Raw genomic sequence first — 104,620 nt, 5'->3', positions numbered from 1 at the left:
TTACTCACCCGTGCGCCGCTCTACTCATAGACCGAAGTCTACTTTCTCGCACGACTTGCATGTGTTAAGCACGTCGCCAGCGTTCAATCTGAGCCAGGATCAAACTCTCCAGTTTGAAATCCTTGTCTGCTGAAACCCATCTGGCCTAAACCAGAAGGGTATGGCTAATTCAGAAATTACCCGACTCGCTATTTAATTGTCAAAGATCTTGGTCGCTTGCGCGGTGCGCCGAAGTTTGCTTTCCGTCGGCGCGAGGAACGATCTTTAGTTGTTCCTGATGGGGCCGTCAACAACTTTTTTTAAAATTCTTTCCGGGTCCCCGCTCCCCTCTGGCGCTTCACGCCGTCGGGAGGGCGTATCTATGTGGAACCAGCTCCAGGGTCAAGCGCTTTTTCGTTTTTTTTGAAAATGTCTTTCAACATACTAAAGTGACTGTACTATTTTGAGCCATATTCACCTAGGCTTGGCATGCCGTACCCTCTTCGTCGACCCTGCCAGACCCGACCTCACATTCATCGCCTCTTCAGGACCCACAGTTTCCACCTTAAAAGCATGACCAGATCACCCGCCCTGATGCTCCGACAGGAAACCACAGATCACGGTATCAAAGATCAATCCTGTTCATTCTCGCTCAGTCACTCTGCCACACTGGAAAGGGTCCGATTGCGAGACTGATTCCAGCCATTGTTGTCCTTTTCAACCATGGAGTGTAGATTGGAAGTAATCCCTGCCATCCTGCACCCGTACCGGGAATGTTGGAAGCGGGAGTAATGTGTTCACGGCCATGCCCACCAGGTTCATTGGCCTGGCCGAACTTTCTCATGCTCCTAAGAGGTGAGCGAAACCTTCCAGCCGGCCATGCCCATGCAGGGTTGCCCGGCCAATTGAGAAAGAAGACATGGAGCAGGATCCCCCAGGGGAAAAGAACTCTTCAGCCGGCCCCGCCATGCCCCGAGCCGGCTTTCCCATGCGGCGGTTGGTCATTGCGTCTAGCGTGGTTGCGCTCGTTGGCGCGCTCTCCGTGTTCGCAGCCGTTCTTGGCTGGGAGAGCGAGATGCAGAGTTCCCAGGCGGACTTTGACAGGATGACACAGCATATAACTGACGTCATGCAACGCCAGTTGGATACGGATGTCGAGGTCGTCAAGCTCCTTGGCTCCCTGTTCAACAGTTCCGACCATATCTCCCGGGGAAGATTTTCGGCCTTTGCCCGCGGGGCAATGACCGGACGAGTGGGTCTGCAGGCCCTGGAGTACATCCCCCGCGTTCCAGACAGGCAAAGGGCCATGCTTGAGGCAGAAGTCCGAAGTGAAGGATTCAAGGCCTTCTCCTTCACCCAGAGGACCACCGAAGGCGGCCTTATCGTCGCGGACCGAAGACCCGAATACTTCCCTGTGCTCTATGTGGAACCCCTGGCCGGCAACGAACCTGCCCTCGGATTCGATCTCGGATCGCAGCCGGAACGGCTGGAAGCACTCTCAAAAGCTCGCGATACCGGAGAGGCCGTGGCCAGCAGCAGAGTATCGCTTGTCCAGGGCAATGACATCAGGAACGGCCTCCTCATTTTTTATCCGGTGTATTTCAAGGATGCCCCAACCGGCACGCAGGAAGAGAGACGGCAGAACCTCCTGGGATTCTCCCTGGGAGTGTACCGTATGGACACGATATTCGAATACGCCTTGGAGGGCGTCCAAAACGATGAGATAAAAGTCTGGCTGGAGGACAACGGTGGCTCCCACAGCGACAGACCTTTTTACTCCTCGCCCTCACCACCCGATTCCAGGGATACTCAAGGTTGGCACTTACTGCCTGCCAGGAAATTCGAGCTGAAACGGCCTCTCGTTGTCGGTCAAAGATCCTGGGAGTTGTGCTTCGAGTCCACTCCAGATTTTCTTGCCTCCCGCCTCACATGGCGCCCCTGGATCGCCCTTGGGGCAGGTTTGGTCATCACTGTCCTCTTGGGGATGTATTTTTTCACAACCCTGCGCTTGTTCACCATGAGCGATGTCAGCGCTGCTGAAAGAACCGCCTCGGAGCTTCGATTGCGGGAGAAAATTCAACAAACGAGACAGGCCGAGATTGAAGCCAGGGACAAAGAGGAGAAGCTGCAAATCCTGCTGACTGGCATCAAGGCCGCCACTTTCACCATAGATGCCATCACCTTCGCCATCCTGGATTTGAACCCGGTGGCCGAGTCACTTTTCTCCATTTCCGCAAGACACTGGATTGGCAAGCCACACCGGGAACTGTTTGGAGCGAACGTGCGTCCTCTGGACGCACGCACCGACATGCTCCAGGCCGTCTTCAACGGGTCCAGCACGTTCGCCAGCGGTGAATTCTTGCTGGAACTCCCCGACGGCAGGCTGGTGCCGATCAGCAGAACCGTTCTTTCGGCCTCCATCATGGGCAAAACCTACATCTTCGAGGTCCTCTTCGATATCAGTGAGAAGAAGGCCTTGGAGCGTCAACTTGGACTAGCCCAGAAGCTTGAATCCATCGGACAGCTGGCGTCAGGAATCGCCCACGAGATCAACACGCCCATTCAATACGTCAGCGGCAATCTTGGTTTCCTCCGGGACGCATTCGTCAGCCTCACGGATATTCTGGCCCGCTACGACTCCCTGGCCAAGTCCGCGAGCATCGACCCCGCCCTGGCAGAGGAACTCCAGGGGCTTGCCCAGGCGAAAGACCATGCCAGGTACGAAGAGTTGCTCTCTGAAATACCGGGGTCCATCTCCGACTCTATATCTGGTGTGGAGCGTGTGGCTGTCATCGTCGGCGCCATGAAGAGATTCTCGCACCCTGATGTTGCGGAAAAACGTCTGCTGGACGTGAACAAGGCCATCGAATCGACCCTGACCATCACTCGCAATGAATGGAAGTACACCGCCGACATGAAGACCGAGCTCGACCCGACTTCGCCGCTTCTCTTCTGCTTCCCCGGTGATTTCAACCAAGTCATCCTCAACCTCGTGGTGAACGCGGCCCATGCCATAAGCGACAAATACAAAGGAACCGGTCAAAAGGGACTTCTCACTGTGAGCACTTCCTCCGACGCCGATTCACTGACCATTCGGGTAAGCGACACGGGCACCGGCATACCGCCGGAAAACACCAGCCGGATCTTCGACCCCTTCTTCACCACGAAAGAAGTCGGCAAGGGGACGGGGCAGGGCCTGGCCATCGTGCATTCCGTGGTGGAGCGGCACGGAGGCACCATCGATCTTGAATCCACCCCGGGTGAAGGCACATCCTTCATCCTGCGCTTCCCTTTGGGACAGGAGCATCACGCATGAAAAAACGCATTCTCTTCGTTGATGACGACCAGCAGCTCCTCACATCCATTCGTCGCATGCTCTGGGGCGCACAGGACCGCTGGGAGATGAATTTTCTGCGCTCCGGGGACGAAGCTTTAAACCTGCTTTCCAGTCAGCGCCACGACGTGATCGTGGCCGACATGCGCATGCCAGGCATGGATGGACGCCGCCTCCTGCGAACAGTGAGAAAGCAATACCCCTGGATGATGCGCCTGGTTCTCTCCGGTGAATCAAACCAACGAAGCATCCTGCGCTCCGTGCCTGAAGCGCATCAATTCCTGACCAAGCCGGTCTCGGCCGACCAGTTAATCAAAGTGATCGAGCGGGGCTGCTGTCTGCGGGACATGATCCTCTCACACGAGATAAAATCCATCATCGGCAAGATCGACTCCTTGCCCGCCCAGCCCGCCATCTACGAGGCGCTGCTGAAGGTGCTCGATGACGAGTCCGCACCGGTGGAGGCCATATCCGCCGTTATCGCCAAGGACGTTGCCTTGAGCGCGGACATTCTCAAGCTGGTGAATTCCTCATTTTTCGGTCCCAGGGTGAAGGTGCGAAGCCTGGACCAGGCCGTGACCCTGCTCGGAATGGAAACCATCAAGGGTCTGGTGGTCGGGCTGCAGCTTTTAAAAATTTTCGACACCAGGAAAATCCCCTCTTTTTCCTTTCCAAAGCTCTGGGAGCACAGCCTGGCCACGGCCCGCCTGGCCCGACGCATAGCCATGCTGGAAGGGCTGTCCCCGGAAGCTCAAGACGACAGCTACATTGCCGGGATGCTCCATGATCTGGGGAAGTTTGTCCTGGCTGACAAACTCACGGCCGACTATCTGCGGGTTGTGGAAACGGCCAGGAACGAAAACGTTCCCATTGACCTGGTTGAAACCCGGGAGCTCGGCGCCGGTCATCCCCAGGCGGGCGCCTACCTGCTCGGCTTGTGGGGGCTTTCGGACAGTGTGCTCGAAGCCGTGGTCTTTCACCATGAGCCACAGGCCCAGGGGGTCACGGGGATGTCAGTTCTGACCGCCGTGCATGTGGCCAATGTTCTGGAGCACGAACTCGTGGTCATCAACCCCGACTACGCCAAGCACATCATGGATATGGAATATTTGAGCAACGCGGGCGTGGCCGGACGTCTGGAGACCTGGAGGCAGGTCTGCCGTGAAGCGCTCACGGAGGGAGAAGCCGGGTAATCATCTTCTCGAGAACGACCGCAGTATGACTTGGGCATGATCCACAGCAACGTGTCGCACACTTCGTGCTCGACAATGGCGCCGCGCCTGGAGGTCCTTCCTGCCTTCGCAAGACAAGGGATCGCGGGAGATGAAATCTTTTTGAAAACAAGGTCCCGGGCTTTTCCAAGCTCTTAGAGGGCAGCGTCCAGAACCATGTTGTCGCGGTGGACAGCCTCTGGATACGAGGCCTGCCCCAGAACTTGGGCTATCTTGCTAGATTTGAGCCCCATGATTTTTTTGAGCTCTTCTGAATCGTAGTTGGCCAACCCGACACCAACGGTCTGCCCTTGGTAATCGAGAATGCGTACCGAGGCTCCTTTCTCGAAGTCCCCTTCCACCCTCACAATTCCTGCAGGAAGAAGGCTTTTGCCGCCCTGGCGCAAGGCATGAGCCGCGCCCGGATCTATCCACAGCCCGCCTCTAGGTTCGGCAGTATAGGCCAACCAGAACTTGCGCCGGGAGATGGGTTTGCCTTCGGGGGCTATCCAGGTGCCCAGGTCTTCGCCCGCGAACACCCGGCTCAACCTGTCCGGTTCGCGCCCGGAAACAATGAGCGTGGGCACGCCGAGTTGGGCCGCGCGCCTGGCTGCCAGGAGCTTGGAATGCATCCCTCCGGTGCCGCTGGATGTCTTGCCCTTGCACATTGCCTCAAGATCAAGCCCGGCGATGTCCTCCAGGCAGGGGTGGCAGCCCGCGTTGGGGTTCTCCAGAGGATTTTCGGTGTACACGCCCTTGGCGGAGGTAAGATTCACGAACAGGTCCGCCCCTACAACGCCCACAAGCAGCGAGGCCAGACAATCGTTGTCGCCGTAAACCAGCTCTTGGACGGCCACGGTGTCGTTCTCGTTGACTACCGGCAGGCACCTCCATCCAAGTAGCGTCCGCAGGGTGTTGCGCACGTTCAGATAGCGCTCACGTCCTTCCAGATCGTCACGGGTGAGCAAAAGCTGCGCGGTGATGATTCCGAACTCATCGAACACCTGGTCGTAGGCGTGCATGAGCCGGCTTTGCCCCACGGCGGAGGCGGCCTGGCGGTCCGGGAGGCCGTCCAGCTCGGCCTGGCGGATCACCGCACGACCAGCTGCGACAGCCCCGCTCGTAACCAGCAGGATGTCCCGGCCTTGTTTGTGGAGGGAGGCAATGTCCTTGGCCAGGCTCTTGATGACGCCCATGTCCACGCCATTTCCCGAGGTGAGAACAGCGCTTCCGACCTTCACAACTATACGCTTGGCCCGTGCGAGGGCCTCGCTCTTTTGGGATTTCCAGTCTTGCATAGGATGGGGGTGGAATTAGGACCCGAGGTCCATGAGAGCCCCCACGTCGACTTCGGGGGGGCGGCTTAGCTTCACTGACTGCCTGAAGCCCAGAGCCACCTGGCGTTCGGAGAACCCACGCAAGCGAAGACCCTGCACCAAAGCAATGTCCTGAGCAATGAGGCTGTGGACCTTGTTTATGAGTGGCAGTTTATGATTTTCCTCTGGTACGCCAGTGGAACCCCAATCGTCTCGCATGCGCTCTGTCCTTTCACCGGGCCGGATCCGTCATTTTGCTTCCGGTACGTATACTACTCTAGCCTTTTTTAAGGCAATTGACTACCTACACCCCTGCCCAAAACACGGATTCATGCATACTATAAAATGCCTTCAGACCCTTTCGTCAAGCGAAAGGGCAAAAAAACAGGAATCAGGCTGTCTTGGCCGCTCTCGCTGCCGCATGACCGCCAAGCGCCCTGCAAATCAAAGTGAGTCTCATGTTTTTCTTTTCTTCCGGCTCCAGGGCAAAGACCCCGAATTGCCCCTCTTGCGGCGGGAGCGTCTACCCGTCCCGTCTCTGAACACAGGCCGTGGTGCGCTGCAGGTCCTGCGGCCAGTCCTTCCCCCTTTCCCAATTTAAAGACATGCTCGATGAGGATTGGGAAGAATTCTACGCTTCATTTCCCATGGACAGGCTGTAGCCAGAAGGGCTGCGGGGCCTGTTCGCACCCTGCGGCCTGGGAATGCCTACCTGGCCAAGCTCGGCCTCACAGTTGCAACCAAGAGAACAGATACACGTTCACAGGGACTACTGCGCCTTAAGAACCCGCCGTGCACCTATATATGTGCGTAGCCAGTAGCGTTCGTACAGACTCTCCTCGCGCACCTTTGAGCCGGGCGTCGGGCTGTGGATGAAACGTCCCTTGCCTGAATACATGCCCACATGCAGCCCCCAGCGCTTGCGCGCGACATTGAAGAACACCAGATCGCCGGGGATGAGATTCTCCCTGTCCACGGGCACACCCACGGAAAGCATATCCTCGGTGCGCCTGGGAAGGGAGTAACCATGCACGCTGTAGCACCACTGCACCAACCCTGAGCAGTCGAAGCCTGTACGCGGGTTGTCGCCGCCGGCGCGGTAGGGAGTGCCTATCTGGCTGCGTGCGGTGTCTGTCACCGTGGCCTTGGGCGGAATTTTCCTCTCTACGGGCTCGGGTTCAAACAGAGAGCACCCGGCAAGAGCGAGCAACAGGAGGAGAGGCAGGCAGCGTAAAAAAAAACGAGTCATTTGACTGTAATGATAGTCCCCACATCTCCAACCGGCAAGCCCCTGGTGGACAGCCGGGGACGCCTGGGCCATAATGGCCTCGAATGAACACTGTGAAACATATCCTTGCCGCGCTGGCCGTGCTTACAGTCCTTTCGGCCAGCTGTGCATCGTACGCCCAGACCGATGTCTGGCGGCCTCTGGTTGAGCGTCTTGTCAGGGAAGGCATCCCCAGGGACGCGGTGGAAGCATACTTCAACGATCCGGCCGTTTTTTTCGATCCCTCAATCATGGCCCACAAGGTTGAGCGTATGGTCCGCAAGCAGTTCGAACCGCAACCACCGCCCTCCAAGCGTACTTTGCAGCAGAGCAACTACGCCTATTACCTCAAACCCTGGGTGCTGGCCTGGGCCAACGACTACGCTCGGGCCAACCAGGAATACCTTACCAGGGCCGAAGCTAAGTACGGCGTACCCCAGGACATCATCGTGGCCCTGCTCCTGGTGGAGACAAAGCTCGGCTCCTACCTGGGCAAGGATCAGGCTTTTCAGGTGCTGGCCAGCATGGCCGCCAGCAACTCCCTGGAGGTCATCAGACCCTACCTCAAATCCATCGGCCAAAATCCAGAGCGCGCTTTCTACGCGGATTCAAGCGCCAAAGACAGGGCCGAATGGGCTTACCAGGAATTAAAAGCCCTTATCCTCCATACCAGGGCCTCCAGCATAAGCCCCTTGACGATCCCGGGTTCTATCTACGGCGCCATAGGCATCTGCCAGTTCATGCCCACCAATGCCCTGCGATTTGGCGTGGATGGCGACGGCGACGGCAGGGTGGACCTTTTTGCCCCCATGGATGCCATCCCCAGCATCGCAAACTATCTCGTGGCTCACGGCTGGAAATCCGGCATGAACTACGACCAGCAAAGAACGGTGATCTACGCCTACAATCACTCCGATCTCTATTCCCTGGCCGTGATGACCGTGGCCGAAAAGTTGCGCCAGAACCGTACCGGGCGATAGCCTGTCTCGGTTTCCGTTACTTGCACGTCAGTCCTGTTTCCAGCTCTCCCGCGCTCATGGGTTGCACGAATATTTCACCCAGCACGGGAAGCAATTCCGCTTTGGCCTTGCGCGCTGCTTCCGGAGAGTCCCGCCACCCGACCACCACATGCCACAGTTTTTTGCCGTTCTTAATGTCCACGCGCAGGCATGGGGCAACACCCCGGGCCTTGAGCCCGGACGCCGCCCGCAAGGCCCGCGCCTCTTCCGAATAGGCGCCAGCCATAAGAGCGTACACAGGGCGGTCCGGCTTTCCACCCACCACACGCTGTGAATGCGAAAGTGGCGGGGTGCTTGGTTTGATTTGCCCAGCCCCCTTGCGCTCCTGAGTTCCCTCGCTGCCCGGCACCGCCTGTGGCGGGGACACAGCCCTGACGACGGTGAAGGGTACTGACACCAATTCTTTTTCTTCGTGAAAAACCTTCATGGTCCAGGCCCCGGGGTCCACCTCCCAGTCGTAGGCAAACTCCCAGGCGATCTGTGCTGGCGCGCCTGATTTCGCCGCAACCAACCAGCGTATCGGGGGGAGGCCATCAGTGGCCGGGGATAGGAGCTTCGCTTCCAGGACAACCAAAGTCCCTTTGGGAGCGCCTTCAAATACGAGTTCCAGGCCGAACCGCACGCCAGGACGGGCCTGAATCTCCCGAGATCCGGCTTTGCCCATCTCACCGGCAAACACAACGCGGGCATCTGGCTTGATACCCTCGGACTGGGCCCAGGCCTGGCTCCATAAGCACATGGCCATGGTCGTAAGAAAAAGGACTTCACGCATCAGTGTTCTCTAAACGCACGCGAGCAAGCAAAATGAGGCCTGCCACGAAAAAACCAACCAAGGCAAGCACGGCGGGCCGCGCGGAACCAGTGGTCTGGCTCACCACTGCAAACAGCAGCGGGCCGAGCACGGCCGAGAGTTTGGTGAGAACCGAGAAAAAACCGAAATACAGGGCGGGTTCGTTCTTGGGAACAAGCTGGCTGTATATCGAACGCGACAAGGCCTGTGCTCCCCCAAGAACCAGGCCCACCGCCACGCCAAGGCCGAAATATTCTCCGGCGGTGGTGATCGTTCTTCCATACACCGCAATCCCGACCCAACCCACAAGCGAGAGCATAAGCGCCTGTTTCGCCCCGAACCGGCGCGCCAGCCAGGAGAACGCCATGGCCCCTCCCAAGGCCACGGCCTGAATGCCCAGAAGCGTCAGCACCAGGACGCCCTCGGAAAGGCCGACCTCTTCCTTGCCATAGATTGTGGCCATGCTGATCACGGTCTGAACGCCGTCGTTATAGAGTATGTACGCAAGAAGAAAACGGAAAGTGTTCGGAGACTGGCGCACCTTGCACACCGCCTCCCAGGCTCCCTTGAAACCCTGAACCGCCAATGCCGCCCAGGCTTGCCTTTCCGGGGCTGTTACGGAAGATTCTTTTAGTCCATTGAAGGTGATCAGGGCGAAACCAAGCCACCACAATCCTGCCAGGGCCATGCCCACCTGCACGGCCTCGCGTTGGCCAAGGCCCAGCCATTGGTGTCCCTCCACCAGACCCAGGGCCAAAGCCAACTGCAAGCCACCGCCAGCATAGCCATATGCGTAGCCAAGGCTGGAGACGCGGTCGCGCTCACTGGGAGGGGCGATGTCTGGAAGAAAGGCGTCGTAGAACGTGTTGCCCGCGTTGAAGGCCACATGGGCGCAGATGAAAAACCCCAGGGTCCAGAAGACGTCACCTGGCCCGGACAGGCTTACCAGCACGGTGCTGGCACTTCCGGCCAGGCAGGTGAGCACCAGGAAGCGCTTCCTCAACCCGCCCTTGTCGGCCATGGCTCCCATGACCGGAGCCGCTATGAACACCAGCAAGGCTGCCAGGCTGACCGCATACCCCCACAGGCTGACCGCCGGAATGACTGTCTGCCCAACAGACAGTCCGTTCTTTGCCACAACCGCAGCAAAGTACGCAGGCAAGAGGGCCGTGGCCACCGTAGTGACGTAGGCGGAATTGGCGAAGTCGTACATGGCCCAGGCGAACACTGGCCGGGTGCGGTCCATGTGCGCCCGTGTACGCCCTTTGCCTGCCCACGGCAAATGAACGAATGATTACAAGACTTCCCGTCCCATCCAGATAACACGCCCAAGCACCCGAACGTTGGCGCTCTCATCGAGCGATATTTCCAGGGGGGGATAGAACTGACGGTTGTCGCTCACCAGCACGATCTTGCCAGGTTTCTTGTCCAGCCGTTTGACCACAATCTCCTCGTCGATTCCCACCGCGTAGATCTTGCCCGTGTAGATTTCGGTCTGGGAGAGGTCGATGAGAACAACGTCCTCGTCACGCAGGATCGGCTCCATTGAATCGCCGGATACTCCCATGAGACGCATGTGGCTGATTTGGCCCTTGCGCCTGAGCCAGGCGTGGCGAAACGCGTAGTAGGAATCGATATGTTCATCCACCACAAGGCTCCCGCCGCCGGCGGACAAGCGGGCGCGAACCTTGGGAACATAGGAGAACTCTTCGGGCGTCGAGCCCGGAACAGACGGCCTGTTGCTGACGGACGGGGACTTCTGCCCGGACACGTACATGGACCCCATGCCTGATTCCAGCCACTGGGGGTTGAGCCCATAGTTCCGGCACAAATACAGATACCAGTCGGCGGGGATATGGGAGCGTTTCTTGGCGTCCGTGATGGCTTGACGTCCGATGCCCAAAACCCGGGCCAGTTCGGACTGCGAACGTATGTTCGTCGCGGTCATGATGCGCGACAAAATGACATCTGCAGTGAAACCCTTCACCGGAGTCTGCGGGACAGCTCTTTTCATGGCGGCACCATCTCGTTTTTATTTATATATGTACCGGCCGAACCTTTTCGTCAAGTTACGCTTTCCTGGTTATGTTTGTACGTACACAATTTCGCGCCAAGCCCCTGTTTAGCCGCCCCAATCGCAGGAGGACGTTCCCTTATTCGCTTCAGAAGGTACTCCGCGATTTGTTCTTCGTCCCCCTCTTGACCTGACATTCGCATTGCTTATCGTGGAGTGGGCATGATCCTTCACGATGCTTTCAGAGAGGCTCCTGCATGATCCCTCCCCTAAACATACCCTGGATTTTGGCAGCACTGGCGATTGCCCTGGCGGCGGCATGCTCCACGGTTCCCTACACCGGGCGCAGCCAACTCAACTTTGTGGGAGCCCAGGAGGAGCTTGCCTTGGGTCGCAAGGCAGCCAACCAGGTGGTGCGTTCGGAACGCGCGTCCCAGGATCAGGCCAAGATCGCTGCCGTAAATCGTGTGGGCAGGGCCATCGCCTCTGTCGCCAACATGCCCCGAGCCCAGTGGGAATTTCACGTCATCGAGAAAAAAGAACCTAACGCCTTCTGTCTTCCCGGGGGCATCATCTTCGTCTACTCGGGAATCTTCCAATATGCCCGCAACGAGGATCAGCTTGCCGCTGTCATCGGCCATGAGGTGGCCCACGCCCTGGCCCGGCACGGCACAGAAAGGCTGAGCCAGCAACTCGCCATCGCCCTGCCTGGAGCTGCCGTGGCAACGGTGATAGGATCGGAATCGCCCGCCCTGGGGCAGGCTTTTTCCAGGGTGTACGGAATTGGCGCGCAAGTAGGCTACGCCCTGCCTCACAGCCGTGACCAGGAATACGAAGCTGACCGCATTGGGCTTATTCTCATGGCCAAGGCTGGCTACGATCCTGAAGCAGCCGTGGGCTTTTGGCAGAACATGCGCAAAGCCGGGGGCTCTAAACCACCTGAATTCTTGTCCACCCATCCGGCAGGCGACAACCGAATCCAGACCATCATCAAGTATCTGCCTGAAGCCCGCTCCTATTCCCCGGCCAAGGCCACCCCCTTTATCCCCCCCGACGACGATCCACCGCCGGGTGTAAAGGGCTAGGAAATATGCTGCCTGGAAAACGCAAAAGCGCCGGACGAAAACCGCCCGGCGCTCGAACATGCGTTTCCCTGGGGATTTAAACCAGAGCCTTGGCCGCTGACAAAGCGGCGTCGTAATCCGGCTCGCTCGTCACCTCAGGCACAATCTCCATGTATTTCACCAGACCATCCTTGCCCACCACAAACACGGACCGGGCCAAAAGCCGCAGTTCCTTGATGAGGACGCCCCAGTTGTTGCCGAATGACGCGTCACGATGATCGGAAAGGGTCGTCAAACGGTCTATACCGGCAGCGGCGCACCAACGTTTCTGCGCGAACGGGAGGTCCATGCTCACAGTGAGTATGTGCACGTTCTCTCCGATCTTGGACCCTTCCGTGTTGAAGCGTCGGGTTTCCACGTCACAGACCGGGGTGTCCAGTGAGGGCACCGCCGCGATGATAAGCACCTTGCCCGCGAAGTCCGCGAGAGCCTTGGGGTTGAGATCATTGTCCAGGGCCACGAAGTCAGGAGCCTTCTGTCCTACGGTTACGGCATCCCCCAAGAGGGTCAGGGGGTTACCAAATATTGTGACTATTCCTTTTCTTTCGCTCATGGCGATCTCCTTGTTTGAAAAGCTGGTTTCTCATTAGCCCAAATCCGCGTGTTCGTCATGCCTTTTCAAAAAACAAGCGTTCATAAAGTTTGACATTCAAAGCAACCGGCATTACTGCTTTGATGTTCAAACAATTTGAAATTCAAACATAGAGAGACTTGAATGCTCGACCATACTCATACCAACGGATGCTGCACGCATGGCCATGACCATCATGGCGAGCGAGGCGCCAAATGTGTCTTCTGGCTTACGGTAATAACCATGGCAGCTGAAATAGTCGCGGGGTGGGCGTACGGTTCCATGGCGCTTCTGGCCGACGGCTGGCATATGGCCAGCCATGCGGGCGCAATGGCCGTGGCCTGGTTCGCATACGCGTTCGCCAGGAAACAGAAGAACAATCCGGAGTTGGTATTCGGCTCTGGCAAGGTGAACGCCCTGGCTGGATTCGCTTCTTCCATTGGCCTTGGGCTGGTTGCCGTTTTCATGGGGTTTGAATCGGTCATGCGCCTTGTATCGCCTGTGACCATTGAGTTCACTCAGGCAACGGTCGTGGCCGTTCTCGGACTCTTGGTCAATCTGGCCAGCGCCTGGCTTCTGCGGGATGAGGACCACCTGCACTCCCAGGACCACAACCTCAAGGCGGCATACCTGCATGTTCTGGCCGACGCCTTGACTTCCATCCTGGCGATCATAGCCCTGCTCGGCGGGCGTTACTTCGGGTACGTCTGGCTTGACCCTCTCATGGGCGTGGCAGGCTCGCTGGTGGTCGGCCGTTGGGCTTACGGGCTCCTTGCCAACACTGCCAAGGTGCTCCTGGATCATAGTGTCGACAGGTCATTGCTCGCGGACATGCGAGCGCGTGTGGAAAAAAACGGCGACACTCTCGTGCGAGACTTGGCCGCCTGGAGGGTTGGCCCCCGGAGCATAGCCGTGCAACTGACTGTTGAAGATCCGACTCCAAGGCATCCCGCGCATTACAAAGGGTTGCTCGCTGGCGTGGCAGGGCTTGAGCGCATTACCGTGGAGGTGCACACCGTTCCCAGCCCCCTAGAAAGCCAGGCCTGATTGCCAAGCCAGGCCACAAGGGCTAAACAAAAAACATGGACGAACTTGAGGGTTTAAGCACCCTGATCATCGAATTTTACGAAAAGCTCTCCTCCTGGGAACACGCCGTGGTCCGGGGCAGTACCCTGACCTTGCCCCAGATGCATACATTGGAGATTCTTGGCCAGCACCCTTCCCTGCGCATGAAGGAACTGGCCGCCAAAATGGGCGTGACCACCGGCACCCTCACGGTGACGGTGGATCGCCTGGAAAAGAGAGGGTTGGTGGCCAGGGCACCCAATGAATCCGACCGGCGATCCGTGCTGGTCGAACTCACACAGCGCGGACAGGCTTTCTACGAAGAGCACCACAAGCTCCATCTGGGCCTCACCCGCGAACTGGCAGCAACACTTGGACACGCAGACACGCGGGCCCTCACGGAGATCCTGCGCAAACTTACCCAGGCTTTCTAGCAGGCAATGACGTGGGCAGCGTTCTTATCATAGACGACGACCTTCCCATCAGGGACGCCCTGAGCCGCGTGGTGGAACGCCTCGGGCACTCTTCCGTGGGGGCCGCTACCCTCACAGAAGGAATCGAGAAGGCACGAACTGGTGATTTCGACGTGGTCTTTTTGGATGTCCGCCTGCCCGACGGCAACGGCCTGGATTCAATCAGCGATCTGCAGGGAGCGCCCAGCCGCCCCGAGGTGATCGTCATCACCGGGTGGGGCGACCCCGACGGCGCCGAGGCGGCCATGCGCAAGGGAGCCTGGGACTATATCGAAAAACCCCCCACCCTCCAGGCCATGACCGGCCCCTTGCTCTCGGCCATGAACTACCGGGGTTCGCGCCCGAGGCCACCCGACGAACAATTCATCTGGCGCGGCATCGCGGGTGGGCATCCTGGCCGGGCAGCCTCACTGGAGCAAGCGGCCAAGGCCGCCCGCAGCGACGCCAACATTCTCCTCACCGGAGAAACCGGCACCGGCAAGGAACTCATCGCCCAGGCCATACACGAGAACTCCCGGAGAAAGCAGGGGCCCTTTATCGCTCTGGACTGCGCCGCCCTGCCCTCCACCATCTCGGAGAGTGTGCTTTTCGGAAATGAGCGGGGAGCATATACCGGGGCGGACAGACCACGGGAAGGCTTGATTCTCCAGGCGCATGGCGGCACCCTCTTCCTGGACGAAGTGGGAGAGCTTCCCCTGTCCGTACAGAAGACCTTCCTGAGAACCCTCCAGGAGCGAACCGTCCGGCCCGTTGGCGGCAAAACCGAGCGCCATTGCGACTTCAGGCTGGTGGCCGCCACCCATCGGGACCTGGACGACATGACCCTGAACGGCCTTTTCAGGGAAGACCTTTTGTTCCGCCTGCGGGGCATGGTCATCAACCTGCCGCCACTTCGCGAACACGCCGATGATGTGCTCGCTTTTGCAAAGCATTTCATCGGCCAGTCCTGCTCGCATCTGTCCGTGCCTCCCAAACGGATGTCCTCGTCAGTGGAAGCGGCGCTCGCCGCCTACAACTGGCCGGGAAACATCCGGGAGCTGCAGAACGTGGTGGAGGGGATGGTGACGCTTGCCCTGGAAGAACCTGAACTGCACCCGGTGCATCTGCCGGTGCACATCCGGGTCCATGTGGCCAGGGGGCAAGTGAGGGAGAAGGATGTACCGGATCCGCTCCAGAGCCCGGACGAACCGCGCAAGCCTCTGCCCCGGCTCAAGGTATACCGCCAGGCCATGGACAGACTCTACCTCGAGCAGCTTCTTGATCAGTCCGGTGGCAGGCCCCAGGAGGCATGCCGCATCTCCGGGATGTCACGTTCAAGGCTGTACGCCCTGCTCAAAGAGCACGGGATGAAGCTCCTAGGCTGACGTCAGCGCCCTGTAGACCCTGCCGACCCCATCCAGCATCGCATCCGGAGAAAACCGGGTTCGTACGGCCAGAAGTCCATTCGCGCTCATGCGCTCCCAGAGTGCCTGATCCGCGTCGATCTCCATGACAGCATTGGCCAAGGCGGACGAATCCCCTGGGGGTACCGTCAGGCCAGTGACCCCATGCGCGTTGACCAGGGGAACGCCGGAGCCGGGAATGCGGGTGGACACCACCGGGCGGCCGCAGGCCATGGCCTCCAGTTGGACCATGCCGTACATTTCGGCCCGGGTTATTGAGGGGAGGCAGAACACCCTGCAGAAATGGTAGTAGGCGGACAATGCTTCCTGAGGAATTTTCCCTACCAAATGGACCTTCCCTGTGAGCCCTTTGGCTTCGACAAGCTCCCGCAACTGTGGCTCCATGGGGCCGGACCCGCCAATGAGCACTACCCAGTCGCCGGGCAACCTCGTTGCAGCCTGGATGAGCACGTCGAATCCCTTGTAGGAAATGAGCCTGCCAAGGGCGAATACTGCCTTTTTGCCAACGTGTTCTTCCCGCAAGCGGGCCAGGATGTCCTGATCGACCGTTCCAGGCGCGTAAGGTTCGGGGTCCAGGCAGAAGGGTATTATGTGCGCCTTGCCTGCGAATGCCGCGGCATATTCCGAGACCTCCACGTGGGCCCCGGTTGCCCCGATGACCGCGTCCGCCCGGTTCGCCAGCCAGTTGCCGAAAAAGAGCCGGTAGGCCTTGTTGATATACTTCTGGCGGATGACGTCGCTGTGCCAATGAAGCACTACCTTGGCTCCAGGGTTCACCAGGCGCAGTGCCAGGGCGGCCATGGGGTTGGGGCAGTGCAGGTGGAGGATGTCGTAAGCCGGGGCGGCTTTTCGCAGAAGCCGTATAAAGTCCATGGACAATGGGGTGGAAAAAGCCACTCTGGGGGTGTCCGCACGGGTGACCGTGTAGCCGTTCCATTGCTCAGACACGGTAGGCCCGCCAGGGTTGAAACAGAGTATGTCGCTTCTGACCCCGCGCTTGGTCATTCCCTCGGCCACCTGGAAGGTTACCGTTTCCACTCCGCCTTGGACGGGGGGGTAATACTTGCCCAGATGCAAAACGCGCATCAGGACGAACGCTCCGTAAGCCGGTTCACACCAGACCCCAGATCTTCTCAAGGGTGGAGACCACGGTTCTGCGCAATTGTTCCACCCGGCGCAGGGTGAAGTCCGAAACAGTCGTGTTGGAGAGATTCTTCACCAGCCACAGGGTGCCCAGGTGCGCTCCCTGCTTGTCCATAAGGGGCAGCTCGATCTTCAATAAAGACCTCTGGGACAGGTAGCCTCGTTTGTCCCGGTCGAGATCCTGGCGGGTCCATTCGAAACACGCACCAGGCCGGCAGGCATCCGCAGCACTGGGTCCAGGAGAGGCTTCAGCCGTATTTGACCCATGTTTCTCCGCCAGGGTCATTTCTCCCAGATCGAAACCAAGCTGATCCAGAGCCTCGCATACATTCTCCCACATCTGTTCCAGAGTGGTGGACTGGGATATCTCTATCTGCAGGTTCAAGAAGGTACGCCGGCCGTGGCTCACCCCGGCCTCGTCAGAGATGTCCCTGATCCAGCCTACGATCTTGTCCAGGGCGAAAAAGCTGAAATAGCCCGCCTTGCGTACAAACAGGATGAGCGCACCGCCCAGAAGGAGGATGAACAGTCCGGCCGGGATGTCGCGCATGTTGACGATGAGGACAGACATGATCGCGAGGAATGCCGTGACCGCGTAAATGAACATCACGGTTTTGCGCTGGGACCACCCTTTGGCGATAAGATTGTGATGGACGTGCTCTCGGTCCGGCTCGAACATCTTCTTGCCACGCACGAAGCGGCGAAGCGGCGAAGTGACGGTATCCAAGAGGGGCACGCCGAAGGCCAGAATGGGCATGAGAATCGTGGCCCCGACCTGGGACTTGGCCGAGGTCAAGATGGAGAGCGCGGCCACCATGTACCCCAGGAAATAACTTCCCCCATCACCCAGAAAGATGGAAGCGGGGTTGAAGTTGTAGCGCAGGAAGCCGAGCGATGCCCCGCCAAGGGCCGCGAAATACATTGCGGGCAGGCTCTCCGCGCGCATGGTGGCCAGCACGGCCTGTACCGCGCACACGAAGAAAGCCACGCCTGCGGCCAAACCATCCAGACCGTCGATCAGATTGATGGCGTTTATGAAGAGCACGAACCAGAAGACGGTGAGCACGTAGGAGAACAGCTCGAAATCCACAGTAATGAAGCTGCCCAGACTGAAGGATTCGATCCTCACCCCGCCGAAATAGCAGATGCTGGCGGCCGCCACCTGGGCCAGAAACTTGACCTTGGCGGGCAATGGCTTGCGGTCGTCCACCAAGCCAACCAAAAAGATGAACACACCTCCGCCAAACACCGCCCAGACGTGCGACGGGTCGATGAGACGCCCATGCCTGGGAAGTTCGGGAAGCCAGGCCACTGCGGCGGCCACGAAGAAAGAGACCACCAGGGCCAGCCCTCCGCAGCGAGGGATTGGGTGGGTGTGTATTTTGCGTCCCTGGGGGGCGTCCATGAATCCGAACGCCCGGCCGAACCTCGCGGCCAGGGGGGTAGCCGCCAGGGCCGCCAAAATCCCTACGGCGAAAACCCCGACCACCCAGGATGTCATCAGAAAGCCCGCCTCACAAACGTATAGAGGGACTTGAGCAGGCTCAGCAGGCCTTTGCGCCGAACCATCTCGGCCATGATGGAAAAGCTCTGACCTGGCTCAAAAAGATACTTCAGTACTTTCTTGCGGGCCACCCTGCGGGAGAAGATGCCGCACCACCGGTCAATCTCCTCGTTATCGAGGCCGGGATAACTGATGATGGAGGTTCCCATGCCGTCGAAGCGGCCGAGGTCGGTGGTGGTCAGGTATCCGTTTTTCATGGCCCACTCGTACATGGGGGTGCCTGGGTACGGAACGGCTTTGGACACCTGGGCCGTATCCACTTCCAGCTCTTCCATGTAGGCCATGGATTTCTTGATGGTCTCCACGGTCTCGCCAGGCAGGCCCAGGCAGAAGGTGGCATGGGTCCTGATGCCCAGTTCCTTGCACCATCTGGCCACCTGCTTGGCCCTTTCCAGGTCCAGGGGTTTGCCGATGGCCTTGAGGATGCCCTGGTCCGCAGATTCCACGCCGAATTTCATGCCGATGCAACCGGCCTTGGCCATGGCCTCGAGCATCTCACGGTCCACGAACATGGCGTCGCCCATCACCGTCCAGGGGACATTGAGCCCGCGGCGGATAATCTCCCCGCAGATTTCCATGACATGCTTTTTCTTAACCACGAAACTCTGGTCGTCAAAGTAGAACTGGCGTGCTCCGAAGCGCTGCTGACAGTACTCCATCTCATCCACCACGGACGATGCGCTACGCGCCCGGTACTTGGGCGAAGCGTACATGACGTGGCGTTCCTGACAGTACACGCAACCGCACGGGCAGCCCCGGCTGGAAAGAATGTTGATGCAGGGGCTGTACAGGGTGAAATCCGGGTAGATCGTGGCCGGAAAGTCGTCGCGGTCAGGAAAGGGGAGTTCGTCCAGGTTGGAGAGCAGGGGTCTGGCCTGGTTCTCCACAACTGTGCCCGCCTGATCGCGCCAAGTGATTCCAAGGACTTCGGAGAGCGGACCACCGTCCATGAGAGCCAACACCATATCTCGCACAGCCATTTCGTATTCGCCGCGCATCGCGAAGTCGATGCAGGCATTGTCGCGGACGAGTTGTTGGTGCATGACAGTCGCGTAGTTGCCGCAGACCGCCACCTTGCAGCCGGTGGCGGCTTTGACCCGGGTGAGAAAATCCAGGTCTTCGCCCAAAGTCAGGGAGGCCAGTTCGACGACCAGGAGGTTCGGCTTGCGGGAAATGATTTCGGCAAGCAATTCATCGCCGGTCATGTCCAGCACAACGCCGTCCAGACCTTGGACGCTGGCCTTGGTGTCTCGCTTGAGGAGCGCCGAAGTGTACGCGAGCCAGAACGGGAAAGGATAATAGTCGACCGAGCGGGAACGGCCTATGGTCATAGGCCAGCGGGAGCCGGCCTTTATGTAGTGCTTCACGGAGCCGTCGGCTTCGACCTTGACACCGGCCAGATTGGCCACAAGAACATTCATAATGGGATTATCGGAGGTTCGGGTTTCGATGAAAATGGGTTGCCAGGGCCTGGCACCATGGATATTCACAACGACCAGCCGCTTCTATCCCAAAAAAACGCGAACGCCAATGCGCCATAGCCCCCTCATTTTACACGACGCCTTCGCCTTTCCCGGCGGAGGAGAAAAGGTCGCCCAATCCCTGGCCGAACTCAGCGGGGGCATACTCTGGACCGCCCAATTCAATCAGGCGGCCTTTCCTCCCGGTTTCTTCGCTGACCGCCCCCCCATGGACATGCGCGCCAGGGAGCGCCACCCGGACCTGGCCCGCTGGTCCGAAACAGGCTGTTTCTGGAAGTGCTTCTCCGAATTCCCCAAATCATCTGCTCCCTACGCCATCTTCAGCGGATCGCTGGCCCCCATGGCCCACCGGCGCATATCTGGCAAGAAAATACTCTACTGCCACACCCCTCCCCGCATACTCTACGACCAGCGCGAATTCTACCTGCAAAGCCAGCCTCCGGCAAAACGGATTGCCTACCAAGCTTTTCTCTGGGCATTCGAGCGGGCCTTTGCCAAGGCAGCCAGAGCCATGGACCTTATTGTTTCCAACTCCCAGAACGTGGCCCACCGCCTTGGCCGTTACCTGCAATTGGACTCGGTGATCGTCCCCCCTCCGGTGCGTACCGCCGATTACACCTGGCAGGGTCAGCAGGGGTTCTATCTGTCCACAGCCCGGGTGGACAGGCTCAAACGGGTTGAAACCATCGTGGAGGCATTTCTCGGTATGCCGGACAAACGCCTGATTGTGGTATCCGGCGGCAGCGAACTGGAGAGAGTCCGAGCCATGGCCGCAGCTTCTCCCAACATCGAAGTGCGGGGGTGGGTTAGCCCCGAGGTACTGCGGCAACTTACCGGAACGTGCCTGGCGACCATTTACATACCGCGTGATGAGGATTTCGGGATCTCGCCGGTTGAGTCCATGGCCGCAGGAAAGCCGGTGATCGGCGTAGCTGAGGGTGGGCTTCTTGAAACGGTTCTAGATAATAAAACCGGTATCTTGATACAGCCCAACCCAAGACCTGATGACGTGGCCCAGGCAGTGGCTTCCATGACCCCGGAATTGGCGCTCTCCATGCGTCAGGCCTGTGAGGACAGGGCCGCGAAGTTTGACGAGGCCGAATTCAAGAGAAAGATGCATTGCATGATTGAAGAGCTCAATGTCTGAAGTTTTCTATGTTGTTGAACATCATCTCTCTGTGAATCTCTAACTTGGCTGGCACGTTCTCAGATTGATCTCCTGGAGTTAGCACAGAAAGGTTTAGGGTCCCATGCCCCGCAAACTCAAGCTCATAGTCAACGCGGTGCCGCTGACCGGCGTGAATACCGGCATAGGCCGTTACCTGCGCTGCTTGTATACGCATGTGGAGGACTCCTTCGGGTCCGAGCTCGAGATCGGATACTTCGACGGCGCCCGCGTCCAGGACAAAATGCCATTACCAGCCGCCAGCGTGGCTGGCCGTTCCCGCCTGACCAAAATACTCTGGAAGCTTCCTCCCCTGGCCGGGCTCGCCGCGCGACTGGCCGTGCATGCCCAGCGTGAATGGACATTCTACCAAGCAGCCAAAGGATTTGATGTTTATCACGAAGCTGCTTTTTTCCCTTTCAAAGCTCCAAAGAACGTCAAAACCGTGTTCACGGTGCACGACCTCTCCCTTATCCGTTATCCCCAACACCACCCCAAAGAACGCGTACTCTATTTCAATCTTTTTTTTCAGCGCCGACTGAAGCAGGTTTCGCGGTTCTTCGCCGTATCAGAGTTCACGCGCCGTGAAATGTCGGACGTCTTGGGCATAGCTCCCTCCCTGGTGGATTTGACATACAATGCCATCGAGCCCGGGCAGTTCACTCCCTGTCCAGGCACCAGCCACATTCCGGGGCTCGCTCCGGGGGAGCCGTACTTCCTCTTCCTGGGGACCAACGATCCCCGCAAGAACCCGCAGGTCATCCCAAAGGCCTTGGCCCAAAGCTCTTTGGACATCCCCCTGGTCCTGGCCGGATGGAGCGGCTGGTCCCGGGAAGAGACCTCAGCTGGGCGAGTGATCGAGCTTGGCTACGTGCCTGAGGAGCATTTGGCCGGGCTGTACTCGGACGCGCTGGCTCTCATCTATCCCAGTCTGTATGAAGGATTCGGCTTGCCAGTGCTTGAGGCCATGTCCTGCGGGTGCCCGGTGATCACGGCCGATGCGGCCAGCCTTCCAGAAGTGGGAGGAGAGGCCTGTCTCTACCTCAAAGACCCCACAAATCCAGAGGAGATGGCTCGGGCCATGGAGAGAGTGGCCAGCGACGCCTCCCTCAGAGGCGCCATGCGTACGAAGGGTCTTGCACGCGCCAAAGCGTTCTCCTGGGCCGAATCCGCTCGAGCAGCTGTCCAAGCATTATTCGCTATCAGGACTTGACCTTAAAAAGGAAACGCAGCAGAAAGTATAACAATAGCAAATGGCCGACTTGATGTTCTTCACAAACCTCATCGAACCCGTGGAGCCCGCCCATGAGCATCAAGTGGAAAATCTTTCTCATCGCCATAGCCGGCCCGGTTGTGCTTGCCGTTGTCATGTTTTTCCAGGAAGTCAGCTACATTTCTTCCGCCGTGGTGGATGGCGAGATTCACGAAGCGCGGTCCATATGCGTCTTGGCGGAAGCCGCCCGCAACGAGATGTCAAAAAAGCTTGAGCTCGGGGTCATCCGCCCCTTCGATCAAATTCCCAAGGCCAACCTTATCGAGGCCGTTCCAGTTATCACGGCCATCAACATGGCCCAGTCCAACGCGACAAAACTGGGATACCAGTTCAGGGTGCCCAAGGAATTTCCTCGCAACCCCAAGAACGAGCCCACTGAGTTGGAAAGGAAGGTATTAAAGGAACTGGAAGCGAAGAACCTCGAGGAAATGGTCATCCGTGAGTCTGATCAAATCCGCTATTTCCGGGCCATCCGGCTGACCAAGGAATGCCTCTACTGCCACGGCGACCCGAAGGGAGAGAAGGATCCTTTGGGCGGCACAAAGGAGGGCTGGAAGGTCGGCGAAGTGCATGGAGCATTCGAGATTATTTCTTCTTTGGACGCGGCAAAGAAGGAGACCTTCAACGCAGCCATTTGGGCGAGCGTCACCATTGCCGGTGTCCTTTGCGTCCTTCTCTTGGCAGCTTGGTGGGTCATCAGTAATGGGATCCTCCGCCCCCTCACCAATATTCAAGATTTTGCGGGTTCAGTGGCCAAGGGCGATTTGGAAGCACAGCCCAAGGGGACCTTCACGGCTGAGTTGCTCGTATTGAAGGATTCCATCGCTTCCATGGTGGGCAAACTCCGGGAAAAGATGGCCGAGGCGGTAAGCAAGTCCAAGGAAGCTGAAGAACAGAAAAAAGCCGCCGAAGCGGCAATGAACGAAGCGCAAGCCCAGGAGGCAAGGGTATCCGGGCTGCTCACCAAGATGTCCCACGTTGCAGGGGATTCCGCTGAAATCGCCCGCCAGGTGGCGCTTGCTTCCGAGGCCCTCTCCGCCCAGGTTGAGGAAGTCAACCGGGGTGCTGAAATCCAAAACCAGCGCACTGAAGAGACCGCGACCTCCATGGAGGAGATGAACGCCACGGTGCTTGAGGTTGCCAAGAATTCCTCCAACGCGGCGGAATCGGCCGAGGCCGCACGCAGGGAAGCCCAGAAGGGCTCAGACATCGTTGCCCAGTCCGTGGCTGCCATCAAGCAGGTCTACGAGCAGGCCCACCAGCTCAAGGCCCAGATGACCGCGCTCGGCAAGCAGGCCGACGATATCAACAGAATCCTGGACGTGATCTCCGACATCGCTGACCAGACCAACCTGTTGGCCCTGAACGCGGCCATTGAGGCCGCACGCGCGGGAGAGGCGGGTCGAGGTTTTGCGGTGGTTGCGGACGAGGTACGCAAACTGGCTGAGAAGACCATGAACGCCACCAAGGAGGTGGGCGAGGTCATCGGCTCCATCCAGACCGGCGCCAGAGAGAACATCAAGAGCGTGGAAGCGGCCAGCACATCCATCGACCAAGCCACCGAATTGGCCAACCAGTCGGGTGAGGCACTCACCCACATTGTCGAGCTGGTCGTTAACACATCAGACCAGGTGCGTTCCATTGCCACCGCTGCCGAAGAGCAATCCGCGGCCAGCGAGGAGATCAACCGGGCTGTGGATGATATCCGCCGCGTGACTTCGGAAACCTCTGACGGCATGAACCATTCGGCAAAGGCGGTCTCAGACCTGGCTGTGTTGGCCCAGCAGCTCCAGAAGCTCATCGACGAGATGAACAAAAGCTGAGCTTCCAATCAACTTGCCAAGGGGCCTGGGCTTGCGTCCGGGCCTCTTTTGCTTTTATGGAACCGCCCATGAAAGACGAACGCGGTATCTACTACTATCCGGCGCCCCAGAATTCAAAAATCAGGATGTACGTGCGCGAGAGCTTCGGCATCGTCGAGTTCCGCATGTTCAACCTGGACTACCCCGAGGTTTGGGAGCGCCATGGCTGGATCCCCTATGAAGAGATCGAAATGGCTGCCGAGATGTACAAAGAGCGCGGCCGTGGATCGAACCCGCTTCTCCTCTATGACCTGAACGTGGCCAAACGGCTTATCGTGGACGAGGGCCCTGGAGTCACGCATTGAGGAGCGGCAAACCTGACATGCGTCTCTACGGCCAGGTGACCCTGAGCCGGCCCGAAGTGCTGAGCCGTCTGGCAGGCACACTTGTTCCCGATGCGGTAAGCGTTTCCGGTAACATTCTGGACATCGACTATGCCGGCCGGCATACCGACGTGGAGGAGTTTCTGGACGCGGCCGCCGCGCTCATGGAAGAAGGCGACAACGGCCACCTGGACATGTTCGACGACGATGGCTGCGTGCTTACCCGGTATGAGTTGGCACCAGGAGGCCACACGTTCAAGACGCACCGTTACGACGACATCCTCGAACACACCAAGGGCGAAGGGAACTGGTGAAGCAGGCTCCCCTCAATCTGCCTCGCTATATCCGCCATGACGCAACCCTTCGGGCTGTTCAGGACGGTCCGCCACTATCCTTTGGGAATTCTCACGTCTCGAGACCAGGACAATGATTGCTCGCGAGTGGCGCTGTCACTGCCCAATACGCCACAGAATCGGCTTTCTTGAACATCTGGACGCCACTGGCGTAAGCGAATGCCGCTCTCTCCCTGGATTTCTGGGATACCAGATACTGGAGCGAGATCTGGGGCCGGAACTGGAGATCACACTGGTGACGTACTGGCGGTCCGTCGAAGACATTGTCGCCTTTGCCGGACAGGATATCACCAGAGCCAGGCTCTATCCGGACGACGCACATTTTGAGATCACACCGGACCAGGAGGTCAGGCACTACTCCGTGCTTGCCCAGGAAACTCCAGAATCCTGACAGCTGCTATTTGAGCCAGAAGAGATCCAGCAGGACGCCCAGGAACAATGTGGCCGCCACCACACCGTTGAGGGTGAAGAAGGCAACATTGATGCGTGACAGGTCGTTTTCCGAAATAAGCTTGTGCTCGATGACGAGCAGTCCCCCGGTGAGCATCAGGAAACCGAAATACCCCCAGCCCAGAGCGGCAGCCCAGCCAGCCAGGGCGAACAGAAGCACGGCGCCCCCGTGGAGCATGCCGGCCAGGCTTAGTGCACCGCCCACGCCGAAACGGACCGGCATGGAGTACAAACCCTGGGAACGGTCAAACGAGGCGTCCTGGCTGGCGTAGAACACATCGAAACCAGCCACCCAGCAGGTCACCCCCAGCCCGAAGAGCACCGTGGCCAAGCTGAACTCGGGCGTGACGCAGAGCCAACCGGCCACCGGGGCCAATCCTAGCACGGAACCCAGCGCCAAGTGGCACATCCAGGTGAATCGCTTGGTCAGGCTGTAGAACCCCGCCCAGACCAGCACGACTGGCGAGAGCGCCAAGCACAGCGAATTCATCCCCCAGCAGGCCAGCACGAACACCGCGGCGCAGGTTGCCACGAATGTCCAACCCTCGGTGATGGACACCTCGCCGGTAACCAACTCCCGGCCCTTAGTCCTTGGGTTCACCCGGTCATAGCGGTAATCCAGCAGCCTGTTGACGCCCATTGCGTAGGAGCGCACAGCCACCATGGCCACCGTTAGCAAGAGAAACGGTCCAAACCCCGGCCAGCCTCTTTTTGCAAGAAACAGCCCCACAAAGGCGAACGGCAAGGCGAACACCGAATGCTCGATCTTCACGAATCCGGCATACGCCAACGCCCGTTCCTTCACCCATTGGGGATTCCAAAGGGACCCCGTCCCTTTGGCCGCCGGAGGCTTCTTCCAGTTCATAGTGACAATTACCCCAACCGGACCACGCCGTAGTTTTTCTTTCCCTTGCGGACCAGCAAAAGCTCGCCGCCAACGAAATCTCCCGCGGGGAAATCATACCCGTCTGTCACTTTTGCGTTGTTCACGGTCACGGCTCCTGCCGCCAAATCTTTGCGAGCCTGGGACTTTGAGGGGCACAAGCCGAGTTCCACAAGAAGCGTCACCATGTCCGGGATGTCGCCTTTGCCCGCATACTGTTTGCCTGGGGCGGTCTCCAGGGCTGCCTTAAGGGTTCTTACGTCCACTCCATCCAGGCCGCCCTTGCCAAAGAGGTATTCGCTCGCTTTGACCACACTTTTCGTCTCGGCCTCGCCATGAACCATAGTGGTCATCACCGTGGCCAGGGTCCGCTGGGCTTCTCGCAAGTGAGGCCGCTCCGCAACAGCCTGGGCCAGAGACTCGATTTCCTCTTCGGTGAGGAAGGTGAAGAATTTCAGATAGCTGACCACGTCCCTATCATCGGCGTTCATCCAGTACTGGTAGAAAGCGTATGGGCTGGTCATCTCGGGATCAAGATAGATGGCCCCCTTTTCGCTCTTGCCGAACTTGGCGCCGCTGGCCGTAGTGATCAGCGGGAAGGTCATGGCGAACGCGTCCAGGCCGGTCTTGCGGCGGATAAGTTCCAGTCCGGCGGTGATGTTTCCGAACTGGTCGCCGCCGCCGATCTGCAGGGTGCAGTCCGCCTCCTGGCGCAGATGGCAGAAGTCGTAGCCCTGGAGGATCATGTAGCTGAATTCGGTGTAGGAAATGCCGGATTCTTCCCGGTCTATGCGACCCCTGACCGAATCCTTGGCCAGCATGTAGTTCACGGTGAAATGTTTGCCCACATCACGCAGAAGCTCGATTGCCGACAACTTACCGATCCAGTCCAGGTTGTTCACCACGCCTATGGATGCCCCGTTGTCCTGAAATAACTTGACGATCTGGGTTTTGATGCGATCCGCCTGGGCCGCCACCTGCTCGGCGCTCAGCAGCTGGCGCTCCTTGTCCTTCCCGCTGGGGTCACCGATGAGGCCGGTGGCCCCGCCCATCAGCGCCAGGGGTTTATGTCCTGCCTTGGCAAAGCGCATAAGCGCCAGCAGGGGCACCATGTTGCCAATATGAAGGCTTTTGGCCGTGGGATCGAACCCGCAGTACATGACCCGGCCTGGGGTGTTCAGGTGGTCGCGCAGTTCTTCCTCACCGGAAGTCTGGTGCACGAGCCCGCGCCATTTGAGGTCTTCGAAAACGTTCACTCTATCCTCCTTGCCACGGGCGGATGCTTACAGCCCGGCCAGTGGCAGCGTCAATCTCGCAAAGCGCCCCTTCGAGGCGCACGTGCCCCTTGCCTACCTCGAAACGGACCGGCAGCCTGGTGAGAAACCGGCTCACGATCTGCTGGGATTCCATGCCGATGATGGAGTCTTCAGGGCCGCACATTCCTATGTCAGTAAGATAGGCAGTTCCCTTGGGCAGGATTCTGGGGTCGTTGGTCTGTACGTGGGTGTGGGTACCAAGCACGGCGCTCACCCGGCCATCCAGGAAATAGCCCATGGCCTTCTTCTCTGACGTGGCCTCAGCATGGAAATCCACGATGCGGACCTTCACGTCACCAGGGAGAGTGGCAAGCAGGGTGTCGGCTGTTTGAAAAGGACAATCGGCCGGGTCCATGTAGGTGCGGCCCATGACATTCAGCACGGCAAACGGCGTACCGTCCGCAGCCTCGTACACGCCAAGTCCAGACCCAGGAGCCCCAGCCGGATAGTTGGCCGGACGCAGAAGCCTTTCCGTTTCGTTGAAAAAGGCGAAAATGTCTTTATGTTTCCAAATATGATTGCCGCTGGTGAGTGCCTCCACCGGCAGGCACAGGAGTTCCTTGGCAGCCTTGGCGTTGATGCCTATTCCCCCGGAAGCGTTCTCGGCGTTGGCCAGGACCGCATCAAGGCCGAGTGAGAGCCTTAAGCCCTTGAGCGAGTCCGCCAGGGCTTTGCGACCCGGACGGCCCACGATGTCGCCGAGAAAGAGAAGTTTCATGGGAGTGGGTGGTTATTGTTTTGTACAGCCAGAGAGGGCTCCGCCCTCTCTGGGCTCTCCCGCCAGGGAACTTCGTTCCCTGGACCCTATACGGCTTCGCGCCGACCACCGGTTTGCCGGTTGATCGACGCGAAGCGGAAAGGGAGTCCAGAGGGCGTAGCCCTTTGGCCGCCAGAGGCTCTGATATCAGCCGCCGCTATTTGGCGAACCCTACCGCCCGGCGTTCGCGAATGACCGTGACCCGTATCTGGCCGGGGTAGGTCATGTTGTCCTCGATCTTCTTGGCGATGTCCTTGCAGATCAAATGCGTCTTGTCGTCGTCCACGGCCTCGGAATCCACCATGACCCGAATTTCGCGCCCGGCCTGAATGGCGTAGGCCTTGGACACACCGTCGAAATCCGTGGCGATGTTCTCCAGGTCCTCAAGGCGTTTCACATAGCTGGACAGAAGTTCCTTACGGGCACCGGGGCGGGCGCCGGACAGGCTGTCCGCAGCCTGCACCAGGGTGGCATAGACCGTCTTGGGGGGCACGTCCTCATGGTGAGCCTGAATGGCGTGGGTGATATCCTTTGACTCGCCGAACTTCTTGGCCAGATCGTAGCCGATGACGGCATGCGGTCCCTCTATCTCGTGGTCCACAGCCTTGCCGATGTCGTGGAGCAGGCCGGCACGTTTGGCCTTTTTCACGTCCATACCGAGCTCCGAGGCCATGATGCCGCACAGGGAGGCCACTTCAAGGGAGTGTTGCAGCACGTTCTGGGAATAACTGGTGCGGTAGTGCAACTGACCGAGCAGTTTTACTATCTCGGGGTGGATACCGTGCACGCCCACGTCGAAGGTGGCCTGCTCACCCAGCTCCCTGAGCTTCACGTCGAATTCCTGCTCGCACTTCTTGACGATGTCCTCGATGCGGGCGGGATGGATGCGCCCGTCAGTGATGAGGCGCTCCAGCGCCATTTTGGCGATCTGGCGCCGTATGGGCGAGAAGGCCGAAAGTATGACCGTTTCCGGGGTGTCATCGATGATGAGATCGACCCCGGTGGCCGCTTCCAGGGCACGGATATTGCGCCCTTCGCGGCCGATGATGCGCCCTTTCATCTCTTCGCTGGGCAAGGCCACCGCCGTGACGGTCTGCTCTGAGACATAGTCTCCCGCGTAGCGCTGGATGGCCAGGGCGAGGACTTCCTTGCTTTTCTTGCTGGCCTCTTCCTTGGCTTCGGTCTCTATCTGGCGGACCATCCTGGCGGCCTCGTGCCGGGTGCGGCTCTCCACCTCGGCCATGAGGACCTTGCGCGCTTCGTCCGCGGTCATGCCTGAAACTTCTTCGAGCTTGCGCTCATGATCCTGGGCAGCCTGGGCAAGATGCTCCTGCTTCTCGTCCAGGGCCTTTTCCTGGGAAGCCAGACGCTTCTCCTGAACAATGAGGTCCGACTCTTTCTGGGTGGCCTTTTCCAGCTTGGATTCGAGCTTGTCGAGTTTCTCCTGCAGAGAGGATTCCTTGCGGATGAGCTGGCTTTCGCGCTCCTTAACCTCTCGTTCGTGCTCGAGCTTCTGCTTGTAAAGCTCATCCTGGGTTTGAAGGATGATCTCTTTCTTGTGGGCCTGGGCTTCTTTGCGGGCCTCCTCCAGGATGCGTTCAGCCAGTGATTTGGATTCAGCAAGGGCCTTGGCGGAGATAACCCGGTTCATGAGCCAGCCGCCTGCGGCGCCAGCCAATATTCCGGCTGCGCCGATAAGCAAAACGGTGAAGTCCATAACGACTCCCTTATGGTATCACGGGTTTTTAGCCCGATTTATTCGCCGGCACGGGCAATGCCCTGCGGCGTGAGCTGGAAAAAAGCTGTAGGGATGCGGCAAGGTTGCAAAACGGAAGGGCGGGACGAGGTGTGCCGGTCAGAGGGGATATCCCATGCAACTGCCGGTCACTTGGCTGGTAATCCCCGGAGGGCCGTGTCGGCAATTAATTTTGAACCTTGCTAAGCAAGGTGGGCGACGCTGGGCGGCCTTCAGGCTACCCGTGACAGGCTGCACACCAGCCGCCTCGGAGCATCACCCTATTTTTGAGTATCGGCTCAAAAATCAATCGTCGATCACGCGCACTCCAGGGAGAATTCACGCCATTGGCCGGTTATTTAACATCCGGCACTTTTATCTTGCTCAGAATCTTGTCGAGCTTCAACTCCATCTCGGCAAGACGCTGGTTGGCCATTATCAAGTCGTCCGCCAATCCCAGGGCCACAAACGTCAGCAATTTCTCCTTGCTCAGATTCTTTCCACCCGGATTGAGCAACCTGTAACGCTCTTCCACCAATGCCAGGGAATTATCAACGCGGTCCGGTTCCGCGTCGGTCTTGAAGGAAATTTCAAGACCAAGAATAACCTTGTTGTAGCTCGGCATTGGCATTCAAATTAGATGGGCTCCTCTTGCAGTTTTTTCAAGAGCTGATCCACCCGGGACAACACCGCATCCTTCTTTTGGCGCTCTTGGTCCAGGGCCTCTTTCAACGAGGCATTCTCCTGATCCGAAGCGGCCTTGAGGCGCCTGTTTTCTTCTTCCAGGGCCTTTAAGCGGCTTACCAATTGCGCGATACGCTCTTCTAGGGTGTCGATAATGTCCATAACCCGCTCGTAACCGGTTTGACAGCCTAAATCAAGCCGGGTTTTTCTTGCGTGGCTTTATCACCTGGCGTCCGCGGGCAATGGCAAGAGCGCCGTCAGGCACGTCCTGTGTCACCACCGACCCGGCAGCGACCAGGGCATTCGCCCCTACAGTCACAGGGGCCACGAGGGCGGTATTGGAGCCAATAAAGGCTCCTGGCCCTATAACGGTCTTGTGCTTGTTCTTACCGTCATAGTTGCAGGTGATGGTGCCTGCTCCAACATTCGCGTCCGCTCCAATTTCCGCGTCTCCTAAATATGTGAGATGGCTGGCCTTGGCGCCGGGCCCAAGCACCGACTTCTTCATCTCCACGAAGTTGCCCACCTTGGAGCCCTCGCGCATAACCGCTCCTGGACGAAGCCTGGCGTAAGGTCCGGCATGACACTGGGCGCCGACATCAGCCTGTTCCAGATGTGAAAAGGCATGAATCACCGCGCCATCCCCAATCGAAGAATCCTTCACCCAGCAATGCGGTTTTATTATGCAGCCTTTGCCGACGTGGGTAATTCCCAGAATATCGCACGGACCGCATATTTCACATCCTGGCTCAAACACGGCCTTGGGGCCTATCCGGACACTCTCGCCCTGACGAATCACGACCCCCTTTTCTAGCCAACCATCCACGATCCGCCTTCTCAACGCCTCTTCGGCAGCCACGAGTTCTCTGGCATTGTTTATGCCCAGATAGTTCTCGTCCTTTCCTTTGCAAACAGCCACAACCCGGCCGCCGATGCTGCCAACGAGCTCTGCCAGATCAGTTATGTAGAATTCGCCGCTTTTGTTGCTGTTGGTAAGTTTGAAGAGCACCGTGTCAATGGCCGCCACCCTCACGAGATATATCCCTGCGTTAACCTCACCAGTTGCTGGGCCGTGCACGGAAATGTCGTGATCTTTGGCTTCCACGATGCAAGCCAAGCCCGAGGCATCGCGCACCACCCGCCCGTACGCACCTGGTTCCGGCAATTCTACCGTCAGGAAAGCCAGGTCCGCTTTGGCTTTGCGCGAATCTTCCACAAAGCCCGCAAGATCCTCACCAGCGGCCAGAGGCACGTCGCCGTTCATTATCAGGACGTATTCATAGCCAGACTTTTTCACGGCTTCCCAGGCGCACTGAAGGGCATGACCAGTGCCAAGCTGCTCCTCCTGCAGGACGAAGCGGCCTTCATATTCGGGAAAGGCCTTACGAACCTTTTCCGCGCCGAAACCGACCACAACATGAACCCTTTCCTCAAATATTGGAAACAGACCATCCAGCACATAACCCAGCATGCGTTCACCGAGAAGGGTGCGCATCACCTTCGGGTCTTCGGAATACATCCGGGTGCCCTTCCCCGCACCCAGTACAAGGGCTCCAATGGTCTTATCCATGGTCATCCTCACTCGTTCTTGTTGGAAGCGAACCCGGTTTGTCATATCCGCACAGGTTATTCAAGCCGTCCCTGGGCCAGCAAAAAAGCGGCAGACCATCTCTGGTCTGCCGCTTTGTATCGGCTTGCCTGATCTTCTGGCGCGAAGCCGCTCCAGAGAAAGGCTCTCCTCGATTTACGCCCTGCTGACGGTCCCGGCGGACTGGGCAGCGTTACGAGCGCTCATGCGAGCCAGAGCGCGCTGCAGGGCAGCGGTGGCCCTGGCGTTATCGAGGGCTTCCTGTTGTTTGGTGATGCGGGCCCGAGCACGCTCTTCAGCACGCTGGGCGCGTTCCACGTCGATCTCTTCGGCCCGTTCGGCCACTTCGGCCAGGACAGTCACCTTGTCGCCGCTGACTTCGGCAAACCCGCCGGAGACGAAGACGTAGTAGGTCTTGCCATCCTTATTGTAGTGCAGGTTGCCGATGCCCAATGCGGAGAGGAAGGGAACGTGGCCGGGCAGCACGCCGAACTCGCCGAGCACGCCGGGAGCCCCGACGTATTCAACGTCGGAGGACACGACCAACCGGTCTGGCGTGACGATTTCAAGGCGAAGTTCTTTGGCCATGGGACCCTAGCTCTCCTTACCTTTGGATACGGCTTCTTCAATGCCGCCAACCATGTAGAAGGCGCCTTCAGGAAGGTCATCGTGATTGCCGTCAATGATGGCCTTGAAGCCCTTGATGGTGTCTTCAAGCTTGACGTAGCGGCCTTCCTTGCCGGTGAACTGGGCAGCGACGAAGAACGGCTGCGACAGGAAACGCTGAATCTTGCGGGCACGGGCCACGGTCAGCTTGTCCTCGTCGGAGAGTTCGTCCATGCCCAGAATGGCGATGATGTCCTGCAGATCCTTGTACTTCTGAAGGATGGACTGCACCGCGCGAGCGACGCTGTAGTGCTCGACGCCCAGGACCAGGGGGTCCAGGATGCGGGACGTGGAGTCCAGCGGGTCCACCGCAGGGTAGATGCCGAGCTCCGCGATCTGGCGGGAGAGCACCAGGGTGCCGTCCAAGTGCGAGAACGTGGTGGCCGGCGCGGGGTCGGTCAAGTCGTCCGCAGGCACGTAAACGGCCTGCACCGAGGTGATGGAACCCTTGGTGGTAGAGGTGATGCGTTCCTGCAGGGCACCCAAGTCGGTACCCAGGGTGGGCTGGTAACCCACCGCGGAGGGCATGCGGCCAAGCAGTGCCGACACTTCCGAGTTGGCCTGGGTGAAGCGGAAGATGTTGTCGATGAAGAGCAACACGTCCTGGCCTTCGGCATCGCGGAAGTACTCACACACTGTAAGGGCGGTGAGGGCCACGCGGGCGCGGGCTCCCGGAGGCTCGTTCATCTGGCCGTACACCAAAGCGGCTTTGTCCAGAATCCCTGCTTCCTTGAACTCGTGATAGAGGTCGTTGCCCTCACGGGTGCGCTCACCAACACCGGCGAACACGGACAGGCCGCCGTGCTGCTTGGCGATGTTGTTGATCATCTCCATGAGAATAACCGTCTTGCCCACGCCGGCGCCGCCGAACAGGCCCACCTTGCCTCCCTTGGGGAAGGGGATGAGCAGGTCCACGACCTTGATGCCGGTTTCGAGCACTTCAACCTTGGTGGAGAGCTCGACGAACTCAGGGGCGGAACGGTGGATGGGCATGAACTCGGTCGCGCCGACATCGCCCATTTCGTCCACAGGCAGGCCCACGACGTTGATGATGCGGCCCAGAGGAGCGCGGCCCACCGGAGCCATGATGGGGTTGCCGGTGTCCGTTCCTTCCATGCCGCGAACCAGGCCGTCGGTGGCGTCCATGGCGATGGTGCGCACGACGTTGTTGCCCAAGTGCTGAGCCACCTCGAGGACCAGGTCCTGGGCGGTGGGGTTGTTGGTGTTCTTCAGATTGACTGCGTTCATGATGGCGGGGAGCTGACCCTCGGGAAATTCGAGGTCAACCACCGCGCCGATAACTTGTACGATTTTGCCTTTGACACCGCTCATGATTGTTCGCCCCCTTTATCCTTTGAGCGCTTCGGTTCCGCCGACGATGTCCATCAACTCTCTGGTGATGCTCGCCTGCCGGGCCTTGTTGTAGACCAGGGTGAGCGAACCCACCATGTCGTCGCAGTTCCTCGTGGCGTTATCCATGGCCCGCATGCGCGCCGCATGTTCAGAGGCCGACGTGTCGAGCATGCCGCGATAGATCTGGACATTGACGAACCGAGGCAGAAGCTCGGCCAGTAGGCCTTCCACCGAAGGTTCGTAGAGGTACTCCTGTTTGGACCCGGTTGCCTGGGTTTCTTCACCCTCGTCGGCAGCCATGGGCAGGACCGTCAGGGTGACGGCTTCCTGCTTGGGAATGGAGATGAACTTGCCGAAGACCAGATTCACTTCGTCGAAGTCGCCCCGGATGTAGCCGCCGATCACTTCCATGCCCAGCTTGAGGGCCACGGTGTAGTCGAAGGCCCCCATCTGGTCGGCATAGGCCTGGAGGATTTCGTATCCGGACTTGCGTACGGAATCGCGACCCTTCTTACCCATGCAGACGAATTTCACCGTCTTGCCCTGGGCGGCCTTTTCCTTGGCGAGCTTCAAGGCCATGGTGATCATGCTCCCGTTGAAGGAGCCGCACAAGCCGCGGTCGGAGGTGACCAGGACGATGAGGCTCGTCTTGATCTCCTCGCGCACCTCGAGGAGCGGATGAATCGAAGGATCCGCTCCCTTGGCCAGGTCGCCCAGCAGGTCATAGAACTTGTCCGCGTAGGGGCGGAAGCGCTCTATGCGCGCCTGGGCGTGGCGCAGCTTGGCCGAGGCCACCATGTTCATGGCCTTGGTGATCTGCTTGGTCTTCTTGACCGCTGCGATCTTTATTTGAACGTCTTTCAGGGATGGCATGTACTGTGCTCCCTTGGTTAGCCTTCAGCCCGGAAGCCCTTTTTGAACTCGTCAATGGCGGCGCCCAGGGTGGCGGTCAAGCCATCGTCCAGAGCCTTCTTCTCGCGGATGTCCTTGAGAATGTCGGGCTTGGAGTTGCGCAGGTAGCCCAGGAACTCTTCCTCGAACTTGCGCACCGCGTCCACGGCGATGTCGTCGAGGAAACCACGGCCTGCCGCGAAGATAACCGCGACCTGTTCCTCGACCGGCAGGGGCTGGTACTGGGGCTGCTTCAGAAGCTCCACCATGCGCATGCCGCGATTAAGCTTCAGCTGAGTGGCCTTGTCCAGGTCGGAGCCGAACTGGGCGAAAGCCGCCAGTTCGCGATACTGGGCCAGGTCCAGGCGCAGGGTGCCGGCCACCTGCTTCATGGCCTTGATCTGGGCCGCGCCGCCGACTCGGGACACCGAGAGGCCGACGTTAATGGCCGGACGGATGCCCGCGTTGAACAGGTTGGGTTCCAGGTACACCTGACCGTCGGTGATCGAGATCACGTTGGTGGGGATGTATGCGGACACGTCGCCAGCCTGGGTCTCGATGATGGGCAGAGCGGTCAGCGAACCGGCTCCTTCCTTGTCGGACAGCTTGGAGGAGCGCTCCAGCAGACGCGAGTGCAGGTAGAAGACGTCGCCGGGGAATGCTTCGCGGCCCGGGGGACGGCGAAGAAGAAGCGACATCTGGCGGTAGGCCACAGCCTGCTTGGAGAGGTCATCGTAAATGATGAGCGCGTGGCGGCTGGAGTCGCGGTAGTATTCGGCCATGGTGCAGCCGGCGTAGGCAGCGATGAACTGCAGCGGCGCGGGCTCGGAAGCCGTGGCGGAGATGACCGTGGTGTATTCCATGGCACCGTACTTGCGCAGGGTGTCCACCACCAGGGCAACCGTGGACTTCTTCTGGCCGATGGCCACGTAGAAGCACTTCACGTCGCCGCCCTTCTGGGCCAGGATGGCGTCCAGGCAGACGGCGGTCTTGCCGACCTGGCGGTCGCCGATGATCAGCTCGCGCTGTCCGCGGCCGATGGGGGTCATGGCGTCGATGGCCTTCAAACCCGTGATCATGGGTTCATGCACCGACTTGCGGGCGATGATGCCCGGGGCCTTGATTTCAACCGCGCGGAATTCGTTGGCGGCGATGGGGCCCAGACCGTCGATGGGATTGCCCAGGGGATCGATGACGCGTCCGGAAACGGCCTCGCCAACGGGCACGGAGAAGATCTTTCCGGTACGCTTGACCGGGTCGCCTTCTTTAATGTGGGTGTCTTCGCCCAGGAGGGCCACGCCCACGTTGTCCTCTTCCAGGTTCAGCACCAGACCCATGATGCCTCCGGGGAACTCCAGAAGCTCCATGGCCATGGCGCTCTGGCAGCCGTAGACACGAGCGATGCCGTCACCCACGGAGAGCACGGTGCCGGTCTCGCTCATCTCGACGCGAGACTCATAATTCTGAATCTGCTGCTCGATGATTTTGCTGATCTCTTCGGCTTTGATCTGCATGGCCCTACTCACCCCTCTTGATTTGTTCTTTCAACAGCTGCAGCTGTGCCCGAAGGCTAGCGTCCAGGACCTTATCCCCCACCCGCAGGACAACACCGCCAAGAATGGCGGGCTCCACGCCGAAGTCGAGCACCAGCTTCTTGCCAGACTTCTTCTCAAGCGTGGCCTTGATGTCCTTCTGCCGTTTGCCCGGGAGCTCCACCGCGGTGGTCAGCTTGCCGCGCACCACCCCGCTGGTTTCGTCCAGAAGTTCCGCGTAGGTTTTCTGAATGTCCGGCAGGCAATCCAGACGGCCTTTATCAGCCAGCACAGAGAGGAAGTTCACGGACAAGGGGGCCATGTCCAACTTGGCCACAACGTCCTTGAGGACCGACTTCTTCTCATGCGTGTTGAAGCTTGGGCTTTTAAAGAGTTTCAGAAGCTCGGGGGCGGCTGTCATTGCTCCTGCCAAGCCCGCGAGGTCCTTGCCGAACGTGTCGGCGGCCTTTTCCTTTACGCCCAGAGCGAACAGCGCCTTGGCGTATCTGCGTGCGACGATGTTCCCGGTCAATTGAGCACCACCTTGCCTATAGCGTCGTCAACCAGCTTGTCCTGAACCTCTGTGGTAAGCTTCTTGGCCAAAGCGTCCTGGGCGGCTTCGATGATCTTGTCAGCCATCTGAATGCGCAGTGCGTCCATGGCCATCTTGGCTTCCTGCTCGGCGGAAAGCTTTGCCTGAGCAGCGATTCGGGCGGCCTGATCCTCAGCCGCCTTGATGATGGAGGCTTTCAGAGCTTCGCCCTGAGCCTTGTAGTCGGCCAGAATCTTGGCCTTCTCCGTCTCCAGGTCGGCGATGGAACGCTCGACCTCGGTCAGGCGCTTCTGCGCCGACACTTTGCGCTCTTCAAGATCGGCCAGCTGGTTTTCAATGCCCAGCTTGCGACCGCTGAAGGTGTTGGCGATCTTCTTGCCAGCCACCCACCAGACCACGCCCACGACCAGGACGAAGTTAACGGTACGCAGAATAAAGTTTTTCCAGTTGGGGCCATCCTGGCCGTCGCCCGACGCCCAAGCACACGCGGCGGTCAGCAGGCAAACCGCCAAGGTAAAGAGAACAACACGCGCCTTGTTCAATTCCATCCTCCTTAAACGCTCGGGGCTGCCGGTTAGAGAGACTTGCCCAAGATCTTCGCGGTGACCTTGTCAGCCATGCCAGCCACCCCAGCCAGCATGGTATCGAAAGCCACCTTCGATTCGTTCGCCACCGTGGCCCGCGCCCCCTTCAAGGAGACCAAGGCCTCCTCGTTGGCGGCGTCAAGAATGGCCTTCTCCTGGCCGGCACCCTCTTCGCGCAGGCTGGTGCGCACGGCACTGGCCTGACGGCGGGCATCTTCAAGAGCGGCCTGGTAGTTTTTGATTTTCGCTTCGGCGGAGGAAGTGAAGCCGTCGATTTCCGAGGTCTGGGAGGCGACAGTGTCAGCGCGCAACTTGAGCATCCTGCGAACCGGCGCAATAAGCACCACGTTCAAAACCACCAGGATGATGAGGAAGTTGGCTACTTGTACGAAGAACCATTTGTCGAGAACCAATATGTCCATCAACCGCCCCCCTAATTGTGAATTTTGTTTCAAGCCCGGGGGGTTCCTACCTGATTTCCCATATGGTGTCTAGGCCCTTTTTAGAAAAAGACGACAAAACCCATGGTAAATAAACGATTTGCCGGGGATTGTTATGGATTTCACGAATATCCGGGAAGCTTACTCCACCGCCCCGTTTCCACTCGGAGAACACATGCACAACTGCCCGTCAAGCACTGCCCCCTCCTCGACTGAAAGAGCCGGGGTGGTCATGGTTCCAGTGAACCGGGCGGTTTTGTGAAGAACCACCCTGGTCCCGGCGACAACATCGCCGCGCAGGGTACCGCCGAGCACCAATTGCCCGACTTTCACCTGGCCGGTGATAACGGCTTCGCGACCAATCACCAGGGTTCCCTCGGATTCCACCTCACCCTCGAAAACCCCATCGATCCGCACCGAACCGGTGAAATCGAGACGGCCACGATAGGTGGTGCCTACTCCCAGAAATGCGTTGATCTCATCCTTGGCCACGGCTGAACCTCCCGAAGCTTAAGGCGCGTCAGGTCTTTTTGAAGACAAAGCGGCGCATGGAAACGTTGAGTACGATGCCAATAAGGCAGAAGTTCACGATGGTCGCGCTGCCTCCGTAACTGATAAACGGCAGCGGAATGCCCACAACCGGCATTATTCCTAAAACCATACCCATGTTGATGAGTATTTGCCAGAAGAAATAAAAGAACACCCCCGCGGCCAGAAACGACCCGAATCGGTCCTTGGCGTCGCGGGAAACCCCGGCCAGAAAATATAGAAACAGGGAGAAAAGCACCACCAGGGCAATGGTGCCCACAAAACCCCACTCCTCGGCGAATACGGCCACGGCGAAATCCGTGTGTTTTTCCGGCAGGAACCGAAGCTGGCTCTGGGTTCCCTCCAGAAATCCCTTGCCCCACATCTGGCCCGACCCGATGGCGATCTGGGATTGGATAATGTGATAGCCCGAGCCGAGCGGGTCTCGTTCAGGATTGAACAAGGTCAAAATTCTGAGCTTTTGGTAGGGTTTAAGGAAGAACCACCCGCAGGGGACCAGTATGGGCACCACCAGGAGGAGCACCTTGAAAACACGCCCGGTCAAGCCACGGTAGAGGATCATGCCACATAGAAGAAGCAGGATGTTGAGCCCCGAGCCCAAATCAGGCTGGACAATGACCATGGCCGCGGGCGGCAAGGCCACGGCCAGCACGCCCAGAAGACCCAGCCAGCCCAGCCGCCCGGTATCCTTTGAAAGAATGAGGGCGCCCACCACGAGAGTGGCGATCTTGGCCAGCTCACTCGGCTGGAAGCTGAACACACCGAAGTCCAGCCAGCGTTTCGCGCCGTAGACAGTCTTGCCCATGACCGGCACCAATGCCAGGAGCACCAGAGTGGCTATCATGAGCGGCCAGGCAAGATGTTTCAGATACCGGTAATCGAAGAGCGTCAGGCTTATCATGCAGAAGAACCCGACCAACCCCCAGATGCACTGCTTCTGGTAAAAGGGGTTCAAGGATACGCCGTCGCCCATTCGAAAACCGCTTGCCGAATAGAGATTGAGCACGCCCACTGAAAAAAGCACGGCAATTATGGCCAACAGGGGCCAATAAATATGGGTGAGCAGTCTGCGATCAATGGGTGACATGCGCGGTTAATCTCCGATCTCACCCTGAGGCTGCGGTTCTGATTTCACGGTTTTGGCTTGCCCGGGAACAGGTCCGAAAAGATAGTCATAGACTGCCTTGACCATGGGACCGGCTGTCTCGCCGCCATGGCCACCGTGCTCCACCATGCACACCACCACGTAGCTCTTGCCGTCCTTGATGCCCCAGGAGGCCAGCCAGGCGTGGTCTCGGTACTTGTAGGGCATGTCGTGCACCTTCTGGCGCACATCGGCGTTCACGAGCTTAACCACCTGGGCTGTGCCCGTCTTGCCTCCCAGTACCGCATCCGGACGTTTGAGCCTCTGCGCCGTTCCCGCCTGGACCGTGTCGGCCATGGCTTTAACTATGAACTCCCGGTCCTTGTCGGACAAAGCCAGCTTGGATTGAACGTCTACCGGATCGTCCAGGACCAGGCTTGGCCGGATGACTTTGCCCCCGTTCAACACGGACCCTATGAATTTTGCCAGCTGAAGAGGCGACACCTGTACATAGCCCTGCCCGATCGAGCAGTTGAGCGTCTCACCCCTGGTCCAGTTTTCGCCGTACCGCCGCTTCTTCCAAGCAGTGGAGGGAATGAGCCCGGACCGTTCGTGTGGAAGGTCGATACCAGTCGGAGTGCCGAACCCCGCCTGAAGCGCATACCTGTTGATACGGTCGATACCCAGCTTTTCCCCAAGCTGGTAAAAATAGACGTCGCAGGAGTGTACAAGGGCCGAACGCATGTCCACGGTTCCGTGGCCGCCCTTCTTCCAGCAGTGAAAGTCGTGATCGCCAACCCTGTAAGAGCCTGAACAGAAGGCCGTGTCCGTAGTTTTGACCAACCCCTCGGACAAGGCGCAGGCAGCCATGAGCACCTTGAATGTCGAGCCTGGAGGATACACGGACTGTGCCACCCGGTTTTGTATCGGGTGCATGGGATCGTCGCGAAGCTCCTTCCATGTCTTGGCAGGAATACCCAGCACGAAGAGGTTGTTGTCGTAGCTGGGTTGGCTGACCAGGGCCAGAACCTTCCCTGTGTCCGGCTGGAGCACCACGATGGCCCCGGCCTGCCCTTCAAGCTGTTTGCTGGCGAATGCCTGCAGATCGGCATCGATGGAGAGACGCAGATTGTTCCCGGAGCGCGGTTCCAGGATAACCTGTTGGTCGTGCTCGCGCCCATAGGCGTCCACCTCGATCTGTTTGAGCCCCTTCTCGCCCCGCAGCCGCTGCTCCAGGGTGAATTCAAGACCCTGTTTGCCCACATGGTCGCCTAGCGCCAGGCTGGAGTCCTTCTCCAGTTCCTCCTCGTTGGCTTCGGCCACATACCCCATGACGTGGGCCAGGAGCTTGCCGTCGGGATAAAACCGTTTGTGCCGGATGAGAATCTCCAACCCCGGCCAGGACACGGCATTGGCCTCGATCTTGGCGAGCAGTTCGTAGGAGAGGTTGGAGATGAGCACCATGGGTTCGAAAGGCTTGGAGCGTTTCTTGCCGCGGATGTACGTGTCGAGCAGGACATGGTAGTCGATGCCCGTCCATTCGGAGACCTTCTGGAGAGTGCCCTGGATGTCTTCGCAGTCTTCGCGGATGAGCCCCAGCGCGAACGAAGGTTCGTTGACCGCCAGGGTCTTCCCGTTGCGGTCCAGAATCATGCCGCGCCCGGCGATGATGGATGCCTGGCGCAACTGGTTTTCCCTGGCCAAATCCGCGAAGTGCTCGCCTTTGTGCACCTGCAGGTACCACAGGCGCAGGGTGAACAGACAGAAGAGGACCAGAATAAGACTCTGGAGCAGTATCAGGCCGCCGCGCGGTTTTTGCTGCCCTCCGTCGGGCTCATACGTCTTGGGCATTTTGCGGCAGATGGTTGTAAATTATGTAAAGAAGTCCCCATTCCACTGGGAATACGGCTGTCTGCACGATTGACTCAAGAAGCACACGTCCAGCTGGTACGCGCCAATCCTGGAGCTGGGTCATGACATTCATCAGGCCGAAATGCAAAACTCCGAGGCAGGCCCCAAGGATAACCACGAACAAGAAATTTTTTGCCTCGAACAGCCAATGCCCCAGAAAAAAAACTGCCGCCAGCACACCGTACCACAGGACCACAGTGCCGAACGCAAGAGAGCCTGTGCCTTCCTGAAGCATGAGCCAGATAAGCCCCATGATGAGCGAGGTGCGAGGTTTTTCCTCCTGCAGGCTTAAGATGAGCCCTGGGGCAAGAAAGTCCACTCCCGGCATGAAACTTTGCAGCCACAGCCCCCCCAGGGTGAACACCGTCCAGAACGTCAGGCGAAGGCCGCTCACTGGGCCTCGCCCCGGCGCTTTTTGGGGGTCGATTCCTGAGGTCTGGCCTCAGGCGGTTCGTTGCGCCCGCGCTTCTTGACCTCACCTTTGCGTTCGGCCGCGCCTTTGGGGCGTTTTGTGGAGGTGTCCGGCAGGGCCTCCTCGCCCTCTTCAGCCTTTGGAGGCGGAAGCTTCTTCAGCAGGACCACTTCCTCGAGTCGTTTCTGCTCGAATAGTGGCTGGGCCTGAACATTCAGGAACAAGGAAGCACCCTCCCGAGAGACGCTGGAAATGTTGGCCACGGGCAGCCCCTTGGGGAAAATCCCTTCAAGTCCTGTGGTGACAAGGGTTTCTCCCGCTTCCACCGGGGAAGAGAGGGAAACGTACTGAAGCTGCAAGGGCTGGTTGGGCCCACGCCCCAAGAGAATTCCCTGGGTGCGCGTTTTCTGGGAGACCACCGGAATCTTGCTGTTGGGGTCGGTGATCATGATCACGGTGGCCGCGCTCATGGAATAGCGCAGCACCCGGCCCACAACACCCTCGGGAGCTACGACGGGAGTATTCATCTCCACTCCGTGCCGGCTTCCCTTGTCAATGACGAACGTTTCCAGGGCGGCGTTGGGTCCCAGCCTGTGCGCAATGACCCTGGCACCCTCCCTGCTCCATTGTGGGGGGGGGCTTATGAGCAGGAGTTCGGTGAGGCGTTTGGCAAGGGAGGCCTGCTCCCGGGCGCCGACAAGTTCGTCGTTGGCTTTGGCCAGGTCCCCGCGCAGGGTTTCGTTCTCCTGCCTAAGCCCCACGAAGTAGACGTAGCGATCCCAGAATGAGGATAGACGTGTCCACACCCACTTGCCGGGGGTAAGCACCCACCGGGTGAGCTCAAGGCCCGTATGGCTGGCCAGGGTGTCGACGTATCCGGTGCGGATGTTCCAGGTGAACAGGCCCAGATAGACGAACAAGACCACCAGCAGACCCAGTGCTATGCGCTGGGGCGTGGGCTTAATCGATTGTTACCTCTTTAAGAACATCCAGATTGTCCAAGGCCTTGCCCGATCCGAGCACGACCGCCGAAAGAGGGTCGTCCACGATGACGATGGGCAGGCTGGTCTCTTCGCGTAGGAGCTGGTCGAGGCCGCGTAGGAGCGCTCCGCCACCCGTGAGTACGATGCCCCGGTCCACGATGTCCGCGGCCAGTTCGGGAGGGGTCTGCTCCAGGGCGATGCGCACCGCCTGAACGATGGACTCCACCTGTTCGCTGATGGCCTTCTGGATCTCGTCGGCGGTGATGATGATGTTCTGAGGAATGCCGGTCACCAGATCGCGGCCCTTGACCTCCATCTCCCCCTGGCTGGTGGAGTGGTGCGCGCTGCCGATCTGGATCTTGATCTGCTCGGCCGTGGATTCGCCGATGAGCATGTTGTACTTGCGTTTGACGTACTGCATGATGGCTTCGTCCATCTTGTCGCCGCCCACGCGCACGCTCCGGGAATAGACGATGCCGGACAGGGAGATGACCGCCACTTCGGTGGTGCCGCCGCCGATGTCCACCACCATGTTGGAGGTAGGTTCGGTGATGGGCAGATTGGCTCCGATGGCCGCGGCCATGGGTTCCTCGATCAGGTACACCTCGCGCGCTCCGGCGGACTGGGCGGACTCCTTCACGGCGCGCTTCTCCACCTGGGTGATGCCCGTGGGCACGCAGATGATGATGCGGGGCCTGACGAGCCGCCTGGAGTTGTGCACCTTGGAGATGAAGTGACGAAGCATCGCCTCGGTGACCTCGAAGTCGGCGATGACGCCGTCCTTCATGGGCCGAATGGCCACGATGTTGCCCGGGGTTCTTCCGAGCATCTTTTTCGCCTCGGCGCCCACAGCCAGGACCTTGTTGATCCCCCGGGCATCCTTTTTCACGGCAACAACCGAAGGTTCGGAAAGCACGATCCCCTTGCCCTTGACGTAGACCAGGGTGTTTGCCGTACCCAGGTCTATGGCCAAGTCGTTGGAGAAAAATCCCAATGCGGCATCCAAAAGTCTGGACATGATCCCTTCCTTGGCTCACTTAAGGAGCCTAACGTATTACAGAAGCGCGCGGAGAGCGGCCCAAAAAGGTACTGCAGCCGACAAAAAAAGGCGGCCGCGCGCGGCCGGCCCTCGGGTCGGCAAAGCGGGAACCAACCGGCCCTCGCCCGTTTCGACGCTGGTGTTCTTCAATTCCCGCCCCGATGTCAACGGGATTTTGCATCAATGAAGCACGACCCACTGGCCTCCGCTCCTTCCTGTGGCTACAATACCGTATCCGCTCGCTGGCGCGCGCTCTTTGGCAAGGGCTCCCGAAAGATCCCGCTGGATGCCGGATTCACCTGTCCCAATCGTGACGGGACGATCTCTTTTGGCGGCTGCACATTCTGCAACGAGCAAGGGTCAGGCACCGGCTTTAGCAGCGCCATGACCCTTTCCCAGCAATGGGAGCACTGGAGGAAACTCAGGCAGGCCAAGTGGGGGGACGTGGCCCTCATCGCATACCTGCAATCCTTCTCCAACACGCACGGACCGGCTTCGATACTTGAAGGAATTTTGGGAGAGCTCTCCTCCCTCCCGGACCTCTCCGGGCTCTGCCTGGGAACCCGGCCGGACTGCCTTGACGACCAAAAGCTCGACCTGCTGGCGGCCTTTCCCACCAGCGAACTCTGGTTGGAACTGGGCTTGCAATCTTCCAACCCGGCAACCCTTGCCCGGGTGAACCGGGGGCACGGGCCGGGGTGTTTCGCCCGCACCGTGGAGAACGCCGCGAATCGTGGGATAAAAGTGCTGGCCCATGTGGTGGCTGGGCTGCCCGGCGAGACGCTTGCGGATTGGTCCGCCACTGTGGACTTTGTGAACCGACTGCCCGTGGCCGGCATCAAGTTCCACAACCTGTACGTGGCCACATCCACTCCGCTGGCCGAAGAGTTCCGCGCGGGCGGTTTTTCGCCTCTCACCCTGGAAGCGTATGCGGGCTGGGTGGCTGATTCGCTGGCAAAGCTTCGTCCAGACATTGTTGTCCACCGGATCGCGGCCGATCCCGCCCCTGGCGAACTGGTGGCCCCAAACTGGGCCGGCGACAAACGACTGGTGCTTGATTCCATAGCTGACGCCATTTCCAGGGGCAACGTCCGTCAGGGGATGTATTGGCGTTAGTGGTTTTACAATACACCATGCGCAGCGAACCGAAATGATGGTTCGCTCGCCCGCACCGTACGCGATTCAGGAGGAACTCCTCATGATCCGGTTCGTTCAGGCCTTCTTCGTTGTCGCGCTGGTTCTGGTGACTGCCCTGCCTTCCCCCGGCCAGAGCGGATTCAGCCCGGAAGACAAATCCTTTTCCATATCCGTGCCCTCGGGCTGGGTAGCCATTCCGGCTCTTGAGCTTTACCTCTTCGAGAATCCCGGCCGAACAGGCCCCGTTCCCCCCGAAGAGATCGCTCTGTTCCGCAAGACCCGCATGGGTTTCCAGAAGCCCGCCGAGCAGTGGTTCACCACGCCCTACATGATCATAACCCTGGAGACCGGCAAGAAGCGCGGCCCCCAGGAGCTCTTCATGGACCATGTCCTGGCGGAAAAGGACAGCGAGGCCCATGCCACGGGAAACGGGCACCGTTTCCTGGAAAAGGACCACATGCCCACCAAGCGTATGCACTACTATAAGGATGTCAGCTACAGTCCGGCCCAGGGCAAGAAGATCGCCATGGGAGCTTACACCTACCTGACCAGCCGAGGCTTCCTGCGCGTGGCCTGGTTCGTGGACGAGGACCAGCTGCGCGCGTACGAATCCGTTTTGCACCAATCGGCCATGAGCGTTAAGCTCTCACAGGAACTCGAATACAAACCGGAGGGCAAACAGTGAGCAGTACCGAGATCATCGTGGTAAAACCCCTGGCCTTGCGGTTGGAATGGAACAATGAAGTGCTCAAGTCCATCAGGCTGACCTGGGCGGCGGACACGGTGAAATCGAAGCATTCCACTCCTACGGGCCGGAAGCTGGAAGAGGCGCTTGCCAAGTACGTTACCGGCGCAAAGGTTGATTGGCCAGAGTTGCCAGTCGACCTAAGTGTGCTGCCGGCGTTTCATAAGACGGTGCTTGAGGAACTCGCGCGAATCCCCGCTGGCAAAGTGATGAGTTACGGAGAGTTGGCCGCCAAATGCGGCAGCCCCAAGGCGGCCAGGGCAGTGGGGCAGGTGATGGCCAAGAACCCGTGGCCGCTGGTGTACCCGTGTCACAGGGTGCTGGCTTCCGGAGGAGGGCTTGGCGGGTTCGGTCCTGGCCTTGAGATGAAGAAGTGGCTGCTGGAATTGGAGGGCGCTCTCTGACTCACCGGTGTCCGCTCACATCGAACAAAATAATGTTAGCCATCCCGGCATGATCGTATCGCCTTTTGCCTCCTGAAAAAAAAACTGTTAGGCAAACTTCGTGAACATCGCCGACCTGGCCCTTTTGGTCATCTGGGGCTTCTTCTTTTTCCGGGGCTATTTCCGGGGCCTAATCAAAGAGGCTGCCTCCATCCTGGCCCTCATTCTGGGCTTCAAGGTGGCCGTGCTCTATTCGCCCCAGGTCTCCCCGCACTTAACCTCATTGGTTTCCAACCCGGCCTTCGCGGCCCCGGCCGCCTTCATCCTGATATTCGTTGGCGTGATGATCGCCTGCTCGCTCCTGGTGTCCGGGCTTACGGCGCTCATGAAGCTCACTCTCATCGACTGGGCCAACAAATTTTTCGGCGGGTTCTTCGGCCTGGCCAAGGGCATCTTCATCACCGCCCTGGTTCTTTGGGTGTGGACCGTGCTCCTTCCCAAGCCTGACTTCATGCAATCCTCCAGGCTGGTGCCGGTGCTTGAAAAGGTTGACTCCTACCTCTCCCAATTCATCCCTGCGGACTGGAAACAGAAGCTCAAAAGCCTGACGCCCCCTCCAGTGGTTCCCCAGAAAAAGCCGGTTCAGGAGCCGCAGCCCCAGCCGAAGCAGAACGCTCCGACCCAGCCAAAGAAAACGGGCAACCCTCCCGACAACCGGGCCAAGCCCGGCTCCAACCAGACCTGATTAGCGAAGGATACACCCATGGCCGACACTTCCGGCGAATCCCTGGCCAAACTGCGCCAGGTGGTCGCCACACTTCTTGGCCCCGGCGGCTGCCCCTGGGACCGCAAGCAGACCCCGGACACCCTGTGCGACTACGTCATCGAAGAAGCATTCGAACTGGTGGAGGCCATCCGCGCCGGTGATACGCCGGCCGCCATGGAGGAACTGGGGGACGTGATGTTTCTCCTGTGCTTCATCGCCAAGCTCTATGAAGAGAAAGGCTCATTCACTCTGGGCGATTCCCTGGACTCCATCACCGCCAAGATGATCCGGCGCCACCCCCACGTGTTCGAGGGGCTCAAGGTGGAGAACCAGGACCAACTTCTCAAGAACTGGGAGCGCATCAAGCGCGAAGAGAAGGACAACAAAGAGGGAATATTCGAGTCCCTGCCCAAGGGCCTGCCCGCCCTGCTCAAGGCCTACCGGTTCAACTCCAAGGCGGCCAGGCACCATTTCACCTGGGAGTCCGACCAGGACCAGACCGCCCAGCTTGCCGCGGAATGGGACGAGTTGCAGGAAGCCAAAGCCTCCGGAGACCTGGCCAGGGTGGAATCTGAATTCGGGGATTATCTCTTCAGCCTGGTGGAATACGGCCGCAGGCTCGGAGTAAAGGCCAACGCTGCCTTGGAAGGAGCGAACGCCAAGTTCCTGGCCCGGTTCAACGCCATGGAGGAGTTGGCCCGAACCCGGGGCCTGGACACCTCGAAATTCAAGCTTACTGATTGGGACGGACTCTGGAACGAGGTGAAGGCCGGGGAAAAATAACCCCGGCGCTACGCCCTCTTCCAACAGTCCGCTATTGGAGCCGTCCGTTCACGTTGACGTTCCAATGCTCGGCCGGGATTGGAAGACACACTGTGCGCCCGTCGAAATCGGCGCACATGATGAGCTCTCCGCCGGTCTCGTTCCAGTAGAGTTTGGACGCGAAGATCCTCACGATCTCCGTAAGCGACATGGATTGGGCGTTGCCCGCGCCCAGGACCTTGACCAGCAGGGCCCTCGCGGCCTTGCCCATGGCCCGCAAGGCCGCAGGCGAGATGGCCACGTCGCCGGTGTCGAGTTCATGGAGCTTGTTTCTGCTGGTGTTCTGGGTGGCGGCCAGCGCGTCCAAGAAGTCATTGTTGTTAGGTGACATGGCGGCCTCCTTGTTTGGAACATATCTTAGCAAGATGCGAGCCATGGCCCAAATGAAGGAGACGATATGCGGGTCAATGACCTGAAATCCCCAAAGAAGCTCATCATCGCCTGTCTGGCGGTCTTTCTCTTCATGATCTACTTCGGCCAGGAGAAGCCTACCGAACCAGTGCTCTTGCGCGGCACGGTAACCGGACTTCAGGAACAGGACGGTGTGCTCCGGGCTGTGGGTGTCGATTCAGAGGGCGTTCGCTACGCGGTGAAATTCACCGGGCAGTATCTGCTGCAGCACACCCCACCCACTCTCGAGGAAAACCAGGAGGTGGAAATGAAGGTGACCGCGTTCAAGGCGGTGAAGCAGGGGATCAGCTGCGAATTCGTGGAACTCGTCAAAGCTGGCCCGGTCAGCGCCTCCAAGGATGCGGACTCTTCAGCGCCAAAAGGGAACGCGCCGCTGCCCGTCGACGATCTCAAGGGTTCCCTCGGATTCAAAGGTATGTAGGCAGAAGCTGCCGGGAATGAGTTCTGGTTCGAGCCGTGCAGCCTCTCTTTCCTCATAGCCGCTCTCGTCCAATCGGATGATCTCCATCATCGACAGGGCGCGACCGTACCAGCTCGAACAATCCTGAGCCGGCCTGAAGAGCCTGCTCCCTCGCTTGATGATGAGGCCTGCGGGCCTGGCCCGGCGCACGTCCGACACTACCGGGTTTAGCGGGTGGGGTTCAAACGGCCCGAAACGAGTATCGCTCCGGTACAGATGAAGCTCGTCCCAGGACGATCCCCCTTCCTCCCGGATGTTCACGAACATCCACCAGCTCCCGCCGTGTTCCAGAAAAGTCGCGTCCGTGGCTGAAACATCGTCCAAGAGGATTCTGTCCAACACCCAGCCTCCCGGGAACTCCGTGCTCCTGTAAAGCCGTACTTGTTTGGCCTGGGCGGTCTCCGGGACCATGTACACGGTCCCTTCATGCTCGAACACCCTGGGATAGGAGAGGTGAAACGGCTCCTCCAATACCCTGCTGGGCTTGTCCAGGCCGCCATCTGGAGTAAGCTCCATCACGCTGAGCACACCTTTTCCCTGGCCTGGGATTTCCTCGATGAAGAGCCACCTGCGCCCGTCCTTTACGAACACGACCGGATCAGCCCAGCCTAATCCTTTGGGCGGGTACACCGGAGTGAACCGCTGTATGGAGAACCCCGACCGGAGAGGATCGCCGTTTCCAGGGCGGAGCGCCAGATGCCATTGACGCCGGTGGAAAATATCCTGCCAGGCCCGCTTGAGTCCGAACGCAGCAAGACCGCCAAAGAAGCGTATCCAATCCCCTAACCCAGGTGAAAACAGCGGTAGCGGTTCAGCCTCAGGGCAAGAATCCCAGAACGATTCACCCTCAAGAGCAAGTCGTCGCGCAAGCCTTGCGGGCAGCCTCGCCATCTTTGCCATATGCGGTCCCGCCCAGGAGAGCGGAAACGGTCCGCTAAGGCACGTAAAGGTTGAGGCGGCAAGCCGTGGCACGCATCCGGCCCTTCGCCACACCACCCGCCCCTCAAGTACTCCGTTCCCCATGAGTTTTGGATGGATGGGCGCGATCTCGAAAGCTCCCAGAGGCAAGCGGGAGAGGAGTTCGTCGGAAATTCGCTGTCCGGGAGAGAGGACAAGCAGTTCCGCCGAGACGTGTTCCAAAGAGACCGCATCAATCGGTGTGTGTGCGAACAGGTCCGGCCGAGGCCCCGCTATAAGCCTCTCCAATGGCAGCAGGCAGCACCAGGGGCTTGGCACCTCGGACAATGAAACCCCTCCCCAGGCCACCGCGATCCCGGCTTCGCCAAGGCACTCCAGCATGAGATCATGCCACTTCCTTGCCCCCGTGGACGGAATTGCCACTCCCACACGTGTTCCGATCTGCTTCACGCGTACCTCCGGCACAGCAGCTACAGCTCCTGGACCAGAGTTGTCAAAACATCCTCCATCGGGTAAGGGGCTGCGACTCGCGTGCGATTCTCGCCCAACAATCCGCCTTGCCGCAGGGAAACATGGTTTTCAGTTCAGCGTCCTTTCTCTTCTATTTCCTCCCCCTGGTGCTTCTGCTCTACTACGTGGCTGCGCCGACCCTGGGACTTCGCAATCTTGTCCTGCTGGTTGCCAGCTTTATCTTCTACGCCTGGGGAGAGGGGATATACACCGTGGTCATGGCCATATCCATCATGGCCAACTACTTTTTCGGCCTCTGGGTGCACCGGGCCCATGAAAACTCCTCGGCCAAACTCCAGATAGGCCTTGCCATCGCATTCAACATAACCTTGCTGGTAATTTTCAAGTACACCAACTTCATCGTCGACAACTTGAATCTCTACGTGGCCGACCCTCTCGGCCTCGCCCGGATGGAGATCGGCAAGATCCATCTGCCCATCGGCGTGTCCTTCTTCACGTTCCACTGCATATCCTACCTGATGGACATCTACCGGAAGCAGACCCCTCCGAACACTTCTCTGCCGCAGCTATCCCTCTACATAGCCCTTTTCCCCCAGCTCGTGGCCGGCCCCATCATCCGCTACAAGGACATCGCCGACCAGCTCAGCAAGCGGACCGTTGGCGTGGAACGCTTCGCATACGGGGTCAACCGCTTCGTGAGCGGACTCGGCAAGAAAGTACTGATCGCCAACGTGGTTGCTCTTCCGGCGGACAAGATTTTCAGCATACCCTCGGACCAGCTCACCACGCCGGTGGCCTGGCTGGGCGTGATCTGCTACACCCTGCAAATCTATTTCGATTTCTCCGGATACTCGGACATGGCCATAGGCCTGGGCCACATGTTCGGATTCAAATTCATGGAGAACTTCAACTACCCCTATATTTCCCGGAGCATCCGCGAGTTCTGGCGCCGCTGGCACATCTCTCTTTCAACCTGGTACCGCGACTACCTCTATATTCCGCTGGGCGGCAACCGCTGCTCCAACGCCAGGGTGACCTTCAACCTCATTCTCGTATTTTTCTTGTGCGGCCTCTGGCACGGCGCAAGCTGGAGCTTCATCGTCTGGGGCCTGTACCACGGAGCATTCCTGGGTCTTGAGCGCACGCGCTTCGGCAAATGGATAGACACCACCTGGCGCCCGGTATCACACGTCTACACCATCCTGGTGTTCATGGTTGGCTGGGTGTTCTTCCGGGCGGAGAGCCTTGGACAGGCCGAGGCATTCCTCAAGGCCATGGCCGGGATCAGCCTGGGCAGCGGCAAGGAATGGCACGTAAACCTGTTCCTCAACCCCAAGGTAATTATGATGCTTGGCCTGGGAGTGATCGGTTCGCTTCCAATCATCCCCTGGATACGCGACTGGAGGCATCGTCAATTGGAACGGTCACCCAGCCTGGCCGTTGGCCCCGGCATCGACGCGCTGGTCGGCCTGGTGGCCACCCCGATCATTCTCATCCTCTCCTGCATGTCTCTGGCGAGCGGCACGCACAATCCCTTCATCTACTTCCAGTTCTAAACCATGGAGAGAACACCGGCACGCAGGCTCGGACTGGCCGCAGCCATTCTGACCTCGGCGCTCTTTCTGGCCGCCATCTGCGCCCCTCCTACAGCACAAATGTTCGGAGTAAATCCGTACGTGCCCCTGCAGGACTCCCAGCCTAACTTCATGCCCGAGTTCCAGCTCGACCTGCCCACTCTTGGCCAGGTGGTTTACAACCTCAGGCGCAACTGGCTTGACCGCAACTTCGGCCTGCGCAAGGTGCTGGTCCGCTGGGAGCAACTGATGGACGTACGGCTGCTCGGGGCATCCATGCCCCACGATCCGGTTCTGGTCGGCAAGGACGACTGGCTCTTCCTGGCTCAGGAAAACCCGCAGTTGAACGTCATCTACGACTACCGCGTCATATCTCCCCTCCCCCAGAACCAAATCGATACATGGGTAAGGATATTTACCGCCCGACGGGACTGGCTCGCCGAGAGGGGCATTCATTACATGGTGGTGGTGGCCCCGAACAAGGCAAGCATCTACCCTGAATTCATTCCTGATCGATTCAACAAGACCAGGGACAACTCCAAACTGGACCAGATGGCCAAGGCTCTTACGGCAGCGGGCGTTGACATCGTGGACCTGCGCCCAGCGCTTTTCGAGGCCAAATCCAAAGGACTCAGCTACTACCGCACCGACAGCCACTGGACGCCGTTCGGAGCCTTCTTCGCCTACCAGCATCTGGCCAAGAGGCTTCAAAAGTATTTTCCCGCCCTCACCCCATCGGACTTGTCTGAATATTCACTGGCCGAACGGCCCGGCCTTCTGGGCGGCCTCTCATACATGATCGCCCTGGGCGATCTCTATCCGGAGAACGTCATCATCCTCGAGCCCAGAAAACCGCGCAGAGCCCGTGAGATTCATGGCGTTGAAGCCCAACTGAACCATTTTCAACCGTTGACCGTGTATGAAAATCCGGACACCTCTCTACCCAGGGCCGTGGTGATCCGGGACTCATTCGTCCACGAGATCATACCCTACTTAGCCGAGCACTTCTCCCGGATGTACTTTGTCTGGCCATTCCCCACTGATGCCGTACATGTGCGTGCATTCGACACGCAGACCATCCTGAGCGAAAAACCGGACATCGTCATCGACGAGTTCGTGGAACGCTATTTCACCCAACCTCCTCCCCCATCAGCGCTTTCCGCGCCCCCCATGGCCCAATGAGCACTCATTTCGAACCACCCCGTGCCCTGCTCCCGGAAGAACTCGCGTGCCTACCCCAGGCCCGGTTCCCAGGGAACGTCGTGGTGGCCGAAACAACTGACCAGGCCCTGCACGCATTGAAACTGCTGAAAGGAAACCCGGTGCTCGGGTTTGACACGGAAACCCGCCCGACCTTCAAGCGTGGCGTCAGATATTCACCATCTCTCGTCCAGCTTGCCGGGGACAACGTGGTGGTACTTGTTCGCTCCGGCGGTTTCGGTGCCTGGGAGGCCTTGGCCGAAGTCATTGGGGACGTTTCCGTGGTCAAGGCCGGCGTGGCTGTTCGCGACGACCTCAATGCGCTTGGCAGGATAGGGCCTGTGGAGCCGAAGGGGTTCGAAGACATAGGCGAGTGGGCCAGAAAGTTCGGCTGGCCCGTGACGGGACTGCGCAATCTCGCGGCGTCTCTTCTGGGAGTGCGCGTTTCAAAAAAAGCCCGCCTCACCAACTGGGAGGTTAAAATTCTTTCCGAGGCGCAGATTTGCTACGCCGCAACTGACGCCTGGGTAAGCCGGGAACTCTACCTGGCCATGCGCGCACTCAATATAAAACCAAAAAAAAAGGATTCGCCCTCACGCGCCCTGCCGGGTGACCGGCCCTGCCCTGATTAATTGCGGGGCCTACCGCGCGTCTGACGAATCCTCAAGGGCGCTCAATCGCCCGCTATGGGACTGCGGATTAACGATCAATACCCTCCGTTGCGGTTGTGACATCTGCCAAAGACCACCCTTGACATTGATTCCCTCATACGCCCTGCACAGTCTCCCGCAAGAAAAAAAACATCTGGCAGAAAAGCCGGTTATTCCCAAGCCAAGAAGAAACTCTGCTTTTACGCCTGGTTCCTGAAAAAATTAAAGTTTCTCAATTATAACAAGCCTCAATGGGGTTTCCCATCTCATCTTGTGGGTGTTGGCTTGAGCGTGCCGCGTTTTACGCTCCATGTCTGTTTCCGGTTGGCCCCGATCGAAGGTCATCCGTAGCTCCCGGATGGCTGCTCCTTGCCGACAGGCCTCACAATCCGTAAAAGCCTCACATGAGTTATTCTCGAGTCACGCTAAAAGACCAGACCAGCCTCTCGGTGTACGACTCCCGTCAAGGCGCCCGGACCATCCTGTTCCTCCATGGCAACAGCTGCGACCATACCTTCCTTGCCCCGCAGATCGAGTATTTTTCCGCGCGCTTCAGAGTCATTGCCCCTGACCTGCGCGGGCACGGCGCCAGCGACAAACCCGACTGCGCGTACACGTTCGCCCGTTTGTCCGACGACATCGCCGAAATGGCCGAACAGATGGGGCTTTCTCCCATGAACGTCGTCGGGCACAGCATGGGAGGGGGCGTTGCCCTCGAACTCTCCCACCGTCACCCGGCACTGGTCCTGACCCTGGCCTGCCTGGACTCCACGGTTCTTACCCCGCCCGGACGGCCAAGCCGCATCCACTCACTTCTGGAAGGTCTTAAGTCCGAAGCGTGGCAGGGATATTTCCTCCGCTACTTCGAGGCGGCATTCGAACCCACGGACGACCCCGACCGCAAACAAGCCATCCTCCGAAGGATGCTCGGCACTCCGCAGCATGTGGTGGTCAGCCTGTTCGAACAATGGCGAATCGCGGACGGAGCAGCGGCCGCACAGGCCTGCCGTACCCCTTTTCTGTACGTGAGCTCGACGAAGCCCAGGACGGACACGGTCCTGTTGCGTGAGCTGTGTCCCCAGTTGATAACAGGACAAGTGGTGGGATCGGGCCACTTCATGACGCTTGAAGTGCCAGGTCAGGTGAACGCGATGCTCGAGAGGTTCCTGGAGATAAATCCTCTATGACTCTTTCAAGTCATCCATGATCCGCTGAAAGACCTGCTCCAAGTTCATCTGCGACGTGTCGATGACCACCGCATCTTCGGCCGGAATAAGAGGGGCGACGGCGCGGTTTCTGTCTTGATGGTCGCGGGCTCGGATGGATTCTTCAATGGCCAAGACATCAGCATCCTGCCCCATTGCCCGCAACTGTTCCGCCCTTCGCTCGGCCCTGATGGCCGGATCGGCGTCCAGAAAGAATTTGCGGCTGGCTCCAGGGAAGACCACGGTGCCCATGTCCCTCCCCTCGGCCACGAGCGACGTCCGCTCGCCGATGGCACGCTGCGCGGCCTTCTGGAAATCGCGGACCTCCGGCCGGGCGGCCATGTTGGAGGCCCACATGCCAACCTGCTCGGTACGCACCTCATCCCCCACCGGACGCCCGTCGCACAAGAGAACCGAACTTGTCCCACTCCCCGCAAGCTCAAAGCTCAAGCCGCTCATCCGCGACTTAAGTTCCGCGGCTGAGAGTCCCCATGCCTTATCGCCGAGCTTAAGCGCGGTGGTCCTGAACATGGCCCCGGTATCCAAATAGGCGATGCCCATGGCCTGGGCCACTTTCCTGGCCAGGGTAGTCTTGCCAACCCCGGCCGGGCCGTCGATGGTTATGATCAGCTTCTCAGCCATGGGCGCCGAGGATTGCTTCAAGAGCCTGCACAAAAGACTGATTTTCCGACTCGCTCCCGATACTCACCCGCAGACATTCTGGCAGCCCGTAGCTGGCAAGCGGACGAATGATGATTCCTTTGGCCAGGAGCGCTTCGAACACTGCCTTGGCCCCCATGGGGGGCGTGAACAGGATGAAGTTTGCCTGGGAGGGGCGCACGTCGCACCCAAGGCGCTCAAGCTCCCCGGAAAGCCAAGCCCTTCCCTTGCGCACAGTTTCCAGGGTGGCCTGACGGAAGTGGCGGTCCTCAAGCGCGGCCATGCCCGCAGCCTCCGCGAGCAGGTTCACGCTAAACGGCAGGCGCACTCTCATGACCAGATCCGCCAGCCACTCCGGCATGACGCCGAAGCCAAGCCGAAGCCCCGCCAAGCCGTAAAGCTTGGAGAAGGTCCGCAGGACAACGACGTTCTCCAAACTGCCCAGCCGACCCATAACCGAGTATTCTTCCTCAGGGTCGGCGAATTCCACATAGGCCTCGTCAACCACAAGGAGCGCTTGGGGCGGCAATGCCTTGGCCAGATACGCCAGCTCCGCCGCCTTCACCGCATGCCCCGAAGGATTGTCCGGGTTGGTGACAAACACCAGGGCGGTGTATTCATCGCACAAGCCAAGCAGGTCCTCGAAAGGAAACCTGAAATCCGGTGAGAGCCTGGCTTGGCGAATCTCCACGCCGCAGAGTTTTGCCTGGAGGCGGTAGATGCTGAAACACGGGTCAAAGGCAACCACATTGTCAATTCCCGGCCTGGCTTTCACCCGGAGCAACAGGTCGATGATCTCGTCCGAGCCGTTGCCCGGCACCACGCATTTGGAGGAAACGCCGTGGAAGTCGGCAATGGCCTGGGTCAGCTTGGGATTACCGGACTGGGGATACCGAAAAACCACCTCGGCCCGGCGGGCCAGCACGCGCTGGACAAGCGGGGAAGCCCCGAGGGGATTCTCGTTGCTGGCCAGCTTGATCACGCTTGGAAGCTTGTAACGCTCCTTTATCTCGTCAATGGAGAGGCCCGGAGAATATGGTGTGAATTCCAGTATCTCAGGTCGTAACGTATCCTGTGGATTCATGAGTCCTTAATCCTTAAATCCTTCGTTCTTAGTCCTTATCCTCGCCGTGCGGCTCGGGGCGAATGGTCAACACCGGGCACTTGGAACTCTTGACTATCTTTTCAGCCACTGAGCCGAAGAGAATGCGGTCGATACCGGTACGCCCATGGGTGCCCATGATGATAAGATCAGCGTTTTCGTCCTCCGCCAGGTTGAGAATCTCTTCTGCTGGATAGCCCACGAGCACCTTGCCCTGGGTTTCCACTCCCTGAAAATGCGCATCCAGGTAGGATTGCATGCTGGTGTCCGCGCCCGCGACGATCTCGCCCACAAAGGACTCGATGGAACTCGGCGGCACGTGGAACCCCACATACTGTGAAAGAGATGGCGCCACATACACGCACAAGAGTTTTGCCCCTGTACACTTGGCAAGGCTTTTGGCGTAATCGGCCAGCTTGGGGCTGTGATCGGAAAAATCCACCGCGCAGAGAATCTTCTTGAACTCGGCCATGGCCGCCTCCAATGATTTTCATGTTGTACGGGTGCGTATCTTAGCCGTTTGGTACGAGAATAGACAAGGGGTTTTGGGTGTACTAGTGTCAGGGCCAATGGGGCATGCCATCTTGAAGCCGGCTGTTCGCTTAGGCCGGTTCCGGCTGCCGACCAGGGACAGGGATGTGTCTTCCGGCCCAACGTCCCGCTCCCTTTTACTGAGCAGGGAAAAATGTTCCCTGCTGAAAACAACGATACTCAATTGTTTTAGACACTTATATTCGAGCAGGTTTTGGCAAGGGCTTTGCTATTGTAAGCCCGAGGAATACGTCAGGGCGAGGAGATGCAGCCTATGAAAATCCAAACCGACCAGATCGCCCCCACCCAGCAGACGGGAAGGGTCCAGAAGGCCACGTCCGCCCCGGCCACGAATTTCGGTGAAATTCTGGCCAAAGAGGTTGACGGAAGCCAAGCGGCAACCGGCACGGCCGCGTTGTCCTCCCTTGCCGGCGTAACCGGCTTGGCCCAGGCGGTGGCCGCCCAGGCGGCCGAGAAGGTCGCCGATGTGTCGAGCGAAAGGCAGGCGGTCATGGACAACGTGGACAGCATTCTCAACCAGTGGGAAAAATATTCCGGACAACTGACCAGCGGGTCTAGCTCCCAGCTGCGTCAGGCGTACGGAACCCTCGAAACCATTCAGGCCGACGTGAAAAAGCTCAAGGACGAGCACCCCGGTCTGGACGGGCACAGCCCGCAACTCTCGTCGCTGGTCAATGAACTGGAAGTCATGACCGTGACGGAACAGATCAAGTTCAACCGGGGCGACTACCTGTAGCCAGGCTCGCCCCAGCCCTGACGAGGCCGAAGGGATCAGCCGGAGGCTCCGTACTCCCCGAGAGGGACGTAACGGGGCCCCGGCGGCCCTGCCGCCGCACCGCCCCTTCCTTTATCTCCTCCAAGAAACGATCGCCAAAGCACGAAACGATCCATCTTCACGACGGGCCATTGTGCGGATTCGAGCAGAACCGATACTTTTTGCCAATCAGCACCAGGCCGAGAGGACTTTATTCGGCCCACGGTCAAATGCGCGGAGAATGGTTTTTCATCCAATGTGAGCCCCAGGCTGACAAGAGCGCCAGCTACGGACGAAGCCAGCTCCCGGCAACGGTCTCCCCCTTCGGCTGCCCCCACCCACACCACCCGTGGACGCTTGGCTGAAGGAAAGAACCCTCCCCCGCCAGCCATGAAGGAAAAGGCGTTCCATGAAATACCAGCCAGAACGGCACTGAGCTCTGGCGCGCGTGCAAGGGGAATGTCTCCCAAAAAGGCGAGCGTGATGTGCCAATTGCCGGGCCTGGTCCAGGAACATGAACCTGGCACAACGGGCTTGAGAGATTGGACGAGTCGCTCCAATCCGCGCTGGTAGTTTTCGGGCAGGGGAAGTCCCACGAACAGGCGTGCCAGCTCCATGCGGCTCTCCGGCAAGATTGCGGTGGTCGATCTCCATCACGAGCGGGGGAAAACTCCTGCAAAACCCTCAATGCCAGCCCGTCCGCTGCCAGCGATAACACGCAAGAAACGCGAACAACCGCCTTTCCGGGTTATCTCCCTATCCCGCTGCGCCGGTGGGTTCCCTATTCGGACTGTTCCGGTTGTCCCTGCTGTTCGGGCTGCTCGGAGTGGACCAAGGCGATGATCTGGTCCAGGGCCTCGCCCGGGTCCTGGCTCTGGAAGATATTTCGCCCGACGCACAACCCGGCGGCACCGCACTTGAGGGCTTCCTCCATGGCTGAGAGGAAGCGGGGGTAATCACCCCGGCCCGGGCCACCCGTGACCAGTACCGGCGCATCCGAAGATTCAACCGCCTCGGCGAAGCTCTCCGGGTCTCCACTGTATGGCACTCCGGTCAGGTCCGCCCCAAGTTCCGAGCCAAGACGGATGCAGTGTGAAATGAGACTCGAATCCAGCTCATTGACTATATGCCCGCCCCTGGGCTGGATGATGGCCAGTACCGGCAGGCCAGCCTGGTGGGCATCGTCCGCCATGGCCCCGAAATCCGCGAGCATCCTGTCCTCTTGATCATTGCCCACGTTAATCTGCAGGCTCACCGCGTCGGCCCCCAGCCGCAGGGCTTCGCTCACGGAGCAGACCACCGTGCGACCGTAGGGAGGCAAGGCGTGCTTGGTTCCGCCGGAGAGCTGCACGATCACGCTCACGTTCAGGGGGAGAACGGCACCGTGAGCCCTGGCCGGGCCCTTGTTCAACACCACGCCCTGTACGTTTCGCCCATCGAGCATCCCGAGCAGGCGTCCCACCGCTTCAAGCCCCGGCAGCATTCCCTCGCCGACTCCGTGGTCCAAAGGCAGAATCACTGCACGACCGCTCACGGGGTCGAAGAGGCGTCCGAGTCGGCGGAAAATACCGGTCATGGGCGTTTCCTTCTGCATCTTGTGGAAATCGAAGAACCTGGCCGGGACGGGATAGCTTTTGGAGCCCTGCCTGAGCCTGGTTCGTGGCATCACGTTTCTGATCATGCTTTCACCTGTCGGACCAGAGGGCCCGTCCCCCTTTGACGGTCAAAAATCCCAGGGGGAGTCCCCGAAAATAAAGCCCCATCCGAACGGATTTCACATCCGTCTGAATGCTCCGGCCCTCCAAGAGAGCCAAGAGTGGCTCGGTTTCATCCACGTTCAGTTCCGGTCCAATGCCGGGCCTTTGCAGCAAGAGCCTGGCCCTGGCCCACGGTCTGAAAACCCCACCCTTCAGCGAACCCACTCGCTGGCCCTTGCGGCGCAGAGGCAACAACCCCTCGCCCCGGGCGGGTATGAAGCACATCTCATCTTTAAACAATTCAAAAAAACCGGGAGGGAGGTTCCCCCAGGCCAGGCTCTCATCGCTCAATGCCTCAGCCGGAAGATCTCCAGATATATCGCCTGAGGATTCTGCATTTCTCACTTTTCGCGCCTGCCTCTTCCTGCGTTGCGCCCGGCCCGAATTGCCTGGGACAGAGTCGGATCGGCTTTTCCTGCCCCCCTCCCCGCGCGAACCGGCTGTGGCCAAATCCGTCGGGTTCACCTGGCCGAATGCAATGGGATGAGAATTACTTTTTTCTTCCACGGGTCCACCAGCTGACTCTGGTTTGACGAGAAGAGCGAGGTAGAATCCCTGGGCCTGCGACCCCTCCCCGTCCACACGCAACGTCCCCTGAGCGGCTAAGAGCAGCGGTTCATGAAAGCTGAATCCCTCGAACAGAGGCAAGGGCGATATTGAAAGCCCAAGCTCTGCCGCAGCCCAGGCAACCTGTTCTTCGTTTTCGTCCCGGTTGGTGGTGCAGGTGGAATACAGAAGGCTCCCTCCTGGGGCCAACAACCTGTTCGCCTTGGTCAAAAGCTCGCGTTGCAGGGTAACAAGCGGTTCAACCTTGTCCGGGCGCCAGAGCGAGAGCACTTGAGGATTTTTTTCCACAGTGCCCCAGCCGCTGCATGGAGGATCTAAAAGAATACAGCCGAACGAAGAGTCGGGCAAGTCCAGGTCTTGGCCCTTGGCCCCGGAGGTGACTGCCTGGGGAAGGTTCATGCGGGCCATGTTCTGGCGAAGAGTGGCCAGCCTGTCGGCACTGGGCTCGTTGCCCAGCACGTAGCCGGAGCGGCCGGTCAGTTGGGCAAGAAAAGAAGTCTTCCCCCCGGGGCTTGCGCACATATCCAGGACAGCTGCCCCTTCCCCAGGGGCCAGGGCAAGCGGGGGGAGCATGGAAGAACGGTCTTGAATGTAGAGGAGGCCGAAACTGGCGGCCAGGGACGCGCCTAATGGGAAAGGCTCGGCCACGAGCCTGAAACACCACGGGCTGAAGGGCTCGGGCTCGAAGGCAAACCCCTGAGCCGTGAGCAGAGCCCCCACCAGAGGCACTTCAGAAGCTGCGCAGACAAGACGGAAGGATCGTGCCACGCGGTCAGGATGGCTCAACCAGCCGGCCTTTGCAAGAGCGGCTGTAACCGAATCCCGCGAACGGACGTCGTTGTATAAGAATCAGCTGGCCGGGTGGAACCGGCAAAGATGAAATTTTGTTCATTCCCTCTCCAGTGTCCTAAACCCTTGGCGGGGCGAGGGATGACCCCGCACATTTCTTTTGCCTCGCATGTGCGTTAATGCTAACAGCTTGCCCGCCCGGTAACGCCGGGAAAGGCTTTCCCAAGCCAATGGAGGTTCTTGCATGATCCGCGTCCGCGTGGTGTTCCTGGCCGCACTGGCCATCATATTGTCAGCTTCGGCCGCAGTGGCCCAGGTGAAAAGCTTCGCCGTACTGCCTTTCACCGTCAACGGCCCAGACAAATTCGCCTATCTCTCCCAGGGCATCCAGGACATGCTGGTGTCGCGCCTGACATGGCAGGGCAAGTTCCAGCCCCTGGATAAATCCGCGATCGACCAGAAAGCAAAGACCGCTCCGAAATCCGATTCCGACGCCAAGGCCCTTTTGACGGCCCTGAAGGCCGATTATGTGGTCTACGGTTCCATGACCATCGCCGGAGACGACGCCAGCCTTGATGTGAAGGTGATGGATTCCAAGGGCCAAGTCATCCCCCAAACCGCTCAGACCAAGTTGAACACCATCATCCCGGCCATGGAAGGCGTGGCCAAGGATATCAACTCCCAGGTGTTCAAGCGCCCCGAGGCTGCCCGCGATCCCAAGACCGGTCAGCCTGTGGAGAAGATCAACCAGATGAACCCCGGCTTCGTGGTCAACCAGACCGCAGAGAACCAGCAGGTCTATCTGAACCCGAACTTCCGGTACGCGGGCAACAGCGAGACCCCCGGATCCTGGCGTAGCCAGAGCCTGCCCTACGCCGCCACCGGCATGGCCGTGGGCGATGTGGATGGCGACGGCAAGAACGAAGTGGTGATGATCTCGGAATCCGAAGTATACGTCTATCGCTGGCAGGACCGCCAGCTCGCTCTTTTGGCCAAGATTGAAGGTTCCACCCGAGTGAAGAACGTCCGCGTCTCCATCTTGAAGCTTGGAGCTGACAAGAGCGGCCGCATCATCGTCTCTTCCCACTTCGACAGGCTTCCCCAGTCCACCATCTACCGTCTGGAAGGCAACAAGCTGGTTGCGGAAGCCGAACGCCAACCTTGGTACCTTGCCTCTGTGAAGCTCCCCCCCCGTTTCCAGGCCCAGTTGGTCGGCTCCAAGGGAGAGCGCAAGGCGCTCTTCACCGGCGGAGTGTATGAGATGAGCTACTCGGGCGGCAAGCTTACCCCTGGTGCCAGACTGAACTTGCCCTCCAAGTGCAATCCCTTCAACTTCGCTTATTTGCCCGAGGAAGCCGGCTACAAGCTGGTGTTCGTCGACGACAGCGACCACTTGAACGTTGTCTCCGGCAAGAACGACGTGATCGCCAAGACCGAGGAGCTGTACGCCGGGTCCAGCATGGGCATCGAACACGATTCCCTGCTGCCCCCCACGGCCACGCCCAACGAAAACCATCTTTGGTCCTACTACTATGTGCCTCTGCCGCTGGTGCCCGTGGTCCTCGGCAAGACTCCTGAACTTCTGGTGAGCAAGAACATCTCCATTGCCTCCCAGTTCTTCGAGCACTTCCGCTTCTTCTCCCAGGGCGAAATCCACTCCCTGGCCTGGGACGGCGTGGGCCTCAACCTGAAATGGAAGACCAGGCGCATCAAGGGCACCATCATCGGCTACGAGGTGGGCGACCTGGAGAACCAGGGTTCCCAGAGCCTTATCGTGTGCATCAACACTTACCCGGGACCCACGGGCCTCAAAAACCGTCGCACCCTGGTGTTGGCCTACCCTCTTGACCTGAACTCCGCTCAGCAGACCGGTCAGTTCGGCAACATGGAGGAGGTGGGCAACTAGCCCGCCCGCTTTAACGGCGTGCTGGCGCTTTACCTGGCCCAGGCCGTAAACTCCGGGTTGGCGCTGGGGGCTGTCTACGGGCTCATGGCCCTGGGCTTTTCCCTGGTCTACAACTCGAGCCGGCTTATCAATTTCGCCCAGGGGGAACTTCTCCTCCTGGGCGGATTGGTCTTGTACAGCCTTTCCCAGGCCCTCGAACTGGGGCCTGTCACCGCGCTTCTGGCCACCGGCGTCTTCGGTTTCGTTCTAGGCCAGGTTCTCTACGCCACCACCCTGGGAATGACGCTCACGGCCCAACCGCTCCGCCAGCTCATGCTCACCGTGGCGGCAAGCCTGGTCTGGCAGGGTGCGGCCATTCTCATTTGGGGGAAGAACCCTCTCAAGCTCGAACAGTTCGTCGTTCTCCCGCCCTTCCGCCTGGGTGCATTCTTTCTTAGCGCCAACACCGTCACGTCCCTGGTTTTGGCAGTGGCCAGCGTGGCCACGCTGTCCGCTTTTCTTACCCTTACGCGCACAGGAAGGGCCATCCGGGCCGTGTCGATGAACGCCCTAGCCGCCAGGCTTCAGGGGGTGAACCCGGTGAGGGCCCAGGCCCTGTCCTTCGCCCTGTCCGGAATGCTCGCGGCCCTGGCTGCCATGGCCATAGGTCCCCAGACCATGCTGCGCTACGACATGGGCTTCGGGCTTGGCCTCAAGGGATTCGTGGCGGCCACGTTGGGCGGCTATTCCTCCCTCTCACGGGTGTTTGCCGGAGGCCTGCTTCTTGGCGTCATTGAGGCATGCCTGACACTGGCCTTCTCGGCGGATCTCAAGGAAACCCTCACCTACAGTCTGCTGGTTGCATTGCTGGTGTTCGCCCGGCTGCCCCAGGACAGGCAACAGAAGGTCTAGGGCGTGGCCAGAGAGCTCAGGAATCTTTCAGCCTTTCTGGCCCTCATCATGGCCCTGGGCGCCTTCCTGCCCAACGTGCATCTGCTGACCTTGAACCAGCACCTTTTCCTGGCCGCCAACGTGCTCGCCCTCAACTTCAGCCTTGGCCTCGGCGGGCAGGCGTCCATGGCAACCGGCGCCTTCTGTGGCCTGGGCGCCTACGCCTCGGTCATCCTGCACGGCCTGTGGCCCCAGGGAACTCTTGTAATCGTTCCCGCGGTAGCCCTGTTCGCCTATGTTTGCGCGGCCGGAGTGAGCAAACCCCTGGAAAAACTCGGCGAAGGCTTCTTGGCCATGGCCACGCTGTGTTTGTGCCTTATTTTCGTCAACCTGATCCTGACCTTCACCCCGTTAACCGGCGGGTCCAACGGCATGATGGTTTCTGCCCATCCCTCCCTGCCGTTTCTCGGCGAACTGAAAGGAGACCGGGCCACCTTCGCTGCCCTTCTCGCTTTGCTTGCGCTCGGAGGATATCTCTTCACCGCATTGCGCCATTCGCGCCAGGGAAGGGCCCTTCTCGCCTGCAAGGACGACGCCCTGGCCGCGTCCAGCTGCGGCATAGACCGCGTTTCCACCCGGGCACTCTCCTTTGGAGTGGGAGGAGCGTTGTCCGCCATGGCCGGGATGATCCTGGCCAACTCCACTGGTTTTATTAGCCCAGGTCAATTCGACCTGGGGCTTTCGCTCAAAACGCTTCTCTTCCTGGTTATCGGCGGTCCAGGCCGTCTTGTTCGCCCCCTGCTAGCCGTGGTGGTTCTGGAATCCCTGTTGGCCTGGTTCCATGCCCTGGGCGAGGCAACGGTGCTGGTGCACGGCCTCATCCTGACCACCGCCCTTATCGCCGGGTACTGGCGCGAGACCGGAAGGCTGCGTCTGTTGCCCAGATAGCCTTTCGCGTGTACTTCTCCCGGAACCACCATATCCGGGAGGGCGTATGCCGCTTCGAATCCTGCTCACTGTCCTGGTCTTGATTAGCCTGGCGTGCAAAGCATTTGCCGCTGATCCCATTCTCATCGGCGGCATCTTCGCCGAATCCGGCCCAACCGCGGAGATCGGTACGGCCACGCGCCTGGTAGCCGAGATGGCCCTCAAGGAAATTAACGACAAAGGCGGGGTCATGGGCAGGCCGCTCAAGCTCATCGCCTACGACACCCAGTCCACCCCCGAAGTGGCGCTGCGCATGGCCCGCCAGTTGGTTGAGTCCGACAAGGTGCTGGCCTTGATCGGCCCCACCTCCACTGGTGAGGGCATGGCCGTGAAGAAGTACACCGAGGAGCAGAAGGTTCCGGCCATAATGACCGTGGGTGGCGACGCCATCGTTGCCGGAGGCAAGTACGGCCCCTTCACGTGGACGTTCAAGGTGCCCCAGCGCACCAACACGGCCGTGGAGAAAATCTTCGCGCACCTGAAGGCGAAAGGCTTGACCAAGGTGGCCCTGCTCACCGCCAAGGATCCCTTCGGCCAGGACGGGCTTGAGGCCCTGAAGACCCTTGCGGCCAAGCACGGAATGACCATCGTGGCCGAGGAGGGGATCGACTCCAAGGGTGCTGATTTCTCGGCCGAGGCATTCAAAGTGGCCATGGCCAAACCCCAGGCTGTCGTGATCTGGACCATCGGCCCAGCCGCGGCCATCGCGGCAAAGAACCTCTCAGAATTGCCGGGAGACAAGCCCGTTGTCGTGGAATCCCACGGCATCGCAGGCCCCAACTTCCTCAAACTGGCCGGAGCCGGGGCCGAAGGTGTGCTCATGCCCGCAACCAAGCTCATGGTCGCCCAGGGTCTGGCCGCCTCCGATCCGCAAAAAGCCGTGATCGAGTCTTTCGTAAAAAACTACGAAGGCGCCGGGCTCCAGTCCAAGTTTCCCATGAACACCCACTCCGGTTACGCGGCCGACGCCCTGACGCTTCTAGTGGAAGGTTTGAAAAAAGCCGGAAAGGCAGAGCAGGCCGAGCTGCGCGAGGCCCTGGAGAACCTGAAGGGCGTGGTGGCCATCTCTGGCGTGTACAACGTCACGCCGGAGGACCACAACGGACTGGCCACTGACTCGCTGGTCATGGTCCAGGTGAAAGGCGGGAAGTTCGTGGAGGCTAAGTAGGGGTATTTTGTTGGGGCGCTGCCCTGCACCCACCAGGGGGATGATCCCCCTGGACCCGCATTTATGAGTTAAGCCCCCGTGTCGGCAGCCGACACGGGGGCTTAACTCATTAGATTCGATGACGAAGAAATCTTTTTTAAAGCCCGGCCTCTGGTTCGGCCAGAATTCTCCTGGCCAGCTTCACGTCTTCGGCAATGCGGGCCTTGAGTTCTTCCACGCCAGAGAACTTTTTCTCGCTGCGCAGGCGCTGCACCAGATGCAGGTCCACGGCCTTGCCGTAGAGATCGCCCGAATAGTCGAAGATATGCGCCTCCACACTCAAGTGGTCGCCACCAAAGGTGGGATTCATGCCGATGTTGGCCACACCTGACCACGTCTGCTCACCCTTGGTGACCCAAACCGCGTACACTCCCGTTTTGGGGAGAAGCTGATCCGTGACATTGACGTTTGCAGTGGGAAAACCCAGGAGCTTTCCGCCCCTGTCCGCACCATGGATCACCTCGCCGCGAACCTTGTGGAACCTGCCAAGCAAGGTTCTGGCATCCCAAACGTCTCCGGCGGTGAGCATATCACGGATGCGGGTTGAGCTGACCACTGCGTCCTCAACCAGGACCGGAGCAAGACGCTCCACAACAAACCCCATGTCCCTGCCCAGAGCGGAGAGGGTTTCATACCCGCCCCGACGCCCCTTCCCAAAGGCCCAGTCGTGGCCGATGATCAGCTCGCGCATGCCAAGATCGCGCACCAGGCACTCACGAACGAACTCCTCGGGTTCCAAGGCGGCAAAGGCGCGGGTGAACTGCAGCACCAGGCAGGCCTCGATACCGCTGGCCGCAATGAGCTCGAGCTTGACCTCCGGCGTGGTGAGACGGGGAGGATCGTTCTTGGCCAGAAGCACGCGTCTTGGATGGGGCTCGAAGGTGACGGCCAGGCTCACGAGATTCAAGGCCTTTGCCCTCTCGCGAACGCGAGCCAGAAGTTTCTGATGGGCCAGATGCACGCCGTCGAAGTTGCCTATCGTAAGACAGCTGCCGTTGAGGACGCCTTCGAGATCGTCGAATGTTCGGGCTATGATCATGTAATTTCCGGTGGGGCGTAATGCCGTACTTGTGGTTACCCCAAAGAGCCAGGGGCTTCAACAAGGTAAAAAAACTCCAGACGCGAAAAAATGCTTGCCAAAAAAGATACCCGGCGCTAGTAGCTCTTCTCCCGCGCCGAAGTGGTGGAATTGGTAGACACGCTAGGTTCAGGGTCTAGTGCTCGCAAGGGCATGGGAGTTCGAGTCTCCCCTTCGGCACCATAAGAAAATCAACGGGTTAGAAGAAAAAGTCTTTCTTTTAGCCCGCTTTTCTTTTTCCCCCACAGCAATTCTCCCCCACTATGCCCCCACCCCTGGAAATTTGCTAAAATTTCTTGGGGTACCCACTTGTCGCTGCCCCCACCTTTCGTGGGGGAGACTCTCTGCGCTTGCGGCGCGTCCTTCCCTTACAAAGCTCACCTTGTCAAAGCTCTTCTTGGTCATTCGTCTCGAATGCCCAAGGGGGGCTTTTTTGTTTTCTCAGTCCCAGTCTCCTTTCACGGTACACGCTCCCTCACAAAAAATTCGCCCCCCTCCCGTGTTCACGGAAGAAGGGCGAAACCTCGCGCTCTTGTGCTTGTGGCTCTACGCCACAGCAGCAGGGGAACTTGCGTCATGCAGGTGCGGGGGCGTCGTGGGTGGTGCCCACGGCCTGACGAGCCAGCCGCTCAGACAATCACCTCAAGCAAAGGAAACACGTTGAGGAAAACCAAGGCCTAGAAAGGCGAAAAGCCAATACGTTGGCGCGTATCGGCTTATCAGCAGAGTGAAATCTCTCTTTGCAGTGAGATGACACTAAACCGCAAGGTTCCTCTTTGTCAAGTGCATCGAGTCTGCTTGTTTTTGCTTTTTTTCGGCCTACCCCGCTTGGGGAAGAGAGCGCGAACCATGCAGACATTTGCACCAAGAGGACGGATTCACGGGCCGATTTTACCGCAATTTGTGTTGGAAACCTCAATCAGTTTTGGAGCCAAAATTATGTATGCCCTGCTGTGCAATTACGCTTCGGACAACGACCGCTGCTGGCCCTCCCAGGCCAAGCTGGCCGCTCGGCTTTCGTGCAGTGTGAGCAGCGTTAAGAAGTACCTGGCCGAGCTGGTAGGAATCAAGCTCGTGCATGTTCGGCGTGAGCAATACCGCTCATCCGTTTATTATATGTTGGAACCGGCTGCGTTGAAGTCGGTAAGCCAAGAGGCAAATCCTGCCTGCCGTCAGGCAGACTCTGCCTGCCCACAGCCAAAAGTTGGCTACATAAATACTCTTAACAAGCAAAGAGAAATACAAAATCCCCCCTTACCCCCCGTGCGTTCTGCGTTGCCAGATTTTGCGGCCTCGCCTCTACCTTCCGTGTCAGGGGGAGGGGGTGTGTCTGTCTCTAATTTTGAAAAAGTATGGGAACTCTACCCCAAAAAAGAGGCCAAGGGCCTTGCCCGTTCTGCCTGGCTACGTCTCCAGCGAGAGGGCTTGTTGCCGCCTTTGTCTCGAATTGAATCCAGCATCAGGCATTTCATGACCTCGGAGACCTGGCAGCGTGAACAAGGCCGCTTTGTGCCGCAGATGAGCAACTGGCTAAAAGGTCAGCGTTGGCTGGATGATGACGTGATGGCAGCCGCCAATGAGGCAGAAGCCAGACAGCGATCTGTCGCTGCCCTTCAGGCTATGCAGCAAAAAGAGGAAGCCAACAATGCTGCACGAGCCAGAGAGCGCGAAGCTCTCAGACCCCGCTTTGATGCCTTTGCCAAGAGCTTTCAAATTCACGACAAGCCCTGGATCAGGCCAATGGCCTTTGGTCTGTGGATGCACCTGCACAACACACATCGTGCGCCCACGCCTTCTGACGTGCCTGCCGACAATCAGCTTGGTATTGGCGAATTTCTGCAAGCCTTCAAGCGGCGTTGCGAAGAAGCGGCATGGCGGAAACCTGTCGTGCCGGAACGCACGGCACAGACCGCGTTTGGGGCGTTCACTGAGCCACGAGGCAACAAGCTCACCGCCTTCGGTGCTCTCTTGCCGCATCACCCAATGTTTTCACGACAGCCTGTGTCTCCGGCCCTGGCCAGAGCCATGTGACGATTGCAAACCAAGGAGATTTCAGTGAAACGACAACACATTTTTCGTCTGCTCCCGGCACTACTTGTGCTGCTCTGGGGAAGCATGGCCTGGGCGGCGGAACAGCCGCCTGTGCCTGTGGCACCACCTGCCCCCGTCATCGGGCAGCAGGGCATTGTCCTAGGTCAAACGGACGCTCAAAGACCTACAACGGCAGATCCTGTCACGGCTACCCCGGCTGTGCCTCCAACTCCAGCTGCGCCTGCCGTTACGGCTGCTTTGCCCCAGGAAGGCAAAAAGCCCGATGCCCAAACACTGTTTCAAGAAAGCCTGCGTCAGATGATGCCGCTGGATGACAGTCAGATTCAGGAGTACCGGGAGCGGTCGGATCAGCGCGAGCGGGCTTTGCTGCCGGTGTCGCCTTCACTGGCCTCGCGTACAGCGCGGGTGTCGCTGGAACCTGGCAGTGCGCCGGTGCGGGTGTTCACCACGGCCAATATTGCCACCTCGCTGCTCATCCACGATTCCACGGGGCAGCCCTGGCCCATCACTTCCGTCACCAACGGTGGGCCTTCGTTTTTCCAAGTTCTGCGCCCTGAACTGCCGGACGGCAATCTGTTGAACATCACGCCCATACAGGCCTACGGCACCACAACCCTGGTCGTGACGCTGGAGAAACAGGACATTCCGCTGGTCATCCGGCTGGAATCGGATTCTGTGCGCGGGCCGGAGCGCAAGGCGGACGCCCTGGTGCTCTTTCAGATTTCCCAGCATGGCCCACGCGCCAAAGTGCCGGTCATTGAGGACATCAAGGAAACCGTGAACTCCTCCATGTTAGCCTTTCTGGATCATGTGCCGCCAGCAGGGGCCGTTCGCGTGCGCATGGAACCCACGCCGGACAAGGTGCAGGTCTGGAAGCTCGGCGCAAATCACTACGTCCGCACCAGTCACAGCATGATGTGGCCTGCTTGGACGGCGGTGGTCAACGGCGCGGGCAACATGAAGTGCTACGAGGTGCCTGTTACATCACGGATCATGCTCTCCGTGGGCGGCACAATGCAGACCCTGGTGCTGAAAGACCCGGAACCCGGCAAGGGGCATGGGGAGGTGAAGCCATGAGCGTCACCAGCACGGAAAAGAAACGCCGTTTCGTCATGTTCGCCCTTTTGGGAGTGGCTGTGACCGTTGTCCTTGCGGTGGGCTACATGGCGCTGTTCGCGCCGAAAAAGCCTTCGGCTTCGGCCACGCTGGCCTCGGCCCGCACGGATTCCGTCAAAGGGCAGGCGGGCGGTGAAGGCTCGGAAGAGTACAACAAAAAGCTGGAAGCTCACGACCAGCAAAAGGCCAACAGTGCCCTTGCAGCGGGCGAGAGCTTTATTCCCACGCCTGTGGGCACCAAAACCCCGGCAGTAACACGAAAGCAAGACACACCCCCGCCTCCCCCGCCGGTCACGCCTCCGCGTGTGGCTCCTATACAGGCTCCGCGCACGGACAACACCCTGCAAAAAAGGATGTTGGAAGACCTAGCGGCTCTGGATGCCAAATTATCCTCGGTATCTGTGGAACAGGGAAAAGTCGTTTTTGTGCATGATTTTTCCAAGGACAAACCCCTCCCTGCCCCTGCGTTTGTGTCCAGCGATGGGGAGTCACTGGCATCCAACACTCTGACTTTGAAGCCTGGCGATCTTCTCTACGCCGTCATCGACACTGGCGTAAATTCTGACGTTCCTTCTGCCGTCATGGCCACGGTGGCTTCGGGCAAGCTCAAAAACGCACGTCTCCTTGGCAAGTTTCAGCGTTTTGAAGAACGGCTGGTACTCGCCTTCACCAGAGTCATTCTGCCGGATGGTTCGGATGCCCAGATTGAGGGCTATGCGGTTGACCCGGCCACGTCTGAAGCCTCTGTGGCCTCTTCGGTGGATACGCATTTCTTCAGCCGCTGGGGAGGGCTTATTGCCACGGCCTTTCTGGAAGGTCTGTCCAACGCCAAAAAGTACAGCGGCGCACAGAGCACCATCTACGGAAGCTATGGGGGCGGGATGAACGGCCAAACCACGGATCAGATGGTCTGGAACACTTATAGCCCTGCGGATCAGGCCTGGATTGCGGCGGGCAAGGTGGGAGAAAAGGCCGGGAAAATCTTTGAGAAGAATTTTGAGCGGCCTCCCACGGTCTACCTGGAAAGCGGTACGGTGGTGGGCATTCTTGTGCTCAACGTGAAGGCGAGGTGATGTATGGAGAATTACGTCGCCAACGTCATTCCGCATTTGCAGCAATGGTGGCCCGTGGTCATTGTGCTGGCCTACCTCATCGGCATTGCCTTTGCGATGGTATCGCTGGCGCAGAGCATTAGCCATAAGCACCGTTTCAACCGCAGTACCGCCGTCTGGTCACTGTGGGCTGCTGTCCTGCTCCTGAACATCCCCGCGCTCATGGATTCTCTTGCTATGACCGTTTTCAACCAGACTTCGGAACAGGCCTTGAGCTATTCGCCTCCGGCATCGCCGGGCTCTGTCTACATTCAGTTCGCTGTCTACGGCATCGCCACGGTGGGCATTATTGGCATCATTCGGGGGCTGTGTCTGCTCAGAGATACTCCCAACCAAAGCATGAACTTGAGCCGCTGCATTGTGCATCTCTTCGGCGGCATTATCGCAGTCAACCTCGTCACCTTCCTGCGCGGCATCGGGGCCACGCTGGGCGGTGATGTGCAAACAACCATCGCAAAAATCATCGGGTAAATAAGGAGAATTGTATGAAAACCTGTTTTTCTCTTGAAGCTGTTTCCCCTGTCCGCTTCACAGCAGCGGCTCTGTCTGCCGCCGCTGTGTGGCTTCTCGTGCCGGAGTTGGCCCTGGCTGCCGTAACCTTTGGCGACATCGGCCAGAACGTGGCGGACAGTGCCAAGGGGGTAGCCAAGGGCGTTACAATGGCGGGTTTTGCCTCCGGCGCGGGCATGGGGGTTTGGGGTTGTATTGACCTTTATAAGGCCAGCAAAAGCCAGTCTGGTCAGTCGGGCAACTATGCGCCGGGTGTTGCCAAGGTAGTCATTGGTGCTCTGGCTCTTGGTATCGGAGAGTTTCTTGGTTCCGGCTCGGCCACACTTTTCGGCTCTGACCAGACTACCGGTCTTGATGAACTTGGGCTTCGGTAAGCGGGGGGCATATGAACTGGTTCAAAAAGAAAAAACCTTTACCGGAAGATGTGCAGCCAGCACAGCCTTCGGAAATGGTAGAAACAATGGCAGAGGCAAGCGAAAGCCCGCCTCCGACCTACACTGCCGAAACCATCATTGGCGGCTTGGGCTGGTATCGCAGTCAGTACCAACGCGCCATGAAATTGGCCGTGGGACTGGTGCTCGTACTCATTGTGTGCATTGCGGTCATTGCTTTGCTCATCGTCCGGCAGCCCACACCACGCTATTTTGCGGCAACGCCCGATCTTCGCCTGGCTCCGCTCATTCCTCTGGATAAGCCAGTTCTCAGCCAGCAAGGGCTTTTGAATTGGGTCACAGAAACCATCAGCAATGCTGTGTCTTTGGATTTTCTGGAATGGCGGGAAAAACTCTCTAATACCAGAGAAAACTTTGAAGAGGCAGCCTACAAATCATTTCTGGCGGCCCTCCAATCTTCCGGCATTCTGGACATGATCCGCGACAAGCGGCTTTCCGCCTCTGCCGTGGTCACTCGTGCCCCGGTCATCAGCGCATCGGGCCTGGTGGGCGGCATCATGACTTGGAAGGTCGAGTTCCCCCTCATCCTTTCCTACGAATCCAGTCAGGGTGTGGAAAGCACCCAGCGTCTCATGGCCACGGTGCTGGTGGCCCGCGCATCCACAGTGCTCACGCCGCGCGGCGTGGTCATTCAGCAAGTTGTGCTGAAGAGGGGGGAATAATGAAATTGTTCATCCCTCTTCAGGCGTATGCGCGAGCAGACGCCCGCTACGAAGGCGTAGGCGGAATTCACTTCCACCGTATGCGCCGGAGTAGGCGCAATCATTTCATAAGTAGGGGGGAATAGCGATGTTGGACTCCCTCGTACACGGCATTGATCGCGGTATCCGCGCCTTATCCGAAACTTTTTACGGCCCGGTGGGCAGCTACTGCAAGCTGGAAACGGTAGACAGGGGCGTACTGGTGGCCGATGACGGCAGCCTGATTACTGTCTTGCGTCTGGAAGGGGCACTCAAACAGGTGGGGGTGGATGAATATGCCACCATCGTGCGCGGCCTGACGGAAAAACTGCAATCCACGCTTTCGAGGCCAGGTCACTGCATTCAGGTGGTGTTTGAATACGACCCAGAAGCCAGCGGAGGGCGTATCCGCGAAATGTTGCTGCCCTCGCGCCGCACTGCCCAAAACCTTGGGCTGCACATCGGCCCCTTGCTGGAAAATTGGGGGCAGGCTCTTGAACGGTATTGTTCGCATGAAACCTGCTGGATGATCTTGTGGACGCGGCCCGGCGTTCTGTCGGAGGGCTTGCGCAAAACCGCGCTCCAGGAACGTGCCGCTTCCATGCGCAAAGCGCCCATGCAGCCGGGTTGCCAGCAGATTTCTGCCGCCATTGCCGCCTTGCATGATGCACATAGCGGTTTTGTGACCGGTGTGTTGGACGCCTTTCGGCAAGAAGAGCTTCTGCTCTATCCGCTGACGCCACATGAGGCGTTGCGGGACATCCGCATCTGCGTTGACCCGGAGTTCACCAGCAGAGAGTGGCTGGCTCGCATTCCGGGGGACGCCTTACCTCTACGCCTGCCTGATCCTCAATATGAAGGGGGTGCGCGCTCATCTGCGCTTTTGCATAATGTAATTTACCCAGATTTCAAAACCCAGCTCTGGCCGCGTGAGGGGCATTTGCTTTCCCGCAGTGCCATTACGGTGGGGGATCGGGTGTTCGGCCCGCTCATCATGACCCTCATGCCTCAGACTCCCAAGCCCTTTCAGGAGTTCTTCCGGGTGCTGTCGCGGCGGGATGAACGCCTGCCGTACCGCATGTCGTTTTTGCTGGAGCCGGGCGGCCTGCACATGGGCATGAAGCCTCTGCTTTCGGGCATTCTGGCCTTTGCCAGTTCGGACAACAAACGCTTCAATAATGCGGTGGCAGCCCTGACCGCTTTGGATTTGGGAGGGGTGTGCAGTGTGAAGTTCCGCATCTGCTGCGGGACTTGGGCAACTATTGGCACGGCGGGGCTTTCGGAAAAAGAGGCCCACCTGCAACTGCGGCGGCGCATGGCAGAACTCACCAAGGCCATTCAGGGCTGGGGCACCACGGACGTGTCCGAAGCCGTGGGCGATCCGCTGCTGGGCCTTGCTGCCACAGTGCCCGCCATGATGCCGTCAAGCCCGGCTCCGATCACTGCGGCTCCCTTGCAGGAGGCCATCGGCATGTTGCCGCTGCGCTCTGCCTCGCCCTGGAAGGAAGGTTCGCTCCTGCTGCGCACCCAGGACGGCAAGCTTTTTCCCTTTGCGCCCAATTCTTCGGAACAGGCGGCATGGATTGATTTGGGGGTAGCCCCAATGGGCGGGGGGAAATCGGTGTTCCTCAACGCCATGAACTTCGCCTTTGTAACCCAGGCCGGGCTTTCGCGCCTGCCGTGGGTCTCCATTATCGACGTAGGCCCATCCAGTTCGGGATTAATCACGCTTATTCAGGAGAATCTGCCGGAAGGCAAAAAGCACATGGCAGCCTATCACCGGCTGCGCATGACCGAAGACTTCGCCATCAATCCTTTTGATACGCCGCTGGGCTGCCGCCAACCGCTGCCATCGCACATGGCCTTTCTGGTCAACCTGCTGACCCTGCTGTGTACCCCGCTGGAAAATACGCCACCGGACAAGGATGTGCCGGGGCTGGTACGCAGGGCCATTGAACTGGCCTATGAGGAGCTGTCGGACAAGCATCAGCCAAGACTGTACCAGTCCAATGTGCTGCCGGAACTCCATGAATTGCTGATGTGCGAAAACATCGTGCTGAACGCCATGCCCTCCTGGTGGGAGGTGGTAGACGCTCTCTTTGAACGCGGTTTTGTGCATGAAGCCATTCAGGCACAACGCTATGCCGTGCCGCTGCTGGGCGACCTCACCACACAGATCAACCAGAATCAGGGCATCCTCAATACCTATGAAGAAAAAACCCGGCGTGAGGCCTGGCGTTCGATTCTCGACGCCATCACCGCCTATGCCGTGCTGAAAGAACCCACGCGCTTTGATTTGGGTGACGCGCAGATCGTCAGCCTTGATCTGGATGAAGTGGCCACACGCGGCGGGCCTGCTGCGGAGCGGCAATCTGCCGTCATGTACATGCTGGCGCGGCATGTGCTGGGGGCGCGGTTCTTCCTTATGCCTGATGACGTGAAGCTCATGCCGGAACGCTATCAAGACTACCACGCCGAACGCATTGAAGCCATTCGGGAAGATCCAAAAAGGATTTGTTACGACGAAGCGCATCGCGTGACCAAAAACACCTCCGTCTCAGGCCAGCTTGAAGCGGATATGACCACAATGGCGCGGGAATCGCGCAAATGGAACCTTTCCATCGGTCTGTATACGCAGTCCATCGACGATATTCCGAAAATCATCATTGAACTGGCTACTACCATCGTCATTCTTGGAGCTGGAACGGATGACAGCATCAAGGACATGGCCGAACGCTTTGGCTTGAACGGTTCTTGCCGTCATGCGCTTGGGCACTTGGGCAAACCCGGCCCGGCTGGTGCCAATCTGGTGGCACTTTTTCGCACGGGTGCCGGTAAATCACAACTGGTGCTTAGCCTGACCATCGGCGGACAAGCCCTGTGGGCCTTCTCCACCACCACGGAAGACGTGGCTATCCGCAATCATCTCTACAAACGCATGGAACCTGCTGAAGCCTTGCGGCGTCTGGCGGCCCGTTTTCCGGGTGGCTCGGCAAAGTCCGAGGTGGAACGCCGCCGCCGTCAGGTCACTGACCAGTCCGGTGCCGACGATGCCGTGGTCAACGTGATTCAGGAAATCGTCCACGAAATCGCCAACTCTGTGAGGACATCATGAAAAAACTGATCCTGACCTTGTTGCTGTCTGCACTTCCTGCGCAGGCTTTGGCGGCAGGGTGCGACTGCGGCTCCATCAACGCCATGCTCACAATGGCGAAGATGGAGACCATCCAGACGGTCAACCTGAACACTACAGCAGAAGCTACGGCCATTCGCTCGGAAATCCTCCTTGCGGCGCAAAGCATCATTGGCACCATCAAGACGGAAAGTGCCACGATTGTGCGGGCCATCATCAGCTTAAAAGAAAGCAATGCTGCCATGATTAAGGGGCAGGCTACGGCGGGCGAAGCCACGCGTACTGAGGACTTGTATGGCAAGGCCGCGCAGCCCACTGGGTTGTGCGGGGCAACGTCCCTTGGTGCCGGAGTGCAGCTTGGTGCGCAGGCTTCTCGTCAGGTGCATCAGGCTATGCGTAGCAAACAGTTGGAGTATTCCAACAAGGCGGATGCACGGCCCGTGGAATACTTGGGGCGTGTGCTGGATGAAGGCCATCCCTCGGAACAAGAAATGGTGGATTCACTCTTTCCTCTGGAAAACACCATCACCGACGAACAGCTCTCACAGGCCCACGAATCCATCAAAAGTCTGGCGAATCCCCGGCCTTTGCCCGTGGTCACGGAAGCCCAAAAAGAAACCCCCTCCGGCCAGACGTATACCGCTGCCCGCAAAATCCATGAAGGGCGGCTGGCTGTGGCTATGGATGTCCTCAATAGTCATGTGGCCACACACGCGCCCACGCTGCCCGATGACGTAACAGCCTGGGCGAAGAGCCAGTGGCAGGAAGCGGGCGGCAGCGGTACGCCTCCCGGCCTTGTAAATGGCAAAATGTCTGAGGCCGGGCTGTTCAAGCTGCTCAGTCAAATGCGCCTCGGCAATCCCAACTGGTTCAATCAGGTGACGACCGCCACGGAAGCCGGACTGCTACGGGAAATAGTCATGATGCAGGCCATGCAGCTTGAACTCACCCGCAAGAACAACGAATTACTTGACCGCATGAGCTTCATCACCGCGCTGGACTATCTGACTCGCATGGACGGCACCACAGGCCGTGAACTCAATGATCTGTATGCCCGCATGGTTGGGGCACAACAATAGAAATATATAAAAATATATTTCTATCAAAAATATAACGCAAGGATACCCTATGGCCGCTTCACCCGACATCCCCGCAACCTCTGAAGTGTTGCTCAAAAGTGACGCCAGCAAACAGTTTTTGGACACCTTGCTGGGGCAAGGCTGGGACGCATGGGGCCAGGGGCTTGGCGGTTCGCAAGCTGCGGAACTCATGCTGCAACTGTTCAGTGCTTTCAACATAGTGGCGTTGGCAACCATTTCGGCTCTGTTTATCTGGGTGCTGGCTATGGCTGTGGCAGGCACGGCCCACGAGGGAACGCCCTTTGGCAAACGCTACAGTTCACTGTGGATGCCGCTGCGTTTTGTGGGGGCAATGGGGGCACTGGCTCCTATCTTCAAAGGGCTGAGTTTCTTTCAGGTAGCTATTCTGGCCTGCATCGGCTTTTCCATCAACTTGGGCAATTTCGTCTGGGAGTTGGGCACAGACTACTTTGTCGAGCACGGCGGGCAGATCACTATACAGGCTCCTGACCAGAATGTGACCCATTATGCCGCCATTGCCAATGGTTCGCTGGAATCCTTGACCTTGCAATACTACCTTAACGAGCGACGAGGCCTCGGCATTTCTCCTGGGGGAAAATGGAACTACAGCGGTAATTGGATTCGATCAGGCGGCGAATATCGTTTTTCGTTCAACGGTAATTCCGGCACCATCATGGTGGAATGCGTGGACGAGGGTGACGCGCTGTGCCGGGGCAAGGTCAATGCCGTGGGCACGGCGGTGTCGTCGCTCTCTTCGGTGGCTAGCCAGCTTGCCAATCCTGATACTCCTGCTGACGCCATTGACCCGCTGGCTTTGCACTCGGCTGCCAACAGCATAAACGCGACCATCCTTTCTTCTCTGCAAAGCTATGCCAAGCAGGGCCAGCTCAAAAGCAAGCTGCATGACTTTCAGGACATTTCCAAACAGTACGGCTGGTTTATTGCTGGTTCATCCTACTGGTCTATCGCCTGGATCAATCAGGAAGTGCGCGAAGCTATGTATTCCGGCATTTCGTATGCGCCGCGTGAATACACGGCATCCGAACTCTACGCCATGAACTTTGGCTTGCAGGATTATGAAGCGATCAAAGAACGGGTGGCCAATTACATTAAGACGGCCTATGCCACGCGGCGCGGCATTTCCGACACCACGGCGCACCCTGCGGTGACAGACGAAACTCGGGCACTCGGTGATGTGGGTAACTGGCTGCGTTCTACGTTGAACAGCCTGGTAAGTGCCAACATTCTGCCCATTGCGGTGGAAAAGCTCTCCAGCAAAGATCCCATTATGGCTGTCTCCAACGTGGGGGATTATCTCATCGGCACGGCCTGGGGCCTGGCTGCTGCGTTGGGTGTTCTTGATGTCACACACGCAATGGGCAAAGCCATTCCCTTCATTGGCAGTGCTATTCCCAATCTGGACAAATATATCGCCTTTGTCCTGTTTTCCGTCTTTCTGCCCCTGCTGCTCTACGGCCTAGCCCTGGCCTACTACCTTCCGGCCATTCCTTTTATTCGCTGGGTTTCCGCGCTTACCGGCTGGGTAATCCTCATTGTGGAATCGCTTGTGGCCGCTCCGCTGTGGCTGTGCGCCCATGCCCTGCCCGAAGGGGATGGGGCAGCCGGGCAGCACGGCAGGCGCGGCTATCTGCTCTTGCTCGGCATTGTTATACGCCCGCCGCTCATGGTGGCCGGGTTCTTCTGCGCGGTCATCCTCATGAATGTGCTGGGGCGACTCATCGGGGCCAGCTTTGAAATGTTCATTGCCGGAACCTCGCAAGCCAAGGTGATTGGTCTTACCGGCACCATATCCATGCTCGTGATTCTGGGCATCGTGGTGATTATGACGGCCAACAAGTTCTTCAGCCTCATTCACTACCTGCCGGAGCATGTGACCAACTGGATCGGCCAACAATTCCATTCTCTTGGGGAAAAGGAAGACCAAAGCGGCGTCAAAGGCGTGTTTGTGGGGTCTACCAATGCGGTTTCGTCAGGGGCTGAAGGCGCAAAGGGCCTGCGTAGCACCATCCGAGGCGGCAATGCCGGGGCGGCAGGCCCAAAAGACAACCTGTCTGAGCATAATTTCAGGAGTTAGCCATGCTTGAAAAAACAAAAGAAGCTCTCAGGGCACGGATACAGCCCACAAGCACCCATTTGGCAGCATTGCGCGGAGATTTGCGGAACCGCCTGCAACACTTCAAGGCCAACCGCGCCCCAGAGGAACAAGACGCGATGGAAAAAGACTTTGCACGGGTGCTTCAGGCCTGGGGCATTGAAGACGCCACGCACATTCCCTATGTGCTGGCGGAACTGCGCTTGCGGCTTCCGATCTTTGCGCTGCCACTGCTGGGTTGTTCCGCTGCACTGATGGTGAGCCATAGCACAATCGTATGGCTCGCCGTGGTGCTGATAGTAGTGCCCTGTTGCCTTGGGCTGTGTACCACCTACTGGCGTCTATCCGTGCTTTCCCGCCGCCGCTTTCAGTCCTTCCCTAGCTGGCTGTGCTCAGTTGTCGGCCTTGCCCAAAAAGGCGCGTAGGGAGGCTTCAATGACAGCGATTTCTTTCATGTCATTCTGTACGGCAAAGAGCTTCATGGCCTTGGCCAGGTCGCGGTCGATGAGAAAATATTTGCCCACTCGGTTTTCCTTGCCTTTGGGGGCATCTTTGTCTTTGCCCGCTGCGGCGGGCGGGGGTGTGTCTGTCTTTAGTGTGGATTTCTGCTCAGACTTTGGCGCACCGAACACAGTGTCGAGCAAATCTTCCTGCGGTTCCACGGGGGCAGCTTGCCCCAATCCGCCTTTCTTACGCGCCATAACGGGCCTCCAGTCTGGTTACTATTTCTGCTCCAAGGGCGGCATAATCCTGCGCCCCATACGACTTGGCATCATAGGCAAAGATGCTCTGGCCGTGGCTTGGGGCTTCGGCCAAGGTCACGTTGTCACGGATGACACTCTGGGTGAGGTCAGTCGCGTGTTTTTCGGTGAGCACATCCAGCACGTCACGGCACAGCCGCTTTCTGCGGTCAACGAAGGTGGGGACGATGCCAAGCACCGCCAGATTAGGATTGAGGCGGCGGCGCACCCGCTCCAGGTCGTCTTGCATGAGGGCGAGGCCTTCCAGGGAATGGAACTCCGTCTGCACCGGAATGACCACGGCGTCTGCCGCCGCATAGGTGTTGATAGCCAGCAAGTCCAGCGAGGGCGGGCTGTCAATGATGATCACGTCAAAGGTGCCTTGCACCGCCTCCAACGCTTCTTTCAGCAAGAGTTCCTTACCGATCTCCTGAGCAAAAACCTCCGGCATAGCCGCAAGCTGACGGCTGGCTGGCGCAAGCAAGACACAGCCCGCCCCCTTTTCCACCGGCACGGCAATGTCCTGCCATGTGGCCTTGCTCCTGAGCACGTCCAGAACGCTTTTGCCGTCATGGGGCACTCCCCAGGCGCGGGTCAGATTGGCCTGAGCGTCCATATCCACGGCCAGCACTTTTTTGCCGTGGGCGGCAAGGGCTGCTGCCAGATTCTGCGCCGTGGTGGTTTTGCCCACGCCGCCCTTTTTGTTGGCGATGACGATGCTACTCATAGGTTCTCCTTGGTGATGCTGTCCAGAGAACCCATAGCATTATATAAATATATATTCAACTGTAAAAATAGAAATATATAAAAATATATTTCTATAAACCTACAAACACATAAGGAGCTTTCTCATGCTGCGAAGATGCGCGTTTATCATCTGTTGTTTTGTCCTGGCGGGTTGTGCGGGAAAGAAGCCCACACAAGACCCCACAAATCCGGCTGACTTTGTGACCGTCACCCTTGGTGATGCGGCCCAGATTGCCCACGGCGAACTTGCCATGCTGGCAAAACTGCGCGGGCAGGGCTTACAGCCACTTTTGCCGCCCGCTGATCCCAGCCTCAGCCAGCCGGTGTCCATCTCATGGACTGGCCCGGCTGAAGGAGCTGTCAAAGAAATCTGCCTGCAACTTGGCTATCGCTATCAAGAAGCGGGCAAGCCCTCGGCGCAAATACTGACTGTGGTGGTGCGCGGCTTGAATCGTCCGGCCCATGTGCTGCTGGAAGACATTGCCTGGCAGGTGCAGCCGCAGGCTGTGCTGCGCGTTGACCCCATTGGCCGGGTCATAACTCTGGCCCGCACAGTCAGCACCGGGGGGCAATCATGAACCGTTCACTCTGTACGCTGGCAGTGCTCCTGATGTGTCTTGGCGGATGCGCCGTCAAAAATGATGTTCAGGAACCAGCGCCCCTGGTGCCCATGCCGCCGCTGACGAATGTGGCTGCAACCACTGAAAAACCTGCACCGCCAGTCGCTCCCGTGAAAAGTGAGGAGGGCCAGCCCCTCACAGTCCATCTGCCTGACGATGCTGCCGGCAGTCCTCGCCGTGGTGAACCGGAAGAGCTGGCCGCACTTCTTGAAATGAAGGGGGCAGCGAAGAACGAAACCGCCGTCAGCCTCATGCGGCCTGCGGCCATTAAGGAAGCGGCCCAGCTTGTCACCTTCCAGACGGCGATGACGTATCGCTACAAGCAACTTGTGGCAGCCACGGAACAACACAGTTCCATCATGGATACTGCCTTCAACTTTGGGCCACTCCTGATGACGCAGGGAGATGCCCTGATTTTGCCGCCTGTGCTCACGCGGGCCGGGGCTTCCATGCGCATTGAATCAGGCGAGACCGCCACCGCCGCGCTTACCTCGTATGATCTGCTTGCGCCTGCCCGTTATGTGGCTGCCGCGCCTACCTGGCGCGAGTTCCTTATGACGGACGGCTTCCCTGAGCCAGAAAAGCCCAATCCCGCCGTCATGCCAAAGAACGATAAAGAGCGGCTCATCTGGCGGACTGCTGTGCGCGAAGCCTGGGCACAGGGGCTGACAGAAGCAGATCATCTTTATGCCGACAATGTGTCCCGCATGGTGCGCATCTATCGCGGTGTGATGCTCTACCACCTACTCACGGCCCAGCATCTCTTGAGCCGGGTCAACACGGCCTCCGCAGAGCTTGGCAGCAAGACCACGGACGGCGGCAACAAGCTGCATATCGGGCAGAAGGTCTACCGCATCACCGCGCCTTCGTCCTTCATTCCAGTGCAAACCGTTCCCGCACACACTGGCAAGAGGAAGTGAACCGTGTTTGAAGCCGTTGAAATGTACCCGCGTGAACCGCGCATTCGCTGGGAGACGGACAATCTCAACGACATGCTGCTTTGGGCGACCAGCAGTGGCATGTCGGACATACAGCTTTGCTCCGGCCAGCCGGTATGGGTGCGCAAAGACGGGGTGTGGCAGCGTATCACCACGCGCCCCATTACTACGGACGAGCTGTTGGCAGGATTGGAGCGGCTTACGCGCAATAATTCCGTGGCGGCCTATATCAAATCCAGCCAGGACGATTACGACTTCGCCCACCAGATAGAAGAAACAAGAGGGGTACGCCGCCGCTTTCGTGGCAATGCGGGCGCGGTGGCGGACGGATATTCCACCGGCGTCAAAATCGTTTTTCGCACCATTCCTTCCATGCCGCCTCGGCTTGAAGATTTGGGCGTTGAACAAAACATTCTGGATCACGCTACCCCGGAAAACGGCCTCGTGCTGGTCACGGGCGTCATGGGGTCAGGCAAGACCACGCTGCTTGCCGCCATTTTGCGGCACATCATTGAAAAAGGAGGCCGCAACGTGGCTACCTATGAATCCCCCATTGAATTTGACCTTTTAAGCATCCCCAACCAGGGCGGGCCAGTCTCGCAAAGCACTATTCCTGAGCATCTGCAATCCTTCATCCGGGCTGTGCGTAATTCTACCCGCACAGCACCCAACGTAGTGCTCATCGGTGAGAGCCGTGACGCGGAAACACTGCGCGGCATGATCGAAAGTGCGGAAACAGGCGTTGCCGCATATTCCACGGTGCATACCCGTTCTGTCCCCGAAACCCTTTCACGCATCATCAATGTGTTCCCCGTGGAAGAACGACTGCAAGTCACGGTGACGCTGCTCTCCAGTCTGCGGCTGGTGGTCAACCAACGCCTTGTGCCCATGCTCGGCGGTAAAGGGCGTGTTGCCCTGCGCGAGTTTTTGGCCTTTACGCCAGAAATTCGGGAAGTGCTTCTGGATACCCCGCAAGAGCGATTGATCCAGACATGCGAAACCCTGCTCATCAAATACGGCCAACGGATGCAGGACGCGGCTCAAGCGGCCTATGACGCAGGAAAAATCACCAAAGAAAACACTCAAGCAATCATGGCGGAGCGCAAAACATCACAGCCTATAACTAAGGAGGAACAATGATACAGGACGTACTCTGGCGGGATACCGCCATTACCCCAAAAATCTTCATTCTGGATGCCCGCGCGGTGTTTCCGCTGGGCCTGTGGCTGTTCCATTGGGCATGGTGGACGGCTGCCGTTGCCGGGGGGGCCATTGTTGCCCTGTATCTGGTGCAACGCACGGGTATGACGCCGCTGGCCTGCTTTCGCGCTTTGCGTGTGGCCTTCATGGGCAGGCGGCGGGAGACCACGCAGAACGAGGTGCAATGGCGGCAACGCTGCCGCTGGTAGCGCATGAGTACATAGTTTTCTATGCAATATATAAAAATATATTTCTATGGAGGTTTGCATGAATACCGAAAACCGCAACAGCTACGGCCTTTTTGATGCACCGGTACGCAGTCAGGCGAAAGAACATATCATGCTTTCGCCTGATGACATCGAGCGGCAGTTGGACGCCGGAGCCTTTCTCATGAGCCGGGAAGACACCCTTACTGCGGGCTTTATTTCTCCCCATGAAGAACCGGATACCGTCATTGTGTCTGTGCAGGAGGCTGTATGAGTCAGGAACGGTCTGCGGAAAAGAAAAACCGCTTTCAGATCAGCCGGGAAGTACAAGAAGATTTCGTCAACTCTGTTGCCGAAAACATGTTGGCCTTGGCCGAAAAGGCAGGCAAGTGGCAAAAGCCCTGGACGGCTGACAGCCCGATGGGAATGCCCTTTTGCGCCACCACGGGGCGCGAGTACGGCGGGGCAAACATGGTCAAGCTCATGCTGACCAGCATCGTCAACGGCTTTTCGGACGACAGATGGATGACATTCAAGCAATTTCAGCAGTTTCAGGGGGATCATCCTGCCCGCGACATGAAGATCAAAAAAGGAGCGAAGGGCGTCAAGCTCCTGCGGCCCGAAGAAATTGCCTTCATCGTGGGCGAGGACGGCAAGTGGCAATACCTCACCGACAAGCAGCTCAAAGAATTTGCTGCCCAAAAGGAACAAGGGTTGGAAATACCAGATGTGCAGCGCATGACGCTGTTTTATCCGTTCACAGTCTTTAATGCCGCCCAAATAGAGGGATTTCCGCAGAAAGAGCAGCAAGCCCATGCCATGACAACGGTTGAACGCAACGATTTTGTGGAACGCTTCATCGCCTGCACAGGTATTCCGGTGGAACATCACGGCGGTGATGCCCTCTATGAACCCGCAGCCGACACAGTGAAGATGCCTTTCCCTGAGCGTTTCACCGTGCCCGAAGAATATTACGCCACCAAGCTGCATGAAACCTATCACGCCACCGGCCACGCTAATCGGGAGAACCGCAAGGAAAAGCAGACGCATAACATCAAGAATTTCGCCTTTGAGGAAATGCGGGCGGAAATGTTCTCCATGCTGGCCGGGGCAAAGTTCGACCTGCCCATGCCCGCAAGCAATTCCGCCGCCTACATCAATCACTGGAACCAGAAGTTTTCCGGGGGAGATGCCAAGGGCGTGTTTCAGGCGGCAGCAGAAGCGGCCAAGGTACTGACCATCATGCACCAGTTTGAAATGGGTGAGCAGCCGAAGGCGGCATGGTTCCCGCGTAGCGAAACTTGGCCCGCACTGATTGAAGAGCAAGCCCAGCGTGATGCCGTAACTGGGGCGCACATGACCACGCCTGTAGAGGCTTTGGCGGAAGCTGCGGCAGCCAGAAGTACGGACGATCCCATGCCCAGACCCGCGCCGATGTCCTCTGCGGCATCAGCTCAGGCATTTCAGGATGCGGACGCGGATGTGGTCAAGGCCCGCATTCTGCTTCAAAACCCTGACTTTCTCAGCAAGGTGCTCAAACAGGACAGTGACGCTGCCCGCTCTCTGGCGGATGTGTGTGCCTCCTTTTCCAGCACTTTGAGCATGGAACTTGACGAAAAGAATCGGGCCGCTCTGGCTCCCACCGGGACGGAAGCACACGCAACACGCATGAGGATGTGACTATGAATCTGCTCATTTTGGAATCACCCGGCAAGGTCAAAAAAGTACAGGCAATTTTGGGAGTCGATTGGAAAGTGGCCGCGTCCGTTGGCCATGTGCGCGATTTGCCGGAGCGCGAGTTGGGCATTGCCCTGCCGGACTTCACCCCTGCGTATACTCCCACGGAGCGCGGCAAAGACGTGCTCAAAAGGCTGGCAGCCCTGGTCAAGGATGCAGGTGCGGTGTACCTCGCTACCGACCCTGACCGCGAAGGCGAGGCCATTGCCTGGCATGTTGCCGATGCCCTGCGCCTAAAAAATCCCAAGCGTGTCACCTACAGCGAAATCACGGCCTCAGCCATACATGCGGCACTGAAAGCCCCACGACCTCTGGACATGGCACTGGTGGCGGCACAGGAAGCCCGGCGCGTTCTCGACCGCTTTTGCGGGTATTTGGTCAGTGGGCCGCTTTCTCGTGCCGCTGGCACACGCCTGTCTGCCGGGCGGGTGCAAAGCCCGGCTGTGCGGCTAGTGGTAGAGCGCGAACGAGCTATCAAGGGCTTTGTGTCCGTGACCCACTACGGCGCGGAACTGGCGTTTGCCGGAGGCTGGAGTGCCATTTGGCTTACCAAGTCCTGGTTGCAGGCTGGCCAAGAATATCTGCTGGATACTGCTTTGGCTGACCGTGTTGCGGCCTTGCCTGCTCTTACTGTGAAAGATTGCATGGAATCCGAAAGCCATACGGCCCCGCCCGCGCCCTTCACCACATCGAGCTTGCAGCAGGCGGCTTCCAACGCCTTAAAGTTCACCCCCAAACAAACCATGCAACTGGCTCAACGACTTTATGAGGCTGGGCACATAACCTACATGCGCACGGATTCACCCAATCTGTCGGCAGAAGCTGTGGCGGAGATTCGCGCTTTTTGCCTGGCGCACGGCTGGTCCCTGGTGGATAAGCCCCGTGTCTGGAAATCCAAGGAAGGCGCTCAGGAAGCGCACGAAGCTGTGCGTCCTACGCATCCAGAAGTAGAAAAAGCCGGAGATACCCCGGACGAACAGGCCCTGTACCGCCTCATCCGCCTGCGGACTTTGGCCTCGCAACTGGCGGATGCCGTGTATGACGTGCGCACCCTCCGTCTTGCTGCGGCCCTGGATAGCAAAGAAGCCGTCTTTGAGGCCAGGGGTCGGGTATTGCGTGACCCCGGCTGGAAGGTCTTGCTCGCGACCGACGCGGCAACATTGGATGAACGGGACGATGACGGTGACGAACCGGAAAACCCTGTGCCCATATTGAGCCAGGGCACAAGCGTTTCTCCCGCCAGCGGCAGGGTGTTGACCAAAAAGACCAAACCGCCCACGCGCTTTTCGGAAGCGAGCCTGGTTCGTGAACTGGAAAACCGAGGCATAGGTCGCCCGGCAACCTTCGCGGCCATTGTGGATACCATTCTCAAGCGTGAATATGTCCGCGTCGAAAAAAGACAGCTCGTGCCCACGCCCGTGGGGGAACAGGTGGTGGACTTGCTCACTGGGGCATTCTCCTTTCTGGATTACGAGTTCACCAGAGGGATGGAGGACAATCTGGACGCCATTGCCGGAGGCGCGGCTTCCTACAGGGAAATCATGGAAATGGCCTATGAGCAGCTTCAACAGGAAGTTGGCGGCTTCACGGCCAAGTATCCCCAGCAGGAGCGCAAGGCCCCAGAAACTACAGAATTTGTGTGCGATGCCTGCGGCAAGCCTCTTGTGCGCATGAAGGGACAGCGCCGCGACGGCTCCGGCGAATATGACTTCTTTTCATGTTCCGACCGTGCCTGCAACGCCAGCTACCCCAATGTGGACGGCAAACCAGGCGAAGCCCGTAAAAAGCCCGAACCCACCAAGTTCAAATGCACCTGCGGAAAGCCTTTGGTGCGCCGTGAGAGTGCCAAAGGCCCGTTCTTCGGCTGCTCCGGCTATCCCGGCTGCAAGAAGCTCTATCAGCTAGAGGAAGACGGCAGGCCCAACTTCAATGCCCAAAAGGGGGGCAAGAAATGAAAACTCTGCTGTTAACCCTCATGCTCATGTTTATAGCGGCTCCCTGTCTCGCGTCTCCGTGCGACGATACCCAGAACGCGGCCACTGGTGCCATGAAGGAACGTAATACCCGCGTGAAGGAAACCCATAACACCACAATGCCCGACCCTGAAGAAGATCGAGGGCCGCTTTCCAACTGCCTGGGCAGTATCGCCAGCATTGGAGACGCTTTTTCCCTTGGTGTGACTATTCCCAGTATGGATTCCATCATCAACGGCATGTGCCGTCAGGTGGATTCCATGATTCAGAGCAAGATGAACGAGGTTTTGAGCGAAGCCCGTTCCAGCGTGACTGGCATTGGCAAAAACAATCCCTTTCAGGTCTCCGGCAGCGGCAGCGATGTGGCTGGTTCGCTGATTCGCAAACTGAAATGATAGCGAGCTATAAACATATGTTTCATAGAAAAATATATTTATATATCGCTATGTGGCTCTGCCTCCTGCCCGCTACGGCCCTTGCCGCCTCTTCCGTTAATCGGGACAGGATCGCAGTTCCACCCACCCGCGCTTTATCCTGGGAGTGCGTGGTGGAAGCGGCTGATGTTTACAGTCTACCCCTGGCCGCGCTGGTGGGCATTTTGGCTACAGAAGGTGGCAAGACAGGCGAAGCTCTCAGCAATACCAACGGAACGTGGGATTTAGGCGGCTTCCAGGTGAACACCTGTCACGTCAACGAACTTCAGCAGGCGGGCTTTTCGCCTGAAGCGGTACTGCGTGACGGCTGCGTCAATGCCCATGCTGCGGCATGGATTCTGCGTAAGGAGTATGACCGTACCCGCAATATTTGGGATGCCGTGGGCGCGTACCATTCCCGTACTCCGCACTTCCGTGACGCCTACCTGGGGCGGGTCAGAAAACATCTGGCCCGGATGGAACGCACAGGGCTGGCTGACCTGTTGGCAAAAGCGGGAGGTGCCCGATGAAAAACCAACACGAAGACAGCGGCAACACCATGTTTTTGCTGGTCTGTCTGATGATCGCCATTCTGTTGTTGGTGCCTGCTTGGTATGTGGCACGGGCGGGGAAAATCAACGGTGGATTGCTGAAACTGGCAAAGGCGCAAATCGTGGCCTTCACGCCGTTTTCTGAAGAAGCAGACAAGGCTTGGGAATTGATTACGCAGGCTGACCCCGCCGCGCTCTCCTGGGATCAGGTCATGAACGTGGTGCGCTACAGCGGCAAGTGGGTTCGTTGGCCCTATGCCCTGATACTGGTGGCACTCGGCGGGATGTGTCTCTTCATGAGCAGAACGTCCGGGCTGATACGGCGTTTGAACATGGACAGTTTGCTCAGGCACAATGCCGAATCCTTTGCCTGCCTGCGGCCTGTGGTGGGGCGCGGCAATGCCCTGCTTTCGCCGGAATCGTATGACTCCGGCCCCTGGCGCATTGCCCGCAGCCCTGTGCAGTTCGCCCTGGAGCACGGGCTTTTGCTGAACAAGGACGGGCAACCCTTCAGTGTGGATGAAGCTCTGCGGCGAGGCCTCGCGCATGTCGAACTGCCAGCATACGGCAATGCCTATCTGGATGAAGCAAAGGCTACTGCCGTGTTGCACGAGCAACTTGGCGGGGCATTTTCCTGCATCCTAGGCCTTGCCGCCGAACGCAAGGCGCTGGCCTGCGCCTTGCTGGCTTACGCTGCGGGAAGGAAAAAAGACTGCCTGAATATTCTGGATACCGTGGCCACCTCCTATCGAGAAGTCGAAAAACCCATCTGCCCAGTGCTGGGAAAACCCAGATTTCAGCGTTCCCTGGATACAATCGCGCAAAAACACCAAGGGCTGTTGGTTGAGCCGCTTTTGATACGCCATGCGGCCTTTGAACTGCCTTGGTTTATGGCTTTGCTGACCCTGGCCCGGCGCAAGGGGGTGCTGGCCTCCTCACAGTTCCTCTGGCTGCGGCCTTTGGATCGCCCACTCTGGTACGCACTCAATCAATGCGGGGGCCGCGCTGCCTGGGCGGAAGGCTTTGCAGCCTGGGCGCATTATGCAGCGGAAGAGCGAGCTGGCAAAACGCTTTTTGAACCTCACCTTGACCATGCGGTGTCACGTTTACGCGACAATTTGGCCGCACAGGGCTGGCTTTCAGATATGCCGCGCCTGTTCGAGTCGTCGGGCCTGAACCTAGACGACAGCATGACGTTTGCTCCGGCAGAAGTGCTTCTGGAAGAGTATGACGCCAATGAAGATGATTCTTTGAAAAATGAACTTTGCTGAGGTGTTGCCATGAGCGACCGAAAAATTCGCGGCCTGGAAGACAGAGAGGCACAAGAGCGCAAAGCACTGCTGCGGGATGTACGCTCACCAGTGCATCAGTTGGTGGACGCTCTTAAAAACGGCACGGTGCAGACCAGCGGCACGTTCGGGGCGGGGGTGTGTCTGTTTGCCTTCCCCGTGGCGGCAACGCCACTCTTTGTGCTGGGCCTGTTCTTTTTTGTACTACGCTGTGTATGCGTGAGCAGTGAGCGACTTCCCTTCCGAATGCCTCTGGGCCTTTGCGGCAAGGACAAGGGCGACCCCCTGCCAGGCAGGCGCGGTTACGCTAAACCAGAAGGACTGTTCTTTTTGGGAAACGCCCTGAATGGCAAAGAATTGTGGCTGAAAGCCAAAGATATTCTGACTCACATGCTGCTTTTCGGCACCACCGGCTCTGGTAAGACGGAGACCTTGGTATCTCTTGCCTACAACTCCCTCGCCACTGGCAGCGGCCTTTTCTACATCGACCCCAAGGCTTCGCCTAAGTTGGCCGTGCAGATTTGGCAGATGGCACGGTTTTTAGGGCGCGATGACGATTTCCGCGTGCTCAACTACGGAACATCCGGCAAGGTGAAGGGCAAATCGCCGCGCCGCCTTTCCAATACCAACAATCCCTTTACCTTCGGCAGTGCCGAAGCCCTCACGCAGCTCTTAGTGTCGCTCATGCCCGCGTCTGATGGAGCCAACAGCATCTTTGCAGACAAGGCTCAGGCTCTCATTTCCGGCGTCATGTACGCCCTAGTGGATTTGCGAGACAAGGGCTTTCTGAAGCTCTCCACCAGCGTGATCCGTGATGCCTTGGCTTTGGAAAAATGTGTGGAGCTGGCCCTGCACCCGGAGTTGGATGAGGAATCCAGTGCCTCCATCAAGGCGGCTCTGGGCACCTCCGGCTGGATTGCCGGGCGGGAGTTGAAGGATCAGCCCCCATCCTTTGCGGAGCAGTTCGGCTACGCACAATCCTACTTCGGCAAGGCACTGTCCAGCCTGACAGATACCTACAGCCACATCTACGGTGCGGAAGACGGCGAAGTGGATTTCGCTGACGCCATTCTTCAAAGAAAAATCCTCGTAGTATTGTTGCCCTCTCTGGAAAAAGCCCCTCAAGAGCTTGCGAGCCTCGGCAAGATCAGCTTGTCGGCCATACGCAATGCCTGTGCCGTGGGCCTCGGCGCACAGATTGAAGGCGATGCCGCCGACACACTGGAAGCCTTGCCCACGGACACCATAGGTATTGGGCCGTACTTGTGCATTGTAGACGAATACGCAGCCATCGTAACGCCGGGCTTTGAGGTAGTGCTCACTCAAGGCCGTGGGCTTGGGATTGCCGCCATTGTGGCCAGTCAAGATTACGCGGGCATTCTGGAAGCGGATAAGAAAGGCGCACAGCAAATGGTAGCTAATACAAGTATTAAAGCCTTCATGAAGTTGCAAGATGCCGAAAAGACATGGGAACTTATACGCGGCCAGGCCGGGCAAAACACCGTGGTGCGCAGTTCCGGCTTTTCGGTCAATGACAAGTCTGGTTCCACCTACGCAGACACCATGAACACCACTGTAGAAAAAGAAGATCGCGTGGATTTGCGCGACCTTCAGGAACAAATCGAGGGCGAAGCCCATTTCATCTTTTCCGGCCAGATTGTCCGGGGAGATATGTTCTACGCCAATCCTTCACTCAAAATGGCACAACTTCGTGTGCCGCAGTTGCTCCAGTTGGGGCAGGAGGTTTCGTATGCAGATGCAGCGTAATGCTATGATAGTGGCTCTGGCAATGTTGGCCATTCTGATGGCCAATGCCCCGGCCCATGCCGGAACACCCATGTCAGACAGGGTGTCTGTGGCAGCCAAAGTTCGGGCTGAAGTGAATAAAGACCTCGCTCTGCCCTATAATCCCGCTCAAGCTCTAGCCGACCGGCAATGTCTGGACGGGAGGCCTGTTAAAGACTTCCAGGGCGACCTGGTGGAGTATTGGGTTAACCTCGAATGTTCCTACTGTGGCGTCCGTGAACCGCTGCAAGCCCAGCGAGCCAACAGCGACATGTGCATCGTGGTGCGCCATATTCCGACCGATCAATATGGCGAATCCCTCAAAAAGGCCTTGAGCTACGAAGCCCTAAAACAATTCTCGGCCAACGCCGCCAATTTGTTTTGGGATAAGGTGCTGCCGCAAACATCGCTGGGCATTCCCACCCCCTATGAAGCCTCACTGCTGCTAGCCTTTCAGGAAGCGACCATTCCTGCTGAAGCTTTTGGCGAAGCTTTGAGTAAAGACGCTGCCAGCATCGTCAACGCTGACATTCTGGCGGGCTATGGGCGCATCACCTCCACGCCGACCTACATCCTCGCCGGAATTCGCTTTCCGTCTTGTGATTTCACGGCCATGCAACTACGCGAAGCCTTCGCCATAGCCAAGCAGGCCCGTGCAGGTGATCACGCGGCGGTTGAGAGAGTCATCACCATCATCACCAACGGGCAGCTCAGCGAAAAAATGCTTTGAGTGGGTGGAGTGCCCTTGCTTTTCTACTTGCTTTTTTCTTGGTAAGGGATACAAGGAAAGTAAGGAAAGAGAAAAGGAGCACCACATGAAAATGGAAGTATCCACCATGACCTCCAAGGGGCAGATTACCATCCCTGTGGCGGTTCGTAAGAAACTGGATTTGCAACAGGGTGACAAGGTTGTCTTTATTGAAGACGACTCCCCAAACGGGGGCATCCGTATACTGAACGCGGCCACACTATCCTTTGGCAAAAATGGGGAGGCAGTGACCGTACCAAGGTAGGATTCATGGCACGGCCACGCAAACAGAAGTATGACCCCAGGCAGTTGAGTTTTACGTTTGACGTAACAGCAGATCAAATAGAACAACTTCGGCGCGAGAACGCTCAAGCCGATACCAAGGAGGAATATCATGCTCGACAGACCAACCAATCCACTGGACATCGCCCGCACAGTGCTGCGCCCACAGACCATCCGCGAAGTGCAGAGCGCGGCGTTCACCAACTCCGCTTATTTGATTTTGGACAGGTGGGCACTGAACCAGCCCGACGACCTGCGCAGTTTGGAAGCGAGGGGGGAAATCTCTTTCATGGTGACGCTGGATCAGCAGGCCACGAGGGAAGCGAACGTGCTGAACTCGGATTCAGCCTGGGAAGCGAGTCGCCAGGGGATGAGCGATTGGGAGATTTTGCAGAACGCAGGGATAGATACGAGCCTGAAAATTACCATATAGGTTCGGACGACCGGCTCGGTCAGGGCGGTGCCAAAACCAAGTTTGCCGACAACATCGCCGCCATCCGTCTGCTCAAGGATTTGCAGGAACGTAAGGTGGAGGTAGCCGGGCCGGACGATAAAAAAGTGCTGGTGCGCTATGTGGGCTGGGGCGGCCTGCCCCAAGCCTTTGACGCCCGCAACGAAAAGTGGGCTGCGGAATATCAGGAATTGCAAAGCCTGCTTGCGCCAGACGAATACGTCAAAGCCAGGCGCTCCACCCAGGACGCGCATTTTACCTCTGAAACCGTTATCAAGGGTATTTATCAGGGTCTCAATGTCATGGGCCTGCAAGGCAGCGGGCCGCTACGAGTGCTGGAGCCTTCGGCTGGCATCGGTAACTTCATGGGCCTGCTGCCACAAGGCTATGATGCTGACTTCCTAACTGTAGAGCTTGACCCGACCACAGCGGCCATTTCCAAGTATCTTTACCCGAAAGCTCGTCACCTCAATAACGGCTTTCAGAATGTAGAACTTCAAGGGGCAAGGTTTGACCTGGTTGTCGGCAACCCGCCTTTTGGCAAGCAGACCCTCTACGATCCCAACTTTCCAGAACTGCGCAATTTCTCCATTCACAACTACTTTTTAGCAAAGTCCTTGAGTCTGCTACGCCCTGGCGGCATAGGGGCTTTTGTGGTCAGCCGCTTTTTCATGGATGCGGCAGACCCCGCTGCCCGTGAGCATATTGCAGAATATGCCGACCTTCTGGGGGCTGTGCGCCTGCCGGAAACGGCTTTTCGCCAGAACGCGCTAACCGATGTCACCACGGACATCCTCTTTTTCCGCAAGCATGACGGCCCGCGTATCCGCAGTACCGATTGGACACAAACCGCCACTATAGAAGCCCTCGATACAAAGGAAGGCGGCACCCGGCCTGCGGTCATCAACAAGTATTTTGCCGAATTGCCCGGCCAGATCATCGGCAGTATGGTCTATTCCGGCGGCATGTTTCAGGACGCGCTCAACTGTGTGGCTCCTTCTGATATTGACCTGGGCGCGGAAATATCCAAGCGGGTGCAAGTGTTGCCGCCCATGCAATATGTGCCCCGCACGGAAAGCGCGGAGGAAGCAACCAGCGAAAAGCGTAATGAAGGATTCATTGCGTCCGACTACTTCCAGTCTCTCAAAATGGGCGCGTTTTGTGTTGAACCGCAGAGCCGCAAAATCGTCTTCAAAGTGGCCGGAGGCTTTGGTGAGGCCAGCTATGAAGAGCTGCCGGTCAAAAATGACGGGGCGCGGCAGCGGCTGGCCTCCATGATCCAGATTCGGGACAGTCTGCGTGACCTTCTCAATCTGGAAAAGAACGATGCTGAGGAAAAGTTTATTGAAGGTGCCCGGCGACAGCTCAATGTGCAGTATGATGCCTTTGTGCGCCGTCACGGGCACCTCAATTCCCAGACCAACCGGGGGCTGATGCGCGACGACCCGGAGCATTCGCTTTTGGAATCGCTGGAGCTGGAGTACGACAAGGGGCTTTCCAAAGACTTAGCCAAGCGTCAAGACCGGGAATTTCGGCCAGCGTCAGCGCGGAAAGCGGCCATCTTTCGGCAACGGGTGCTCAAGCCCACACAGGCTGCGGAAAAGGCCGAAACCACCAAGGACGCCCTGGTCATCTCCCTGCGAGAATCGGGCAAGGTGGACTTTGCCCGCATGAACCAGTTGTTGCACCGGCCAGCGGAGGCCATTCAGAAGGAATTGCAGGATGAGGGCCTGATTTTCCGCAATCCGGCCAGTGCGGAGTGGGAGATCAGCGACAAATACCTCACCGGCAATGTGCGCGAAAAGCACAGGGCTGCCCTGGCAGCGGCAGCGGAAGACCCGCAGTACCACGCCAATGTGGAGGCCCTTGCCGCCGCTATTCCTCCCGACATTGAAGCCGTGGACATCGGCGTCAAGTTCGGCTCCACCTGGGTGCCCGGCAACGTGCTTTCTGACTTCATCGAAGAGCGCATTCATGGGGGCCGTGGCCACCAAACTATCAACTATGTGCCCATATTGGGACGTTGGGAAGCCAAGGTCAGTATCTACGACCACGCGGCCAATACGGAAGTGTGGGGCATTCCCGAATACCCGGCCTCCAAGATTCTGGAATCCCTGCTCACCAATCGGCCCATCAAGGTGGAGAAAGAAAGCGGCCAGTACGACGACAACGACCGTCCCATCATGGTGGTGGATCAGGAACTTACAGCCGCTGCCATGCAGAAGGCCGACGAGGTGAAGCAGGCGTTTTTGGATTGGGTGTGGACGGACGATGAGCGCCGTACCATGCTCACGACTTTGTACAATGAGCGGTTCAACACCCATGTGCCGCCGCGTTATGACGGCTCGCACATTCAACTCGTGGGTGCGTCTTCGGATGTTTCGCTGCGGCCGCATCAGAAGGATGTGGTCTGGCGCGGCATTCAGGAAGGCACGGCGCTTTTCGACCACGTTGTGGGTGCGGGCAAGACAATGGCCTGCATCGCCACCATCATGGAATCCAAGCGCATGGGTTTTACCAGCAAGCCTATGGTAGTAGTGCCCAATCACCTGCTCTACCAGTGGCGCGATGAATTTTACCGGCTTTACCCGGGGGCCAATATTCTGGTGGCCGACAAGACAGATTTTACCAAGCAGAATCGTGAACGCCTGTTCAGCCGGGTGGCCACTGGCGATTGGGACGCCGTTGTGGTCGCCCATTCCAGCTTTAAAAAAATTGAGACACCCCGCGACATGCAGGAAGAAATTCTGCAAGAACAGATTGATGCGGTCATTGCCGCCATAGCAGAATCCAAAGAAAATAACGGCAGCCGAGCCACGGTCAAGCAGCTTGAAAAACAGCGCGAAAAAATGGAAACCCGCTATGAAAAGCTCATGGCCGGAACCGGGGCCAAGGATCGTTCAGTGGATTTTGGCGACCTGGGCGTGGACGCGCTTTTTGTGGACGAGAGCCACGAGTTCAAAAATCTCAGCTATACCACAACCATGAATGTGTCGGGCCTTGGCAATATCACGGGTTCCGCAAAGGCCCTCGATATGTTCATCAAGTGCCGGTATCTGCAAAAAAAGCACGAAGGCCGGGGCGTGTATTTCATGACCGGCACCCCCATCAGTAATACCATTGCCGAGGTCTACACCCTGCAACGCTATTTGCAGTCTGATGAGCTGAAAAGCAAGGGCATTGAGTATTTTGACGCATGGGCTTCCACCTTCGGGCAGATTACCAATGGCTGGGAATTGGACGCCACCGGCGTGAATTATAGGCTTAAATCGCGTTTTTCCAGCTTCCAGAACGTGCCGGAATTACTTTCAATGTACCGCACCTTTGCGGACGTGGTGACGAAAGGCGATTTGGACGAGCAGGCAAAACAGGCTGGGCTGCGGCCTTTGACGCCCCCTTTAACTGATGGCAAGCCTTTCAATCATGTGGTGGAGCGTTCAGAGGTGCAGGCCAGCTATATGACGGAAATCATCGACCGCATGGAGCACCTGCCCAAAGACCCGCGCATCGACAATCCCCTGAAAATCACCAATGACGCCCGAAAGGCTGGGCTGGATTATCGCCTCATTGACCCGGAGGCTGGGGACTATGACGGTTCCAAGGCCAATGCCGCCGTGGATCGCATCTATCAGATTTGGCAAGACACGGCGGCGGACAAGGGTACGCAGCTCGTGTTCTGCGATTTGTCTACACCCAAGGGAGGCTCGGCAGCACCTGCCCCTGCGACTTCACACACTCAAAAGTTGGAATTTGTGGAAGAAGACTTTGCCGCGCAGGTTGATACGGAGTCAGGCACGGAGTCCAGTGTGGACTTTGGCACGGAGTCAGCCACGGAGGATGACCCGGCAAATGCAGAACCTGGCGAAGACCCGCTGGACTCTGGCGACGATGACGGCGAATCCACGTTAGTGGATACCGGTGAAGACACATCCGTGGCCGCAGACATGGACGCTTGCGTTGCCGCTGGCTCTCGCTTCTCTGTCTACGACGACATGCGGCGCAAACTCATAGAGCGTGGTATTCCCGCTGATGAGATTGCCTTCATCCACGATGCCAATACCGACATGCGCAAGGGCAAGCTCTTTTCCGACATGCAGGCTGGACGGGTGCGGGTTCTGCTGGGTTCCACGGCCAAAATGGGCGCAGGCATGAATGTGCAGAAACGCCTTGTGGCCGCGCATCACCTGGACGCGCCCTGGAGGCCCAGCGACCTGGAGCAGCGCAACGGGCGCATCATTCGCCAAGGCAATAGCCTGTATGAGCGCGACCCTGACAAATTTTCCGTAGGCATCTATTATTATGCTACAAAGCAAACATACGACAGCCGAATGTGGCAAGTAATAGAGCAAAAAGCCGCTGCCATTGAACAATTCCGCAAGGGGGACTTGCTCCAGCGCAATATTGACGATGTGCAGTCCGAAGCTGCTAACGCGGCGGATATGAAGGCTGCGGCCTCTGGCAACCCGCTCATACTTATGCAGGTGAAGCTGGCCAGTGACCTACGCAAACTGGAAGCCCTGTATTCACAGCATCAACGGTCGCAACACCGCCTGCGGGATCGACTGAAGTGGCTTGGAGCTGCCGAAGGTCGCCTTGCCAAGGCGCAAGCGGACTATGCGGCCAACTGCGGCCTGCGTGACGGTAACACCCGCGTGTTCACCGAAAAGGGCAAGGAGCGCATCCGACTGGAGTGGCTGAAGGACGGCAAGCTGCTGACTGAAAAAAATAGTGAGCAGATCCAAAACATTCTGCGAGACGGAGTGAAGGACATTACACGGGAAGCACGGGCAAAGCCCATCTTGGGCAAGTACCGGGGCTTTGAAGTGGCCATGCTGCGTTCATCACTTGGGGCTGGCGGTGACGGCTTCCGCCTTGCTCTCAAGGGCATGGGCGAACAGGAATTTCAGCCGGAGAACTTGGTCTACGGCTTTGACGAAAAGTTCAGTCTGTCCGGCATGTTTCAGCGTCTGGACAATTTTCTGGAAAAAGGGCTTGATCAATCCTTCCAGACCTATCAGGGCAATGTGCGTCAGGAAATGGCGGAACTGGCAACGGTTAAGGCCGCTCTGGGGCAGGAGTTCCCGCAACAGGATGAACTGGCCCTGGTGCGTGAAAATCACAGTGCTGTCATGCGTGAACTGAAGCGTATGCAGGACGAGCCGGGCTATGTGAGTGAGTGGGAGCCGAGGGCAGTTGTTTTGCAAATGGCTGTTCCAAACCTGCAATCACGTCCAAAATCTGCTTAAAATCTGTGCTCAATTTGTTATTCTACTCCTTATTATTGAAATTGACGAAGAACGCTGCAACGGTTGCGGCAACTGCGTGGCGGACTGCGCCGAAGGGGCCATCGCCATTATAGACGGCAAGGCCAGGGTTATTTCCGATTCCTTTTGCGACGGACTGGGGGCCTGCATCGGCAGATGCCCGACCGACGCCTTGCGCATTATCCAGCGCGAAGCGCCCCCCTTTGACGAGGCCGCTGCCCTGGCGCAGCTTGCCACGCTGAAGACAGACGAAAGAAAAAATGGTGTTGCACCTTCCCCGCACGCAGCACCGTCCCTGCATGCCTTAACGCCCCAGTTGGGCGCATCGCCCCTGCGCGGCACCTGTCCCGGCACCCGCCCCGGATCTGGGCCGGGCTGGACGCCAGGGGCTGCCCCCTGGCCGGTCAAATTGCGCCTGGTCGCGCCGGACGCGCCTTTTCTGCATGGTGCAGACCTGCTTATCGCGGCGGACTGCGCCGCGCCCGTTACCCCGCAGTTTCAAGAATTGCTGGGGTCCAAAGCCTTGTTGATCTGCTGCCCGAAATTTGAAGACACCGCCGCAACGGTAGACAAACTGACCGCCATATTCCGGCAGGCAGACCTTCGGTCCTGCACGGTGCTGCGCATGGAAGTACCCTGTTGCGGCGGCCTGGTGCGCGCCGTGCGCACAGCCCACCAGGCCAGTGGCACGGCCTGCCGCCTGGAAGAACGCGTGCTGTCACGGGGCGGGGTGGATATGACGGCATAAGCGATTTCCACTTTCCACAGGGCCTGTGACGACACAAAAACGCCACAGGCCCGACATGGTTGTGCAACAGCTCCAAGGCATAGTTCCCGCAAATGTACAGACACACTTTTGTGGGAGGCGCAACATGCTGACACTGCACAACATCTCCAAACACTACCAGGACCATGTGGCCCTGCATAACACTACCCTTACCTTTGCGCCCGGCGCTTTCAACGTGCTGCTGGGGCCTTCGGGCGCGGGCAAATCCACGCTGTTGCGGTCCTGTAACCTTCTGGCGGAACCTTCAACCGGATATGTAGAGGCTGACGGCATAGGTGCTGTGCGCTCGCAAAGCCAAAGCCGCCAGCTGCGCCTTATGACGGCTTGTGTGTTCCAGCAGCACCAGCTTATTTTGCGGCAAAGCGTACTGACCAACGTGCTTAATGGCCGCGTGGGCGCGCGTCCTCTTTGGGCGGGCCTTCTTCCCACACCCAGGGCCGACATAGAAGACGCCCTGCGTTGCCTTGAACGCGTTGGCCTTGAAGACTATGCCCTGACACGGGCCGGCAGCCTTTCCGGCGGGCAACAGCAACGCGTGGGCATTGCCCGTGCGCTTATGCAAAAGCCTCGCATACTTCTGGCAGACGAGCCTGTGGCCAGCCTTGACCCGACCCGGGCAGAAGAAGTGCTGGGTCTGTTGCACAACATCTGCCGCGAAGACGGCCTGTGCGCGGTGGTAAGCCTGCACCAGGTCCGCTTTGCCAAACGCTTTGCCGACCGCATCATTGCCCTGCGCGCGGGCCGCGTCGTTTTTGACGGTACGCCAGAGGTTCTGACGCAGGAAGCCCTGACGCACATTTATGCGCCACAGACTGAAACACCCCTTTGTTCTGCCATAAAACCGCAACGCCCCACCGAACCGCCTGTCGCTTTTAACCAAACCGCGCGGGCCAGTTGAACCCTGTGCGGGCCTTTCCGTTAGGTCTTTATATCTACATCAACTCTTTCTTTTGCGAGGATACCACCGTGCATCGTTTGCTTGTCGCCCTTTTTCTGTTTTGCGCCCTTATTGCCCACGGCACAGCCGTGGCCGCCGACGCCGACCCCAAAGTGTTGAAGGTGGCCCTGCTGCCCGACGAAAGCCCCAGTACCATCATCAAGAACAACCAGACCTTGAAGGCCTATCTTGAAAAAGCCCTGGACAAAAAAGTCGACCTGGTCGTGACGACCGACTATTCCTCCATGATTGAGGCCATGCGCCACGGCCGCCTTGAACTGGCTTTCTTCGGTCCTCTTTCCTATGTCATGGCAAAGTCCAAATGCGACATAGAGCCGTTTGCCGCCATGCAGAAAAAAGGCAAGAATACCTATCGCGGCGTGGTTATCGCCAACACCAGCGCGGGCATCAACACCCTGGAAGACATCAAGGGCAAGAAGATGGCCTATGGCGACACCGCCTCCACCTCTTCGCACCTGATCCCCAAGTCACTTTTGGCGGCAAAGGGTCTGGAAGCGCGCCGCGACTATGAAGCCCACTTTGTGGGAAGCCACGATGCCGTGGCCCTGAATGTCCAAAACAACAACGCCCAGGCTGGCGGCCTTTCAGAAACCATATTTGAAGCCCTGGTGGAAAAAGGCACCATCTCCAAAGACAAAGTAAAGGTTCTTGCCGTGTCGGCAGAATTTCCCGAATACCCCTGGACCATGCGCAGCGACCTTTCCCCCGCGCTGAAAAAACGCATTCAAGATGCCTTTGTCGATCTGACTGATCCCGCGGTGCTGAAGCCCTTCAAAGCCGACGGTTTTACCCGGATCACCGACAAAGATTACGACGTGGTGCGCGACCTGGCGAAGATTCTGAACCTTGACCTGGCTAAAATGTAAGGATGACCGCGGTGGAATCTACCTTTATTGTCAACAACGTCGCCCAAAATTACCGCGAACGCCTGGTGCTGATAGGCTGCATCGCCCTGGGCATAGCCCTGTGCGTTGCCTATTCCGGCCTGGCAGATGTGCCGCGCATTCTTGAGGGCGGCCCCGCCCTGTGGCACCTGCTGGGCGAGATGACACCCCCGGACCCCAGCAACTGGCGCTCGTGGCTGGGTCCGCTTATGGACACCATCGCCATGAGCGTGGCCGGTACGTTTCTGGCCGTATGCCTTTCGCTGCCCCTGGGCTTTCTGGCGGCGGCCAACGTTTCGCCCCACCCCGTTGTCTACCGTCTGGCACGCAGCCTGCTGAACACTTTGCGCGCCGTGCCGGAACTGATCATGGGTATTCTTTTTGTGGCGGCTGTGGGTTTTGGCGCATTACCGGGCGTGCTGGCCCTGGGTCTGCATTCCGTGGGCATGGTGGGCAAATTTTTTGCCGAAGCTGTGGAACACTGCGACCCCAAACCCGTTGAGGCCATCCGGGCCACGGGCGCGAACCCCCTGAAAGTGCTGGTGTACGGCGTCATGCCGCAGGTGCTTCCGCAACTGGCCGACATTACCGTGTACCGCTGGGAATATAACTTTCGCGCCTCCACTGTCATGGGCATGGTGGGCGCTGGCGGCATAGGGTTTGAACTTATGGCTTCCCTCAGGCTTATGCAATATCGCGAAGTGTCCGCGATATTATTGCTTATTCTTGTCATGGTGACACTGGTAGACGCCCTTGGGTCGTGGTTGCGAGGAAAATGCGCATGAGTCAAAAACCCCTTTGTGTGGTCACCCACTGGGTGCACCCTGAAATCATCAACTATCTTGAACCGCATTGCCGTCTTGTCGTTAACAAAACCCGCGAAACCTGGCCGCGCCAGATCCTCTTTGACCATCTCAAAGAGGCGGACGCCGCCATGATGTTTATGCCTGACTGGGTGGATGCCGAACTGCTGGACAATGCCCCCCGCCTTAAAATCGTGGGGGCAGCCCTCAAGGGCTATGACAACTTTGATGTGGACGCGCTGACGTCCAGGGGCGTGTGGCTTTCCTACGTGCCGGACCTTCTGACCATTCCCACGGCAGAGCTGACCATTGCCCTTATGCTGGCCCTGGGACGTCATGTGCTGCCAGGGGACAAACGGGTGCGCAGCGGGGCTTTTGAAGGCTGGCGGCCCATTTTTTACGGCCAGGGCCTGCACGGCTCCACCGTGGGCATCATCGGTCTGGGCCGCCTGGGCCAGGCCGTGGCCCAACGCCTGGCAGGCTGGGGCGTGAAGCTTATTGGCTATGACATTGCCGAACTGCCGGATGAACGCAAACGCGAACTTGCGCTGGCGCAAACAGATATGCCCACGCTGCTTGCCACTGCCGACTGGGTGGTGTGCGTAAGCCCGCTGACCCCTGAATCAAAAGGGCTTTTGGGCGCGGCCGAACTGGCCGCTATGAAACCCGGCGCGTTTCTTGTCAACACCGGGCGCGGCTCGTGCGTGGACGAAGAGGCCGTGACAGAAGCCCTGGAAAAAGGCCATCTTGCAGGCTATGCCGCCGACGTCTTTGCCTTTGAAGACTGGGGGCTGGCAGACCGCCCCCGCGATGTGCCCGAGGCCCTGCGGGACCCCGGTCTGCGCACTGTGTTCACCCCGCACCTTGGATCGGCCGTGGAACAGGTGCGCATTGATATCGCCATGGAAGCAGCCCGCAACATTGTGGACGTGCTCTGCGGCAAAGCGCCCCGAAATCCCGTAAACACAATCTGAAAAACGTTTGCGACCTGGCTTTTTGCCAATAAACAAAAAACGCCGCCCGTGATGCATACACGCGGGTGGCGCTCTTTTTCCCCCCGTACGTACAAGCCGAAACGTCTCGTGCTAAAAGCAGGCGGGGCTGTTCGCTTGCAGGCGAACCTTGCACATAACGCGTGTCATCACGGGGCCGATTGGACATGACGCCATAAAGGCTTTTCGTGCCCAGCCTTAAAGCTGACAACCCCGATGCCGTCCTGGGTGCGGTCCAGGCGGTAGATGGTTGTCTCCAGATAGGGGGTCAGCGTTTCTGCCGGGTCCAGGGGGCGGGGCGGTTCCTGTACATACACGCCGTACAGTTTCAGCTGCTCATACCCCCATTTACCAGTACATTCTGGCGGACAAAAAACGAGGAGGAACGCTGCACAGCCATTTGCGCTGCCAGCGCAAACGCAAACGACGATATGGCAAACCCGACAGACGAGGTCAAATCAAGGGGCGTATCAGCATAGACATACGCCCGTCCATTGTTGCCGAGCGCTCACGCCTTGGTGATTGGGAGGCTGATACCGTTGAAGGCAGTAAAGGAGGCCCCGTTTTGGTGACACTTGCAGAGCGTAAAAGTCGTCTTTTCCTGTTTGGCAAGGCTCCCAACAAAAGCGCCAGCGAAGTAAGGCGGGTCATTGAAGGACTCTTGACACCCATTAAGGACTTTGTTCAGACTATTACCTATGATAACGGCAAGGAGTTCAGCTACCATGCCGATGTGTCAGCTACACTCGAGGCTCAGGGATTTTTTGCGCACCCCTACCATTCGTGGGAGCGTGGCTTGAACGAGAACTCCAATGGCCTTCTACGCCAATACTTCCCCAAGGGGGTAAGCTTGGCATCGGTCACGCAAGATGAGATCATAGCGGCAATGTGCCGCTTGAACTGGCGGCCTAGAAAATGCCTTGGGTTTAAGACACCCTATGAAGTTTTTTTAGAAGACGCCAATACCCAAGGACTGGGTGTTGCACTTTGAACTTGAAACCGCGATGCTTTAACCTTCCATTTCCAGTCAATTCTAAAATCTTAACTAAAATATCCTTATTCATGTGCATCTTGCTAATTATATCAGCATAAAATTCATTTAGCTTTGTATTATTATAGTCAAATTCAGTACTCTGCGCTATTCTAGATACGCCAATGAAATCACAAATCATTGTTGTTAACTCTGTATACAATTCTATTGTTCTTTGAGATTGCGATAAATACATATTTCATCCATTTATGAGCGTATTTGTAAAACAAAAAATACCATTGCTGTCCGGCTAAGGGGTAACAAAAAAGTCCAAAATCTCAGCAGTATGTGGTATAAGAAGTTACCGCAACAACTTGCCACACAAGGAGATTTTGGACTTGAGCCATCATACTACACTCTTCTCTCAACTGCTATCCCTGATACCGGGACATGTTTTTGAAAAACTCGAACGCAAGCACAAAACTGGCCGCTCTTCACGCCAATTTGGATTCAAGGAGCAATTCACCGTCATGGCCTTTATCCAACTCGCTGCAAGGCGCTCTTTACGCGATGGGCTTCGCGCCTTGGAGGCGGCCAAGAGACGGCTGTATCACCTCGGCTTGAAATCAGTAGCGCGTTCCACGGTTGCCGATGCCAACAATTCAAGGCCTGTGGAATTTTTCAAAGACCTGTTCACTGAAATGTATGGCCTGTGCCATCTTCGTGCGCCTCGTCACAAATTCCGCTTCAAGTGCAAGCTGTACAGCATGGACGCCACCACCATCAGCCTATGCCTGTCCATCTTTCCCTGGGCGTCGTTCCGGCGGAACAAGGCTGGCGTGAAAGTAAATACCGTGCTTGACCACGATGGCTACATTCCCGCTTTTCTCGATATCAACAATG

The 104,620-nt window shown here is 58.4% G+C and carries 102 protein-coding genes, 1 tRNA gene, 1 rRNA gene and 1 other RNA gene (1 of these 105 running past the window's edge); 61 read left to right on the top strand and 44 right to left on the bottom strand.

What is annotated here, in order from left to right; genetic code table 11:
- A 16S ribosomal RNA gene (locus HY795_01540) occupies window positions 1-115 on the bottom strand; the annotation flags it as partial.
- A gap of 783 nt (window positions 116-898) precedes the next feature.
- On the opposite strand from HY795_01540, the gene HY795_01535 reads away from it, so the two are divergent.
- Window positions 899-3,295 carry a CHASE domain-containing protein gene (locus tag HY795_01535; protein ID MBI4803897.1) on the top strand — a complete coding sequence of 799 codons (2,397 nt, stop codon included), beginning with the start codon at window positions 899-901 and terminating at the stop codon, window positions 3,293-3,295.
- Window positions 3,292-4,506, top strand: coding sequence for an HDOD domain-containing protein (locus HY795_01530; GenBank protein MBI4803896.1), 1,215 nt, complete (start codon window positions 3,292-3,294; stop codon window positions 4,504-4,506). The genes HY795_01535 and HY795_01530 overlap by 4 nt, the downstream gene beginning before the upstream one ends.
- Before the next feature lie 173 nt (window positions 4,507-4,679).
- On the opposite strand, the gene proB is transcribed toward HY795_01530, so the two are convergent.
- The 3 genes from proB to HY795_01515 all read right to left on the bottom strand — a co-directional run bounded on the left by proB (window position 4,680) and on the right by HY795_01515 (window position 7,089).
- Window positions 4,680-5,822 (bottom strand): glutamate 5-kinase, encoded by a 1,143-nt coding sequence (gene proB, locus HY795_01525; GenBank protein MBI4803895.1) that lies wholly within the window; start codon window positions 5,820-5,822, stop codon window positions 4,680-4,682.
- Between the two features lie 15 nt (window positions 5,823-5,837).
- The gene (locus HY795_01520) at window positions 5,838-6,059 is read right to left on the bottom strand and encodes a hypothetical protein (protein MBI4803894.1); all 222 of its coding nucleotides are present in this window, start codon (window positions 6,057-6,059) and stop codon (window positions 5,838-5,840) included.
- Between the two features lie 550 nt (window positions 6,060-6,609).
- Window positions 6,610-7,089: a C40 family peptidase gene (locus HY795_01515; protein MBI4803893.1), complete on the bottom strand. Its 480-nt coding sequence runs from the start codon at window positions 7,087-7,089 to the stop codon at window positions 6,610-6,612.
- An 83-nt stretch (window positions 7,090-7,172) separates the two neighbouring features.
- On the opposite strand from HY795_01515, the gene HY795_01510 reads away from it, so the two are divergent.
- Window positions 7,173-8,087, top strand: coding sequence for a lytic murein transglycosylase (locus HY795_01510; GenBank protein MBI4803892.1), 915 nt, complete (start codon window positions 7,173-7,175; stop codon window positions 8,085-8,087).
- A 16-nt stretch (window positions 8,088-8,103) separates the two neighbouring features.
- Here the strand turns inward: HY795_01510 and HY795_01505 are convergent, their stop codons facing one another.
- From HY795_01505 to HY795_01495, 3 genes are read right to left on the bottom strand one after another with little or no spacing between them, the layout of a single operon-like run.
- Window positions 8,104-8,898 (bottom strand): DUF3859 domain-containing protein, encoded by a 795-nt coding sequence (locus HY795_01505; protein ID MBI4803891.1) that lies wholly within the window; start codon window positions 8,896-8,898, stop codon window positions 8,104-8,106.
- On the bottom strand, window positions 8,891-10,162 hold the full coding sequence (locus HY795_01500) for an MFS transporter (GenBank protein ID MBI4803890.1): 1,272 nt from the start codon (window positions 10,160-10,162) through the stop codon (window positions 8,891-8,893). The genes HY795_01505 and HY795_01500 overlap by 8 nt, the downstream gene beginning before the upstream one ends.
- Before the next feature lie 48 nt (window positions 10,163-10,210).
- Window positions 10,211-10,930, bottom strand: coding sequence for a helix-turn-helix transcriptional regulator (locus HY795_01495; protein MBI4803889.1), 720 nt, complete (start codon window positions 10,928-10,930; stop codon window positions 10,211-10,213).
- A gap of 257 nt (window positions 10,931-11,187) precedes the next feature.
- Here HY795_01495 and HY795_01490 point away from each other — a divergent pair, with 257 nt between their 5' ends.
- Window positions 11,188-12,015 (top strand): M48 family metallopeptidase, encoded by an 828-nt coding sequence (locus HY795_01490; protein MBI4803888.1) that lies wholly within the window; start codon window positions 11,188-11,190, stop codon window positions 12,013-12,015.
- A 76-nt stretch (window positions 12,016-12,091) separates the two neighbouring features.
- Here HY795_01490 and tpx read toward each other — a convergent pair whose 3' ends face one another.
- Window positions 12,092-12,607, bottom strand: a complete 516-nt coding sequence (tpx, locus tag HY795_01485) for a thiol peroxidase (protein MBI4803887.1) — start codon at window positions 12,605-12,607, stop codon at window positions 12,092-12,094.
- Between the two features lie 162 nt (window positions 12,608-12,769).
- Here tpx and HY795_01480 point away from each other — a divergent pair, with 162 nt between their 5' ends.
- The 3 genes from HY795_01480 to HY795_01470 are packed head-to-tail and all read left to right on the top strand — an operon-like array spanning window position 12,770 to window position 15,527.
- Window positions 12,770-13,672 carry a cation transporter gene (locus tag HY795_01480; GenBank protein MBI4803886.1) on the top strand — a complete coding sequence of 301 codons (903 nt, stop codon included), beginning with the start codon at window positions 12,770-12,772 and terminating at the stop codon, window positions 13,670-13,672.
- Window positions 13,673-13,707: 35 nt separating this feature from the next.
- Window positions 13,708-14,124, top strand: a complete 417-nt coding sequence (locus HY795_01475) for a MarR family transcriptional regulator (protein MBI4803885.1) — start codon at window positions 13,708-13,710, stop codon at window positions 14,122-14,124.
- A gap of 11 nt (window positions 14,125-14,135) precedes the next feature.
- Entirely contained in the window at window positions 14,136-15,527 is a 1,392-nt protein-coding gene (locus HY795_01470; protein MBI4803884.1) for a sigma-54-dependent Fis family transcriptional regulator, read from the top strand.
- Here HY795_01470 and HY795_01465 read toward each other — a convergent pair.
- Genes HY795_01465 through HY795_01455 form a run of 3 tightly spaced genes read right to left on the bottom strand, consistent with a single transcriptional unit; the run spans window position 15,519 to window position 19,694 of the window.
- A complete protein-coding gene (locus HY795_01465; GenBank protein MBI4803883.1) occupies window positions 15,519-16,652 on the bottom strand; it encodes a glycosyltransferase in 1,134 nt (377 codons plus the stop codon). The two genes, HY795_01470 and HY795_01465, sit on opposite strands and share 9 nt — an antisense overlap.
- A 25-nt stretch (window positions 16,653-16,677) precedes the next feature.
- A complete protein-coding gene (locus HY795_01460; protein MBI4803882.1) occupies window positions 16,678-18,210 on the bottom strand; it encodes an undecaprenyl/decaprenyl-phosphate alpha-N-acetylglucosaminyl 1-phosphate transferase in 1,533 nt (510 codons plus the stop codon).
- Window positions 18,210-19,694 carry a radical SAM protein gene (locus HY795_01455; protein ID MBI4803881.1) on the bottom strand — a complete coding sequence of 495 codons (1,485 nt, stop codon included), beginning with the start codon at window positions 19,692-19,694 and terminating at the stop codon, window positions 18,210-18,212. The genes HY795_01460 and HY795_01455 overlap by 1 nt, the downstream gene beginning before the upstream one ends.
- A 109-nt stretch (window positions 19,695-19,803) precedes the next feature.
- On the opposite strand from HY795_01455, the gene HY795_01450 reads away from it, so the two are divergent.
- The 6 genes from HY795_01450 to HY795_01425 all read left to right on the top strand — a co-directional run bounded on the left by HY795_01450 (window position 19,804) and on the right by HY795_01425 (window position 25,121).
- The gene (locus tag HY795_01450) at window positions 19,804-20,901 is read left to right on the top strand and encodes a glycosyltransferase (GenBank protein MBI4803880.1); all 1,098 of its coding nucleotides are present in this window, start codon (window positions 19,804-19,806) and stop codon (window positions 20,899-20,901) included.
- Window positions 20,902-21,004: 103 nt separating this feature from the next.
- Complete coding sequence (locus HY795_01445) at window positions 21,005-22,132, top strand: glycosyltransferase family 4 protein (GenBank protein MBI4803879.1); 1,128 nt, start codon at window positions 21,005-21,007, stop codon at window positions 22,130-22,132.
- 92 nt (window positions 22,133-22,224) lie between these two features.
- Window positions 22,225-24,015: a DUF3365 domain-containing protein gene (locus tag HY795_01440; GenBank protein MBI4803878.1), complete on the top strand. Its 1,791-nt coding sequence runs from the start codon at window positions 22,225-22,227 to the stop codon at window positions 24,013-24,015.
- A 68-nt stretch (window positions 24,016-24,083) separates the two neighbouring features.
- Entirely contained in the window at window positions 24,084-24,359 is a 276-nt protein-coding gene (locus HY795_01435) for a hypothetical protein (protein MBI4803877.1), read from the top strand.
- Between the two features lie 17 nt (window positions 24,360-24,376).
- On the top strand, window positions 24,377-24,691 hold the full coding sequence (locus HY795_01430) for a hypothetical protein (GenBank protein ID MBI4803876.1): 315 nt from the start codon (window positions 24,377-24,379) through the stop codon (window positions 24,689-24,691).
- Between the two features lie 112 nt (window positions 24,692-24,803).
- The gene (locus HY795_01425) at window positions 24,804-25,121 is read left to right on the top strand and encodes an antibiotic biosynthesis monooxygenase (protein MBI4803875.1); all 318 of its coding nucleotides are present in this window, start codon (window positions 24,804-24,806) and stop codon (window positions 25,119-25,121) included.
- A 6-nt stretch (window positions 25,122-25,127) separates the two neighbouring features.
- Here the strand turns inward: HY795_01425 and HY795_01420 are convergent, their stop codons facing one another.
- From HY795_01420 to HY795_01320, 21 genes are all read right to left on the bottom strand, one after another.
- Entirely contained in the window at window positions 25,128-26,045 is a 918-nt protein-coding gene (locus tag HY795_01420; protein MBI4803874.1) for a UbiA family prenyltransferase, read from the bottom strand.
- Between the two features lie 8 nt (window positions 26,046-26,053).
- The gene (locus tag HY795_01415) at window positions 26,054-27,319 is read right to left on the bottom strand and encodes a tyrosine--tRNA ligase (protein MBI4803873.1); all 1,266 of its coding nucleotides are present in this window, start codon (window positions 27,317-27,319) and stop codon (window positions 26,054-26,056) included.
- 1 nt (window position 27,320) lies between these two features.
- Window positions 27,321-28,097, bottom strand: a complete 777-nt coding sequence (locus HY795_01410; protein MBI4803872.1) for a TIGR00282 family metallophosphoesterase — start codon at window positions 28,095-28,097, stop codon at window positions 27,321-27,323.
- 196 nt (window positions 28,098-28,293) lie between these two features.
- Window positions 28,294-29,853 carry a ribonuclease Y gene (gene rny / locus HY795_01405; GenBank protein ID MBI4803871.1) on the bottom strand — a complete coding sequence of 520 codons (1,560 nt, stop codon included), beginning with the start codon at window positions 29,851-29,853 and terminating at the stop codon, window positions 28,294-28,296.
- 178 nt (window positions 29,854-30,031) lie between these two features.
- A non-coding RNA gene (gene ssrS, locus HY795_01400) (6S RNA) lies at window positions 30,032-30,209 on the bottom strand.
- A gap of 17 nt (window positions 30,210-30,226) precedes the next feature.
- A complete protein-coding gene (locus tag HY795_01395; GenBank protein ID MBI4803870.1) occupies window positions 30,227-30,496 on the bottom strand; it encodes a cell division protein ZapA in 270 nt (89 codons plus the stop codon).
- 11 nt (window positions 30,497-30,507) lie between these two features.
- A complete protein-coding gene (gene zapB, locus HY795_01390) occupies window positions 30,508-30,717 on the bottom strand; it encodes a cell division protein ZapB (GenBank protein ID MBI4803869.1) in 210 nt (69 codons plus the stop codon).
- A 31-nt stretch (window positions 30,718-30,748) separates the two neighbouring features.
- The gene (gene glmU / locus HY795_01385) at window positions 30,749-32,125 is read right to left on the bottom strand and encodes a bifunctional UDP-N-acetylglucosamine diphosphorylase/glucosamine-1-phosphate N-acetyltransferase GlmU (protein MBI4803868.1); all 1,377 of its coding nucleotides are present in this window, start codon (window positions 32,123-32,125) and stop codon (window positions 30,749-30,751) included.
- Window positions 32,126-32,299: 174 nt separating this feature from the next.
- Window positions 32,300-32,731 (bottom strand): F0F1 ATP synthase subunit epsilon, encoded by a 432-nt coding sequence (locus tag HY795_01380; protein MBI4803867.1) that lies wholly within the window; start codon window positions 32,729-32,731, stop codon window positions 32,300-32,302.
- A 6-nt stretch (window positions 32,732-32,737) separates the two neighbouring features.
- A complete protein-coding gene (atpD, locus tag HY795_01375; GenBank protein MBI4803866.1) occupies window positions 32,738-34,141 on the bottom strand; it encodes a F0F1 ATP synthase subunit beta in 1,404 nt (467 codons plus the stop codon).
- Between the two features lie 15 nt (window positions 34,142-34,156).
- Entirely contained in the window at window positions 34,157-35,035 is an 879-nt protein-coding gene (locus HY795_01370; protein MBI4803865.1) for a F0F1 ATP synthase subunit gamma, read from the bottom strand.
- Window positions 35,036-35,052: 17 nt separating this feature from the next.
- Window positions 35,053-36,567 (bottom strand): F0F1 ATP synthase subunit alpha, encoded by a 1,515-nt coding sequence (locus tag HY795_01365; GenBank protein MBI4803864.1) that lies wholly within the window; start codon window positions 36,565-36,567, stop codon window positions 35,053-35,055.
- A gap of 4 nt (window positions 36,568-36,571) precedes the next feature.
- Entirely contained in the window at window positions 36,572-37,117 is a 546-nt protein-coding gene (locus tag HY795_01360; GenBank protein MBI4803863.1) for a F0F1 ATP synthase subunit delta, read from the bottom strand.
- On the bottom strand, window positions 37,114-37,686 hold the full coding sequence (locus HY795_01355) for an ATP synthase F0 subunit B (protein ID MBI4803862.1): 573 nt from the start codon (window positions 37,684-37,686) through the stop codon (window positions 37,114-37,116). The genes HY795_01360 and HY795_01355 overlap by 4 nt, the downstream gene beginning before the upstream one ends.
- Window positions 37,687-37,712: 26 nt before the next feature.
- Window positions 37,713-38,144, bottom strand: coding sequence for an ATP synthase F0 subunit B (locus tag HY795_01350; GenBank protein MBI4803861.1), 432 nt, complete (start codon window positions 38,142-38,144; stop codon window positions 37,713-37,715).
- Between the two features lie 159 nt (window positions 38,145-38,303).
- The gene (locus HY795_01345; protein ID MBI4803860.1) at window positions 38,304-38,654 is read right to left on the bottom strand and encodes a polymer-forming cytoskeletal protein; all 351 of its coding nucleotides are present in this window, start codon (window positions 38,652-38,654) and stop codon (window positions 38,304-38,306) included.
- A gap of 28 nt (window positions 38,655-38,682) precedes the next feature.
- Window positions 38,683-39,798, bottom strand: a complete 1,116-nt coding sequence (rodA, locus tag HY795_01340) for a rod shape-determining protein RodA (protein MBI4803859.1) — start codon at window positions 39,796-39,798, stop codon at window positions 38,683-38,685.
- A 6-nt stretch (window positions 39,799-39,804) separates the two neighbouring features.
- Window positions 39,805-41,646 (bottom strand): penicillin-binding protein 2, encoded by a 1,842-nt coding sequence (mrdA, locus tag HY795_01335; GenBank protein ID MBI4803858.1) that lies wholly within the window; start codon window positions 41,644-41,646, stop codon window positions 39,805-39,807.
- Window positions 41,630-42,100: a hypothetical protein gene (locus tag HY795_01330; protein MBI4803857.1), complete on the bottom strand. Its 471-nt coding sequence runs from the start codon at window positions 42,098-42,100 to the stop codon at window positions 41,630-41,632. The genes mrdA and HY795_01330 overlap by 17 nt, the downstream gene beginning before the upstream one ends.
- Entirely contained in the window at window positions 42,097-43,083 is a 987-nt protein-coding gene (gene mreC / locus HY795_01325; protein ID MBI4803856.1) for a rod shape-determining protein MreC, read from the bottom strand. Before mreC ends, HY795_01330 begins: the two co-directional genes overlap by 4 nt.
- On the bottom strand, window positions 43,079-44,119 hold the full coding sequence (locus tag HY795_01320; protein ID MBI4803855.1) for a rod shape-determining protein: 1,041 nt from the start codon (window positions 44,117-44,119) through the stop codon (window positions 43,079-43,081). The genes mreC and HY795_01320 overlap by 5 nt, the downstream gene beginning before the upstream one ends.
- Window positions 44,120-44,323: 204 nt before the next feature.
- On the opposite strand from HY795_01320, the gene HY795_01315 reads away from it, so the two are divergent.
- The 5 genes from HY795_01315 to mazG all read left to right on the top strand — a co-directional run bounded on the left by HY795_01315 (window position 44,324) and on the right by mazG (window position 47,954).
- Entirely contained in the window at window positions 44,324-45,256 is a 933-nt protein-coding gene (locus tag HY795_01315; GenBank protein MBI4803854.1) for a TIGR01212 family radical SAM protein, read from the top strand.
- A gap of 82 nt (window positions 45,257-45,338) precedes the next feature.
- Complete coding sequence (locus HY795_01310; protein ID MBI4803853.1) at window positions 45,339-45,962, top strand: hypothetical protein; 624 nt, start codon at window positions 45,339-45,341, stop codon at window positions 45,960-45,962.
- On the top strand, window positions 45,959-46,426 hold the full coding sequence (locus tag HY795_01305) for an MGMT family protein (GenBank protein ID MBI4803852.1): 468 nt from the start codon (window positions 45,959-45,961) through the stop codon (window positions 46,424-46,426). Before HY795_01310 ends, HY795_01305 begins: the two co-directional genes overlap by 4 nt.
- A gap of 100 nt (window positions 46,427-46,526) precedes the next feature.
- Window positions 46,527-47,150 (top strand): CvpA family protein, encoded by a 624-nt coding sequence (locus HY795_01300; GenBank protein MBI4803851.1) that lies wholly within the window; start codon window positions 46,527-46,529, stop codon window positions 47,148-47,150.
- 18 nt (window positions 47,151-47,168) lie between these two features.
- Window positions 47,169-47,954, top strand: a complete 786-nt coding sequence (gene mazG / locus HY795_01295) for a nucleoside triphosphate pyrophosphohydrolase (protein ID MBI4803850.1) — start codon at window positions 47,169-47,171, stop codon at window positions 47,952-47,954.
- Window positions 47,955-47,985: 31 nt separating this feature from the next.
- On the opposite strand, the gene HY795_01290 is transcribed toward mazG, so the two are convergent.
- Window positions 47,986-48,324, bottom strand: a complete 339-nt coding sequence (locus HY795_01290) for a hypothetical protein (protein ID MBI4803849.1) — start codon at window positions 48,322-48,324, stop codon at window positions 47,986-47,988.
- Between the two features lie 66 nt (window positions 48,325-48,390).
- Between HY795_01290 and HY795_01285 the strand changes: the two genes are divergently transcribed.
- Window positions 48,391-48,825: a hypothetical protein gene (locus HY795_01285; GenBank protein ID MBI4803848.1), complete on the top strand. Its 435-nt coding sequence runs from the start codon at window positions 48,391-48,393 to the stop codon at window positions 48,823-48,825.
- On the opposite strand, the gene HY795_01280 is transcribed toward HY795_01285, so the two are convergent.
- Window positions 48,754-50,232, bottom strand: a complete 1,479-nt coding sequence (locus HY795_01280; protein MBI4803847.1) for a hypothetical protein — start codon at window positions 50,230-50,232, stop codon at window positions 48,754-48,756. The genes HY795_01285 and HY795_01280 overlap by 72 nt on opposite strands.
- A gap of 122 nt (window positions 50,233-50,354) precedes the next feature.
- On the opposite strand from HY795_01280, the gene HY795_01275 reads away from it, so the two are divergent.
- The 4 genes from HY795_01275 to HY795_01260 all read left to right on the top strand — a co-directional run bounded on the left by HY795_01275 (window position 50,355) and on the right by HY795_01260 (window position 54,864).
- A complete protein-coding gene (locus tag HY795_01275) occupies window positions 50,355-51,809 on the top strand; it encodes an MBOAT family protein (GenBank protein MBI4803846.1) in 1,455 nt (484 codons plus the stop codon).
- A 3-nt stretch (window positions 51,810-51,812) separates the two neighbouring features.
- Window positions 51,813-53,009, top strand: a complete 1,197-nt coding sequence (locus tag HY795_01270; GenBank protein ID MBI4803845.1) for a hypothetical protein — start codon at window positions 51,813-51,815, stop codon at window positions 53,007-53,009.
- 83 nt (window positions 53,010-53,092) lie between these two features.
- Window positions 53,093-53,659 (top strand): 3'-5' exonuclease domain-containing protein 2, encoded by a 567-nt coding sequence (locus HY795_01265; GenBank protein ID MBI4803844.1) that lies wholly within the window; start codon window positions 53,093-53,095, stop codon window positions 53,657-53,659.
- 422 nt (window positions 53,660-54,081) lie between these two features.
- On the top strand, window positions 54,082-54,864 hold the full coding sequence (locus tag HY795_01260) for an alpha/beta hydrolase (protein ID MBI4803843.1): 783 nt from the start codon (window positions 54,082-54,084) through the stop codon (window positions 54,862-54,864).
- Here the strand turns inward: HY795_01260 and HY795_01255 are convergent.
- From HY795_01255 to HY795_01245, 3 genes are read right to left on the bottom strand one after another with little or no spacing between them, the layout of a single operon-like run.
- The gene (locus HY795_01255) at window positions 54,859-55,524 is read right to left on the bottom strand and encodes a (d)CMP kinase (GenBank protein ID MBI4803842.1); all 666 of its coding nucleotides are present in this window, start codon (window positions 55,522-55,524) and stop codon (window positions 54,859-54,861) included. The two genes, HY795_01260 and HY795_01255, sit on opposite strands and share 6 nt — an antisense overlap.
- On the bottom strand, window positions 55,517-56,626 hold the full coding sequence (hisC, locus tag HY795_01250; GenBank protein MBI4803841.1) for a histidinol-phosphate transaminase: 1,110 nt from the start codon (window positions 56,624-56,626) through the stop codon (window positions 55,517-55,519). Before hisC ends, HY795_01255 begins: the two co-directional genes overlap by 8 nt.
- 28 nt (window positions 56,627-56,654) lie before the next feature.
- Window positions 56,655-57,116 (bottom strand): universal stress protein, encoded by a 462-nt coding sequence (locus HY795_01245; GenBank protein ID MBI4803840.1) that lies wholly within the window; start codon window positions 57,114-57,116, stop codon window positions 56,655-56,657.
- A 333-nt stretch (window positions 57,117-57,449) separates the two neighbouring features.
- Here HY795_01245 and HY795_01240 point away from each other — a divergent pair, with 333 nt between their 5' ends.
- Window positions 57,450-57,932, top strand: coding sequence for a hypothetical protein (locus HY795_01240; GenBank protein MBI4803839.1), 483 nt, complete (start codon window positions 57,450-57,452; stop codon window positions 57,930-57,932).
- A gap of 35 nt (window positions 57,933-57,967) precedes the next feature.
- Here HY795_01240 and thpR read toward each other — a convergent pair whose 3' ends face one another.
- From thpR to HY795_01225, 3 genes are all read right to left on the bottom strand, one after another.
- Window positions 57,968-58,567, bottom strand: a complete 600-nt coding sequence (gene thpR, locus HY795_01235; protein MBI4803838.1) for an RNA 2',3'-cyclic phosphodiesterase — start codon at window positions 58,565-58,567, stop codon at window positions 57,968-57,970.
- 164 nt (window positions 58,568-58,731) lie between these two features.
- A complete protein-coding gene (locus tag HY795_01230) occupies window positions 58,732-59,526 on the bottom strand; it encodes a fructose-bisphosphate aldolase (protein MBI4803837.1) in 795 nt (264 codons plus the stop codon).
- A gap of 109 nt (window positions 59,527-59,635) precedes the next feature.
- Window positions 59,636-61,042 (bottom strand): RsmB/NOP family class I SAM-dependent RNA methyltransferase, encoded by a 1,407-nt coding sequence (locus HY795_01225; protein ID MBI4803836.1) that lies wholly within the window; start codon window positions 61,040-61,042, stop codon window positions 59,636-59,638.
- 265 nt (window positions 61,043-61,307) lie between these two features.
- Between HY795_01225 and HY795_01220 the strand changes: the two genes are divergently transcribed.
- Genes HY795_01220 through HY795_01205 form a run of 4 tightly spaced genes read left to right on the top strand, consistent with a single transcriptional unit; the run spans window position 61,308 to window position 65,994 of the window.
- Window positions 61,308-62,969: a VCBS repeat-containing protein gene (locus HY795_01220; GenBank protein ID MBI4803835.1), complete on the top strand. Its 1,662-nt coding sequence runs from the start codon at window positions 61,308-61,310 to the stop codon at window positions 62,967-62,969.
- An 18-nt stretch (window positions 62,970-62,987) separates the two neighbouring features.
- The gene (locus HY795_01215) at window positions 62,988-63,860 is read left to right on the top strand and encodes a branched-chain amino acid ABC transporter permease (GenBank protein ID MBI4803834.1); all 873 of its coding nucleotides are present in this window, start codon (window positions 62,988-62,990) and stop codon (window positions 63,858-63,860) included.
- 48 nt (window positions 63,861-63,908) lie between these two features.
- Entirely contained in the window at window positions 63,909-64,787 is an 879-nt protein-coding gene (locus HY795_01210; GenBank protein MBI4803833.1) for a branched-chain amino acid ABC transporter permease, read from the top strand.
- Window positions 64,788-64,833: 46 nt separating this feature from the next.
- Window positions 64,834-65,994, top strand: a complete 1,161-nt coding sequence (locus tag HY795_01205) for an ABC transporter substrate-binding protein (GenBank protein MBI4803832.1) — start codon at window positions 64,834-64,836, stop codon at window positions 65,992-65,994.
- A 136-nt stretch (window positions 65,995-66,130) separates the two neighbouring features.
- On the opposite strand, the gene HY795_01200 is transcribed toward HY795_01205, so the two are convergent.
- Window positions 66,131-67,072 (bottom strand): bifunctional riboflavin kinase/FAD synthetase, encoded by a 942-nt coding sequence (locus HY795_01200; GenBank protein MBI4803831.1) that lies wholly within the window; start codon window positions 67,070-67,072, stop codon window positions 66,131-66,133.
- Between the two features lie 135 nt (window positions 67,073-67,207).
- On the opposite strand from HY795_01200, the gene HY795_01195 reads away from it, so the two are divergent.
- From HY795_01195 to HY795_01145, 11 genes are all read left to right on the top strand, one after another.
- Window positions 67,208-67,294: transfer RNA gene (locus HY795_01195), tRNA-Leu, on the top strand.
- A 666-nt stretch (window positions 67,295-67,960) separates the two neighbouring features.
- A complete protein-coding gene (locus tag HY795_01190) occupies window positions 67,961-69,142 on the top strand; it encodes a helix-turn-helix domain-containing protein (GenBank protein ID MBI4803830.1) in 1,182 nt (393 codons plus the stop codon).
- A gap of 24 nt (window positions 69,143-69,166) precedes the next feature.
- Window positions 69,167-70,240, top strand: coding sequence for a hypothetical protein (locus tag HY795_01185; GenBank protein ID MBI4803829.1), 1,074 nt, complete (start codon window positions 69,167-69,169; stop codon window positions 70,238-70,240).
- Window positions 70,237-71,352 carry a DotG/IcmE/VirB10 family protein gene (locus HY795_01180; GenBank protein MBI4803828.1) on the top strand — a complete coding sequence of 372 codons (1,116 nt, stop codon included), beginning with the start codon at window positions 70,237-70,239 and terminating at the stop codon, window positions 71,350-71,352. Before HY795_01185 ends, HY795_01180 begins: the two co-directional genes overlap by 4 nt.
- Before the next feature lie 3 nt (window positions 71,353-71,355).
- Complete coding sequence (locus tag HY795_01175; protein ID MBI4803827.1) at window positions 71,356-71,862, top strand: hypothetical protein; 507 nt, start codon at window positions 71,356-71,358, stop codon at window positions 71,860-71,862.
- Between the two features lie 14 nt (window positions 71,863-71,876).
- Window positions 71,877-72,275 (top strand): hypothetical protein, encoded by a 399-nt coding sequence (locus tag HY795_01170; GenBank protein ID MBI4803826.1) that lies wholly within the window; start codon window positions 71,877-71,879, stop codon window positions 72,273-72,275.
- 11 nt (window positions 72,276-72,286) lie between these two features.
- Window positions 72,287-73,015 (top strand): DotI/IcmL/TraM family protein, encoded by a 729-nt coding sequence (locus tag HY795_01165; protein MBI4803825.1) that lies wholly within the window; start codon window positions 72,287-72,289, stop codon window positions 73,013-73,015.
- A gap of 127 nt (window positions 73,016-73,142) precedes the next feature.
- Window positions 73,143-76,148, top strand: coding sequence for a type IV secretion protein IcmB (locus tag HY795_01160; protein ID MBI4803824.1), 3,006 nt, complete (start codon window positions 73,143-73,145; stop codon window positions 76,146-76,148).
- Entirely contained in the window at window positions 76,145-77,245 is a 1,101-nt protein-coding gene (locus HY795_01155; protein MBI4803823.1) for a hypothetical protein, read from the top strand. Before HY795_01160 ends, HY795_01155 begins: the two co-directional genes overlap by 4 nt.
- 49 nt (window positions 77,246-77,294) lie before the next feature.
- A complete protein-coding gene (locus HY795_01150; GenBank protein MBI4803822.1) occupies window positions 77,295-79,361 on the top strand; it encodes a DotA/TraY family protein in 2,067 nt (688 codons plus the stop codon).
- 2 nt (window positions 79,362-79,363) lie between these two features.
- Complete coding sequence (locus HY795_01145) at window positions 79,364-79,804, top strand: hypothetical protein (GenBank protein ID MBI4803821.1); 441 nt, start codon at window positions 79,364-79,366, stop codon at window positions 79,802-79,804.
- Here HY795_01145 and HY795_01140 read toward each other — a convergent pair.
- Together HY795_01140 and HY795_01135 are read right to left on the bottom strand one after the other, a co-directional pair.
- Window positions 79,772-80,080, bottom strand: coding sequence for a hypothetical protein (locus tag HY795_01140; protein ID MBI4803820.1), 309 nt, complete (start codon window positions 80,078-80,080; stop codon window positions 79,772-79,774). The genes HY795_01145 and HY795_01140 overlap by 33 nt on opposite strands.
- Window positions 80,070-80,846 (bottom strand): ParA family protein, encoded by a 777-nt coding sequence (locus HY795_01135; GenBank protein MBI4803819.1) that lies wholly within the window; start codon window positions 80,844-80,846, stop codon window positions 80,070-80,072. Before HY795_01135 ends, HY795_01140 begins: the two co-directional genes overlap by 11 nt.
- A gap of 124 nt (window positions 80,847-80,970) precedes the next feature.
- On the opposite strand from HY795_01135, the gene HY795_01130 reads away from it, so the two are divergent.
- The 20 genes from HY795_01130 (at window position 80,971) to HY795_01035 (ending at window position 102,729) form a co-directional block, all read left to right on the top strand.
- Window positions 80,971-81,444: a DotD/TraH family lipoprotein gene (locus tag HY795_01130; GenBank protein ID MBI4803818.1), complete on the top strand. Its 474-nt coding sequence runs from the start codon at window positions 80,971-80,973 to the stop codon at window positions 81,442-81,444.
- Entirely contained in the window at window positions 81,441-82,406 is a 966-nt protein-coding gene (locus tag HY795_01125) for a type IV secretory system conjugative DNA transfer family protein (protein MBI4803817.1), read from the top strand. The genes HY795_01130 and HY795_01125 overlap by 4 nt, the downstream gene beginning before the upstream one ends.
- A 3-nt stretch (window positions 82,407-82,409) precedes the next feature.
- Entirely contained in the window at window positions 82,410-83,564 is a 1,155-nt protein-coding gene (gene tadA, locus HY795_01120; GenBank protein ID MBI4803816.1) for a Flp pilus assembly complex ATPase component TadA, read from the top strand.
- Window positions 83,561-83,833: a hypothetical protein gene (locus tag HY795_01115; protein MBI4803815.1), complete on the top strand. Its 273-nt coding sequence runs from the start codon at window positions 83,561-83,563 to the stop codon at window positions 83,831-83,833. The genes tadA and HY795_01115 overlap by 4 nt, the downstream gene beginning before the upstream one ends.
- A gap of 58 nt (window positions 83,834-83,891) precedes the next feature.
- The gene (locus HY795_01110; protein ID MBI4803814.1) at window positions 83,892-84,104 is read left to right on the top strand and encodes a hypothetical protein; all 213 of its coding nucleotides are present in this window, start codon (window positions 83,892-83,894) and stop codon (window positions 84,102-84,104) included.
- Window positions 84,101-85,510, top strand: a complete 1,410-nt coding sequence (locus tag HY795_01105; protein ID MBI4803813.1) for a DUF1738 domain-containing protein — start codon at window positions 84,101-84,103, stop codon at window positions 85,508-85,510. The genes HY795_01110 and HY795_01105 overlap by 4 nt, the downstream gene beginning before the upstream one ends.
- A gap of 2 nt (window positions 85,511-85,512) precedes the next feature.
- Window positions 85,513-87,522: a type I DNA topoisomerase gene (gene topA / locus HY795_01100; protein ID MBI4803812.1), complete on the top strand. Its 2,010-nt coding sequence runs from the start codon at window positions 85,513-85,515 to the stop codon at window positions 87,520-87,522.
- A complete protein-coding gene (locus HY795_01095) occupies window positions 87,519-87,935 on the top strand; it encodes a hypothetical protein (GenBank protein ID MBI4803811.1) in 417 nt (138 codons plus the stop codon). Before topA ends, HY795_01095 begins: the two co-directional genes overlap by 4 nt.
- A 152-nt stretch (window positions 87,936-88,087) precedes the next feature.
- Window positions 88,088-88,483, top strand: coding sequence for a lytic transglycosylase domain-containing protein (locus tag HY795_01090; GenBank protein ID MBI4803810.1), 396 nt, complete (start codon window positions 88,088-88,090; stop codon window positions 88,481-88,483).
- Entirely contained in the window at window positions 88,480-89,775 is a 1,296-nt protein-coding gene (locus HY795_01085) for a hypothetical protein (GenBank protein MBI4803809.1), read from the top strand. Before HY795_01090 ends, HY795_01085 begins: the two co-directional genes overlap by 4 nt.
- Before the next feature lie 9 nt (window positions 89,776-89,784).
- On the top strand, window positions 89,785-91,560 hold the full coding sequence (locus HY795_01080; protein MBI4803808.1) for a TraM recognition domain-containing protein: 1,776 nt from the start codon (window positions 89,785-89,787) through the stop codon (window positions 91,558-91,560).
- Window positions 91,544-92,308, top strand: a complete 765-nt coding sequence (locus HY795_01075; GenBank protein MBI4803807.1) for a hypothetical protein — start codon at window positions 91,544-91,546, stop codon at window positions 92,306-92,308. Before HY795_01080 ends, HY795_01075 begins: the two co-directional genes overlap by 17 nt.
- 91 nt (window positions 92,309-92,399) lie before the next feature.
- A complete protein-coding gene (locus HY795_01070; GenBank protein MBI4803806.1) occupies window positions 92,400-92,591 on the top strand; it encodes an AbrB/MazE/SpoVT family DNA-binding domain-containing protein in 192 nt (63 codons plus the stop codon).
- A gap of 129 nt (window positions 92,592-92,720) precedes the next feature.
- Window positions 92,721-93,041, top strand: a complete 321-nt coding sequence (locus HY795_01065; protein MBI4803805.1) for a hypothetical protein — start codon at window positions 92,721-92,723, stop codon at window positions 93,039-93,041.
- Window positions 93,042-93,136: 95 nt separating this feature from the next.
- Entirely contained in the window at window positions 93,137-98,305 is a 5,169-nt protein-coding gene (locus tag HY795_01060) for a DEAD/DEAH box helicase family protein (GenBank protein MBI4803804.1), read from the top strand.
- A 19-nt stretch (window positions 98,306-98,324) separates the two neighbouring features.
- Entirely contained in the window at window positions 98,325-99,071 is a 747-nt protein-coding gene (locus HY795_01055) for a 4Fe-4S dicluster domain-containing protein (protein ID MBI4803803.1), read from the top strand.
- 124 nt (window positions 99,072-99,195) lie between these two features.
- A complete protein-coding gene (gene phnC, locus HY795_01050) occupies window positions 99,196-100,008 on the top strand; it encodes a phosphonate ABC transporter ATP-binding protein (GenBank protein ID MBI4803802.1) in 813 nt (270 codons plus the stop codon).
- 68 nt (window positions 100,009-100,076) lie between these two features.
- On the top strand, window positions 100,077-100,934 hold the full coding sequence (gene phnD, locus HY795_01045; GenBank protein ID MBI4803801.1) for a phosphate/phosphite/phosphonate ABC transporter substrate-binding protein: 858 nt from the start codon (window positions 100,077-100,079) through the stop codon (window positions 100,932-100,934).
- Window positions 100,935-100,936: 2 nt separating this feature from the next.
- Window positions 100,937-101,737 (top strand): phosphonate ABC transporter, permease protein PhnE, encoded by an 801-nt coding sequence (gene phnE, locus HY795_01040; protein ID MBI4803800.1) that lies wholly within the window; start codon window positions 100,937-100,939, stop codon window positions 101,735-101,737.
- Complete coding sequence (locus HY795_01035; GenBank protein ID MBI4803799.1) at window positions 101,734-102,729, top strand: hydroxyacid dehydrogenase; 996 nt, start codon at window positions 101,734-101,736, stop codon at window positions 102,727-102,729. Before phnE ends, HY795_01035 begins: the two co-directional genes overlap by 4 nt.
- A 167-nt stretch (window positions 102,730-102,896) precedes the next feature.
- Here HY795_01035 and HY795_01030 read toward each other — a convergent pair whose 3' ends face one another.
- Entirely contained in the window at window positions 102,897-103,064 is a 168-nt protein-coding gene (locus tag HY795_01030; protein MBI4803798.1) for a hypothetical protein, read from the bottom strand.
- Between HY795_01030 and HY795_01025 the strand changes: the two genes are divergently transcribed.
- Window positions 102,998-103,738, top strand: coding sequence for an IS30 family transposase (locus HY795_01025; GenBank protein ID MBI4803797.1), 741 nt, complete (start codon window positions 102,998-103,000; stop codon window positions 103,736-103,738). The two genes, HY795_01030 and HY795_01025, sit on opposite strands and share 67 nt — an antisense overlap.
- Before the next feature lie 377 nt (window positions 103,739-104,115).
- A protein-coding gene (locus HY795_01020; protein MBI4803796.1) for an IS4 family transposase crosses the window boundary here: on the top strand, window positions 104,116-104,620 show its start. 641 nt of this gene lie beyond the right edge of the window; the window shows 505 of its 1,146 coding nt (coding positions 1-505); the start codon lies at window positions 104,116-104,118; its stop codon lies beyond the right edge, outside the window.

The sequence above is a fragment of the Desulfovibrio sp. genome (genome assembly GCA_016208105.1).
Lineage (GTDB): Bacteria > Desulfobacterota > Desulfovibrionia > Desulfovibrionales > Desulfovibrionaceae > Fundidesulfovibrio.
The sequence above is the reverse complement of the archived record's forward strand: the minus strand, read 5'-3'. Positions and strand labels throughout refer to the sequence as shown.

Excerpts from the sequence above, each read along its gene's own strand:
- atpD (MBI4803866.1), bottom strand. The coding sequence starts at position 34,141 with ATGAGCGGTGTCAAAGGCAAAATCGTACAAGTTATCGGCGCGGTGGTT.
- HY795_01230 (MBI4803837.1), bottom strand. The coding sequence starts at position 59,526 with ATGACCGGTATTTTCCGCCGACTCGGACGCCTCTTCGACCCCGTGAGC.
- HY795_01075 (MBI4803807.1), top strand. The coding sequence starts at position 91,544 with ATGCAGATGCAGCGTAATGCTATGATAGTGGCTCTGGCAATGTTGGCC.
- HY795_01035 (MBI4803799.1), top strand. The coding sequence starts at position 101,734 with ATGAGTCAAAAACCCCTTTGTGTGGTCACCCACTGGGTGCACCCTGAA.
- mrdA (MBI4803858.1), bottom strand. The coding sequence starts at position 41,646 with ATGCCCAAGACGTATGAGCCCGACGGAGGGCAGCAAAAACCGCGCGGC.
- phnE (MBI4803800.1), top strand. The coding sequence starts at position 100,937 with ATGACCGCGGTGGAATCTACCTTTATTGTCAACAACGTCGCCCAAAAT.
- HY795_01150 (MBI4803822.1), top strand. The coding sequence starts at position 77,295 with ATGGCCGCTTCACCCGACATCCCCGCAACCTCTGAAGTGTTGCTCAAA.
- HY795_01155 (MBI4803823.1), top strand. The coding sequence starts at position 76,145 with ATGAAAAAACTGATCCTGACCTTGTTGCTGTCTGCACTTCCTGCGCAG.
- HY795_01125 (MBI4803817.1), top strand. The coding sequence starts at position 81,441 with ATGAACCGTTCACTCTGTACGCTGGCAGTGCTCCTGATGTGTCTTGGC.
- HY795_01095 (MBI4803811.1), top strand. The coding sequence starts at position 87,519 with ATGAAAACTCTGCTGTTAACCCTCATGCTCATGTTTATAGCGGCTCCC.
- HY795_01495 (MBI4803889.1), bottom strand. The coding sequence starts at position 10,930 with ATGAAAAGAGCTGTCCCGCAGACTCCGGTGAAGGGTTTCACTGCAGAT.
- HY795_01270 (MBI4803845.1), top strand. The coding sequence starts at position 51,813 with ATGGAGAGAACACCGGCACGCAGGCTCGGACTGGCCGCAGCCATTCTG.
- HY795_01320 (MBI4803855.1), bottom strand. The coding sequence starts at position 44,119 with ATGTCCAGACTTTTGGATGCCGCATTGGGATTTTTCTCCAACGACTTG.
- phnC (MBI4803802.1), top strand. The coding sequence starts at position 99,196 with ATGCTGACACTGCACAACATCTCCAAACACTACCAGGACCATGTGGCC.
- HY795_01210 (MBI4803833.1), top strand. The coding sequence starts at position 63,909 with ATGGCCCTGGGCGCCTTCCTGCCCAACGTGCATCTGCTGACCTTGAAC.
- HY795_01520 (MBI4803894.1), bottom strand. The coding sequence starts at position 6,059 with ATGCGAGACGATTGGGGTTCCACTGGCGTACCAGAGGAAAATCATAAA.
- HY795_01500 (MBI4803890.1), bottom strand. The coding sequence starts at position 10,162 with ATGGACCGCACCCGGCCAGTGTTCGCCTGGGCCATGTACGACTTCGCC.
- HY795_01420 (MBI4803874.1), bottom strand. The coding sequence starts at position 26,045 with ATGAACTGGAAGAAGCCTCCGGCGGCCAAAGGGACGGGGTCCCTTTGG.
- HY795_01180 (MBI4803828.1), top strand. The coding sequence starts at position 70,237 with ATGAGCGTCACCAGCACGGAAAAGAAACGCCGTTTCGTCATGTTCGCC.
- HY795_01410 (MBI4803872.1), bottom strand. The coding sequence starts at position 28,097 with ATGAAACTTCTCTTTCTCGGCGACATCGTGGGCCGTCCGGGTCGCAAA.
- HY795_01190 (MBI4803830.1), top strand. The coding sequence starts at position 67,961 with ATGCAGACATTTGCACCAAGAGGACGGATTCACGGGCCGATTTTACCG.
- thpR (MBI4803838.1), bottom strand. The coding sequence starts at position 58,567 with ATGGAGCTGGCACGCCTGTTCGTGGGACTTCCCCTGCCCGAAAACTAC.
- HY795_01070 (MBI4803806.1), top strand. The coding sequence starts at position 92,400 with ATGGAAGTATCCACCATGACCTCCAAGGGGCAGATTACCATCCCTGTG.
- HY795_01245 (MBI4803840.1), bottom strand. The coding sequence starts at position 57,116 with ATGGCCGAGTTCAAGAAGATTCTCTGCGCGGTGGATTTTTCCGATCAC.
- HY795_01380 (MBI4803867.1), bottom strand. The coding sequence starts at position 32,731 with ATGGCCAAAGAACTTCGCCTTGAAATCGTCACGCCAGACCGGTTGGTC.
- HY795_01085 (MBI4803809.1), top strand. The coding sequence starts at position 88,480 with ATGAAAAACCAACACGAAGACAGCGGCAACACCATGTTTTTGCTGGTC.
- HY795_01355 (MBI4803862.1), bottom strand. The coding sequence starts at position 37,686 with ATGGAATTGAACAAGGCGCGTGTTGTTCTCTTTACCTTGGCGGTTTGC.
- HY795_01115 (MBI4803815.1), top strand. The coding sequence starts at position 83,561 with ATGATACAGGACGTACTCTGGCGGGATACCGCCATTACCCCAAAAATC.
- HY795_01535 (MBI4803897.1), top strand. The coding sequence starts at position 899 with ATGGAGCAGGATCCCCCAGGGGAAAAGAACTCTTCAGCCGGCCCCGCC.
- proB (MBI4803895.1), bottom strand. The coding sequence starts at position 5,822 with ATGCAAGACTGGAAATCCCAAAAGAGCGAGGCCCTCGCACGGGCCAAG.
- HY795_01205 (MBI4803832.1), top strand. The coding sequence starts at position 64,834 with ATGCCGCTTCGAATCCTGCTCACTGTCCTGGTCTTGATTAGCCTGGCG.
- HY795_01175 (MBI4803827.1), top strand. The coding sequence starts at position 71,356 with ATGGAGAATTACGTCGCCAACGTCATTCCGCATTTGCAGCAATGGTGG.
- HY795_01170 (MBI4803826.1), top strand. The coding sequence starts at position 71,877 with ATGAAAACCTGTTTTTCTCTTGAAGCTGTTTCCCCTGTCCGCTTCACA.
- HY795_01310 (MBI4803853.1), top strand. The coding sequence starts at position 45,339 with ATGATCCGGTTCGTTCAGGCCTTCTTCGTTGTCGCGCTGGTTCTGGTG.
- mazG (MBI4803850.1), top strand. The coding sequence starts at position 47,169 with ATGGCCGACACTTCCGGCGAATCCCTGGCCAAACTGCGCCAGGTGGTC.
- HY795_01435 (MBI4803877.1), top strand. The coding sequence starts at position 24,084 with ATGAAAGACGAACGCGGTATCTACTACTATCCGGCGCCCCAGAATTCA.
- HY795_01220 (MBI4803835.1), top strand. The coding sequence starts at position 61,308 with ATGATCCGCGTCCGCGTGGTGTTCCTGGCCGCACTGGCCATCATATTG.
- HY795_01140 (MBI4803820.1), bottom strand. The coding sequence starts at position 80,080 with ATGGCGCGTAAGAAAGGCGGATTGGGGCAAGCTGCCCCCGTGGAACCG.
- HY795_01350 (MBI4803861.1), bottom strand. The coding sequence starts at position 38,144 with ATGGACATATTGGTTCTCGACAAATGGTTCTTCGTACAAGTAGCCAAC.
- HY795_01430 (MBI4803876.1), top strand. The coding sequence starts at position 24,377 with ATGCGTCTCTACGGCCAGGTGACCCTGAGCCGGCCCGAAGTGCTGAGC.
- HY795_01080 (MBI4803808.1), top strand. The coding sequence starts at position 89,785 with ATGAGCGACCGAAAAATTCGCGGCCTGGAAGACAGAGAGGCACAAGAG.
- HY795_01285 (MBI4803848.1), top strand. The coding sequence starts at position 48,391 with ATGCGGGTCAATGACCTGAAATCCCCAAAGAAGCTCATCATCGCCTGT.
- HY795_01110 (MBI4803814.1), top strand. The coding sequence starts at position 83,892 with ATGAATACCGAAAACCGCAACAGCTACGGCCTTTTTGATGCACCGGTA.
- HY795_01260 (MBI4803843.1), top strand. The coding sequence starts at position 54,082 with ATGAGTTATTCTCGAGTCACGCTAAAAGACCAGACCAGCCTCTCGGTG.
- HY795_01255 (MBI4803842.1), bottom strand. The coding sequence starts at position 55,524 with ATGGCTGAGAAGCTGATCATAACCATCGACGGCCCGGCCGGGGTTGGC.
- HY795_01315 (MBI4803854.1), top strand. The coding sequence starts at position 44,324 with ATGAAGCACGACCCACTGGCCTCCGCTCCTTCCTGTGGCTACAATACC.
- HY795_01440 (MBI4803878.1), top strand. The coding sequence starts at position 22,225 with ATGAGCATCAAGTGGAAAATCTTTCTCATCGCCATAGCCGGCCCGGTT.
- HY795_01130 (MBI4803818.1), top strand. The coding sequence starts at position 80,971 with ATGCTGCGAAGATGCGCGTTTATCATCTGTTGTTTTGTCCTGGCGGGT.
- rodA (MBI4803859.1), bottom strand. The coding sequence starts at position 39,798 with ATGTCACCCATTGATCGCAGACTGCTCACCCATATTTATTGGCCCCTG.
- HY795_01480 (MBI4803886.1), top strand. The coding sequence starts at position 12,770 with ATGCTCGACCATACTCATACCAACGGATGCTGCACGCATGGCCATGAC.
- HY795_01460 (MBI4803882.1), bottom strand. The coding sequence starts at position 18,210 with ATGACATCCTGGGTGGTCGGGGTTTTCGCCGTAGGGATTTTGGCGGCC.
- tpx (MBI4803887.1), bottom strand. The coding sequence starts at position 12,607 with ATGAGCGAAAGAAAAGGAATAGTCACAATATTTGGTAACCCCCTGACC.
- HY795_01505 (MBI4803891.1), bottom strand. The coding sequence starts at position 8,898 with ATGCGTGAAGTCCTTTTTCTTACGACCATGGCCATGTGCTTATGGAGC.
- HY795_01135 (MBI4803819.1), bottom strand. The coding sequence starts at position 80,846 with ATGAGTAGCATCGTCATCGCCAACAAAAAGGGCGGCGTGGGCAAAACC.
- HY795_01510 (MBI4803892.1), top strand. The coding sequence starts at position 7,173 with ATGAACACTGTGAAACATATCCTTGCCGCGCTGGCCGTGCTTACAGTC.
- HY795_01065 (MBI4803805.1), top strand. The coding sequence starts at position 92,721 with ATGCTCGACAGACCAACCAATCCACTGGACATCGCCCGCACAGTGCTG.
- HY795_01395 (MBI4803870.1), bottom strand. The coding sequence starts at position 30,496 with ATGCCGAGCTACAACAAGGTTATTCTTGGTCTTGAAATTTCCTTCAAG.
- HY795_01490 (MBI4803888.1), top strand. The coding sequence starts at position 11,188 with ATGATCCCTCCCCTAAACATACCCTGGATTTTGGCAGCACTGGCGATT.
- HY795_01450 (MBI4803880.1), top strand. The coding sequence starts at position 19,804 with ATGCGCCATAGCCCCCTCATTTTACACGACGCCTTCGCCTTTCCCGGC.
- HY795_01425 (MBI4803875.1), top strand. The coding sequence starts at position 24,804 with ATGATTGCTCGCGAGTGGCGCTGTCACTGCCCAATACGCCACAGAATC.
- HY795_01275 (MBI4803846.1), top strand. The coding sequence starts at position 50,355 with ATGGTTTTCAGTTCAGCGTCCTTTCTCTTCTATTTCCTCCCCCTGGTG.
- HY795_01200 (MBI4803831.1), bottom strand. The coding sequence starts at position 67,072 with ATGATCATAGCCCGAACATTCGACGATCTCGAAGGCGTCCTCAACGGC.
- HY795_01370 (MBI4803865.1), bottom strand. The coding sequence starts at position 35,035 with ATGCCATCCCTGAAAGACGTTCAAATAAAGATCGCAGCGGTCAAGAAG.
- hisC (MBI4803841.1), bottom strand. The coding sequence starts at position 56,626 with ATGAATCCACAGGATACGTTACGACCTGAGATACTGGAATTCACACCA.
- rny (MBI4803871.1), bottom strand. The coding sequence starts at position 29,853 with ATGGACTTCACCGTTTTGCTTATCGGCGCAGCCGGAATATTGGCTGGC.
- HY795_01165 (MBI4803825.1), top strand. The coding sequence starts at position 72,287 with ATGAACTGGTTCAAAAAGAAAAAACCTTTACCGGAAGATGTGCAGCCA.
- HY795_01365 (MBI4803864.1), bottom strand. The coding sequence starts at position 36,567 with ATGCAGATCAAAGCCGAAGAGATCAGCAAAATCATCGAGCAGCAGATT.
- HY795_01240 (MBI4803839.1), top strand. The coding sequence starts at position 57,450 with ATGAAAATCCAAACCGACCAGATCGCCCCCACCCAGCAGACGGGAAGG.
- zapB (MBI4803869.1), bottom strand. The coding sequence starts at position 30,717 with ATGGACATTATCGACACCCTAGAAGAGCGTATCGCGCAATTGGTAAGC.
- HY795_01515 (MBI4803893.1), bottom strand. The coding sequence starts at position 7,089 with ATGACTCGTTTTTTTTTACGCTGCCTGCCTCTCCTCCTGTTGCTCGCT.
- HY795_01160 (MBI4803824.1), top strand. The coding sequence starts at position 73,143 with ATGTTGGACTCCCTCGTACACGGCATTGATCGCGGTATCCGCGCCTTA.
- topA (MBI4803812.1), top strand. The coding sequence starts at position 85,513 with ATGAATCTGCTCATTTTGGAATCACCCGGCAAGGTCAAAAAAGTACAG.
- HY795_01455 (MBI4803881.1), bottom strand. The coding sequence starts at position 19,694 with ATGAATGTTCTTGTGGCCAATCTGGCCGGTGTCAAGGTCGAAGCCGAC.
- HY795_01465 (MBI4803883.1), bottom strand. The coding sequence starts at position 16,652 with ATGCGCGTTTTGCATCTGGGCAAGTATTACCCCCCCGTCCAAGGCGGA.
- HY795_01145 (MBI4803821.1), top strand. The coding sequence starts at position 79,364 with ATGCTTGAAAAAACAAAAGAAGCTCTCAGGGCACGGATACAGCCCACA.
- HY795_01105 (MBI4803813.1), top strand. The coding sequence starts at position 84,101 with ATGAGTCAGGAACGGTCTGCGGAAAAGAAAAACCGCTTTCAGATCAGC.
- glmU (MBI4803868.1), bottom strand. The coding sequence starts at position 32,125 with ATGGATAAGACCATTGGAGCCCTTGTACTGGGTGCGGGGAAGGGCACC.
- HY795_01530 (MBI4803896.1), top strand. The coding sequence starts at position 3,292 with ATGAAAAAACGCATTCTCTTCGTTGATGACGACCAGCAGCTCCTCACA.
- HY795_01445 (MBI4803879.1), top strand. The coding sequence starts at position 21,005 with ATGCCCCGCAAACTCAAGCTCATAGTCAACGCGGTGCCGCTGACCGGC.
- HY795_01290 (MBI4803849.1), bottom strand. The coding sequence starts at position 48,324 with ATGTCACCTAACAACAATGACTTCTTGGACGCGCTGGCCGCCACCCAG.
- HY795_01475 (MBI4803885.1), top strand. The coding sequence starts at position 13,708 with ATGGACGAACTTGAGGGTTTAAGCACCCTGATCATCGAATTTTACGAA.